Source organism: Stenotrophomonas sp. TWI587, from assembly GCF_039674145.1.
GTDB lineage: Bacteria > Pseudomonadota > Gammaproteobacteria > Xanthomonadales > Xanthomonadaceae > Stenotrophomonas > Stenotrophomonas maltophilia_AY.
Genome location: NZ_JBDJMW010000002.1, coordinates 171,335 through 285,478, shown reverse-complemented (window position 1 = coordinate 285,478; position 114,144 = coordinate 171,335). Strand labels below are relative to the sequence as shown.

Annotated in this window: 96 protein-coding genes, 9 tRNA genes, 1 pseudogene and 1 riboswitch (2 of these 107 only partly in view); of the genes and pseudogenes, 46 read left to right on the top strand and 60 right to left on the bottom strand. The window is 65.0% G+C overall.

The features are described from left to right. Window positions 1-166, top strand: the 3' end of a protein-coding gene (locus ABE464_RS04405; protein WP_346470911.1) for a LysR family transcriptional regulator. Its footprint begins 731 nt before the window's first position; the window shows 166 of its 897 coding nt (coding positions 732-897); its start codon lies beyond the left edge, outside the window; its stop codon occupies window positions 164-166. 39 nt (window positions 167-205) lie between these two features. On the opposite strand, the gene ABE464_RS04400 is transcribed toward ABE464_RS04405, so the two are convergent. Together ABE464_RS04400 and ABE464_RS04395 are read right to left on the bottom strand one after the other, a co-directional pair. Beyond that, window positions 206-3,025 (bottom strand): glycoside hydrolase family 3 C-terminal domain-containing protein, encoded by a 2,820-nt coding sequence (locus ABE464_RS04400; RefSeq protein ID WP_346470910.1) that lies wholly within the window; start codon window positions 3,023-3,025, stop codon window positions 206-208. Window positions 3,026-3,292: 267 nt separating this feature from the next. Then, window positions 3,293-3,736, bottom strand: coding sequence for a helix-turn-helix domain-containing protein (locus ABE464_RS04395; protein WP_346470909.1), 444 nt, complete (start codon window positions 3,734-3,736; stop codon window positions 3,293-3,295). A gap of 75 nt (window positions 3,737-3,811) precedes the next feature. On the opposite strand from ABE464_RS04395, the gene ABE464_RS04390 reads away from it, so the two are divergent. From ABE464_RS04390 to ABE464_RS04360, 7 genes are all read left to right on the top strand, one after another. After that, on the top strand, window positions 3,812-5,149 hold the full coding sequence (locus tag ABE464_RS04390) for an MFS transporter (RefSeq protein ID WP_346470908.1): 1,338 nt from the start codon (window positions 3,812-3,814) through the stop codon (window positions 5,147-5,149). Further along, entirely contained in the window at window positions 5,071-5,505 is a 435-nt protein-coding gene (locus tag ABE464_RS04385) for a glyoxalase (RefSeq protein ID WP_070425312.1), read from the top strand. The genes ABE464_RS04390 and ABE464_RS04385 overlap by 79 nt, the downstream gene beginning before the upstream one ends. Window positions 5,506-5,728: 223 nt before the next feature. Then, window positions 5,729-6,346, top strand: a complete 618-nt coding sequence (gene imuA / locus ABE464_RS04380) for a translesion DNA synthesis-associated protein ImuA (protein WP_088433373.1) — start codon at window positions 5,729-5,731, stop codon at window positions 6,344-6,346. A gap of 9 nt (window positions 6,347-6,355) precedes the next feature. Continuing rightward, window positions 6,356-7,771, top strand: a complete 1,416-nt coding sequence (locus ABE464_RS04375; RefSeq protein ID WP_346470907.1) for a DNA polymerase Y family protein — start codon at window positions 6,356-6,358, stop codon at window positions 7,769-7,771. Continuing rightward, window positions 7,768-10,872, top strand: coding sequence for an error-prone DNA polymerase (locus ABE464_RS04370; protein WP_346470906.1), 3,105 nt, complete (start codon window positions 7,768-7,770; stop codon window positions 10,870-10,872). The genes ABE464_RS04375 and ABE464_RS04370 overlap by 4 nt, the downstream gene beginning before the upstream one ends. Window positions 10,873-10,983: 111 nt before the next feature. Then, the gene (locus ABE464_RS04365) at window positions 10,984-11,490 is read left to right on the top strand and encodes a hypothetical protein (protein ID WP_346471124.1); all 507 of its coding nucleotides are present in this window, start codon (window positions 10,984-10,986) and stop codon (window positions 11,488-11,490) included. A gap of 108 nt (window positions 11,491-11,598) precedes the next feature. After that, on the top strand, window positions 11,599-12,366 hold the full coding sequence (locus ABE464_RS04360) for a YggS family pyridoxal phosphate-dependent enzyme (RefSeq protein ID WP_346470905.1): 768 nt from the start codon (window positions 11,599-11,601) through the stop codon (window positions 12,364-12,366). Window positions 12,367-12,424: 58 nt separating this feature from the next. Here the strand turns inward: ABE464_RS04360 and ABE464_RS04355 are convergent, their stop codons facing one another. After that, the gene (locus ABE464_RS04355) at window positions 12,425-13,327 is read right to left on the bottom strand and encodes an AraC family transcriptional regulator (protein ID WP_346470904.1); all 903 of its coding nucleotides are present in this window, start codon (window positions 13,325-13,327) and stop codon (window positions 12,425-12,427) included. Window positions 13,328-13,485: 158 nt separating this feature from the next. Between ABE464_RS04355 and ABE464_RS04350 the strand changes: the two genes are divergently transcribed. Both ABE464_RS04350 and ABE464_RS04345 read left to right on the top strand, forming a co-directional pair. After that, window positions 13,486-14,556, top strand: coding sequence for an aldo/keto reductase (locus ABE464_RS04350; protein ID WP_346470903.1), 1,071 nt, complete (start codon window positions 13,486-13,488; stop codon window positions 14,554-14,556). Window positions 14,557-14,626: 70 nt separating this feature from the next. Beyond that, window positions 14,627-15,940: a chloride channel protein gene (locus tag ABE464_RS04345; RefSeq protein ID WP_346470902.1), complete on the top strand. Its 1,314-nt coding sequence runs from the start codon at window positions 14,627-14,629 to the stop codon at window positions 15,938-15,940. 54 nt (window positions 15,941-15,994) lie between these two features. Here the strand turns inward: ABE464_RS04345 and ABE464_RS04340 are convergent, their stop codons facing one another. From ABE464_RS04340 to ABE464_RS04330, 3 genes are all read right to left on the bottom strand, one after another. After that, a complete protein-coding gene (locus ABE464_RS04340) occupies window positions 15,995-16,981 on the bottom strand; it encodes an MDR family oxidoreductase (RefSeq protein ID WP_346470901.1) in 987 nt (328 codons plus the stop codon). Window positions 16,982-17,106: 125 nt separating this feature from the next. After that, complete coding sequence (locus ABE464_RS04335; RefSeq protein WP_346470900.1) at window positions 17,107-17,934, bottom strand: trypsin-like serine protease; 828 nt, start codon at window positions 17,932-17,934, stop codon at window positions 17,107-17,109. Window positions 17,935-17,995: 61 nt separating this feature from the next. Next, window positions 17,996-18,505 carry a MarR family winged helix-turn-helix transcriptional regulator gene (locus ABE464_RS04330; protein ID WP_346470899.1) on the bottom strand — a complete coding sequence of 170 codons (510 nt, stop codon included), beginning with the start codon at window positions 18,503-18,505 and terminating at the stop codon, window positions 17,996-17,998. A 24-nt stretch (window positions 18,506-18,529) separates the two neighbouring features. On the opposite strand from ABE464_RS04330, the gene ABE464_RS04325 reads away from it, so the two are divergent. Continuing rightward, window positions 18,530-20,023: an FAD-dependent oxidoreductase gene (locus ABE464_RS04325; RefSeq protein ID WP_346470898.1), complete on the top strand. Its 1,494-nt coding sequence runs from the start codon at window positions 18,530-18,532 to the stop codon at window positions 20,021-20,023. 57 nt (window positions 20,024-20,080) lie between these two features. Here the strand turns inward: ABE464_RS04325 and ABE464_RS04320 are convergent, their stop codons facing one another. Then, window positions 20,081-22,573 (bottom strand): methyl-accepting chemotaxis protein, encoded by a 2,493-nt coding sequence (locus ABE464_RS04320; protein ID WP_346470897.1) that lies wholly within the window; start codon window positions 22,571-22,573, stop codon window positions 20,081-20,083. Between the two features lie 168 nt (window positions 22,574-22,741). Between ABE464_RS04320 and ABE464_RS04315 the strand changes: the two genes are divergently transcribed. Beyond that, window positions 22,742-23,845 (top strand): hypothetical protein, encoded by a 1,104-nt coding sequence (locus tag ABE464_RS04315; RefSeq protein WP_346470896.1) that lies wholly within the window; start codon window positions 22,742-22,744, stop codon window positions 23,843-23,845. 199 nt (window positions 23,846-24,044) lie between these two features. Beyond that, window positions 24,045-24,830, top strand: coding sequence for a hypothetical protein (locus ABE464_RS04310; protein ID WP_346470895.1), 786 nt, complete (start codon window positions 24,045-24,047; stop codon window positions 24,828-24,830). Window positions 24,831-24,889: 59 nt separating this feature from the next. Here ABE464_RS04310 and ABE464_RS04305 read toward each other — a convergent pair whose 3' ends face one another. Further along, window positions 24,890-25,471: a TetR family transcriptional regulator gene (locus ABE464_RS04305; protein WP_346470894.1), complete on the bottom strand. Its 582-nt coding sequence runs from the start codon at window positions 25,469-25,471 to the stop codon at window positions 24,890-24,892. Between the two features lie 178 nt (window positions 25,472-25,649). Between ABE464_RS04305 and ABE464_RS04300 the strand changes: the two genes are divergently transcribed. The 4 genes from ABE464_RS04300 to ABE464_RS04285 are packed head-to-tail and all read left to right on the top strand — an operon-like array spanning window position 25,650 to window position 29,548. Beyond that, on the top strand, window positions 25,650-26,747 hold the full coding sequence (locus tag ABE464_RS04300; protein WP_346470893.1) for an alkene reductase: 1,098 nt from the start codon (window positions 25,650-25,652) through the stop codon (window positions 26,745-26,747). A 59-nt stretch (window positions 26,748-26,806) separates the two neighbouring features. After that, window positions 26,807-27,595, top strand: a complete 789-nt coding sequence (locus tag ABE464_RS04295) for an SDR family oxidoreductase (protein WP_346470892.1) — start codon at window positions 26,807-26,809, stop codon at window positions 27,593-27,595. A 26-nt stretch (window positions 27,596-27,621) separates the two neighbouring features. Continuing rightward, a complete protein-coding gene (locus ABE464_RS04290) occupies window positions 27,622-28,485 on the top strand; it encodes an alpha/beta hydrolase (RefSeq protein ID WP_346470891.1) in 864 nt (287 codons plus the stop codon). After that, window positions 28,388-29,548 (top strand): NADP-dependent oxidoreductase, encoded by a 1,161-nt coding sequence (locus tag ABE464_RS04285; protein ID WP_346470890.1) that lies wholly within the window; start codon window positions 28,388-28,390, stop codon window positions 29,546-29,548. The genes ABE464_RS04290 and ABE464_RS04285 overlap by 98 nt, the downstream gene beginning before the upstream one ends. A gap of 16 nt (window positions 29,549-29,564) precedes the next feature. On the opposite strand, the gene ABE464_RS04280 is transcribed toward ABE464_RS04285, so the two are convergent. Continuing rightward, window positions 29,565-29,984, bottom strand: coding sequence for a helix-turn-helix domain-containing protein (locus tag ABE464_RS04280; RefSeq protein ID WP_346470889.1), 420 nt, complete (start codon window positions 29,982-29,984; stop codon window positions 29,565-29,567). Between the two features lie 55 nt (window positions 29,985-30,039). Here ABE464_RS04280 and ABE464_RS04275 point away from each other — a divergent pair, with 55 nt between their 5' ends. Together ABE464_RS04275 and ABE464_RS04270 are read left to right on the top strand one after the other, a co-directional pair. Beyond that, window positions 30,040-30,438 carry a hypothetical protein gene (locus ABE464_RS04275; RefSeq protein ID WP_346470888.1) on the top strand — a complete coding sequence of 133 codons (399 nt, stop codon included), beginning with the start codon at window positions 30,040-30,042 and terminating at the stop codon, window positions 30,436-30,438. Next, on the top strand, window positions 30,438-30,917 hold the full coding sequence (locus ABE464_RS04270) for a hypothetical protein (protein WP_346470887.1): 480 nt from the start codon (window positions 30,438-30,440) through the stop codon (window positions 30,915-30,917). Before ABE464_RS04275 ends, ABE464_RS04270 begins: the two co-directional genes overlap by 1 nt. Window positions 30,918-30,946: 29 nt before the next feature. Here the strand turns inward: ABE464_RS04270 and ABE464_RS04265 are convergent, their stop codons facing one another. The 9 genes from ABE464_RS04265 to ABE464_RS04225 form a co-directional block, all read right to left on the bottom strand. Beyond that, the gene (locus tag ABE464_RS04265; protein ID WP_346470886.1) at window positions 30,947-32,089 is read right to left on the bottom strand and encodes a hypothetical protein; all 1,143 of its coding nucleotides are present in this window, start codon (window positions 32,087-32,089) and stop codon (window positions 30,947-30,949) included. A gap of 519 nt (window positions 32,090-32,608) precedes the next feature. Then, the gene (locus ABE464_RS04260; RefSeq protein ID WP_346471123.1) at window positions 32,609-33,139 is read right to left on the bottom strand and encodes a DUF6622 family protein; all 531 of its coding nucleotides are present in this window, start codon (window positions 33,137-33,139) and stop codon (window positions 32,609-32,611) included. A 298-nt stretch (window positions 33,140-33,437) separates the two neighbouring features. Further along, a complete protein-coding gene (locus ABE464_RS04255) occupies window positions 33,438-34,070 on the bottom strand; it encodes a TetR/AcrR family transcriptional regulator (protein ID WP_346470885.1) in 633 nt (210 codons plus the stop codon). Window positions 34,071-34,108: 38 nt separating this feature from the next. After that, window positions 34,109-35,386, bottom strand: a complete 1,278-nt coding sequence (fabF, locus tag ABE464_RS04250; RefSeq protein WP_346470884.1) for a beta-ketoacyl-ACP synthase II — start codon at window positions 35,384-35,386, stop codon at window positions 34,109-34,111. 35 nt (window positions 35,387-35,421) lie between these two features. Then, a complete protein-coding gene (locus ABE464_RS04245) occupies window positions 35,422-38,487 on the bottom strand; it encodes an efflux RND transporter permease subunit (protein WP_346470883.1) in 3,066 nt (1,021 codons plus the stop codon). Continuing rightward, on the bottom strand, window positions 38,484-39,596 hold the full coding sequence (locus tag ABE464_RS04240) for an efflux RND transporter periplasmic adaptor subunit (RefSeq protein ID WP_346470882.1): 1,113 nt from the start codon (window positions 39,594-39,596) through the stop codon (window positions 38,484-38,486). The genes ABE464_RS04245 and ABE464_RS04240 overlap by 4 nt, the downstream gene beginning before the upstream one ends. A 65-nt stretch (window positions 39,597-39,661) precedes the next feature. Further along, complete coding sequence (locus ABE464_RS04235) at window positions 39,662-40,288, bottom strand: TetR/AcrR family transcriptional regulator (protein WP_346470881.1); 627 nt, start codon at window positions 40,286-40,288, stop codon at window positions 39,662-39,664. A 494-nt stretch (window positions 40,289-40,782) separates the two neighbouring features. Next, complete coding sequence (locus tag ABE464_RS04230) at window positions 40,783-41,694, bottom strand: type II CAAX endopeptidase family protein (RefSeq protein WP_346470880.1); 912 nt, start codon at window positions 41,692-41,694, stop codon at window positions 40,783-40,785. A 377-nt stretch (window positions 41,695-42,071) separates the two neighbouring features. Beyond that, window positions 42,072-42,263 (bottom strand): hypothetical protein, encoded by a 192-nt coding sequence (locus ABE464_RS04225; RefSeq protein ID WP_346470879.1) that lies wholly within the window; start codon window positions 42,261-42,263, stop codon window positions 42,072-42,074. A 720-nt stretch (window positions 42,264-42,983) separates the two neighbouring features. On the opposite strand from ABE464_RS04225, the gene ABE464_RS04220 reads away from it, so the two are divergent. Beyond that, a complete protein-coding gene (locus ABE464_RS04220; protein ID WP_346470878.1) occupies window positions 42,984-44,675 on the top strand; it encodes a hypothetical protein in 1,692 nt (563 codons plus the stop codon). A 79-nt stretch (window positions 44,676-44,754) separates the two neighbouring features. On the opposite strand, the gene ABE464_RS04215 is transcribed toward ABE464_RS04220, so the two are convergent. Further along, window positions 44,755-45,132 carry a hypothetical protein gene (locus tag ABE464_RS04215; protein WP_152151297.1) on the bottom strand — a complete coding sequence of 126 codons (378 nt, stop codon included), beginning with the start codon at window positions 45,130-45,132 and terminating at the stop codon, window positions 44,755-44,757. A gap of 192 nt (window positions 45,133-45,324) precedes the next feature. On the opposite strand from ABE464_RS04215, the gene ABE464_RS04210 reads away from it, so the two are divergent. The 5 genes from ABE464_RS04210 (at window position 45,325) to ABE464_RS04190 (ending at window position 50,704) form a co-directional block, all read left to right on the top strand. Continuing rightward, a complete protein-coding gene (locus ABE464_RS04210) occupies window positions 45,325-46,719 on the top strand; it encodes an alpha/beta fold hydrolase (RefSeq protein WP_346470877.1) in 1,395 nt (464 codons plus the stop codon). A gap of 122 nt (window positions 46,720-46,841) precedes the next feature. Next, complete coding sequence (locus ABE464_RS04205) at window positions 46,842-47,258, top strand: H-NS family nucleoid-associated regulatory protein (protein ID WP_346470876.1); 417 nt, start codon at window positions 46,842-46,844, stop codon at window positions 47,256-47,258. Between the two features lie 109 nt (window positions 47,259-47,367). Then, window positions 47,368-48,279, top strand: a complete 912-nt coding sequence (locus tag ABE464_RS04200) for a hypothetical protein (protein WP_346470875.1) — start codon at window positions 47,368-47,370, stop codon at window positions 48,277-48,279. Then, window positions 48,276-48,509: a hypothetical protein gene (locus ABE464_RS04195; protein ID WP_346470874.1), complete on the top strand. Its 234-nt coding sequence runs from the start codon at window positions 48,276-48,278 to the stop codon at window positions 48,507-48,509. The genes ABE464_RS04200 and ABE464_RS04195 overlap by 4 nt, the downstream gene beginning before the upstream one ends. A gap of 143 nt (window positions 48,510-48,652) precedes the next feature. Then, window positions 48,653-50,704: a TonB-dependent receptor gene (locus ABE464_RS04190; protein ID WP_346470873.1), complete on the top strand. Its 2,052-nt coding sequence runs from the start codon at window positions 48,653-48,655 to the stop codon at window positions 50,702-50,704. A gap of 93 nt (window positions 50,705-50,797) precedes the next feature. Here ABE464_RS04190 and pnuC read toward each other — a convergent pair. The 5 genes and pseudogenes from pnuC to ABE464_RS04165 all read right to left on the bottom strand — a co-directional run. After that, window positions 50,798-51,349 (bottom strand): annotated as a pseudogene (gene pnuC / locus ABE464_RS04185) (nicotinamide riboside transporter PnuC); the annotation flags it as partial. Beyond that, window positions 51,346-53,511, bottom strand: a complete 2,166-nt coding sequence (locus ABE464_RS04180) for a TonB-dependent siderophore receptor (RefSeq protein ID WP_346470872.1) — start codon at window positions 53,509-53,511, stop codon at window positions 51,346-51,348. The pseudogene pnuC and the gene ABE464_RS04180, both read right to left, overlap by 4 nt. A 67-nt stretch (window positions 53,512-53,578) precedes the next feature. Then, window positions 53,579-53,674: riboswitch (TPP riboswitch) on the bottom strand. A gap of 40 nt (window positions 53,675-53,714) precedes the next feature. Next, on the bottom strand, window positions 53,715-54,851 hold the full coding sequence (locus tag ABE464_RS04175) for a phosphotransferase (protein ID WP_346470871.1): 1,137 nt from the start codon (window positions 54,849-54,851) through the stop codon (window positions 53,715-53,717). A gap of 100 nt (window positions 54,852-54,951) precedes the next feature. Beyond that, window positions 54,952-57,150, bottom strand: a complete 2,199-nt coding sequence (locus ABE464_RS04170; protein ID WP_346470870.1) for a hypothetical protein — start codon at window positions 57,148-57,150, stop codon at window positions 54,952-54,954. Window positions 57,151-57,222: 72 nt separating this feature from the next. Then, window positions 57,223-57,612 carry a RidA family protein gene (locus tag ABE464_RS04165; RefSeq protein ID WP_346470869.1) on the bottom strand — a complete coding sequence of 130 codons (390 nt, stop codon included), beginning with the start codon at window positions 57,610-57,612 and terminating at the stop codon, window positions 57,223-57,225. Window positions 57,613-57,750: 138 nt separating this feature from the next. On the opposite strand from ABE464_RS04165, the gene ABE464_RS04160 reads away from it, so the two are divergent. Beyond that, window positions 57,751-58,668 (top strand): LysR family transcriptional regulator, encoded by a 918-nt coding sequence (locus tag ABE464_RS04160; protein ID WP_346470868.1) that lies wholly within the window; start codon window positions 57,751-57,753, stop codon window positions 58,666-58,668. A 36-nt stretch (window positions 58,669-58,704) separates the two neighbouring features. Here ABE464_RS04160 and ABE464_RS04155 read toward each other — a convergent pair whose 3' ends face one another. Next, window positions 58,705-59,082, bottom strand: coding sequence for a hypothetical protein (locus tag ABE464_RS04155; protein ID WP_346470867.1), 378 nt, complete (start codon window positions 59,080-59,082; stop codon window positions 58,705-58,707). 183 nt (window positions 59,083-59,265) lie between these two features. Between ABE464_RS04155 and ABE464_RS04150 the strand changes: the two genes are divergently transcribed. Both ABE464_RS04150 and ABE464_RS04145 read left to right on the top strand, forming a co-directional pair. After that, window positions 59,266-60,402: a histidine kinase gene (locus tag ABE464_RS04150; RefSeq protein WP_346470866.1), complete on the top strand. Its 1,137-nt coding sequence runs from the start codon at window positions 59,266-59,268 to the stop codon at window positions 60,400-60,402. Next, window positions 60,399-61,175 (top strand): response regulator, encoded by a 777-nt coding sequence (locus ABE464_RS04145; RefSeq protein ID WP_346470865.1) that lies wholly within the window; start codon window positions 60,399-60,401, stop codon window positions 61,173-61,175. The genes ABE464_RS04150 and ABE464_RS04145 overlap by 4 nt, the downstream gene beginning before the upstream one ends. A 28-nt stretch (window positions 61,176-61,203) precedes the next feature. Here the strand turns inward: ABE464_RS04145 and map are convergent, their stop codons facing one another. From map to ABE464_RS04130, 3 genes are all read right to left on the bottom strand, one after another. Then, window positions 61,204-61,971: a type I methionyl aminopeptidase gene (gene map, locus ABE464_RS04140; protein ID WP_346470864.1), complete on the bottom strand. Its 768-nt coding sequence runs from the start codon at window positions 61,969-61,971 to the stop codon at window positions 61,204-61,206. Then, window positions 61,968-62,180 (bottom strand): ParD-like family protein, encoded by a 213-nt coding sequence (locus ABE464_RS04135; protein WP_088433419.1) that lies wholly within the window; start codon window positions 62,178-62,180, stop codon window positions 61,968-61,970. The genes map and ABE464_RS04135 overlap by 4 nt, the downstream gene beginning before the upstream one ends. Window positions 62,181-62,256: 76 nt before the next feature. Further along, on the bottom strand, window positions 62,257-62,688 hold the full coding sequence (locus ABE464_RS04130) for a RidA family protein (protein ID WP_346470863.1): 432 nt from the start codon (window positions 62,686-62,688) through the stop codon (window positions 62,257-62,259). Between the two features lie 177 nt (window positions 62,689-62,865). Here ABE464_RS04130 and ABE464_RS04125 point away from each other — a divergent pair, with 177 nt between their 5' ends. Beyond that, window positions 62,866-63,441: a hypothetical protein gene (locus tag ABE464_RS04125; RefSeq protein WP_346470862.1), complete on the top strand. Its 576-nt coding sequence runs from the start codon at window positions 62,866-62,868 to the stop codon at window positions 63,439-63,441. 16 nt (window positions 63,442-63,457) lie between these two features. Here ABE464_RS04125 and ABE464_RS04120 read toward each other — a convergent pair whose 3' ends face one another. The 7 genes from ABE464_RS04120 to ABE464_RS04090 form a co-directional block, all read right to left on the bottom strand. Next, a complete protein-coding gene (locus ABE464_RS04120; protein ID WP_346470861.1) occupies window positions 63,458-64,360 on the bottom strand; it encodes a cation diffusion facilitator family transporter in 903 nt (300 codons plus the stop codon). A gap of 28 nt (window positions 64,361-64,388) precedes the next feature. Continuing rightward, window positions 64,389-66,677, bottom strand: coding sequence for an Orn/Lys/Arg decarboxylase N-terminal domain-containing protein (locus ABE464_RS04115; protein WP_346470860.1), 2,289 nt, complete (start codon window positions 66,675-66,677; stop codon window positions 64,389-64,391). 21 nt (window positions 66,678-66,698) lie between these two features. Then, on the bottom strand, window positions 66,699-68,048 hold the full coding sequence (gene adiC, locus ABE464_RS04110; protein ID WP_346470859.1) for an arginine/agmatine antiporter: 1,350 nt from the start codon (window positions 68,046-68,048) through the stop codon (window positions 66,699-66,701). 51 nt (window positions 68,049-68,099) lie between these two features. Continuing rightward, window positions 68,100-69,533: a DcaP family trimeric outer membrane transporter gene (locus ABE464_RS04105; RefSeq protein WP_346470858.1), complete on the bottom strand. Its 1,434-nt coding sequence runs from the start codon at window positions 69,531-69,533 to the stop codon at window positions 68,100-68,102. 376 nt (window positions 69,534-69,909) lie between these two features. After that, window positions 69,910-70,719 carry a thiol:disulfide interchange protein DsbG gene (gene dsbG / locus ABE464_RS04100; protein ID WP_346470857.1) on the bottom strand — a complete coding sequence of 270 codons (810 nt, stop codon included), beginning with the start codon at window positions 70,717-70,719 and terminating at the stop codon, window positions 69,910-69,912. 38 nt (window positions 70,720-70,757) lie between these two features. Next, on the bottom strand, window positions 70,758-71,558 hold the full coding sequence (locus tag ABE464_RS04095) for a TlpA disulfide reductase family protein (RefSeq protein WP_346470856.1): 801 nt from the start codon (window positions 71,556-71,558) through the stop codon (window positions 70,758-70,760). A 114-nt stretch (window positions 71,559-71,672) separates the two neighbouring features. Continuing rightward, on the bottom strand, window positions 71,673-72,737 hold the full coding sequence (locus ABE464_RS04090) for a helix-turn-helix domain-containing protein (protein WP_346470855.1): 1,065 nt from the start codon (window positions 72,735-72,737) through the stop codon (window positions 71,673-71,675). A 212-nt stretch (window positions 72,738-72,949) separates the two neighbouring features. Here ABE464_RS04090 and ABE464_RS04085 point away from each other — a divergent pair, with 212 nt between their 5' ends. The 10 genes from ABE464_RS04085 to ABE464_RS04040 all read left to right on the top strand — a co-directional run bounded on the left by ABE464_RS04085 (window position 72,950) and on the right by ABE464_RS04040 (window position 76,970). After that, window positions 72,950-73,348, top strand: coding sequence for a heavy metal-responsive transcriptional regulator (locus ABE464_RS04085; protein ID WP_346470854.1), 399 nt, complete (start codon window positions 72,950-72,952; stop codon window positions 73,346-73,348). Further along, window positions 73,345-75,696: a heavy metal translocating P-type ATPase gene (locus tag ABE464_RS04080; protein ID WP_346470853.1), complete on the top strand. Its 2,352-nt coding sequence runs from the start codon at window positions 73,345-73,347 to the stop codon at window positions 75,694-75,696. Before ABE464_RS04085 ends, ABE464_RS04080 begins: the two co-directional genes overlap by 4 nt. Before the next feature lie 81 nt (window positions 75,697-75,777). After that, a tRNA-Ala gene (locus ABE464_RS04075) sits at window positions 75,778-75,853 on the top strand. 53 nt (window positions 75,854-75,906) lie between these two features. Beyond that, window positions 75,907-75,982, top strand: a tRNA-Glu gene (locus tag ABE464_RS04070). A gap of 144 nt (window positions 75,983-76,126) precedes the next feature. Then, window positions 76,127-76,202, top strand: a tRNA-Ala gene (locus ABE464_RS04065). 51 nt (window positions 76,203-76,253) lie between these two features. Beyond that, a tRNA-Glu gene (locus ABE464_RS04060) sits at window positions 76,254-76,329 on the top strand. A gap of 134 nt (window positions 76,330-76,463) precedes the next feature. Continuing rightward, window positions 76,464-76,539 (top strand) — tRNA-Ala (locus ABE464_RS04055). 49 nt (window positions 76,540-76,588) lie between these two features. Beyond that, window positions 76,589-76,664, top strand: a tRNA-Glu gene (locus tag ABE464_RS04050). Window positions 76,665-76,769: 105 nt separating this feature from the next. Beyond that, a tRNA-Ala gene (locus ABE464_RS04045) sits at window positions 76,770-76,845 on the top strand. A 49-nt stretch (window positions 76,846-76,894) separates the two neighbouring features. Next, a tRNA-Glu gene (locus ABE464_RS04040) sits at window positions 76,895-76,970 on the top strand. Between the two features lie 50 nt (window positions 76,971-77,020). Here the strand turns inward: ABE464_RS04040 and ABE464_RS04035 are convergent. Beyond that, window positions 77,021-77,437 carry a GNAT family N-acetyltransferase gene (locus tag ABE464_RS04035; RefSeq protein ID WP_346470852.1) on the bottom strand — a complete coding sequence of 139 codons (417 nt, stop codon included), beginning with the start codon at window positions 77,435-77,437 and terminating at the stop codon, window positions 77,021-77,023. Window positions 77,438-77,542: 105 nt separating this feature from the next. Here ABE464_RS04035 and ABE464_RS04030 point away from each other — a divergent pair, with 105 nt between their 5' ends. Then, entirely contained in the window at window positions 77,543-78,499 is a 957-nt protein-coding gene (locus tag ABE464_RS04030) for an SOS response-associated peptidase family protein (RefSeq protein ID WP_346470851.1), read from the top strand. A gap of 7 nt (window positions 78,500-78,506) precedes the next feature. Here ABE464_RS04030 and ABE464_RS04025 read toward each other — a convergent pair whose 3' ends face one another. Beyond that, window positions 78,507-78,887 (bottom strand): response regulator, encoded by a 381-nt coding sequence (locus tag ABE464_RS04025; protein ID WP_346470850.1) that lies wholly within the window; start codon window positions 78,885-78,887, stop codon window positions 78,507-78,509. Window positions 78,888-79,011: 124 nt separating this feature from the next. On the opposite strand from ABE464_RS04025, the gene ABE464_RS04020 reads away from it, so the two are divergent. The 4 genes from ABE464_RS04020 to drt2 all read left to right on the top strand — a co-directional run bounded on the left by ABE464_RS04020 (window position 79,012) and on the right by drt2 (window position 82,482). After that, window positions 79,012-79,098: transfer RNA gene (locus tag ABE464_RS04020), tRNA-Leu, on the top strand. Window positions 79,099-79,180: 82 nt separating this feature from the next. After that, window positions 79,181-79,732 (top strand): DUF6538 domain-containing protein, encoded by a 552-nt coding sequence (locus ABE464_RS04015; RefSeq protein ID WP_346470849.1) that lies wholly within the window; start codon window positions 79,181-79,183, stop codon window positions 79,730-79,732. After that, complete coding sequence (locus tag ABE464_RS04010; protein ID WP_346470848.1) at window positions 79,704-80,501, top strand: tyrosine-type recombinase/integrase; 798 nt, start codon at window positions 79,704-79,706, stop codon at window positions 80,499-80,501. The genes ABE464_RS04015 and ABE464_RS04010 overlap by 29 nt, the downstream gene beginning before the upstream one ends. A 718-nt stretch (window positions 80,502-81,219) precedes the next feature. Further along, window positions 81,220-82,482 (top strand): antiviral reverse transcriptase Drt2, encoded by a 1,263-nt coding sequence (drt2, locus tag ABE464_RS04005; RefSeq protein ID WP_346470847.1) that lies wholly within the window; start codon window positions 81,220-81,222, stop codon window positions 82,480-82,482. Between the two features lie 193 nt (window positions 82,483-82,675). Here the strand turns inward: drt2 and ABE464_RS04000 are convergent, their stop codons facing one another. From ABE464_RS04000 to ABE464_RS03945, 12 genes are all read right to left on the bottom strand, one after another. Beyond that, window positions 82,676-83,485, bottom strand: coding sequence for a hypothetical protein (locus tag ABE464_RS04000; RefSeq protein ID WP_346470846.1), 810 nt, complete (start codon window positions 83,483-83,485; stop codon window positions 82,676-82,678). 3,570 nt (window positions 83,486-87,055) lie between these two features. After that, window positions 87,056-88,477, bottom strand: coding sequence for a PIN-like domain-containing protein (locus ABE464_RS03995; RefSeq protein WP_346470845.1), 1,422 nt, complete (start codon window positions 88,475-88,477; stop codon window positions 87,056-87,058). Window positions 88,478-88,832: 355 nt separating this feature from the next. Beyond that, on the bottom strand, window positions 88,833-90,635 hold the full coding sequence (locus ABE464_RS03990; protein ID WP_346470844.1) for a methyl-accepting chemotaxis protein: 1,803 nt from the start codon (window positions 90,633-90,635) through the stop codon (window positions 88,833-88,835). A 289-nt stretch (window positions 90,636-90,924) separates the two neighbouring features. After that, window positions 90,925-93,069: a PAS domain S-box protein gene (locus ABE464_RS03985; RefSeq protein ID WP_346471122.1), complete on the bottom strand. Its 2,145-nt coding sequence runs from the start codon at window positions 93,067-93,069 to the stop codon at window positions 90,925-90,927. A 222-nt stretch (window positions 93,070-93,291) separates the two neighbouring features. Beyond that, complete coding sequence (locus ABE464_RS03980) at window positions 93,292-95,667, bottom strand: Tex family protein (protein WP_346470843.1); 2,376 nt, start codon at window positions 95,665-95,667, stop codon at window positions 93,292-93,294. A gap of 207 nt (window positions 95,668-95,874) precedes the next feature. Continuing rightward, window positions 95,875-96,090, bottom strand: a complete 216-nt coding sequence (locus tag ABE464_RS03975) for a hypothetical protein (RefSeq protein ID WP_259259734.1) — start codon at window positions 96,088-96,090, stop codon at window positions 95,875-95,877. Between the two features lie 160 nt (window positions 96,091-96,250). Then, on the bottom strand, window positions 96,251-96,709 hold the full coding sequence (locus ABE464_RS03970) for a hypothetical protein (protein WP_346470842.1): 459 nt from the start codon (window positions 96,707-96,709) through the stop codon (window positions 96,251-96,253). Then, the gene (locus tag ABE464_RS03965) at window positions 96,706-96,909 is read right to left on the bottom strand and encodes a PspC domain-containing protein (protein ID WP_346470841.1); all 204 of its coding nucleotides are present in this window, start codon (window positions 96,907-96,909) and stop codon (window positions 96,706-96,708) included. The genes ABE464_RS03970 and ABE464_RS03965 overlap by 4 nt, the downstream gene beginning before the upstream one ends. Window positions 96,910-96,956: 47 nt before the next feature. Beyond that, window positions 96,957-97,328, bottom strand: a complete 372-nt coding sequence (locus ABE464_RS03960) for a YfeK family protein (protein ID WP_346470840.1) — start codon at window positions 97,326-97,328, stop codon at window positions 96,957-96,959. Then, complete coding sequence (locus tag ABE464_RS03955; protein ID WP_346470839.1) at window positions 97,325-98,395, bottom strand: class III poly(R)-hydroxyalkanoic acid synthase subunit PhaC; 1,071 nt, start codon at window positions 98,393-98,395, stop codon at window positions 97,325-97,327. Before ABE464_RS03955 ends, ABE464_RS03960 begins: the two co-directional genes overlap by 4 nt. Beyond that, a complete protein-coding gene (gene phaE / locus ABE464_RS03950) occupies window positions 98,392-99,480 on the bottom strand; it encodes a class III poly(R)-hydroxyalkanoic acid synthase subunit PhaE (RefSeq protein WP_346470838.1) in 1,089 nt (362 codons plus the stop codon). Before phaE ends, ABE464_RS03955 begins: the two co-directional genes overlap by 4 nt. 52 nt (window positions 99,481-99,532) lie before the next feature. Then, window positions 99,533-100,147 carry a CDP-alcohol phosphatidyltransferase family protein gene (locus tag ABE464_RS03945; protein WP_070474651.1) on the bottom strand — a complete coding sequence of 205 codons (615 nt, stop codon included), beginning with the start codon at window positions 100,145-100,147 and terminating at the stop codon, window positions 99,533-99,535. 377 nt (window positions 100,148-100,524) lie between these two features. On the opposite strand from ABE464_RS03945, the gene ABE464_RS03940 reads away from it, so the two are divergent. Beyond that, window positions 100,525-101,175 (top strand): class I SAM-dependent methyltransferase, encoded by a 651-nt coding sequence (locus ABE464_RS03940; RefSeq protein WP_346470837.1) that lies wholly within the window; start codon window positions 100,525-100,527, stop codon window positions 101,173-101,175. Window positions 101,176-101,202: 27 nt separating this feature from the next. Here ABE464_RS03940 and ABE464_RS03935 read toward each other — a convergent pair whose 3' ends face one another. The 3 genes from ABE464_RS03935 to ABE464_RS03925 form a co-directional block, all read right to left on the bottom strand. Then, entirely contained in the window at window positions 101,203-101,691 is a 489-nt protein-coding gene (locus tag ABE464_RS03935; RefSeq protein WP_088435401.1) for an 8-oxo-dGTP diphosphatase, read from the bottom strand. 57 nt (window positions 101,692-101,748) lie between these two features. Continuing rightward, the gene (locus ABE464_RS03930) at window positions 101,749-102,258 is read right to left on the bottom strand and encodes a DUF1249 domain-containing protein (RefSeq protein WP_346470836.1); all 510 of its coding nucleotides are present in this window, start codon (window positions 102,256-102,258) and stop codon (window positions 101,749-101,751) included. Between the two features lie 83 nt (window positions 102,259-102,341). Further along, on the bottom strand, window positions 102,342-103,163 hold the full coding sequence (locus tag ABE464_RS03925) for a pyruvate, water dikinase regulatory protein (protein ID WP_019184148.1): 822 nt from the start codon (window positions 103,161-103,163) through the stop codon (window positions 102,342-102,344). A 143-nt stretch (window positions 103,164-103,306) separates the two neighbouring features. On the opposite strand from ABE464_RS03925, the gene ppsA reads away from it, so the two are divergent. Beyond that, window positions 103,307-105,685 carry a phosphoenolpyruvate synthase gene (gene ppsA / locus ABE464_RS03920; protein WP_346470835.1) on the top strand — a complete coding sequence of 793 codons (2,379 nt, stop codon included), beginning with the start codon at window positions 103,307-103,309 and terminating at the stop codon, window positions 105,683-105,685. Window positions 105,686-105,842: 157 nt separating this feature from the next. Here the strand turns inward: ppsA and ABE464_RS03915 are convergent, their stop codons facing one another. The 8 genes from ABE464_RS03915 to ABE464_RS03880 all read right to left on the bottom strand — a co-directional run. After that, complete coding sequence (locus ABE464_RS03915) at window positions 105,843-106,712, bottom strand: EcsC family protein (RefSeq protein WP_123729765.1); 870 nt, start codon at window positions 106,710-106,712, stop codon at window positions 105,843-105,845. A 103-nt stretch (window positions 106,713-106,815) separates the two neighbouring features. After that, entirely contained in the window at window positions 106,816-107,385 is a 570-nt protein-coding gene (orn, locus tag ABE464_RS03910; RefSeq protein ID WP_346470834.1) for an oligoribonuclease, read from the bottom strand. Between the two features lie 100 nt (window positions 107,386-107,485). Continuing rightward, on the bottom strand, window positions 107,486-108,010 hold the full coding sequence (tadA, locus tag ABE464_RS03905) for a tRNA adenosine(34) deaminase TadA (RefSeq protein WP_346470833.1): 525 nt from the start codon (window positions 108,008-108,010) through the stop codon (window positions 107,486-107,488). Further along, window positions 108,003-108,461, bottom strand: a complete 459-nt coding sequence (gene mntR / locus ABE464_RS03900) for a manganese-binding transcriptional regulator MntR (RefSeq protein WP_123729561.1) — start codon at window positions 108,459-108,461, stop codon at window positions 108,003-108,005. The genes tadA and mntR overlap by 8 nt, the downstream gene beginning before the upstream one ends. Before the next feature lie 67 nt (window positions 108,462-108,528). Next, window positions 108,529-109,647 (bottom strand): hybrid sensor histidine kinase/response regulator, encoded by a 1,119-nt coding sequence (locus ABE464_RS03895; protein WP_346470832.1) that lies wholly within the window; start codon window positions 109,645-109,647, stop codon window positions 108,529-108,531. Continuing rightward, the gene (locus ABE464_RS03890; RefSeq protein WP_346470831.1) at window positions 109,644-110,228 is read right to left on the bottom strand and encodes a chemotaxis protein CheB; all 585 of its coding nucleotides are present in this window, start codon (window positions 110,226-110,228) and stop codon (window positions 109,644-109,646) included. Before ABE464_RS03890 ends, ABE464_RS03895 begins: the two co-directional genes overlap by 4 nt. Further along, window positions 110,228-111,052: a CheR family methyltransferase gene (locus tag ABE464_RS03885; protein WP_346470830.1), complete on the bottom strand. Its 825-nt coding sequence runs from the start codon at window positions 111,050-111,052 to the stop codon at window positions 110,228-110,230. The genes ABE464_RS03890 and ABE464_RS03885 overlap by 1 nt, the downstream gene beginning before the upstream one ends. After that, on the bottom strand, window positions 111,049-114,144 hold the 3' portion of the coding sequence (locus ABE464_RS03880) for a response regulator (RefSeq protein WP_346470829.1). Its footprint extends 21 nt past the window's final position; 3,096 of the gene's 3,117 nt are visible here — the last part of the coding sequence; its start codon lies off the right edge, out of view; its stop codon occupies window positions 111,049-111,051. Before ABE464_RS03880 ends, ABE464_RS03885 begins: the two co-directional genes overlap by 4 nt.

Sequence of the window (114,144 nt, the reverse complement as noted above, 5' to 3'; positions counted from 1 at the left end):
GCAGTGGTTGATCGATGACGATCTGGCGCAGGGCCGGCTGCTGCCGATCCTGCGCCGTCATCGTTTCCCGCGCCAGGGCGTCTATGCGGTGTTTCCCAACACCGCCCAGCCCTCGCGCCGGGTCCGGCTGCTGCTGGCGCACCTGCGCGAGCACCTGCCGGGTTAACCGGGGGGCACGACCCAAGGTCGTGCCCCGCCCGTCAGCTCAGCGGACGACCTGCTCGGCCAGCTCCAACAGCACGCGCTGCACCGGTGCATTGGCCGCGCGCGACAGCTGCACTTCGTACTGCCCACCGGCGATCTTCCACTGCTTGTCGGCGGTATCGAAGCTGGCCAGCGTCTTCGGCTCGGCTTCGATGCGGATCCGGCGGCTTTCGCCCGGCTGCAGCGTCACCTTCTGGAAGCCGATCAGGCGGATCGGGGTGGTGCTGCCCTGCGGCAGCTGCAGGTACAGCTGCGGCACGTCCGCACCGGCAACCTTGCCGGTGTTGCGCACGTCCACGCTGGCGACCACACGCTGGCCTTCCACCACCACCTGCAGGTTGTCGTAGCCGAAGCTGGTGTAGGACAGGCCATGGCCGAACGCGTACTGCGGGGTCAGGCCCTTCGCGGCGAACCACTTGTAGCCGACGTTGGCACCTTCGATGTTGTAATCGATGGTGTCATCCGGCTTGTTCTTCGGATTGAAGCCCAGGCCGTTGACGTGCGGGCGCGGCAGCTGGCTGACATCGGTCGGCCAGGTCACCGGCAGGCGACCGGACGGATTGACCTTGCCGGTCAGCAGCGCGGCGATGCCTTCACCACCGCGGATGCCCGGGTACCAGGCCTGCAGGATGGCCGGCACCTGCTGCAGCCACGGCAGCTCGACCGGGCCATTGGTTTCCAGCACCACCACCGTCTTCGGGTTGGCCTTGGCCACACCGGCGATCAGCTTGTCCTGGTTGTCCGGCAGCTGCATGTGCGGCAGATCGACCGATTCGGCCGACCACTGCGTGGCGAACACGATGGCCACATCCGCGGCCGCGGCAGCGCGCGCGGCGGCGGCCACGTCGCGGCCATCCACGTAATCGATCCGGGCATCCGGGCGCTCGGCGCGCAGCGCTTCCAGCGGCGAGGACGGGTGGAAGATCACCGGACCCGGCCAGGTGGTCGGCATCACGCCCGGCACCGCATTGGTGCCCCGCGCGGTCCAGCCCACCATCGAAGAACCGCCGCCACCGATCACGCCCTTGTCGGCATGGCCACCGATGATCACGATGCGCTGCACGTCCTTGCCCAGCGGCAGCAGATCATCGGCGTTGCGCAGCAGCACGCTGCCTTCTTCAACGGTGCGCTGCGCGGCGTGGAAGCCGGCGTCGTCGTCGATCGGCTCATGCACCGGCGGCAGGTCGAAGTTGCCGTGCGCAAACATGGTGCGCAGGATGCGGCCGACCATGTCGTCCAGGCGCGCCTGCGGCACCACGCCACCGGCAACGGCCAGGCGCAGCGGCTCGTCGAAATAGACCGCCTTGTCGAACACTTCACCGGCCGACTGCTGGTCCAGACCGGCCAGCGCCGCCTTGGAACCGCTGTGCACGCCGCCCCAATCGGACATCACGAAGCCTGGGAACTTCCATTCCTGCTTGAGCACCTCGTTCATGAGGTAATCGTGTTCGCAGCCGTAGGTACCGTTGATGCGGTTGTACGAGCACATCGCCGAACCGGGCTTGCCGATGTCCATGGCGATTTCGAAGGCCAGCAGGTCCGATTCGCGCATCGCCTGCTCGCCGATCTCGGCGCTGTGGAAGTTGCGCGAGGTCTCCATGTCATTGAGCGCGAAGTGCTTCATCGTGGAGATGACGTGCTGGCTCTGCACGCCGCGGATCGACTCGCCGACCAGCACACCGGCCAGCAGCGGATCTTCACCGGCGTATTCGAAGTTGCGGCCGTTGCGCGGATCGCGCTGCAGGTTGACGCTGCCGGCCAGCAGGATATTGAAGCGCTGCTGCCAGGCTTCGCGGCCCATGGTGGCACCGCCAGCGAAGGCGATATCCGGGTTCCAGCTGGAGGCCGTGGACGGGCCGGACGGCATCGCGGTGGCATGGTCACCCTTGCGCAGGCCGCCCGGATTGGTCACGCCGACACCGGCATCGGCCGACTGCTGCGCCGGAATGCCCAGGCGCGGCACGCCCGGCACGAAACCGGCCGAACCGACCGCGCCTTCCGGCAGCGGACCGCCGTCTTTGCCCAGCCCGAAGTAGCTGTGCAGCATCTGGAACTTTTCGTCCACGGTCATCTGCGCGACCAGGGCCTTGGCACGGGCATCGGCGTTCAGACCGGTGTCCATCCACGGCGTCTCGCCACCCACCGGCGCGGCATAGCCCAGGGTCAGCAACGTGGCTGCGGTGGTGCCCTTCTTGCCCTCATGGGTGCGCAGCTTGATCGCCGCCGAGGTGGCCGACTGGAAGCCATCGCTGAAGTAGCTCTCGTTGGCTTCCAGCGCGACGCGCGACGGATCGAACCCGGCGGTGGTGGCCGCATCGGCGCTCACCGCGCCCAGCAGCACGGCCGGTGCGCCCAGGCGCGAACCGGTGACCAGCGGCGGCAGCGCAGCGGCATCGGCGGCGCTGGTGTACAGCGCGACCACGTGGCGGCCATCGTTGAGGCGCAGGTAATTCAGTGACGGCTGCTCGGTGCCCGATTCGGCCTCGATCGGCAGGCGGGTCAGCACGACGCTGCCGGTCTGCTGCGCGGCGGCAGGATCGGCGGTCACGAAACGATAGTGGTAGCCCAGCGCATCGGCCAGACCCTGCAGCGGATCCACGCGATCGGCGCGGCGCTCCACGTTGCGCACGGTCAGTGCATCGACCTGCAGTTTCTCCAGCTGGGCGGCGACCACGGCCGCATCCAGGTCGCCCGGAGTCTGCTCCAGGGTGAGCACGGTGAACGCGTCGGTGGTGGCGGCCGGGGCGGCAGCCCAGGCGGAAGCGCTCAGCGAGAGCGCGATGGCGGCCGTCAGGGCCAGGGGCTTTGAAATCGTTTTCATGAGCGGACGAAACACCTTTGCTTGCGCAATAAATCCAGGGAGTCTTGCCGCAGAAGGGTGCAGCGCCATGTCGGCGGGAACCACGCGCGGGCGCGCGGAACCGTTTACAACGCAAGGCGGTGACGGCTACGTCCAGGCCCCTCCGCCCGTCGTGACAGCCGCACCACCCGGGAGGCCCTGACCAGCGCCTCACCCCCGAAGAGTGTCCGAGCCTGTTCATGCCTGTCAACAGGATGCTTACATTTGAGACGCCAGGCGCGTTCCCTTTCACCCCGGAACCGGCTTGATCACCTCAGTAGCGGCGGCCTCCACGACCTGTCCGCGCTGGTCACGCGGCTGCATCGGTGCCAGGGGCAATCCATCACTGACGGCCTGCAGCACCGAGCGTGGCTCGCCCGCCGCGAACAGGAACGCCTCACCCCATTGGCGCAGCGCCACCACCAGCGGGAACAGCGCGCGACCGCGCTCGGTGAGCACGTATTCCTGATAGCTGCGGCCCTCGCCCAGCGGCTGCTGCGCCAACACGTCCGCCTCCAGCAAGGCCTGCAGGCGCTGGCTGAGCATGCTCCGCGACATCCCCAAGCTGCGTTGGAAGTCACTGAAACGGCGCACTCCATCGAAGGCCTCCCGCACGATCAGCAGCGACCAGCGGTCGCCAACCAGATCCAGCGCGCGCCCAACCGGGCAGGTGGTTGTGGCATGGGTTGTCATAAGCGCCCTCCGTCTGAGGTTTTATTTTAGAACCACTTGCCCCAGAATCAACTGGTTCTATTTTGAGACTCTACAGTGACTATCCTCACCCAACCTTCCGCGTCCCGCGTACCGTCCGCCCTGCTATTGTTGTTCGCCTGCGCCGCGGGCCTGAGCGTGGCCAATGTCTATTACGCCCAGCCCTTGCTGGACGCCCTGGCCGCCGATCTGCAGATCAGTACCGCCCGCATCGGCGCGGTCATCGCCGCCACCCAGCTGGGTTCGGTCGCCGCGCTGCTGTGGGTGGTCCCGCTGGGCGACCGCATGGACCGCCGCCGCCTGATGGGGATCCAGACCGGCGGCCTGGTGCTGGCCCTGCTGGCCGTCGCGATGGCGGCGCAGGCCTGGAGTCTGTTGCTGGGCATGCTGGCGGTCGGCCTGCTGGGCACCGCGATGACCCAGGGGTTGATCGCCTATGCCGCCGCCGCTGCAGGCGAGCACGAACGTGGCCGCGTGGTCGGTGCCGCACAGGCAGGCGTGGTGGTCGGGTTGTTGATGGCACGCGTGGTGGCCGGCGCGGTGGCCGATCTGGGTGGCTGGCGCGCGGTATACCTGCTCTCGGCGGCGCTGATGGTGGTGACGGGCACGCTGTTGTGGGCGCGCCTGCCGCGGTTGCCGGTCTCGACGTCCCCCACCGCGCGAACCGGGTTGATCGCCTTGCTGCACCAACAGCCGGTGCTGCGCCAGCGCGGCGTCCTGGGCCTGCTGCTGTTCACCGTATTCGGCCTGTTCTGGAGCAGCATGAGCCTGCCACTGAGCGCACCGCCGTATGCCCTCAGCCACACCGCCATCGGCGCCTTCGCGCTGGTCGGCCTGCTCGGTGCCTTGGCGGCGGCACGCAGTGGGCACTGGAGTGACCGTGGCCATGCCGGGCGGGTCACCACCGGGGGCCTGTGGCTGATGCTGCTGAGCTGGGCGCCGATCGCCGCGATGTCCCACCACCTGGGCTGGCTGGTGCTTGGCGTGCTGCTGCTCGATCTGGCCGTGCAGGCGCTGCACGTCACCAACCAGAGCCGGATTCTGGCTGCAGCCGTGCACGCACAGGCGCAGGTGATCGCCGCCTACATGCTGTTTTACGCCGCCGGCAGTGGGCTGGGTGCGCTGGCCGGCAGTGTGCTGTTTGCCACGTTCGGCTGGACAGGGGTCTGCATGGCCGGCGCGGGCGTATCGCTGCTCGCGCTGGTGGTGTGGTGGGCGATGCCGGGTTATCACGCCATCACCGGTGGTCATGAGCCCTGCCCGATTCCCGGTGGATCGCGGATCGATAATGACCGCTCACGTCCCGGAGTCACCGCATGCCCCCACACCGCCACTTCGATCAACTCTGGCGCGACCGCAACGACACCTCCCGGCAACGCAGCCCCCGGGTGCTGATCCGGGTGTTCGTCGGCCCGGGCGAGCTGGAAGCACGGGTGGCGTTCTACGAGCAGTTGCAGGGCGTGGTGGCCGATGCGGGCTTTCCATTCCCCGAGGCCGGCCTGCGCCTGGCGATGGTCGGGGCGTTCCTGCTGATCGAAGGCGCGCCGGACAAGCTGGCCCCGTTCACTTCGACCACCGGCACGCTGCTGGTGGATGACGTGCAGCCCTATTACGACCGGCTGGTGGCGGCCGGGGCGCAGATCATCTTCCCGCTGCAGGTCGTGCCCACCGGGGCGGCATTCAACGCCGTGCATCCGGACGGCACCGTGGTCGAGTACGTGCACCACCGGCCCGATCCGCAGGGGCGCTGAGTCCCCATTCCCGTCTACATCCACGTCAGGCGTGGATGTACTCCTGAAGCATTCAGCACCCTCAACCGGTTCGGAATCCGGCTGCCAATTTCGTTAGCATTTTTACTAATTGCGGGTAGGATTGTCGGTCTCAGCCTTTGACACGCGTGCTGCCGATACTCGCCGCCATGCCCTTGATTCCTGCCCGTTTCCGCCTGTTCCAGCCCTGCCGGGAGGCCCGCTGATGGGCGCCGTGCTGGCCCTGGACCGGCTGCTGGAAACCCGCCGGGTCTGGCGGGGGCAGCCACGTGCGGCCTTCCCGGAGGTGGCGCCCCACCCGACCGGGCACCCGGCGCTGGATGCCCGCCTGCCCGGTGGTGGCTGGCCGCCCTCGGCGCTGTCGGAGGTGCTGCTGGCCTCGCCCGGGGTCGGTGAGCTGGCCCTGGTCTGGCCGACCTTGGCGAGGCTGAGCCAGCAACAACAGACCGTGGTGCTGATCGCCCCGCCGCACCTGCCGCATGCCCCGGCCTGGGCCCGCGCGGGACTGGCACTGAACCAGGTGCAGGTGGTCCAGGCCAGCCCGCGCGATGCGTTGTGGGCCGCCGAACAATGCCTGCGCTCGGCCGCGTGCGCGGCGGTGCTGTGCTGGCCGCAGCAGGCCGATGACCGGGCGCTCCGCCGGCTGCAGGTGGCGGCCGAAACCGGCCAATGCCTGGGCTTTTCCTTCCGCGATGCCCGGCACGCGCGCAATCCCTCCCCGGCCGCGCTGCGCCTGCAGCTCGACGATGGCCAGGTGCGTGTTCTCAAATGCCGTGGCGGGCTGGCACCGGCCCAGCCGCTGCCGCTGGCCGTGGCCCATTGAGCGGCCGCCATGGACTGGGCCTGCCTGCTGCTGCCGCACCTGGCGCTGGATGCTGCCCTGCGCCAGCAACCGGACCCGGCCGCGCCGCTGGTGCTGGTCACCGGCCCGGCGCAGCGGCGCGTGCTGCATGCGGTCAGTCCCTCGGCGCGGCAGCGGGGGCTGCGCCGCGGCATGCTGCTCTCGGCCGCGCAGGTGCTCACCCGCGACATGCTCACCGTGGAATACGACCCACGCGCCGAGCAGTCCACCCGCCAGTTGCTGGCCAGCTGGCTGTACGGCATCAGCTCGCAGGTCAGCCTGGATTTTCCGCATGCGATGGCGCTGGAGATCCGGGCCAGCCGCGCGCTGTTCGGTGATTGGCCGAAGGTCGAGCAGCGGCTCACCCGTGGCCTGACCGAACTGGGTTTCCGGCATCGGCTGGTGGCCGCACCCAATCCGCATGCCGCCAGCGTGCTGGCCCGCGTGCATGCCCGGCTCGGCGTGGATGCACATCAGTTGGATGCCGCGCTGGCACAGGTCCCGATCGACCGCAGTGGGTTGCCGGTCGAAGCAGTCACCGTGCTGTCGCGCTCGGGCCTGCGTACGCTGGGCGCGGCATTTGGTCTGCCGCGCGAGAGCCTGGCCCGGCGCTTCCCACCGCAGGTACTGGCACATCTGGATGCGCTGCGCGGGATCAGCACGCCGCCGCTGCGCTATTTCCAGCCACCGGACCGCTTCGATGCGCGCATCGAGTTCGAATACGAGGTCGAGTCCACCCAGGCCATGCTGTTTCCGTTGCGGCGTCTGACCGCCGATCTGGCCGCGTTCCTGTGCTCACGCGATGGCGGCGTGCTGCAGTTCGATCTGTGGTTCGAACACGAAAACCATCCCGACACGCGCCTGTCGATCGGCCTGCTCGCGCCCGAGCGCGAACCGGCGATGCTGTTCGAGCTGGCCCGCAACCGGGTGGATCATCTGCAGTTGCCGGCCGGCAGCCGCGGCCTGCGCCTCCAGGCCGAGCAACTGCCACCGTTCGTGCCGGCCGCACGCGATCTGTTCGACCCGCGCCCGCAGCAGGCCATGCCGTGGGAACAGCTGCGTGAGCGCCTGCGCGCCCGGCTCGGCGATGACGCCGTGCAGGGCCTGGGACTGCGCGCCGACCATCGGCCTGAACGCGCGACCGGTGATGCCACAGGCGCGCCCAAGGCCCCGCCCCCGGTGCTGCCGATGCGCCCGGGCTGGCTGCTGGCCCAGCCGCAGGCATTGCAGGACCCGCACCTGCGCATCCTGTCCGGGCCGGAGCGGATCGAATCGGGCTGGTGGGATGCCGACGACATCCGCCGCGACTATTACGTGGTCGAAACCACTCAGGGCCAGCGCGGCTGGGCCTACACCGCCGCCGATGCACGCAGCGGGCCGTTCATGCTGCACGGCTGGTTCGCATGAGTACGCCGCCGCTGCCCGGGTACGCCGAACTGCATTGCCTGTCGGCCTTCAGTTTCCAGCGCGGTGCGTCCATCGCCGAGGAGTTGTTCGCGCGTGCCAAGGGCCAGGGCTACCACGCGCTGGCGATCACCGATGAGTGCTCGCTGGCCGGCATCGTGCGCGCCTGGCAGGCGGCGCAGAAGCACGCACTGCCCCTGATCACCGGTGCCGAATTCCAGCTGGAAGATGGCCCGAAACTGGTGCTGTTGTGCACCGACCAGGGCAGCTACGCCGCGCTGTGCCAGCTGATCACCACCTGCCGCCGGCGCGCGCCCAAGGGCGAGTACCGCTGCCTGCGCAGCGACATGGAACAACTGCACGCCGGCCTGCTGTGCCTGTGGGCAGACCCTGCCCCCGGCATCGAGGATGCGCAGTGGCTGCAGGCCTGTTTCCCGCAGCGCCTGTGGCTGGCGGTTGAACTGCACCGCGAGGCCGACGACTGCGCGCGCCTGCAGCGCCTGCGTCGTTTCGGCCGCGACCTGGGCATTCCACTGGTGGCCAGCGGCGATGTGCACATGCATGTGCGCCGCCGCCGCGCGCTGCAGGACACCCTCACGGCGATCCGCCACCACTGCACGCTCGGCGAGGCTGGCTGGCGCCTGTTCCCCAACGGTGAGCGCCACCTGCGCACCCGCCAGGCCTTGGCCACGCTGTACCCGCCCGAGCTGCTGGCCGAGACGCTGCGCATCGCCGCGCGCTGCCACTTCGATCTCAAGCAACTGCAGTACACCTACCCGCGCGAACTGGTGCCGGCCGGTCACGACCCGGCCAGCTGGCTGCGGGTACTGGTGGAAGAAGGCATGCAATGGCGTTGGCCAGCGGGCGAGACGCCCCAGCAACGCCACCAGATCGAACACGAACTGGCGCTGATCCACACCAAGCAGTACGAGTCCTACTTCCTGACCGTGCACGACATCGTGCGCTTCGCGCGCAGCCAGCAGATCCTGTGTCAGGGCCGCGGCTCGGCCGCCAATTCTTCGGTGTGTTACGTGCTCGGCGTGACCGAGATCGACCCCAGCGAGATGGCGCTGCTGTTCGAGCGCTTCATCTCCGCCGAACGCGATGAGCCGCCGGATATCGACATCGACTTCGAACACGAACGCCGCGAGGAAGTGCTGCAGTACGTATTCAACCGCTACGGCCGCGAGCGTGCGGCATTGACCGCGGTGGCGATCAGCTACCGGGGTCGCAGCGCGGTGCGCGATGTGGCCCGGGTGCTGGGCCTGCCGCCGGACCAGGTCAACGAACTGGCCGCCTGCCTGGACCGCTGGAGCAGCCACGAGCCGCTGCCCGAGGCATTGCGCGAGCGCGGCTTCGATCCGGAGACGCCGTTGATGCGGCGGGTGGTCGCCCTGACCGCCGAACTGGTCGATTTCCCGCGCCACCTGTCCCAGCACCCGGGCGGTTTCGTGATTTCCGAACATCCGCTGTCCACGATGGTGCCGGTGGAGAACGCGGCCATGGCCGACCGCACCGTAATCCAGTGGGACAAGGACGACCTGGATGCCACCGGCCTGATGAAGGTGGACTGCCTGGCGCTGGGCATGCTCACCGCCGTGCGCAAATGCCTGGCGATGCTCGAGGCGCATGGGGAACCGAAGATGGGCATGGCCGATATTCCGCCGCGCGACACCCCTACCTACGACATGATCTGCCGCGCCGACACCCTGGGCGTGTTCCAGATCGAGTCGCGTGCGCAGATGGCGATGCTGCCGCGCATGCAGCCGCGCTGCTTCTACGACCTGGTGATCGAAGTGGCGATCGTGCGCCCCGGCCCGATCCAGGGCGACATGGTCCACCCGTATCTGAACCGACGGAAGAAGCTCAAGGAAGAAGGCATCGAAGAGGTCGACTACCCCCCCGAGCTGGAGAAGGTCTTCAAGCGCACCCTCGGTGTGCCGCTGTTCCAGGAACAGGTGATGCAGCTGGCGGTCGCCGCCGCCGGTTTCAGCCCCGGGCAGGCCGACGCGCTGCGCCGCTCGATGGCCGCCTGGAAGCGCCACGGTGGGCTGGAGCCGCACCGCGACAAGCTGCTCGCCGGTATGGCCGCCAACAACTACAGCCGCGAATACGGCGAGCGCCTGTTCGAGCAGATCAAGGGGTTCGGCAGTTATGGCTTCCCGGAAAGCCATGCGGCCAGCTTCGCGCTGATCACCTATGTCAGCTGCTGGCTCAAGTGCCACCACCCTTCCGCGTTTGCCGCCAGCCTGATCAACAGCCAGCCGCTGGGGTTCTACACGCCGGACCAGATCCTGCAGGATGCGCGTCGCCACGGCGTACCGGTGTTGCCGGTGGACGTACGCTACAGCGAGTGGGACTGCACGCTGGTACCGCCCACCTCGCCGGGCCGGCCGTTCGGCATCCGCCTGGGCCTGCGTCTGGTCGATGGCTTCAGCGAGGCGGTCGCCCTCAGGTTGGTGCAGACGCGCCAGCGCGCGCCCTTCGACAGCGTGGCCGACCTGAGCCAGCGCGCGCAACTGGACCGCCGCCATCAGGGCCTGCTGGCCGATGCCGGCGCCCTCAAGGGCTTGAGCGGCCATCGCCACCGCGCGCGCTGGGAAGTCTCCGGCGTGGAGAAGCCGCTGCCGCTGTTCGAAGCTGCACGCGCCACCGCCGAAGCCGCCGTCCCGTTGCCGCTGCCCAGCGCCTTCGAGGACATGCAGGCCGACTACAACACCACCGGCACCACGCTGGGCCGGCACATGGTCTCCTTCATCCGCAGCCAGCTGCGCCAACGCCGCTGCCACCGCTCCGACGAGCTCGCCGCCCTGCCGCACGGGCGCAGCGTGCGCTTTGCCGGGCTGGTGCGCATGCGCCAGCGCCCGCAGACCGCCAGCGGGGTCACCTTCCTCACCCTGGAAGACGAATGCGGCATGGTCAACGCCGTGGTCTGGCGCAAGATCGCCGACCGCCAGCACCGCGTGCTGGTCGAAGCCCAGCTGATGCAGATCGATGGCCGGCTCGAACGCGTGGACGGTGTGCAGCACCTGATCGTCCGCCAGATGCACAACATCGACTCGCTGATCGACGGCGTGCGCACCCACAGCCGCGATTTCCGCTGAGCCATCCCGTGACGGGCTTCACTCTCTGGAGGTAATTCCAGAGTTTTCCGACTGGTGTCGTGAATGGCCTATCCGGTATGGTCGCATCCTTCCAAGGATCCGGAGAACTGCATGTCGCGCGCGTTGACTGTCACCACGCTGGTCATTTCCAGCCTCGCCCTGGCTGTCTCCGGCTGGACCGCGCTGCAGTTGCATCAGAGCCAGTCCGATGAGCGAGTCATCACCGCACGCGGGCTGGTGATCCGCGATGCGACGGGCCAGGCACGGGTGATCCTCGGCGCGCCGGTCCCCGATCCGCTCACCAAGGGCGTGACCCAGGGGCCACGTGCATCACCGCTGTCGGGCCTGATCCTGCTGGGCGCCGATGGCTCCGAGCGCGGCGGCTACGGCACTGTCGATGTCGGCGATGAGGCCATCCTCACCCTGGACGATGCCACCGGTACCACCGAGGTGTTCAAGGTCACGGCCAACCCGGACCGTGGCGCCACGCTCGTGGTCAAGCATCAGAACAGCACCGGTGCGATGTTGACCTCCTGGCAGGGCAAGCCGGAGCTGATCTTTCTCAACGACGACGAACAGACGCACTACATCAGTCCGCACTCCGCCGCCGCGCCCTGAGCAACTGGCGGTGATTTTCAGATAGCGCTATGACACCCTAGCCGTTGTCATGGGACCGTTCTGCACGCGCGCCACCGCGCAGCAGCCGTCCCCGCTTCTGGAGTGCTCATGCCCATTGCTGCCCCCACCTGGCCCCAGGCCAACACCGTCGATGAGATCCGCCGCAACCTGGCGGCGGTCCGCGAGCGCATCGCACGTGCCTGCGCCCTGGCCGGCCGCGACCCGGCCAGCGTGCGTCTGCTGCCGGTCAGCAAGACGGTCGATGAAGCGCGCCTGCGCCTGGCGTGGGACGCTGGCTGCCACGAGCTGGGCGAGAACAAAGTGCAGGAAGCGCAGCGCAAGGCCGCCGCCATGGCCGACCTGCCCGGCCTGCGCTGGTCGGTGATCGGCCACCTGCAGACCAACAAGGCGCGCGACGTGGCGCGCTTCGCCAGCGAGTTCCAGGCCTTGGACAGCCTGCGCGTGGCGCAGGCACTGGATCAGCGCCTGGAACTGGAGCAGCGCACGCTGGACGTGTTCGTGCAGGTCAACACCTCCGGCGAGGACAGCAAGTACGGTCTTGACCCGATCGCGGTCGCCGATTTCGTGCAGCAGCTCCCCGCGTTTTCGAACCTGCGCGTGCGCGGGCTGATGACCCTGGCAGTGTTCTCGCCCGATCCGGAACAGGTGCGGCCGTGCTTCGCGCGCCTGCGTGAGCTGCGCGAACGGCTGCGCCCCACGCTTCCGGCGGGGATCAGTCTGGAGGAACTCTCGATGGGGATGTCCGGCGACGTCGAGATCGCCATCGAAGAAGGCGCCACCGTCGTGCGTGTGGGCCAGGCCATTTTCGGCGCGCGCTCGACGCCGGACAGTCTCTATTGGCCGACGCCGTCCTGACCACGCATCGCTGATCGTCTCTCACGTGGCAGGAAGGAACCGCCGAAAGGCCGTTCTTTCATGTGCGCACCCGCGCCGTCCTGCTTTCCAGCCGCAGGCGGCTGGCATCCTTTCCCGGCGGCACGCCGAACAGTCGCGAGTAGTCCCGACTGAACTGCGAGGGACTGTCATAGCCCACCGCATACCCGGCAGTGGCCGCCTCCATCCCGTCGCCCACCATCAGGCGCCTGGCTTCCTGCATCCGCAGCTGGGTCCTGAAATCGAGCGGACTCATCGCCGTGACGGCGCGGAAATGCTGGTGAAAGGTGGATCGACTCATGCCTGCTACACGGGCCAGCTCATCTACCCGGCAGGCGCCTGTGAAGTTCGCCCGGATCCACACAATCGCGCGGGCAATCTGCCCCTGCCGGCCGTCGGCCTGTGTCATCGCCCGCAGCACGCCACCATTTGGGCCGGTCAGCAGCCGATACAGGATTTCCCGGACGACCAGGTCGCCCAGCGCCCGTGCGTCGTCCGGTGCATCCAGCAAAGCGACCAACCGGGTACACGCGTCCAGCAGCCCCGGCGTCATTGCGTTGAGGGTCAGACCCGCGGCGACCGCGCGGGCGCCGGCCGGTCGAGGATGTTGCAGCGCGAGCTCACTCAGCAGTGCCGGATCCAGATCGAGTTGAAGGCTCAGATAAGGACGGGCCGGCGTCGCTTCGATCACGGCGCCCATCACCGGCAGACCCACCGAGGCCATCAGGTAACTGGTGGGATCGTAGTGAAGCACGCTGGCGCCCACCGTCGCGCGCTTGCGCCCCTGTGCCACGAAGCAGACGGTCGGCTCGTAGATGACCGGCATCGGCATCGTCGGCGTGGCGCAGCGTATCAACCTCACCCCGGGCAGCACGGAAGCGAAGGTGCCATCCCTCGGCGCGTGCCGGGCGATCGCGTCACGGAACTGCGCCAATGGGGTCATGCAGAGGATCTCCGATCACGCGCTGGGCGACCCCATCATCCGTCGCATCCGGACGATCGTGCAAGCATTTCGGAGGACGTTGCTACCGGCCCTGCGTGGGCTGCCGGAACAATGGGCCCACGCAGGCACTGCCCTGTCCCGCCATGGAGAACGCCCGTATGACCTCACCCACCGCGCTCGATCACTATCGCCTGCTGGGCCGCTCCGGCCTGCGCGTCTCGCCGCTCTCACTGGGTACGATGACCTTCGGCGACGACTGGGGCTGGGGTGCAGACGACGCCGAGGCGCGGCGGATCTTCGATGCCTACCTCGACCGTGGTGGCAACTTCATCGACACCTCGGTCAACTACACCAACGGAGCCGCCGAGCAGATCCTCGGTCGTTTCGCCAAGACCCAACGTGACCGGCTGGTTCTGTCCACCAAATTCACGATGGCCCGCGATCCCACCAACATCAACGCCGGCGGCAACCATCGCTACAACCTGGTGCGCTCGGTTGAGACCAGCCTGCGCCAGTTGGATACCGACCGTATCGACCTGATGTACCTGCATGCGTGGGACTTCACCACCCAGCCGGACGAAGTGATGCGCGCACTCGACGACCTCGTGCGAGGTGGCAAAGTGCTGTACCTGGGTATCTGCAATACCCCCGCCTGGCGCGTGGCCGAACTGCAGACTCTGGCTGACCTGCGTGGCTGGGCCCCGTTGGTGGCGCTCCAGATCGAATACAGTCTGGTGGAACGCACGGTGGAACATGAGCTGCTGCCGATGGCGCAGGCCCTGGGCCTGGGTGTACTTCCCTGGTCGCCACTGGGCGGCGGCATCCTGACCGGCAAATACACGCGCGACGATCTGTCCGACGAAAATGGCGCGGATGTGGCGAGCAGCCGCAAAGGCGTGATTGCATCGATCGGTCATCTCAACGAACGCTCACTGGCCATCGCCGAGGTAGTGGGTGAGGTGGCCGAGGAACTGGGTGTCTCCCGCTCGCAGGTGGCCATCGCTTGGACGCTTGCCAACCCGGCGGTGGTCTCACCGATCATCGGCGCACGCACCGTGGCGCAGGCAGAAGACAACCTCGGCGCGCTCACCGTGGTGCTGAGCGCTGCGCAACTGACACGGCTGAATGAGGCCAGTGCTCCGGCACCGATCTTCCCGGCACGCTTCATCGGCCGGCCAATGGCCCAGCAGTTGATCTTCGGCACCTCCATGCTCACTGGGCGAAGGTAAACCATGGCGATCTCCCAACCGACAGATTGGGTGAAAAAGCCCGCCAGACCCCCGTGAGATAATGTGATTCATGACCTCACCGGACTCTCAACGCCCGCTCCTGTCCAGGGACGCGTGGAAGCGCCGTGCGGCGCTGTGGGGCGGCGCGGTAGCCGTCGCCCTGGTCGCGATCGTGTTCGCCAAGGCCAGCGACGCGGCCTTCCGGGTGTTCCAGTGGATCATCGCCCATTCAATCTGGTGGGCGCTGCTGGTGACGCCGGCAGTGTTCGCCCTGTTGGCCTGGCTGACCAGTGGCGCACTCAAGCCGACGCGTGGCAGCGGGATTCCACAGGTGATCGCCGCACTGGACGTTGCCACGCCCGACTTCCGGCGCGACAACCTCTCGCTGAAGGTATCGGCCGGCAAACTGGCGCTGACCACACTGTCCCTGCTCGGAGGTGCATCGGTGGGCCGTGAAGGCCCCACGGTGCACGTCGGTGCCAGCCTGATGTACATGTTCGGGCGCTGGTTCGGATTCCGTGACCCGAAAGAACTGTCGCATTTCCTGCTGGCCGGTGGCGCAGCCGGCATCGCCGCCGCGTTCAATACACCGCTGGCCGGCATCGTGTTCGCCATTGAAGAGCTCAGTGGCCGCTTCGAGCACCGTTTTTCAGGCACCTTGCTCACTGCGGTCATCGTCGGGGGCGTGGTGTCGCTGGGCCTGCTCGGCAACTACACCTACTTCGGCAAAGTAAGTGCCACGCTCCCGTTGGGCCAGGCATGGCTGGCGATCCTGGTATGCGGCACGGTCGCAGGCCTGCTCGGTGGCGTGTTCGCCAAGGCGGTACTGCTCACCATGGCGGGCCGCCCGCGGTGGCTGGGCAGGCTGCGCCAGCGGCACCCGGTGCTGTTGGCCGCCCTGTGCGGGCTCGCGCTGGTGCTGCTGGGTGCCGCCTTCGGCGCGGGTGCGTTCGGTACCGGCTACGAGCAGGCCAGGGGACTGGTCCAAGGTGGCGCAACCGTCGGACACGAATTCGGCCTGATGAAACTTCTCGCCAATCTGGTGTCGTACGTTGCCGGTATTCCGGGCGGGTTGTTCTCGCCCGCACTGGCCGTCGGTGCCGGGCTGGGACACAATCTCGCCGCCCTCATGCCGTCGGTCGATGAGCGCATCTTCGTGCTGCTGGGAATGTGTGCTTACCTGACGGGCGTGACCCAGGCACCGCTGACCTCCGCCGTCATCTCGCTGGAGCTGACCGACAGCAGCGACATGCTGCTGCCCATTCTGGCGACCGTGCTGATCGCCCGCGGTGTCTCCGGTCTGGTGTGCCGCGTGCCGATCTACAAAGCAATGGCCGAGCAGCTGGTCAGACAGCTTCCGAGTCCGCCCCCAGCTTCGGCGTAGCGTCCTGACGACAGGCCGGAACACCCGGCCCGTCGCCAGCGCACCTGCGCAGGATCACGCGTTGACGTCGACCACGGTGCGCCCCTGCACCTTCCCCTGCAGCACCTGCCCGGCCAGCGCCGGCACCTCGGCCAGACCGATCACTTTCGTGGTGCGTGCCAACTTGCCCAGGTCCAGATCGGTGGCCAGTCGCGTCCAGGCCTGCACACGCGCGGCGTAAGGCGCGTTGACCGAGTCGATGCCGGCCAGGGTCACGTTGCGCAGGATGAAGGGCAGCACGGAGCCCGGCAGATCCGCACCCTGCGCCAAGCCGAAAGCCGCCACCACGCCGCGATAGCGGGTCTGTGCGAGCACATTGGCGAGCGTGTGGCTGCCCACTGCATCGATCGCGCCCGCCCAGCGTTCCTTGGCGATCGGCGCGCCTGGTGCGGACAGGGTCGCGCGGTCGATGACCTCGGCCGCACCCAGCTCCTTGAGATACGCGGACTCCTCCAGCCGGCCCGTCGATGCAACCACCCGGTACCCCAGCCGGGACAGCAGCGCGATCGCGATGGAGCCGGCACCGCCATTGGCCCCGGTGACCAGAATATCGCCCTGATCGGGACTCACCCCGCCATGCTCGAGCGCCAGCACCGACAGCATCGCGGTGTAACCGGCGGTGCCGATGGCCATCGCTTCCTGGCTGGAGAACGCCGCGGGGATCTTCACCAACCACTCGCCCGGCACACGCGCCTTCTGCGCATAGCCGCCGTGGTGGGTCTGGCTCAAGCCCCAGCCGTTGACCAGTACCCGATCGCCCCGCGCGAAACCCGGATGGGTGGACGTTTCAACCACACCGGCCAGATCGATGCCGGGAATCAGCGGGAAGGTACGGATCACCGGGGAACGGCCGCTCAGCGCCAGCGCGTCTTTGTAATTCACCGTGGAATACTCCACAGCAATGGTGACGTCGCCGGGCATCAGATCCTGCTCGGTCAGCTCGACGATGCCGGTCGTGATGGCATCAGTGTTTTTGGTGGCAAGGAGGGCTTTGAAGGTCATGGGGTCTCCGGTTGCTGTGCAGATGTACAGTGACGATACGTCCAGTGTGATTCGTGTGGCGTACCGTCCCGTTAAATGGTGCCACGCTGCAGAATCGGCCGCTGGCACGAGGAAGCAGCTGCCGATCAGCCCGGCGCGCTCGCCTGGTCGGTCATTACACCCTCGATCCAGTCACGATAGTGACTCGCGCGCACATTGCAGGTGACCTGCCCATAGCGCCCGGGACGGGCGGTCAGCACATTGCCCTGCACCACCTTCCACGCGCCCTGCCCGGCCAGCAGCCACTGACCATCGCGTTCGATGAGCACAGGGCCGCCACTATCACCGTTGCCCAGCACCCCCTCGAGTGGCAGCGCTTGCGGCGGTTCGTCGAAGACATAGCAGAGCCAGCGGTCGTAGGCGCTGGTGATCCGATTGAACGCACGACGAAGCTCGGTGCGATTGGGGCCGTTGGGGGAATGCCCGGTGGCGCCCGTTCCCGTGGCCCCCTTTCCCAGAATCTTCGCGATCTGACCGGCCTCGTCGGTGCCACTGTAGATAGCCACCGGCGCAACGTCGGTCACCGGTGCCTTCAGCCTGATCAGCGCAACATCGTCGCCCGATGCGAGAAACACCACGATCAGCATTGCCTCGCCACTGGCCATCGCCTGATCGATCAGTGTCTGCGGCAGCGTCCTGTAGCCGGGGTGGACGACAACGCGCTCGACGTCCCGGGCCGTTCCGTTGATCACCACCTGCTTGAGATCGGCATGCATGGGCAGCGTGTGCGCGGCGGTCAGCACCCACTGCGGCGCGATCAACGCGCCGTGGCCCTCGCCGGGCATGTCCACGAGGGCGGGAAACTCGGTGGCGGGAACGCGGTAATGCGCATCATCCACGTCATGACGGACGACGATGGCATGGGCGGTCGAAGACACTGCGAGCAGCATCCCGATCAGCAGAAATCCCTTCATTGGTGATGCCTTGTGAGGTTCAGACAGCGGGGTCCAGATGCCCTGCGACGCGTGGGTACCGTTACGGCTCGCGCTCACGGGCTTCCAGCGCGCTGGCGAACTTTGCCATCAAACGCACCAGCTCCGATACATCCTGCGCTGGCCAGGAGGCGAAGATCTCCCGGCCGATCCGCTCACGTGCGGCATCCAACCGGTCCGTCATGTCCTTGCCCTTCGGCGTAATGGTCGCCTCACGGATGCGGCGGTCCTGTGGGTTACCGCGACGCGTGACCAGCTCCATCGCAGCCAGCTTGGCCACCTGACGGCTGATGGTCGTGTAATCCCGGCCCAGGCGATCGGCCAGCTCAACCACCCCGATCGGCCCGACGCGTTCGATCACCACCAGCAGCCGGAACAAAGCCTGGTCCAGCGTCACGCCAGCCTCCTGGATCAGCCGTTCATCGTTGCGCGGACGGTTCATCACGCTGGCGAGGCTGACCATCGAGAGGTGAAGCGACCTCAACTCGGCCGAATTATGTGTATCTTGCACCTTCTTTTTCACCGGCATAGCATCCCCTTCAAGTAAGTGCATATTACACATACCTGGAGCGATGCAATGGGCAATACCCCTGACGTAGTGATCTGTGGCGCCGGCGCAGCCGGCCTCACCCTGGCCATCGAATTGGCCCGCCGTGGCGTTGCATTCCGCCTGGTGGAGCAGCGGGAACACCCGTTCCATGGGTCGCGTGGCAAGGGTATCCAGCCGCGTAGCCAGGAAATCTTCGAAGACATGGGCATCGTCAATCAGCTGTTCGCGGCGGGCGGGGCCTACCCTGTCTCCCGGTTACATCACGCCGATGGCACCCGTACGGACACGGTCATGGTGGAGGCGTCGCCAGCCACACCCGCCGAACCCTATCGGCGGCCGCTGATGGTGCCGCAGTTCCTGACCGAGTGCGTTATGCGCGACCACCTCGCGGCGCTGGGGCACCGGGTCGACTTCGGGCATGCACTGATCGGTGTCGAGCAGGACGCCGATGGCGTGACCCTGCGTCTTGCCACCTCTCTGGGCGAGCAGACGCTCCGCACACGCTATCTGATCGGCGCTGACGGCGGCCGCAGCATCGTGCGTCACGCACTCGATATCGGGTTCCCCGGCAAGACCTTGGGCGTGCGTGCAGTGGTGGCTGACATCGTGCTGCAAGGGCTGCCTCGCGATGCTTGGCACACCTTCAACGAAGAGGACATGGGGCAGCGCATCTCGCTGTGTCCACTGATGGGAACCGCGCTGTTCCAGCTACAGGCCCCGGTGCCCTTGGAGGGCGAGGTGGATCTCTCGGCGGCGGGGCTGGCGGCCATGGTACGTGAGCGCACCGGGCGGGATGATATTGCGGTTCTAGAGGTCGAGTGGGCCTCGGCGTACCAGATGAACGCCCGACTCGCCGATCGTTACCGTGTCGGCCGGGCCTTCCTCGTCGGCGACGCCGCCCACACGCATCCCCCCACCGGCGGACAGGGGCTCAACACCAGTGCCCAGGATGCCTACAACTTGGGATGGAAGCTGGCCGCCGTGCTGCAGGGGGCACCGCAGACCCTGCTGGACACCTACGAAGAAGAGCGCCGCCCTGTTGCAGCCGCGATGCTTGGGCTTGCGACGAAACTGCTCGACCACGCCCGCCGCGGCGACAATCGACGCGGTCGGGAGGTCCAGCAGCTCGATTTCGGGTACCCGGATTCACCGCTCTCGCTACCCGTCGAGCCCCGTATCGGACGCATTGCGCCGGGCAGCCGCGCTCCCGACGCCCCATTGCAGGGCGCGGGTGGGCAGCCAACGCGCCTGTTTGAGGTGCTGCGCGGTCCGCATTGGACGCTGCTTGGTTACGAAACCCCCCGTGCCGATTCATTCGCGCGGAAGGAACTGCACGTCCACGTTATCGGCCAGTGCGGCGATCTGTGGGATACGCAGGGACACTTCGCCGGTGCTTATGGCCTGCAGCCGGGCGAGTGGGTACTGGTGCGGCCGGATGGTTACGTCGCGGCAGTGGTCCGCGAGCAGGAGATCGAGACGCTGAGCGCGCATCTCGACGGGGTGATGCCGCCGCGCCGTTGAAACAACCGCACGTGACGAGCCGGATACGCTGAGCATCCGGCCCTTATCCAGCACCGGTCAGCGGCGCGCGTCACCCAGCTTGAAGATCGCCACCGCCGCTTGGAGCGCCTGAGATTGGCTCTCCATCGATCGAGCTGCAGCGTTGGCTTCTTCCACCAGCGCTGCATTCTGCTGGGTGGCCTCGTCCATCTGGATCACGGTCTGGCTGACCTGCTCGATGCCGGCGCTCTGTTCCTGCGACGCTGCGGAGATCTCGGCCATGATCTGGGTGACCTGCTGCACGGAGGCGACGATCTCCTCCATGGTGGTGCCCGCACGGCGCACCATCGCCGCACCGCCCTCCACCTGGCCCACAGAGTCTTCGATCAGGCTCTTGATCTCGCGCGCGGCATCCGCCGACCGCTGTGCCAGAGTACGCACTTCGCTGGCCACCACGGCAAAGCCTCGGCCCTGCTCACCGGCACGGGCCGCTTCCACGGCGGCATTCAGCGCCAGGATGTTGGTCTGGAACGCAATACCGTCGATGACCGAAATGATGTCAGCGATGCGTCGCGACGACGTCTCGATCCCCGCCATCGTGGTGACCACCTCGGCGACTACCTCGCCGCCCTGCCCGGCAACGCGAGCGGTGCTCTGCACCAGCTCGTCTGCCTTGCGCGCATGGTCGGCGTTCTGGCGCACCGTGGAGGTCAGCTCCTCCATCGACGCAGCAGTCTCTTCCAGGCTGGCCGCCTGCTGTTCGGTACGGCGTGACAGATCGTCATTACCGGCCACGATCTCGCTGGCGGCCAGATTGATCGCACCGCTGCTCTGCTGGATGCGGCCGACAATGGCGGTCAGCTGATCCACCGTCGCATCGGCGTCATCCCGCATCTGCGCAAAGACACCCTTGAAGTCGCCGACCATGCGGATGCTGAGGTCGCCGGCGGCAATGGCGCGCAGCACACGCGACAGCTCGGCCAGGTTGGTGTCGGTGGTCTGCATCAGGGCATTCAGGCCGTCCACCATGCCGCGGAAGTCGTGCGAGAACGCCTGTGCGTCGCCGCGCTTGCTGAAATCGCCGGCGGCAGCCGCCTGGGCCAGCGCCAGAATCTGGGTGTTGATGGCCTGCAGATTTCGCTTGGTCACCACCATCGCGTCGCTGATGGCGGCCTTTTCGCCAGGCAGCGTCGGCATGTCCACGGTCATGTCACCCACCGCATAACGCGACATCACCTCCACCAGCTGGCGCTGCACCTGGACATGCGCGGCCACCAGTGCGTTGGTGCCGGCCACCATACGTCCGTAGTCACCCGGGAACGCGGATGCCTCCATCTGGTACCCCATCTCCCCCTGGTCATGGCGCGTGGCCATTTCGCCCTGGGCATCGATCACGCTGCGCAGCTGATTCTGGAGATGCCCCATCGACTGCAGCAGCTGGCCCATCTCGTCCATGCGGCGCGGTTCAATCCGGCTGTCCAGGCGCCCGGAGGCGACCGCACCGGAAACACGCACCGCCTCGGCCAGCGGCGCAAGCACCTGGCGGCGGATCAACAGGAACAGCGCTGCACACAACAACACCGCCGAGAGCAGGCCCACCACGATGATCACCATCAGCAGTGACCTCGCCGGCGCCATCACATGGCTCGTGGGGACCGTGATGCCCAGCGCGAAGACTTCCGGCGCATCGCCCAGACGCAGCGGCACCACCACACGCAGCGAGTCGACACCACGCACACTGACCTGATCGGCGATCACCTCGCCCTTGCGGGTGACGTCCAGAACCCGGCGCGTGTCGGCGTCGTCACGGATCTTGCCGACCTCCGACGCATCGGCGCTGGCCATGACCGCGCCTGCCGGCGACAGCAAGCTGGCCTCGCCCACTCCCAACGGATGCAGCTGGGCGATGCGCTTCTGCAGCGCGTCCAGCGCCAGGGTCACGTTGACCGTGCCCAGGAAGCGCTCGCCGTCCATGATCGGCGTACTCAACGTGGTCATCAGCGTGTCCACGCCGGCAAGCGGGTAGACGTAGGGCTCGATGACATTGGGCCGATGGGTGTTGCGGCTCTTCAGGTACCAGTCGCCGACACCCGGGACGTCGTAGTCACGCAACGTCTCGCGCACGAGCGTTCCGTTCTGCCACGACCAATAGGCCATGAACCGTCCGCTGAAATCATGGCCCTCGGTGTCGGCGAACGCACTATCCTTGCCATCGAAGGCGTCCGGCTCCCAGGTGCTGCTGATGCCGAGCCAGTCCTTGTGCGCACGCAGCTGCTCGCGCAGCACGACCGCTGCGGTCTCGCGGCTGAAGCGCGGATCAGTGTGCTGCGTGCGTAGCGCGTTGGCCAGAGACGCGGCGGTATCGAAGCCCAACTCAAGCTCGCTGGAGATGTTGCGCGCCTCATGCCGCGCCACCTCGCGCAGCATGTCCTGCGCTGACGTCGACAGCGCATCACTGCTCCGCCAGTAGATGACCACCGCGGTAAAGGTGAAACAGGCCAATGCGAGCAGGCCGGTACCGAACATCAGACGTACGGCGACACTGTCACGGCGAATCAACGATAAACCCATGGATGGCACTCGAAAGAAAATGGCCACGGTCCGGAATGGACGCAGTGCACCGTCATGCGATAACGGCGTGAAGGCGACGTTCTTTAAGAACCATTCGAGATGCGCGTGACAAGAGAACGCAGGCTATAGTGCGCGCCGTTGTTTCTGCGATCTACGTGTTCCACTGCCATGAAAAACCGTTCCACGCTGTCGCTGACCTTCGCGTTGATCGCGACCCTTTCCTCTGCGGCGCACGCTGCTGAATCCACCTCGACAACAGAACCGCACGTGGACATCGGCGGCGCGGTGCGCTTCAACTATGGCTGGCTGGACTACGGCCCCACCAGCCGCTTGCAGCTGGAGCTGCTGCGTGCCGATATCGACGCCGGTGCAGGCCCGCTGTTCCTGTCCGCGCAGTACCGCTGGTATGACGGGTTCGATGCCGTGCATCATGCGTATCTCGGCTGGAACGCGAGCGAGGACACCGTCGTGCAGGCCGGGATCCAGCAGGTTCCGTTCGGGCTGTTGCCCTTTGCCGCGCAGAGTTTCTGGTTTGGCTCCGGCTATTACCTGGGCATCGAGGATGACTACGACCCCGGCATTGTGATCCGTCACCGCGATGGCGCAGACCAGTGGCACCTCGGCTGGTTCGCCGGCGACGAATACGGCACCGGCGCGCGCAGTGATCGCTACTCCTTCGACGTGGCCCAGACAGACACACTGCCCTACCGCGAGCGCGAGAGGCTGCACCTGCGTTACGAACACAGCCAGGCCTGGGCCGGCGGCGACCTGCTGCTGGGCGGCTCTGCTTTCAGTGGACGGGTTGAGAACGTGCGGACCGGGCAGCGTTACGGCCATCATGCGGCGGCCGTGCACGCGCAGTGGACGCGCGACAGCTGGACCACACAGCTGCAGTGGGCGCGCTACCGCTACAGCATCCCGAGCGATCGCATCGCCATGTCGGCTTTCCTTGCGCCGTTCGAGATCGTGGCAGAGGCCGACGTCCCCACCGCCAACGTGGCCTATTCCTTCGGCAAGACGCGCTGGCTGGACAACGTCACCTGCTACAACAACCTGAGCATGACCTTGCCCGTGCAGGATGCTCCGCAGCTGCGGAACTCCTGGCAGAACGTCACCGGCTGCAGTGTGCAGAAGGGCGCGATGCTGACATACGCTGACTGGATCGCCGGCAAGAACATGTGGTTTGCCGGCGGCAATGGGGTCGGGATCGATGACGGCGCAGCCACAGGCTGGCACTCCCGGTTCAACCTCAACATCGGGTTTTACTTCTAGGCGAGGCAGGCGGGAACAGGCTCGGCCAGAGGCGGACCCACCTGACGCGGCTGCACTGGCTGCATCGGTGGAAGCAGTTGCTGACATTGTCAGCCACTCCTCCGTGGACCCCCGGCATGACCGTGCCAGAACCCGGTGCAGTGAGGCAGGTTGCAGGGATCGTCGCTGCAAGGTTCCAATCGAGCTGGATGAGACAATGATGTTGGATGCGTTGCCCACTACCCACATGGAAAGCACTCCGTTCCCCTTCCCCCGTGCGTTGGCTGTGCTGCTGAGCGTGTGCCTGCCAGCAGCAGCCCATGCCGCGCCTGTCATGTTTACCGACTATAGCGATTTCTACCGCTCACTCGGCGGCGCCCTGTTTCCGGAATCGGGAACGTCGCTGGCCATGCCCTGCACGGAATCACCCCGTCAATGCCTCTGGGCGACCTCGATGCACCAGGCGCTGCGCCGCTACGACCAACCGTTGTGGACCACGCCCGGCGACCTGCCCATGACGCCCCCCAAGGGCGGCCTTGATGTTGCCTTTGATGGCCAGGCGTTGATGGTGGGCGCGCGGCGTTGGCCAATGAGCCGCGCCGTGAGCCTGGCGTCACCGCAGTGGCCCAGTGCCAGTGAGACGACGATCGACCCGGAGAGCCTGGCGGCCGTAACGGCCTGGCAGCGCGGCACGTCGGTTTGCCTGGATATGCACTACTCCAGCAGTGGCACCGCCGTCCGCTACACAGCGGTGCTGCTGTTGCATGGTGAGCGTCTGTACACCCTGCCGCCGCTGTTTGCCAGCTGTGCAGGCGTACGGGAAGCGCCCCATGGCGGCTTCAGCTATCCGAGCGCCACCTACCTCGGCGCGGAGCAGGAAAACCATCCGACCGGCCTGCAGGTGGACTACGTGCTGTCCGATGGCAAGACGCGCGTTGCGCGCTACTTGCTGCGCTTTGCGGATCAGGGTGATCCCTACCGCTTTGAGGCAACGCGCAGCGACTGAGAGTCATCCCACTCACCGCATCACTGCGCTACCGCTGGGGACGGTGGCCCCAGCACGCGTCAGCGAATGGGCACGCCTGACAGGCGCGCCAGCACGTCCGCCCGGCACACCTCCAGGATTTCATCTGCCAGCGGCGAATCGTCCGGGCAGGACCTGGACAACACCATGGCGCCAACCGCCTGGGCCATCAGGGCGATACGCCGCGCACGCGCCTTTTCGGCCGTGGCGCCGTCGATCTGCCCCTCCGGGAAAGGAGAGACCGCCAGCTGCGCCTCGATACCTGCCGCGAAAGCCGCCTTGACCGGCTCCGGCTGACGCGCCGCGTCGGTGCACAGCGCTGACATGGTGCACCCCTGGCCTGGCGCGTCACGATGCTGCCGGGAGAGGTAGTAGCTCATGAAGCTGGCCAGGTCCATGTCGGCCGCGGCATCGGCCGATTTCGCCAGGCCGCAGCTGGCTGCCTCGGCCATCAGGTCGGCCTTGGAGCCGAAGTGCTTGTAGAAGCCGCCGTGGGTAAAGCCCGCAGCCGCCATCAGGTCTGCCACGCCCACCCCGTCGTAGCCCCGCTCCCGGAACAGCGTGGAGGCGGTCTCAACGATGTGCGCCCGGTTGGCCTGCGCCTGTGCCTTGGTGACCTTCATGACCCGTTGTCTCTTGATGCCCTGAATCGATAGGAGCGCACTTTAGCACGAATAGATGACAACCATCATCAAACCATTGACATCTAAGATTACGGTCATCATCATTGTGGCACTCCAAGGCGGCACGACTCCCTGCCCGCCGGCGCCACCCCTCAACGATCACGACATCGCACCGACCATGACGACCTCGCCCCTTTTCCAGCCCTACCCCCTTGGCCCGATCACGTTGGCCAACCGCATCGTGATGGCACCACTGACGCGCAACCGCGCCGGTGCCGGCCTCGTGCCCAGCCCGCTTGCAGCCACCTACTACGCCCAGCGCGCCTCGGCCGGCCTGATCATCACCGAGGCCACCCAGATCTCGCCGCAGGCCCAGGGCTATCAGGACACCCCGGGGCTGTACACGCAGGATCAGATCGATGGCTGGCGCAAGGTCACCGACGCCGTGCACGCGCGCGGCGGACGCATCTTCGTGCAGCTGTGGCACGTGGGCCGCATCTCGCACGTGGATCTGCAGCCCGGCAACGCCGCGCCGGTGTCCGCCTCGGCCATCCGGGCGCAGACCAAGACCTTCGTCCACAACGGCTTTGTCGATGTGTCCGAGCCGCGCGCTCTGGAGATCGACGAGCTGCCCGCCATCGTCAACGACTTCCGCAAGGCCGCCGCCAATGCGATCGCCGCCGGGTTCGATGGCGTGGAGATCCACGGCGCGAACGGCTACCTGCTCGAACAGTTCCTCAAGGACGGTGCCAACCAGCGCACCGACGCCTACGGCGGCTCGATCGAAAACCGTGCGCGCCTGCTGCTGGAGGTCACGGCCGCCGTGGCAGCCGAGATCGGTGCCGATCGCACAGGCGTGCGTATCTCGCCGGTCTCCCCGGCCAACGCCATTGCCACGGTCAGCGACCCGCAGCCGCAGTACGACTACCTCGTCGATCAGCTCAGCGCGCAGGGCATCGTCTATCTGCATGTGGTCGAAGGCGCGACAGGGGGCCCGCGCGACGTCGCACCCTTCAACTTCGATGGGCTGCGCGGTCGCTTCAAGGGGACCTATCTGGCCAACAACGGATACGACCTGGAACTGGCCGGTACGCAGCTTGCCGAGGGCAAGGCGGACCTGTTCGCCTTTGGGCGCGCCTTCATCAGCAATCCCGATCTGGTCGAGCGCCTGAAGACGGGCGCGCCCCTGAATGCATTGAATCCGGCCACGTTGTACGGCGGCGGCGCCGAAGGCTACACCGACTACCCCGCACTGACCGATATGCCTGCGCAGTAAGCAGGCCGCAAACGCAGCGCTGCACCCACGTTCACCCATTACATCTGAAGAGACATACCATGAGCCTGCTTCCTGCTGTTCTCATCACCGGCGCCTCGAGCGGCATCGGTGCCGTTTACGCCGAACGTTTCGCACGGCGCGGCCACGACCTGGTGCTGGTCGCGCGCGACACGGCGCGGTTGGACGCACTGGCCGAGCGCCTGCGACATGACACGGGTGTTGCCGTCGAGGTACTGCCGGCCGACCTCACCCAGCGCGCCGACCTGGCCACCGTTGAAACCCGCCTGCGCGACGATGCGCGCATCGGCATCCTGATCAACAACGCGGGCATCGCCCAATCCGGTGGCTTCACCGAGCAGTCGGCCGACAGCATTGAACAGCTGATCACGCTGAACACCCTCGCCCTGACCCGCCTTGCCGCGGCCGTTGCACCACGGCTGGCCAGCGCCGGTGAAGGCGCGATCATCAACATCGGCTCGGTGGTCGGGCTGGCGCCGGAGTTCGGCATGTCCGTCTACGGTGCGACCAAAGCCTTCGTGCTGTTCCTGTCGCAGGGGCTTACCCTGGAATTGTCGCCCAAGGGCGTCTATGTGCAGGCCGTGCTGCCCGCGGCGACACGTACCGAGATCTGGGAGCGGGCCGGTATCGACATCAATACGCTGTCGGAGGTAATGGATGTCGGCGAGCTGGTTGATGCGGCGCTGGTCGGCTTTGATCGCCGCGAGACCGTCACCATTCCACCGCTGCATGTGGCCGAACGCTGGGACACGCTGGACGCATCGCGTCAGGGCCTGCTCTCGGACATCCGGCAGGCGCAGGCGGCGGAACGCTATCGCCCCACCGAGTGAAGCCCTGACCCCACAGGTACGCGACCATGACGCTTTCCAGCACGCTCCCCGAATCCAGGCACGGGTTCGAGAATGCACCGACCCGCTCGCTGGAGGTCGATGGCACCCGGTTCGCTTACCGCGGACTGGGGCCACGGCACGGCATCCCGCTGGTCATGCTCAACCACTGGGGCGCGGTGTTGGACAACTTCGACCCGCGCATCGTGGATGGCCTGGCCAGCCGGCATCGGGTCATCGCCATCGACTATCGTGGCATTGGAGGATCAGGTGGCAAAGCACCGGTAAGCGTCGCGGAAATGGCGCAGGACACGATCGCGCTGATTCGCGCGATGGGCTTGGGCCGCATCGATCTGCTCGGCTTCTCGCTCGGCGGCTTCGTTGCGGAGCAGGTGGTGCTGGGCGCACCTGACCTGGTGCGTCGGCTCATCCTCACCGGTACCGGGCCAGCGGGTGGCCGCGGTATCGACCGGGTGGGCCGCGTGTCCTGGCCATTGATCCTCAAGGGTCTGCTGACGCGGCGCGATCCGAAGTACTACCTGTTCTTCACCGCCAGCGCCCGCAGCCGACAGGCGGCGAATGACTTCCTGCAGCGACTGCAGGAGCGCAGAAACGATCGCGACAGGCCTGCCTCACCCACCGCCTTCCTGCGTCAACTGAAGGCCATCACTGCTTGGGGAAGGCAACCGCCCCAGGACCTTGGCCAGATCCAGATCCCGGTACTGGTTGCCAATGGCGACAGCGACATCATGGTCCCGACACCCAACAGTGGCGACCTCGCCCACCGCCTTCCCAATGCGACGCTGGGCATCTACGACGACGCCGGTCACGGTGGGATTTTCCAGTATCACACCGAGTTCGTTCGGGACGCGCTGGCGTTCCTCGATAACTGATGCGCCCACCACGTTCCCTGCCCCGCAGCCCGACGGCATCCCTCAACCAGAGACACCGCCCATGAAAGCCTTCCTCATCGACCGTTATGGCAAAAAGGAGACCGGCCGCATCGGCGACGCCCCGCAGCCGCCGCTGCGCGATGACGATGTTCTCATCCGCGTGCACGCGGCCAGCGTCAATGCGCTGGACACCAAGATCCGCACCGGGGAGTTCAAGCTGATCCTGCCTTATCGCCTGCCGCTGATTCTTGGCAACGATATGGCCGGCACCGTGGTAAGTGTCGGCGCCGGGGTGCACCAGTTCAAAACCGGCGATGAGGTGTATGCCCGTCCCGACGATGATCGCATCGGCACGTTCGCCGAGTTCATTGCGGTCAATGCTGCCTCGGTGGCGCTCAAACCCAGCAACCTCACCATGGTGGAGGCCGCTTCGCTGCCGCTGGTCGCGCTGACCGCGTGGCAAGCGCTGGTCGAAACCGCCCAGCTGAAACCGGGCCAGAAGGTCTTCATCCAGGCGGGTTCCGGCGGCGTCGGGACGGTGGCGATCCAGCTCGCCAAACATCTGGGCGCCTTCGTGGCCACTACCACCAGTACCGCCAACGTCGCGTGGGTGAAGGATCTCGGCGCAGACGTCGTCATCGATTACAAACAACAGGATTTCGCGACGGAACTGCGTGACTACGATGTGGTGCTCAACAGCCTCGGCAAAGACGAACTGACCCGTTCGCTGCAGATTCTCAAGCCAGGCGGACACCTCATCTCCATCTCCGGGCCGCCCACGCCCGCATTTGCCACTGCGCGCGGCCTGGCCTGGCTGCTCAAGCAGGTCATGCGCCTGCTCAGCCATGGCATCCGCAGTAAGGCGAAGCAGAAGGGCGTGACCTACACGTTCGTTTTCATGCGGGCCAGTGGGCAGCAACTTGGCGAGGTCACCTCGCTGGTCGAGTCCGGTGTGATCCGCCCGGTCATCGACAGGGTCTTCCCGCTCCAGGAGACCCAGAGCGCCTTGGCCCATGTCGAGAGTGGCCGGGCCAAGGGCAAGGTGGTGGTGGAGATGCGGTAGGACGCGACCACCTCCTTCACCTCTGCTTTGCGGTACGACCGCGCGTTGTGGGCCGCTTGGGGAGTCCACTTCCGTGCTCCTGCCACCACGCCATGAGTGCCTCCGTGGTCGGCCCGAGTGCCCGCGCCTTGGCCGTCATCTCGTACTCCACGCGAGGCGGCACTTCGGCAAAGACGGTGCGTGAGACCAGTCCATCGTCCTCGAGCTCACGAAGCTGAGCGGTCAACATGTGCTGGGTGATGCCTGGAATCGCCTTGCGCAACTCGCCGAATCGGTAGATGCGCTGGTTCAGCAGCCACATGATTTCCAGCTTCCACTTTCCCGAGAGCAGGGAAAATGCGCGACGCATCTCCTCGTGCATATTCATCCCACCGCTCTCATTGGTATTGTTTTCCATACTAATCCCGAGTATTTCATCCTGCTTGTGGTGTTTCATCGTAGTCGACATTCTCTCCCCGCACTGACATCACCTCAACGCACGGGAGAGTTTCATGATCACAACCTATATCTACTGGATCAGCACAGCACTGCTGTCATTGCTCTACGTTTCTTCGGCATTTCTGTATCTGAGCAAAGCGTCGTTCGTCCGTAACGCGCAGGCAGAGCTCGGCTTCTCCGCCGGTTTTCTGGTGCCGTTCATGGTGCTCATCAAGCTACTGGCACCGGTGGTTATTCTGTCACGCTTCAACGTCGCGCTTAGCGATCTCGCCTACGCCGGAACCTTGTATCACCTGGTCCTGTCCGGCTTGGCACACCTGGGCGTTGGAAAGCCAAAAGGCGCCATCCCGGCCGCTCTGGGTCTGGCGCTGCTGGCGGCTTCTTTCGCAACGCAGAACGTGGCGCGTGAAATGCCCTCGCCCTATGCACCAGCTGCGTACGCGAACAACTGATGCGCACTATCGGTGTTTCCCTTTCCCGCCCCGCTTCAACGCTGGAGGCAGATAAATGTCACGTCGACATCCAGGGCACGCGTGCCAGCGTGCGTACCAGCATCGGCGTATCCGAGGGGGATACGCTGATCCGCCTTGCGAGCGTGCTGGCCGATGACGCGCAGACCGCTACGCTGTTTGCCTTCGTTATGGATCAAGTGAACGGACAACACGTGCGCCGGGTATCGGCAGCAGCCGTCAGGCCATCTGGATATGCGGAGGAAATCTCGCGCAGGATCACCGTGTTCGCACTGGGGCTGGTGTTCATTGATCAGGACATCAAGCGTGCGGTCTCCGACGCGCTCACACACGGCGACTCAAGCGTGTCGCTCCGGCTTGACGCTGGCACCGTCTTCGTTGGCCTGGTGACACGTCGCATGCCGCCGAGGACCTGGCGGGTGCCGGTGCCAGGTGCGGATGGGCACTTGGCACTGCATTGAGCCGTGTTCAAGTGCCGACCCAAACCTCGTTAGCTGTGGTCATCGCCTCCCCGTGCATTCGTCAAACGCCAGCCATCTGAGTCCTTCTCGAGGCGCCAGCCCGCGTTGAGAACGAGTGTCCAGCCCGGCCCTGTCCAGTTGGAGGCACTACCGGTAACTTCACCGCCACTCAGCGTGACAAGTGTCCAGTCTTTTGACATCAGCGCACCCGATTCCGCCGTGAGTTCACCCCACTCGTCACGCACCGTGAGGGGCGTATACACCGTGCCCACCTCGTCCAGCGGAAAGAGCGCGCGCGGATCGAACGACGCGGACGGTCTGCTCAGTGGAAGCCGTACCGCGTCCCCACCGAGGTACCGCCTGCGATACTCGGCACTGCGATGCGCACGGATCCTGGCGCGCTCATGTTCCTGGGCACGCACCTCGTCCATCCCATAACGGCGACCGACACGTTCCGCCCCGGTTGCGCTGAGCGGCATACCTAGCTGTTCGGCCAGCAGTGCAGACAGGTCGGATGTGGGCGACAGCCCGCTGCGCCATTGCGGCGACCACCGATCCAGCAACATCCCGTACGCCGGCCCGGTCACGTACGCCGCCGATCGGACAAAGCTCGGCGAGGCATCTGCTGCAGCCAGAGACTGCACCAACGCCGGCACCATGCCAGCCCTGTTGGCAGCCGCCGCGACCCGGCGGCCCGTGTATTCGGCAAGGCCCTCATTGCGCTCAACCCTCGCCTCCTCGGTCAGCACGCGGGTGCCCGATGTCGAGCCCGCCGAGCGAAGTGCCCGGAATCGCAGCGCTGCGGCGACATGCCGCCGGGCGTCACGATCATCGTGTGCGGACAGCGCCTGCGCCAACGCACGCATCTCCAACCGCAACGCCATGCGGCCAAGCTCACCGTCAAGATGCGCGGTGTCGCCTTCGGAAGCCGAGAGCCCAAGCACGGCCTGCACGCAATGCCATTGTTCATGCCAGAACAGCGTCGCGAGTCCGTCGTTGTCCGTGGGCAGCGGCAGCATCAACAGGACGTTGGGGTCGCCGTCGATATCGATGCATGTATTCGCAGGCGGCTGATCCTTCCGCAGGCCAACGGGTTCCACCGCCTCATCAACGACATTCCAACGCCAACTCGTTCCGGTGGCGGGATCATGCAGCACCACAGGGGCATCCATCGGAACTCCCCAGAGTGCCTCTGCTGCCTCCTTTGACGCTGGCACCTGCGCGACGGTCGCCACGCGATGTAGCGCCTGTTGAACGCCGCTTGGCAGCGCCAACGCCGCAAACGGCACCAACCAACTGATCGCAATCGCAACACCACAGAGGGTGTATCTGGATATCCATATCATCGCAGGCGCGCCTCCATGACGGTGCGGGCGGTACAGGATTTACCAAACAGATTCTAATCTTCGCGTCGATAAAAGGTGTAGCCGGAGGCTTTCTGTCCGAAACTGCCGGAAAAGAACCCTACACGCCGTCAAATGGTAGATCGATTCCCTTGCCAGACAACATGAACTTGAAATACGGCATGGCCTTCCAAGTGTCTCACTCCGTTGATACGGCTGGATCTCATAGCGGGAGGATGGTGCCAACAAGTGAAGTAGAGCATCCTCGGGCGTTCACCTCAGCCTCGCCAAGGCAATTGCGGTCGGGTGACATCAAATGCAAGCGCGACGATCTTGTTGTGAGGAGTATCAGTGCACCCCGCCCAGATCCTCCCTGCGCGCCGATGCAACGCGGGACGCGCGCAGGTACCGCCAGTACTTGCCAATGAAGATGCCGGTGAATCCACCCGACAGCAGCAGGTAGGCAGCGCGGAAACCGCCATCGGCGGCAAGCGACGGAGCCACGGACAGCGCGACCTCAAAGCCGTACTTCACCGCAAACGTAACCAGCAGCAGCGGCAGCAGACTATAGTCAGCACTGCGCCACAGCTTCCCCGTCGCCGCATTGAGGGTGAGCGTTGCACGACGCAGCAGCAACCAGCCTAGCGCCATCCCGACACCGATACCGACCAGCCACTCCCCCCACGCTCCCCAGGTGCTGCCAAAACGGTGACTGATTGACCAGAGTCCCCAAACGGTGAAGAGGGCCGGCACGGTTGCCAGCTTCGTAAGCGACGTTTCTGCCGGTTTCATGGCAGCGATACCGCGCGTGATCAGGAAGACCAGAAGCACCCAGACCCACAGCGGGGTGTTCGAAATGAGTTGCTGCAGCGTGTTCACAGGAAGACCTCGATGTGGGCGGATGCCGGCCGTGTAATGCCGCGCGGGAGTGCACCCATTCTCGCCTTCCGCTGGCTCATGAACAGTGCCACTAGTCAGAAAGTGCGCCTCCAAAAGCTTGATTTCCACCAGAAGCGCTGGAGGCGCGGCGGCGGTCATACGGGCCGATTGTGATTGCGATACGCGACTTCACGAGCTTCCATACCGAGGGGGCGAGCGCGCCCCCGTCAATCCAGGCAAGAAAAGCGAGGAGAGGCTCAGGTGCAAGCCTGCCAAAGCCCTTCGCGCACATGGAGCATCAGGCAGCAGGAGTTTCCGTTGGCTGACGCAGAATTGGAGCTGTGATACTGGCGGTGGATGATCTGGCGAACTCCGAACCATACGAGCGCAAGAAAAGCGCAATCGTTGCATCGCTGCTGGAAACCGGCTCGGTGCCTTGTGGCAGGCCCTCTTCCGCGAGGATAAGTCGCAGGAACTTTTCTCCATCCTCGCTGTTGATCTGACTGCGTGACACGTTTGCGAGCGCACAGACTGCTGCCTGTGCATACGGCTGGAGTATTGCGTTCCAGCGCTCCAGGTAGGTGCCTTTGTCCAGCTCAGAGCGCGTCAACGTGCGGCAAAACGCTTGGCAGGCAGGGTGCGACGCCAATGTCCGGATGCCCTGAGCGATGCAAGTCAATGCACCGGCCAGTTCCACTTCCGCGCCCGGATCGAACGTGGCCTCCGGCATCGATGCCAAGTACCTGTCCATGACCGCGTTGTAGAGGCGTACCTTGTCGCGAAAGTGCGCATACACCGTAGCCTTGGTGACCCCACAAACCTCCGCGATCCGCTTCATCGTCGCCTTCTCAAAACCATCGTCGATGAACACGTGGCCAGCCGCTTCCAGAATCCCCTGCCTGCTCCTCGACCTCGCCTTCTCCCAGCGCATCGCAGTCTTGCTCGCCGAGGGGAGTGAACTGCTCGATCTCATAGGCGTCGGAATACTGCGCTGGCATTCACGCCACCAAAGCCGAAGCCATTGGTCATCGCAAACTCCATGTCGGCCTTGCGAGGTTGTCCGGCGACGATCGAAAGACCTTCGGCGAACGGATCCGGACGAACGAGATTGAGCGTGGCCGGCGCGACCTGATCACGCAGGGCGAGCACGGTGAAGATGGCTTCTATGCCACCAGCCGCCCCAAGCAGATGCCCGGTACTCGACTTGGTGGCAGAGATCAGAAGATCAGGGCGGGATCCGAACAGCGCGCGCATCGCCGCGAGCTCTGCCCGATCACCTACCTGCGTAGAGGTCGCATGCGCATTGATGTGATCCACCTGCGCCGGCGTGATGCCCGCCTGCGCCAGTGCGATCTCCATGGCCCGCCGTGCCCCGCTGCCGTCCTCGGGACCGGCCGTCAGATGGTAGGCATCAGAGGTGGTGCCATAGCCCACCAGCTCGGCGAGCGGCCTGGCGCCACGGGCCAGGGCGTGGTCCAGCCGCTCAATGACCAGCAACCCTGCCCCTTCCGACATGACGAACCCGTCCCGCTGCTCATCGAAGGGGCGAGAGGCGGCTTGGGGGGTGTCGTTGAACGACGTGCTGAGCGCCTTGGCAGCGGCGAAGCCACCCAGGCTGACCTGGTGCATCGCGGCCTCCGCACCGCCGCACAGCGCGATGTCCGCCTCACCGGCCCGAATGAGGCGCGCTGCGTCGCCGATCGCCTGGACGCCCGCTGCGCACGCCGTCACGGGTGCGCCCTGCGGACCTTTGAACCCGTAACGGATCGAGGCCTGCCCCGCCGCCATGTTGGCCAGGAAGGTCGGCGCGGTGAATGGCGACAGCCTGCCAGGCCCACGACTGTCGGTGGTGTGGACCGCATTGACGATGGATCCAAACCCACCGATGCCCGTGGCAATCACGGTCGCCGTTCGCAGTAATCCCTGCTCATCGGCATCACGCCAACCCGCCTGCGCAAGCGCTTCATGAGCGGCGACCAGCGCGAACTCAACAAAGCGATCCATCTTCTTGAGGTCTTTCGGCGCGATGATGCCCGTCGAATCGAAGCCCGCCTCCGGATCGTGAATGCGATCAGGCACGCGCCCGCCGACCTCGCAGCCGGTTCCCGCCGCAATATCAGCACCCAGTGACCCGATGCCGGAGCGCCCGGCCAAGAGGCGCGACCAGACGGTTTCGACCCCGCAGCCGAGTGGGCTGACGACGCCCATTCCGGTCACCACGATGCGGTCTTTGTCAGCAATGCTCATGAATCACTCCCATACAAAAGCGGTCCGGGCCAATGTCAGGCAACGGGGGTCTTTTCCGCTCGGACCTTGAACCAGATGGCATACATCGCCGGCAGGAAGACCAGCGTCATCACGGTGCCGGCGATGGTGCCGCCGATCAACGTGTAGGCAAGCGTTCCCCAGAACACCGAATGGGTCAGCGGAATGAACGCAAGCACCGCTGCCAAGGAGGTCAGGATCACCGGGCGCGCTCGGTGAACCGTCGCCTCGATGATGGCGTGGAAGGTCTCCATCCCGGCTTCTTCGTTCTCGTGGATCTGGCCGATGAGGATGAGCGTGTTGCGCATCAGGATGCCGGACAACGCAATCAACCCCACCAGCGCGTTGATGCCGAACGGTTGCTGGAACAGCAGCAGCGTTGGGACCACGCCGATCAGTCCCAACGGACTGGTCATGAAGACCATGATCATCGCGGAGATGGAGCGCACCTGCAGAATGATGATCAGCAGGGTCACCGCCAGCATGATGGGGAACAGCGGCAGCATGGCGCTCATTGCCTTGCCCGATTCCTCGATGGCCCCGGCCTGGGCGATGGCGTAGCCCTCAGGCAGCGAGGCAATGAGTGGCTCAAGCTGCTTGCTGATCGCTGCCGATACGTCGGGCGGCTGCAACGCATCGTCAATGTCACCGCGCACGGTGATGGTGGGCACCCGATCACGGCGGCGCAGCACCGGCTCTTCCATTCGAACCTCCACCGTGCCGATCTGGGACAGGGGCACGCGCTGGCCAGCAGCACCAACCAACGTAAAGTCCGCAATCCGCGCAGGATCCAGACGCGTGTCCCCGCCTGACCGAGCAACAACCTCGACGGTGCGGATGTCCTCACGCACGGCAGTGACCGGCACTCCGCTCAGGAAGAACTGCAATTGCTGTGAGACGGATGCCGACGTCATCCCCATCGCTTGCAGACGGTCCTGATCCAGCGTGAAGTGCAGGGTCGGCGTGCGTGCGCCCCAATCGGTATTCACAGTGCGCATCATCGGGCTGGCGTGCAGGGTCTGCTCGACCTTGGCCGCAATGCCCCGAATGACGTCCGGATCCGGACCACTGACACGGTAAGCCACCGGATAGGGCGAGTAAGGCCCAAACACCAGCTGGGTCACGCGCACCCGCGCCTCAGGCGCCAAGCCCTCGGCCACGGCCTGACGGAGCTTGGCTTTCAGTGCATCGCGCTGTTCCTGGCTGTCGGTGCGCACCACGATCTTGGCAAACGCCGGGTCCGGCAGTTCCGGCGAGATGGCGAGATAGAACCGGGGCGCGCCCTGACCAATGTAAGCCGTGACGATCTTCGATTCGTCCTGCTTCGACAGCCAGTCCTCGACCTTTTTGGTTGCCAGGCTGGTCTGTTCGATGGCGGTGCCGTAGGGCATCTGCACCTCGACCAATACCTCTGGGCGATCAGAGATGGGGAAGAACTGTTTTTTGACCAGCCCCATACCCACTACCGAGAGCACGAACAGTGCAATCACCGAGCCTGCGGCAAGCCACTTGCGCCCGATCACGCGTGCCAGGATCGACCGGAGACGGTTGTAGCGCGGCGTGTCGTAGAGACTGCTGTGTCCCCCTTCCACGGTCTTGAGTTCAGGCAGAAGCTCTACCCCGAGGTAAGGTGTAAAGAACACCGCGACCACCCACGACACGATCAGCGCAATACCCACGATCCAGAACATGTTGCTGGTGTATTCGCCAGCGGTGGACCGTGCAAAGCCATTGGGCATGAAGCCCACCGCAGTCACCAGGGTGCCGGCAAGCATCGGCGCTGCCGTATGGCTCCACGCGTAGGCCGATGCCTTGACCCGGCTGTAACCCTCTTCCATCTTCACTACCATCATTTCGATGGCGATGATCGCGTCGTCCACCAGCAGGCCCAGCGCCAGGATCAGCGAGCCGAGCGTGATGCGGTCGAAGTTCTTTCCGGTCGCTGCCATGACCATGAACACCGCAGCCAGCGTCAGCGGCACGGCTGCCGCCACCACGATACCCACCCGCCAGCCCATGCTGACAAAGCACACCAGCATCACCACCAGCAGCGCGGCGAAGAACTTCACCATGAACTCGTCAACCGACGCGCTGATGTTCACCGCCTGATCGGTGACCTTATCCAGCGCCATCCCGACAGGAAGACCGTCATTGATCTTCTTCACCTCCGCATCCAGTGAGGCGCCGAGATCCAGGCCGTTCCAGCCGTCACGCATGACGATCCCAAGCAGCATGGCCGGCTCGCCATTGTTGCGGATCATGAAGGTCGACGGATCTTCATACCCCCGCTTGACGGTGGCAATGTCCCGCAGTTTCATCGTCTTGCCCTGCGCAATGACGGGCGTATCGCGGATCTTGTCCAGCTGATCCAGTGCGCCATCGAGGCGAATGAATATCTGCGGGCCCTCGGCCTCTACCGAGCCCGCAGGGGTCAACGCGTTCTGTCCGTTCAGTGCCCCGAACACGTCCTGCGGCGTGATACCGAGGTTCGACAGGCGTTCGTGCGACAGCTCAACATAGATGCGCTCGGACTGCTCACCAATGATGTTGACCTTCTTCACGCCGGGCACGTGCAGCAAACGCTGACGCAGGGTTTCAGCGTCGCGCGCCAACACGCGGAACGGTTCGCCCTTCGCTTTCAGTGCGAATAGAGCGAAGGTGACATCCGCGTATTCGTCGTTGACCATCGGACCGATCACGCCTGCGGGCAGGTTCGCCGCTTCGTCGTCCATCTTCTTGCGCGCCTGGTAGAACTCCTCCTGCACCTCCGAAGGCGGCGTGCCGTCCTGCAATGTCAGCGTGGTGAAGGACAGCCCGGGCCGCGTATAGGTTTCGCTGCGGTCATACCAGCGCAGCTCCTGCAGGCGTTTTTCCAGCTTCTCGGCGACCTGGTCCTGCATTTCCGTGGGCGTGGCACCTGGCCAGGCGGTCACGATGGTCATGACCTTGACGGTAAACGCGGGGTCCTCTGCGCGGCCGAGCTGGAAGAAAGAAACAATGCCGGCAACGGAAATCAGGAAGATCAAAAAGACCGTGATGGCGCGCTCGCGCACCGCAAGCGCCGACAGATTGAACCCACTCACTGACGGGCTCCGTCTGCAGCGGGGCTCGTGGCGCTGTCAGCCAGGCGAACCACCTGCCCTTCGCGGAGCATATGTGCCCCAAGCGCCGCCACGCGATCGGAGGCCTTCAATGCGCCTTCGACCAAGGCGTGGTCATCGCCTAGCTGCTTGACGGCAACAGGCGTCCAATGAGCTTTGAGCGGCTCACCGCTGATCACCCATACGCCGGTTCCGGTGCCGGGATCGAACAGCGCGCCCAGCGGAACCTCAACTCCAGCCAGGATGCCAGCAGGCGCTGCGCCTGCAAGCTCGATCGCCACCGTAGAACCCAGCGGCAATGGGGAGCTGCCCTCTTCGAGCGTGTAACGGGCTTCGAAGGTTCGGGTGGCAGGGTCTGCCGATTCAGAGAGCACGCGCAACCGTGCGTGGATCGTCCCGCTCCCCCCGAACGAGGAGGCTGACGCCGCAGAGCCGATCTGGGGGCGCAGCGTCTCGGGCAATTGGACCACTGCCTCCCTGCTGCCTGCACGGGCAAGCCGGGCCACGATCTGCCCCGCCGCCACTACCTGACCGGGCTCAGCGGAGATGGTCATGACCACGCCATCGGCATCGGCGACGAGCACCGTGTATTGACTGGCGTTACGCGCAACGCGGGCTTGCGCTTCGGCCGCTTTGAGCTGTGCCGTTGCTGCGTCTGCCCCTGCTTTGATCTGATCGTAGGCCGATCGGGACACGACGCCCTTTGCCGCCAGATCGCGATACCGCACTTCGTCGGCAATGGCTTGAACGCTCTGCGCACGGGCCGCAATGACCGCCTGCTGCTGAGAGGCCGCTGCCAAGTTCAAGTCACTTGGATCAATCCGGAAAAGGGCCTCGCCACGCTTGACTGTCTGCCCGGTCTCGACGAAGCGCTCGGTGATCTTGCCTCCCACTCGGAACGCCAGATCGCTCTGCACCCGCGCGGCGATGGTGCCCGTAAACGTGCGTGCGTTTCCCGCAGCTGCCTGGACCTGGGCAACCCGGACGATGGGCGGCGCGGTGCGGGGGTCGATGTTGTCCGACGTTCCGCACGCCACAAGCAACAGCGGAACAACACAGGAGATGGCTTTGACTACAAAACGGCGACGCATGCGCTCTTCCGGAGTGGGGTATCCGGACGCATTCTGTTCCTAGTGACCATTTTCGTCAATAGTTACTATTTTTGGGGTGAAAGGCTCCTGAGAACCAGCTCCTGCAAGGCTTTGGGCGATTCTTCGTGCATAACCGACAGGTGTGGAAGCGTCACCGGATTCAGATACGGGACCAGAACCTGGTACACCGCGCGACTGGTCTGATCGAGCGGTGTCTGGTTCTCAAACGCCCCTGAGGCGCGGCCATCTTTTAAAATGACGTCGACAAGATCCCTGATGCGGCCTTGGTACGCCTGCGTTGACGGCCATTGATCGGTCGCGGCCGCCACAGCGATTTCATAGAGGCGACGATCCTGGAGGAACAAGCGAAGGCTGGCCTCCACGATGGCGGTAAACAGCACCCGCAGCCGATCCGGCGCAGCGTCTACTCCCTGCAAGGCCGTATGCACATCGCTTTCGATCTGGGCGAGGCAATTGGCGCAGATGACCTCCCCGATCGCCTGCTTCGAGGCGAAAAACTTGTAGATATAGGCCTTGGAAAAGCCAATGGCCTTGGCCAGGTCGGACACCGTGGTCTTGTCGTAGCCGTAATGGCTGAAATGCGCGGTGGCAGCCTCGATGATCTGGGTGCGCACGTCATGCTCAGCGGGGCCGCGGCCGGCGTCCAATGCTGCGGAGGGTGAAATAGACATCGGGCAAGGGTAGCGCCGTGCGCCGATGCCGGCAAACAGTGACCATTCGAGTATGGGTTCAGCCTCCCCATTCAATCCCCCCGATCACCATGCCAGGTGTCCGGCGCATTCTTGCAGTCCGCTTCCAGCCAGGAGCAGTCGTCGCGAAACGTAAGCCGAAGGTGGGCCTGGTCGAGCTTTATCGAGGAAGCCAGATCACCCTTTGTTGACACCTCAGCAAAAGCAGTCTCGGTTCCAGCTGATAGTGGCACTCGCATCCCGAACCTAAACTGCCTCTGGTTCGCTGAATATCTGGAGCGGAATCCGCGCCAGTAGCAAATTGCAAAGCGAGCACCCGCTGCTTCCGGATGCGCTTGCACGTACGCCCTGCGCGCCGCCGAAAACTCGGGGCCGGCGCGCGCGATGACTGGAGCGATCTGGCGCGTCCGCCGCAGACGCAGGGCCTTCTCGATCAGCAAGGGCCCGGACGGGGCGATGCCGCCCGGGGAGTGGCGTTACCTGCTGGTCGGCGAGACGTTCTGAGCGCCGCGCGTCTTTCGCCACTGGATCCACGCGATCGCGGCGACGAAGAAGCTGCTGCACACGTAACTGCCTTCCGGCCCCTCCGCGCCACCGGTCAGGGTGTCGAGGCCTTGCGGGCGCAGCGCCACCAGCAGCGCCGGCAAGTGCGTATCGATGCCGGTGACGGGCAGTTCGAACCCGATCGCGAGCAACCAGTTCCACCCCGCGTGCCAGCCCATCACGCCCCAGATAGTGCCGGTCCGCAGCGCCCAGACGCAGGCGAACAGCGAGAACAGGAACGTGCCGAGCATGACCCGGGGCGGCTGGTGCGGACTGAAATGCAGGAAGCAGAAAACGAGCGACACCAGCAGCACTGCCACCGCGACATTGGTCTTGCGCGCCACCACCGACAGCATCCAGCCGCGGAAGATGACTTCCTCCACGCTCGCCTGGAACATGAAACCCAATAGCAGCAGACCGATGTGCAGCAGACTGACGGGCGACCGCCAGGCCTGCCCCACACCTGCCGCCTGCATGCCGCCAGCCATCCAGATCGCGACTACGACCAGCGCGATCGTGCCGAATCCAACGGTCAGTCCGCGCAGGAAGGTTTTCAGCGGCGCCGGACCGGTCAGCCCGATACTCGCCAGCGAGCGCCCTTCGACGAAGTGTACCCAGGCCAGCACAGCCACCAGCGTCGGCGCAAAGCCGATCCACAGCAGCGCATACAAGCCAGCGAGGCCAATCGGATCGCCGCTCGGTGTCGACCAGTGCTGCGACTGCATCCACCCGTCCAGCGCGATCACCGGTACCGCGTTGAACAGGATCATCAGGATCGGCGTCAGCCAAGCCCAGGGCAGCCAGCCGCGGGCCCGATCAGGCGAATACAGGGCAACGGGGGTCATGCGGGGCTCCAGGTCGACGTGATCGCCGCTGCAAGTTGTCATCCGCGCGGGGGAGTGGCAACCCGTTTGCGACCAAGCCACAGAAGCCGCCGATGAATCACCCGGATCGCCGATGAAATGGTGCCGATGCGAGGGGCTCTCGCCGAGACTGGTGGGATCCGCCCGGCGGTCCGTCGACAATCCACGCTGGCGAGACGGGTGGCGGAGCGGACATTACCAGCGGTCGGCGCCTCCTTCCTCCCCCGAACGTCCACTTTCGGCCAACAGCGGACTCTTCATCAAGGCTCGAAGAGCTTGGCGGCTGTCTGAACTCACGAGCTGGGCCGCTTGGGGTCTCGCCAGCTCTTGCATCATCCAGAGTGAAAATCTCTGAGAGTTCAGAAGCGGCGCCGCCGCCTCCGCTTTTCCATGAAGTAGGGAACGAGCAGGAAAGGCTGCGGCACCGCAACGGAACAGATATAGACGATGAAGGCGGTTCCAGCCCCATCCGCGATCAAATACATCACGGCAGGAAACAGAGGCCAGATCATCAATAGCATTTCGATCCTGATGATGTCGCCCTTACTCATCTTTCGTCCTCTCGTTGAGCCAGCGCTCTATCCGCTCGACGACCAAACCAGCGCTGATGTCTACTCCCTGCTGATCGGATGCCTGAGCCCCTCTGGAAGACGACAAGCCACCTACGGCTCCCGATGCAACCATCTTGGTTGCGTCCGTGGAATCCCCGTTCAGCAGCTCCTTTGCACCACTACCTCGCGAAGAGGTTGCAACGCCCACTTTTCCAGCCTTGCTTACAGCACTTGCAGTGCTCATGAGATTTCCCTGCGCGTCGAAGCTGTCGTGCATTGCATGCACAAGAGCTCAGCCAGGCTTTATGCCTCAGGTACGTGTCCGCTGGATGACAGTCCCAACGTCAATCCCGAGTCGCGGCCTCTGCTTCAACTCGCAAAGGTTCCGCACTTCCAAGAGGAATATCTTGATTGAGGTTGCTGCTGACGAGATCGCCTCAGCTCGCACCCCCTGCAAAGTCCCGCTACCCGATGGCGTGACTTGACTGAGCAGCAATTGGCTCCAATGGCTCAGGGCGGTACGCGCTTGATCTGCTCCACCAAGGCGGCAGCGGCGGCACGAAGTGCCACCTCCTGGCCCCTCATCCAAACTCGCGACAAATGCGTATCGAGTCCGCTTCGGGCCAAGAGCGGACCGGCCCACCCACGTCGCACGGTCCGCAGGGGTGGAGCCAATTGCTAACATTGCCAGACACGTCGCCTTGGAAGGTCGCCGCCCGCATGCCTTTGCTCCTGGCGTTTCGCCGAATCGCAGCGCTGACGCTAGTGGCGTTGCCAGTCTGCCCGTTGTCCACCCTATCAGCGGCAGAGCGCGCTTCTGATACCAGCGCCTTCACCCACCCCATCAATACTGCAGAAGGCGGCCCATTGGTGGATCTGGGCAGCAATGGCTTGCTGCGCTATGCCTTGTATTCCGAACGCGGCAGCGATCAGGCGCGCAACATCGTCCCGGACTTCTCCCGCGCCGGCTACCAAGGCGGCGGCGTCCGTCTGCCCACCCGCTCCAGCATCCCTGTCATCGCAATACTCGAGCCAGGCACCGAGGATGACGACTACCCGCGCATCCAGGCAGCCATCGACACGGTCGCCGCCCGTGCACAGGACAGCCGGGGGCTACGCGGCGCAGTCCTGCTGCGGCGCGGCCGCTATACGTTGAGCAGGACGCTCACCATCCAGGCCAGCGGTGTAGTGCTGCGCGGTGAAGGCCGAGGTGCAGACGGCACGGTGATCCGTTCCGAGGTCGGCGATCGGCAGGGCAAAATCCTTGAAGTGGGAAGCAGCGAATCCGCGGCGCCGCGCCCAGCCCGGGACGCGCGCCGGACCGCCATCAACATGGACTACGTCCCGGTGGGGGCGATGCGGATCAAGCTGACGTCCGCGGCTGGCTATCGCGCAGGCGATACCGTGTCCATCGCGAGGGAGCCCAATGCACGCTGGGTCGGCCCCGAGGGCATCGATACCGCGCGATACCGGTGGACGCCCAGCGACTACGCCATGTACAGCGAGCGCCTCGTCACCGCCGTAGATCGTGACACGATCACTCTCGATGCCCCGGTCATGGATGCCATCGAGACCCGCTTCGGTGGCGGCAGCGTCTATCGCACGGATCCCGACCGTATTTCCCAGGTCGGCGTCGAGGACCTCCGCCTCGAGGGTAACCCCGAGACCGGCACGGTCAATGGCACCGCCGATTCCGGCCCCTATACCGCGCTCCGCCTGGGTTCGATCCAGAATTCATGGGTTCGCGATGTCACCGTGCGCTATGTGTCGCATGGATTCGTGACGCGCAACGGCGCGCAGTTCAATACCCTGCAGGATATTGCCTATCTCGACCCGAGGTATGGCCAAACCCAAGGCGCCCGCCGCTATGTGTTCCTGTACGAGGGCAACTCGGCGTTCAATCTGATCCAGCGCTGCTACAACGAGGGCGGCAGGCATACCTTCGTGATCGGCGCGCGGGTCCCCGGCCCCAACGTGTTCCTGGACTGCGTCGCCGTAGGCGACAGCAATGACAGTGGTCCACATCATCGCTGGTCCACGGGCACGCTGTACGACAACACCAAGGGCTACATGCTGCGGGCGCAGAACCGCCGGTACAGCGGCAGTGGGCATGGATGGGCGGGTGCGCAGCAGATGTTCTGGAACACCGAGCACGATATCTACGTCGTCCAGGCACCGCCCTTCGCGATGAACTGGAGTGTGGGACAGGTTGGCACTATTGGTCCGGGAAAATTCCCGCCTGAGGAGCCAGGCGGGATCGTGCAATCGATAGGCCAGATAGTGACGCCTCGTAGCCTGTATCTGCAGCAGTTGCGTGATCGCCTGGGCGAGCAGGCGGTGGTCAACGTCACCACGGAAGCGCAACGTGCAGGACGCATCTGGGCCAGCTTGTCAGCGCGTGCGGGCGAGTAGCACTCATACCGAAGCAACTTGCCTGACGTGAACATCCGCTCCTGACGCGAACAACGAAGCGGGACCCCGCCTACCCCGATCAGCGCCAGCCACGGTTGTGGTTGCGGCGGTCATGGTCCCAGCGTCGCTGGTCATGGCGGCGGTCGTGGCGGCTGGTCCGCTCGTAACGATGGTCACGGTCATAGCGGCGATCACGATCATAGCGATAGTCGCGGTTGTCGCGGCGATCCTTGGTGGTCACATTGCCGATCGCGCCGCCGGCCACTGCACCGCCTGCGGTCATCATCGGGTCGCCATTGGACAGCACGTGCCCCGCCACGCCACCCACCACTGCACCCACCAAGGTGTTCTTGTCCTTGCGCGACAGCGCGGAGGCGTCGCCTGCGGCGATGACGCCAGCGGTCAGAGCCAGTGCCATGGCCAGGCCACGGAAGCTGAAAGCGGTTGAGGTGAGCATCGTTGGATCCTCCAAACGTATCGGTGTGGAATTGAATCTGGTAGCCGAAGGTTGCCGGAACATTGCGTACCCTCCACTGAACCGACGCCTGTTCAGGTTGGAATCTGGCCGGTCTGCGAACGCCATCGGGACGTTACTTCCGGCATTCGCAGGAGGACCCGGTAAAGCCGCATCGTCACGCTCCGTCCACCGATGAGTCAGTTGCCCATGCTTCGCGCCGCGCTATATGTTGTGTTGCTGGTCGCCCTGCCCTCGCTGGTCCACGCAGAAATCCAGGCTTCTCCGGTGTCGTGCGACGATGCGGCGCCGTCGCCGCAACTGCGCGACTCGCGCTGCATGACCGTGCAGGTCCCCCTGCGTCATGCCGAACCGGACGGCGAGACGATCTCGTTGTTCGTTCGTCGCGTACCGGCCGCGACCGGTGTTGCGAGACGAGGAGAGGTCTGGTTGCTGTCCGGCGGTCCCGGCGAAGCAGGCGCCTCGCTGTATCCGATGCTGTCCACCTACCAGCGCGCGTTCCCGGGCTTCGACCTGGTGATTGCCGATCACCGCGGCACTGGACGCTCATCGCGGATCTGCCCGGTTCAAGAGGCAACCGACAGCCCGGACGGTGTCGCGCTTGCCGGGACCGAATGGGGACCGTGCATCGGGGCGATGTACGCCAACCCCACGCGGACCAAGGCGTTTTCCATCACCGAAGCCGCGCAGGACCTTGGTCTTCTGATCACAAGCCAGCGCGGCAGTGGCGAGTTGCTGGTGTACGGCGTTTCCTACGGCACCCAGCTCGCGTTGCGGGCGTTGCAGGTCGCACCCTTCCCACTGGACGGACTCATTCTGGATGGCTTGGTGCCACCCGAGGCAACCCAGCAGTGGGACCTTAGTCGGCGCACGGCACTGGTGGACGAGGTCGGGCGGCAGGTGCTGCGCGGCCCTGATGTTGCGACGCACTCGCAGCTGCTTGCGTCTGCACCGGATGCGTCATGGCGTAAGCAGGTGCCCGGCGGTGACCTGCGTCGGTTCTATGGCGCGCTGCTGAGCTTCCCGGTGCTGCGCGATCGCATTCCGCAGATGACGCGGGACCTCTCCCGCGGCGATGCCCGCTCGCTGGAGCGCACAGTGACCGACTGGAATGCCGCATTGGCACAGCTTGGACAAGGCGGGGACAACCGCCCTGCCCTGCCCCTGGTGATGCTGATTGCCGCGTCGGAAAACAATGCGCGCCCGGATCTGACCAAGGCCATGGTGGAGGCCGAGGAAAAGGGGAAACTGTTCATCAGTCCGATTCCTGGCTTGCTGGTCGACAGCCCTGTGCCGCCCTATCCGCGCGACGCGTGGTTCGGCAAAACGCCAACCGGCCTGCCAAAAACGCTGGTGGTGCACGGCACGCTGGATCCGAACACGGCTTACGCTGGTGCCCGCGAGCATGCCGCCGAGCTCGCCAGGATCACGGCACTGACATTCCACACGGTAGACGGTGGCGCGCACCTGCTGGCATTGGTTGCGCCATCCTGCTTCGCCAACGCGACACGGGCCTTCGTTGAGGGGCGCAAGGTGTCCCAGCGGTGTACAGAACCGAAGGGGCCCTGATCCTGGTCGAAGGGCTGGGCGCCAGCGCACGGCTGTTCCAGGCGGCATCGCACGCGAAAAGATGACTTCACACCGGCATTTGCTATGGTGCCCACCGTCAGTCCCTTCTTCTTTGGAATTCCATGCCCCGCAAGCCCTCCACCACCCCGTCCGCGTCGAAGATGAAGGCCACCTTGGCAGCTGCGGTAGCGCGATCGGGAATGGATGAAAGCGCACTGCTGCGGGCCGCCACCAAGGAGGCGTTCGAGCGCGCACTCGTGCTGCTCACCGCTTCCTACGCCGATTTCAGCCCGGAACAACAGCGCAGGATCCGGGCAGCGGTGGGCAGCGAGGGATCGGCCAGCGCCGTTGCACGCGCCAAGCCGGCGAAAGTCCCCCGCGAAGCGCTGCCGCCGCGCTTCTGGCTCCCGCACAGCGGTGCCACCTGGTCCGGCCGCGGGCGCATCCCCGGTGCCTTCCTTGCCTGGGAGGGCACCGTCGCCCATACCGAATGGAAGAAGACACACCCGGATCAGCGCTTCCCGTCCTACCCGGGCTGAGCGACTGCTGGACACCGGCTGCGGCTCGCGACGCAGGGCGCTGGATCGAAGCGACTATGATGGTCGCCATTGAACGAAGCAGTGGTTGCAGATGAGTCGCGGAATCAAGATGCGCAAGGCCGTGGGAACGCACGGCACCCTGCACCGGGTGGCGGACCTGCAGAAGCGTCATGACACGCAGCAGACCCTGCCGACGTTGCTCTGCGATGGCTGCAACGTGCCGGTGCGGTTCGTCTCCGCGCACGACAGGAGCGGTGCCGACGGTGCCCTTCCCGCCTCGGTTCCTGCGTACATCGCGTTGAACAAGGGGGCTGAGCACCTGCCTGGGTGCCGCTACAACGCCCGCGCACATCTGCAGACCCTGCTCGCCAGTGGAGCCGATCCCGAGTTTCTGCCTGCCCTGGGTGACGGCGCGTATGAGCTGCGTCTGCTTATCCTCCAGCAGGCCCTAAAGCGCGGTAGCGCCGTGCCGACCCTTCCCCCGGCAGACGCGCCGCTCGACGGCCACCTGCGCACCCTCACCAACCTGCTGATCCTGCAGGCGATGTGCGGGGAGGCCACGCTGCTGAGCGCGCAGCTGACGCTGCGCCTGGGCAAGAAGCGAGTCGACTGGGCAAACTTCTTCTACGGGCAGGATCGCTACGACGAGGCATGGGAGCGGCTTGGCACGGCATCCAGCGAGCTGCCGATGGCGCTGCTCGGAACGGTGCGGTCACATCGAATGCTGCAGCCCGGTGACTCCCAGGGCGTGACCTTCCTCAACTGTGAGCCGAAGTATCAACACACCGGCGTGACCGACCGCAGGGATTTCTACGAAGTCAGTATCGGGCACTCCGATGCGGCATGGCTGAAGTCCTTCCCGGTGGGCGCGGAGATCGTCATGTTCGGGCTATGGCGCCAGGGGAGAAGCAGCACCGCCTCGCGGCCGCACCCGACCGATCCGCGCCGGACCATCACCAGCATCACCCACAAGCTGGCACTGCGGCCGGTTGTTGCCGGACAACTGGTCTTGGTGGAATGAAAGAGAAACACTACTGGTTTGTCGCGCGGTTTCATGGCTGGGGATGGGGCCTGCCGTGCGCCTGGCAGGGATGGGTGGTCTACACCATCGCCTTTGCGCTGCTGGTGGCGTGTCCGTTCGTGTTCTCGCCCTTCAAAGAACCCGTGGCGTTCCAGGTGTGCACCTGGACGGTCGTGGCGGCGCTTGTACTGATCTGCTGGAAGAAAGGAGAACCGCCCAGCTGGCGCTGACGCAGGGGACCTGCAGCAAACGTATCCTTACATTTCAAATGCGAATGGTTCGTGATACGATTGTTAAGAGTTGTTGAAATTCCCCACACGGACGTCCCCAAGCCATCGCCAGCGGACCCCTCTTTCCCAGGAGTACTGCGTCGATGTTGCCCCCCTCTCCCCGTTCCCGTCGTTCCGTTGCCACCCTGACTGTCGCCATCGGTCTTGCCCTGGCCAGCCAGGCGCATGCAGATGCCTCCGCAGATGCCGCCTCGACCAGGCAGATGGACACGGTCGTTGTCACCGCCACCGGCGCCCAGCAGTGGATCAAGGACGCTCCAGCCAGCATCAGCGTGATCACCCGCGAGGAGATCGAACGCAAGCCGGTCAGCAGCATCGGCCAATTGCTGAGCACCGTGCCCGGCGTGACCGGCGGTTATGCGCTGTCTGGCGCGCAGTCCAAGATCCGCCTACGCGGCCTGCCCGAGCAGTACACCCTGATCCTCATCGATGGCCGCCGCCAGGGCAATTCCTCGGGCGTGAACTACCGCGATGATCTGGGTCCGCAGGATCTGAACTGGCTCTCGCCGGACATGATCGAGCGCATCGAGGTGGTCCGCGGGCCGATGTCCTCGTTGTACGGCTCGGATGCCATGGGCGGGGTGATCAACATCATCACCCGCAAGATCGCCGACGAATGGGGCGGCTCGGTCACCTTCAACTACAGCAAGCCCGATTCCCCCACCCGGGGTGATACCACCCAGATGGGCGCGTTGTTCAGTGGCCCACTGACCGAGAACCTGGGCCTGCGCGTCGGCGCCAATGTCACCAACCGCGAATCGGATACCGGCCGCCGGCAGACGCCCGGCAACAAGGCCGAGAACGCCAACGCCCTGCTCAACTGGCGCGTCAACGACGACCACACCGTGGGCTTTGAAGCCTCGCGCGGCGAGCAGCGCAACAGCGGTGCCGGTGCGGTGGGTGCGTGGGGGCTGTCCAAGCTGGTGCAGACCGGCTACGTGGTCATGCACGATGGTCGCTACGGCGATGCCGCCACGTCCAAGACGACGTTGGTGCAGAACGATTACGAAGACAAGGGCAGCGCCGTCGGCAACCACTCCAAGGAGACGGTGTTCGATACCGCGTTCACCCGCAGCTTCCACTGGGGCTTCGAGCAGAGCCTGAACGTGGGCGGCCAATGGAAGCGCGAAGAACTGAAGAACAGTGACACCATCGGCACCGTGCCGGTGACCTGGACCGGCACTGGCCGCATCAGCCCGGTCAGCGAAGCCGACTCCTGGGCGCTGTTCGCCGAAGACCACATCACCCTGCACGAGCGTTTCATCCTGACCGTGGGCCTGCGCTGGGACAACACCGACAACTACGACGACAACCTGAGCCCGCGCGTCTACGGCGTGTGGCACCCGTCCGATGACTGGACCGTGCGCGGTGGTGTCTCGCAGGGCTTCCGTGCGCCCACGCTGAAGCAGGGCACGGCCGGCGCGGCGACGCAGTCCGGTGGCAACGGCTGTACTGCCCTGACTGCCGAAGGCTGGACCAACCGCTCGGTCAGCGCCGATGGCACCACCGGCTGCTACATGGCCGGCAATCCGAACCTGGAACCGGAAACCAGCACCAACTACGAGCTGGGCGTCGGCTTCGACAAGAACGGCTGGTCGGCCTCGGCCACCTACTTCCTCACCGATTTCGATGACAAGATCCAGCAGGTTCCGCTGCGCGAGATTCCCGGCCAGACGACCAGCTTCGTCAACGGGTTCTGGTGGACGGTCGCGCAGAACATCCAGAAGGCCCGCACCCGCGGCGTGGAAGCCAGCGTCACCGTGCCCCTGCATGAGCGACTGAACTGGATCACCAACGCCACGCGCATGCTGGAATCGAAGAACCGCACCACCGGTGCGAGTCTGCTGGTGGTGCCCAAGCTGACCGCCAACACCTCGCTGGACTGGCAGGTCACCGATGCCTGGTCGCTCAACCTGAGCGCGCAGCACATCGGCGAACAGCTGGTGTCCTCCACCAGCGCCACGTTTGCCAAGGCGTACACCACCTGGGATCTGGTCACCGGCTACGACGTCAACGAGCACCTGACCGTGCGCGCGGGCGTGCTCAACCTCGGCGATGTCTCCACCATCGAGGAAGGCAACAACTACGACGGCGGTGCACGCACCTTCTTCGTGGGTGCCACGGCGCGGTTCTGACCGCGCCGGGTCCAGTGCAGACCTGAAGCAACGAAGGGCGGCGCGGACATAAACGCGCCGCCCTTCTGCGTTGTGGAGCAGCGCGTCGTTGCGCGCCACCGTCCATGCCCGCAACCCCATCACGGCCAGGCCGACGAACACCAGATACAGCACCGCGGTCACGTGCAGTGACTTGACCATGTACATGCCGACATAGACGACGTCGACCAGGATCCACAGCCACCACGCGGCCGTATGCCGCCGTGCCTGCCACCACTGGGCGACCAGGCTCAGTGCGGCCAGCATCGCATCGAGCCATGGCAACGCCGCATCGGTGTAGAAATGCATCGCCGCACCGAGCGCGATGCCGAAGGCCACGCCGATGCCCAGGTCACGCCACAACGCGATCCGCGCCAGCGGCACGATCGCAACCCGGCCGTCCTCCTGGGCCTGGCCACGCCAGCGCACCCAGCCGTAGACCAGGAAGCCACCGAAGACAACCTGCAGCAGCGTGTCCGAGTACAGCCGTGCCTCGGCGAACACCAGCGCGTACAGCGCGACCGAGATCAGCCCGACCGGCCAGGCAATGGTGACCCGGCGCGTCATCAGCCACACGCCAAGCATGCTGACGATGGCGGCCGACCATTCCAGGATCGCCGGGTTCATAGCGCGAACGTCACCGACAACCGCGCCTGACGCGGTGCACCCGGGAACAGGTAGTAGTCGCCCGAGCTGCTGCCGGTGTCACGCCAGTAGAAGCGGTTGAACAGGTTGTCCACCGAGAGGTTCCAGGTCACCGGATGCTCACCCACATGGTGTTTGAAGCGCAGGCCCGCATCGAACACGCTGTAGGCCGGTGCGCTCACGCGGCCATCGGCGGTGGCCACGTTGGAAGCGGCGTAACGCCAGCCGCCGGTCAGCCCCAGGCCAGTCACGAACGGCAGCTGATATTCCGCGTGCACGGTCGCACGCGTCTTGGGCACGTTGATCAGCTGGTGACCTTCGTAGTCCGGCGTGCCGGCGTCGCGTGCGCGGGCGCGCAGCACACTGGCGCTGGCGGTCAGCGACAGGCGCTCGGTGAGCTGGCCCTGGGCGGTGAGCTCCAGCCCGGTGTGGGTCTGCTGCCCCTCCTGGACGAAGATGTAGCCCGCATCGCTGCCGTCCGGCTTGGCGTACTGGAACGGCTGGGAGGTGCGGAACAGCGCCGCTCCCAACGTCAGGGCATCGCTGGGCACGTACTTGACGCCCACTTCGGTCTGGCGCGACAGCACCGCAGGCAGGAACGTGCCTTCGTTGGAGGTCCAGAACGGCGCTTCCTGGCCGAGCGAGATGCCCCGCACGTAGCTGACATAGGCGTTGACCTCCTCGGTCGCCTTCCAGACCAGCGCGGTCTGCGGCAGGAAGCGCGACAGGCGGCTGTGGCGCTCCGGGTTGCCGCCCTTGTCATAGGCACGCTCGTCCAGACGGACAAAGCGGCCACCGGCCAGCCACTGCCAGTCACCCAGGCTCATCCGGTCCAATGCGAACACCGCAGTCTGCGCACTGTCCAGACGCCGCGCGGAGGGGCCCGGCATCAGCGGTGAAGGTTCGAACTGCGGCACCTGTGCGTCGTGGATGTTGGCGGTGCCCACGTACTCGTTGACGTTGCGGCGCTTGTCCACGGTGCGCTCGAAACGATCCGCGCCCACACTTACTTCATGACGGACATCGCCGGTGGCGAAACTGCCACGCAGCTCGCCACGGAATTCCAGGTTGCGGCGGGTGTCGTCCGGGCTGCGGTAATCGTAGATGTCGTAGTCGCCGTTGGGCGCGAAGTAGTTGCCTGGCACGCTGCCATCGGCGCAGCCGGCGGCGTAGTAGCAGCCGTAGGCGAAGGCGACGTTGTCGTCGATCACCGAGCGGCTGTAGCTGGCCGATACCCGCGATTGCCACGTCGGGCTGAAGTCGTAGGTATGCAATGCAGTGAGGTTGGTGCTGTCGATGCCGACCGGCCGCTGCCACGCCTGGTAGCCCAGCATGTGCTTGCGGTCCACGCCGCGCGGCAGCTCGGTGGCCCCCAGCAACTGATAGCCCGAGGCCGAGCGCTGCGCGCTGGTCTGGTAGTTGGCATCCACCTCCAGCTTGCCACGCTCGCCGATCAGCCAGTCGGTGGCCAGCGAATAGAAGTTGCGACGGCCGTCGGCATGGTCGATGTAGGAATCGCTGTCTTCCCAGGCGGCATTGAAGCGCACGCCAAAACGCGGCGACAGCCAGTGGCCGAGATCCACCGCGGTGTAGCGCGAGCCTTCCGAATCCGTGCCGAGGGTGACATTGCGGACCTCGGCCGGGCGCTTGCCCACGTAGTTGATGATCCCACCCGGTGCCATCACGCCCGCGGCGAGGCCGGCCTCGCCCTTGAGGATCTCCACCGACTGGATGTTCTCCAGCGCCAGGCGCTGCTCGCCGGTGATGGCCAGGCCGTTGAAGCGGTAGCCGGTAGCGGTATCCAGCGGGAAGCCGCGGATCGCGATGTTCTGGTAGTAACCGACCGGCGCGTAGCTGTCGCCCAGCGAGGCATCGTTGCTGGCCAGCTCGGACAGCGTGCGGACCTGGCGGCTGTCCAGCAGGTCGCGACCCAGGACGTTCACCGAGGCCGGCGTGCTCTTCCAGTCACCCGCACCGAAACTGCTGGTCTGCGTGGTGGTGGCCGCCGGCTGATGTGCCTGCACGCGCACGGCGGCGAGCTCGGTCGGCGAGCGCTCGGGCGCGTCCGCGAGATCGTTGGCATGGAGGGGCAGCGCGGCACAGAGGGCGGCGGACAACAGCGTGGGGCGGAAGCAACGGTTCATTCGATTCGTCATCAGCTGGGGGAGACGAAGCGAAGGCGCGCACGCGCACCGACCCATCACGGCGGTATGCCTGCTGCTCAAAGCTCCCTACGCCGGTGCAAACCGGATCAGGTTCCAAGGGACTCTCTCAGCCTGGTTTCGCCAGGCACCCCCGCTTCTGTGACTATTTCACTACAAATGGTACGGATAAGCGAGCCTGTCGCTCAGGCCGCGGCGTGCAGCGCCTTCAGCAGGCCCTGCCCCGGCGGGGTGCTGAACCAGTCAGCATGGCCCAGCAGGAAGGTGTGGTAGGCCACGTCGGCGTTGGCCGGCGAGTGGGTCACGGCTTCGAAGTACTCCACTTCCGACAGGGCGAAGTCGAGTTGGACGACCGGCAGCAGATCGGCCAGCAGGTGCACGCGCTCGGCAGACAGCGGCTCGATGTCGCGGTAACCGGCCAGCAGTGCCAGCGCGATATCCGCACGTACCGCCGCCTCGCCGCGCTCCAGCGCCAGCCAGGCGATGGCGTTGCGTTCGATGGCGGTGGCCAGGTCGAACAAGGCACTGGTCGGTGAGGCCAGGCCAACATCCAGCACGGTATCGACGACGGACGTATCGCCGTGCTGACGCCAGAGCAGGTTGGACACATGCCAGTCGTTGTGCGCCCAGAGGCGGGGCTCGGCCTGCAGGCGCTCGGCCAGCCCGGCGTGCCAGGGCAGCAGCGCCCGCTGCAGATCGGCCTGCCAGTCCTGTCGCGCAAGGTAGGCCGCCAGGCCCGGACGATCACCGAGCCCGGCCTGCAGGGCGGCAATGGGATCGGCGGCGCGGATCAGATCATCGCGCGCGACCAGCAGGTGGGTGCTGCGTTGGGGTGCGTGATAGCTGGCCGACGCGCGGTGCAATCGCGCCAGCATCCGGCCCGCCTCGCGCGCCTGCGCGGAATCGGTCAGCAACGTCCAGGACGGCGCGTCGCGGTAGATGTCCTGGCCGCAGCCCACGGTATGCAGCTCGTAGGTCCAGCAATCGTGTTCGACGGCCGTTGTACCGTCGCGGTCATGCAGCACCTCGACCACCGGCACACCCTGGGCAGCCAGGTGCTGGAGCAGACGATGCTCTTCGGTCAGGCCGGCCGCGCTGCGGACGCTGCCATGATGACGCTTGACGAACACCCTGCCCCCCTCGCTCTCGACAATGGCGGCGGCAGACATCGGCCGGGGGCTGTGCCACAGCACGTGGCACTGGCCATCCAGCTGCGGGAACCGCCCGCGCAGCCAGGTGATCTCGCGGTCGGTGATGGCCGGCCAATCGGCGGCGACCTCATCGTTGTTGAGGCCTTGGACGCGGTGGGGGCTGTTGCTCATGGGATAACGGGTCGATGACGGCGAGAGGCACGCTGTCACCAGACAGTGGGCGCGGCGAGGATACCAAGCCGGGCCCACAGAGGGGGAGCACTCCACTGCCTCAGGGTGTGCCGTCGCCTTGTTTCGCTGCGGCCGGCCTGGCCGGCAGCAGCCGCGGCTGCTTGGCATACCAGTCGCGGGCGCCGGCAAGGTGCCACTTGCGCTGCTCGCCCTGCAGCTCGATCCCGGCCCCGAGCACACCCCAGCGCAGATAGAGATCGCCACGCCGCTTGGCGTGACTCAGATCCAGCCGGGCCTGCAGGGACAGCCGCTCGTTCTCGGCCTGCAGGTCCTCCACGATCAGCTCGCCACTGCGCCAGCGCAGCTGCCCACTGGCCTGCACCTCGCCGGAATCCAGCATCCCCAGCACCCAGCGCGGGTACTCGCTGCGCTGGGCGAATACCCCGAGCAACGGCCCGGCATCGCGCAGGCGCAGGTCCGCCAGCCCGTCCACCTGGAACGGCGCGGCGGCATCAATGTGGCCGCTGCGGATCGCGACCTTGCCCCACCAGCGGCCGTCACTCTTTTCATCGCCTACATGGATGTTGCGCAGGTCCACGGTGGTGCCACCGAGATCGAACTGGCGGCTGTCGAAATCCGCACGCTGCAGTCGCGCCTGCAGTTGCGCATCGCCGCGCATGGCGATGCCGGCGACGCTCAGCCGGGCACCGGTGCCGCGCAGATCGGCACTGCCCTTGCCCACCCGGCCGGACGCATCCAGCGACACATCACCGCTGAGCAGGCCGGTACCGCCGAGCAGGCGCACGTTGTCGTTGCCCAGATACCGGTTGTAGGCGGTGAGGTCCGGCACCCGTGCATCGGTGAAGCGCAGCTGTGCCCGCATCCCGTCACTCAACTGCTTCAAACGCGCATCGCCGCGCAGCGTGAGCGCGAGCTGTCTGCCATCGAACAACAGCGCCTTCGGCGCATTGGTCGGCGCGGCCTGGAATCGGGGGATCTGCACCTTCAGCTCTGCCTGCGGCGGCTCGCCCTCCACGATCCGGCCTTGTGCATGGGCATCGCCCCGCATGCGCACGCCTGCCACCTCGGCCACGGCCGCCACCTGCGGAATATCCACCGTGCTGCCCGGTGCAAGCTCACCGTCTGCAATGATGACGTCCGCCTTGAGCAGGCCACCCCCATCAAGATGGAACCAAGGCTTTTTCACGAACAGATCGCTGATCCAGTTCAGCGACTGGAACTGCCATGCACCCTGCACCGTGCCGGACAGACGCGGCAGCAGCTCGGCAGGCGCCTGGAACGGAATCCTGCGGCCGGTCACCCGGACATCGGCGTTGAGCTCACTGCCCGTCTCCGCGTCGCGCGGCAACCGCGCCTGGACCCGCATGTCCTGCGCCACATCCAATTGCAGCGACAGCAGGCCGCGGTCATCGGCGTTGACGCCCGCGTGCAGGGGAAGCCGCCAGACCAACCGGCTGCCCGGTCGCAGCGCGCCCTCTTCCAGGGTTACATCCGCCGTCAGGCGTGCATTGGAGACCGCGCTACCCACCTTGACGTGTGGGCCGCCGGTATCGATGCGCAGGCCCTGGCTGCGGGCATCGATCTGCAGCTGTGCCCAGGTGATGCCGAGTTTCTGCAGCCCCGGTGCGTCGTCACGATAGTGCCGCGGGAAATGGAAACGCGCGGCGATATGGGCATCGTCCAACACGTTGACCCCGTCGACACTGACCTGGGCGTCATCAAACCCCGCCGTGGAATCGAACAGCTCCGACGGGCCGCCCTTGAGCTGCTTAAGGAAACCGACGTTGCCGTGCCCCTGGCCCACGATCAGCAGCTTGCCAAAGCGCCCGCTGCGGATGGTGTCGCTGTGGATCGCATCGAAGCGCAGCGTCCAGCCGCGGTCGCCACGCGGTGGTGGCGGGATGGCCTTCTCCACACGCTCGACCTCGGCCTCCACCCCCGTGGCATCGATGCGCGGAATGCGCACCTCCTTGCGCAGCAGCGCCGGCAGATCGATCCAGGCGCTCGCCCGGTCAGCGCGGAACACATACTGCGTTCGATTGGCCTGCCCGCGCATGCGGATGTTCCAGACCACCGCCTGCCCGGGCATCAGGGTCAGTGCCGGCCCGGTCTGCATCGTGAATTTTTCAGGCTTGCGGTTGGTGACCGCATCGAACAGCGGCGTATTGAGGAATACGTTGCCCGCCAGCAGGTACAGCGCGTACAGCACCAGCAACGACAGCAACGCGACGCGCCACGGTCGGGGCCAGCGCTGCACGCGCTCGGGAATCAGGGGCATGTGGATCCGCGACAGGAAGCAGGATGACGGCCCACTATCGGCAACGCCCGGCCGTCACCGCGTGAAGGCCTGCTACGGCAGCTTCGCGATCACCTTGATCTCCACGTCGAAACCATACAGCCAGGTCACGCCGATACCGGTGAGCGTGGGATACGGCGCCTCACCCCAGTACTCCGGCACGATGGCCCAGACGCGTTCGAAGATCTGCTCGGGATTGACCAGGAATACGGTCACGTCGACGACATCATTGAACGTGCAGCCCGCCGCGGTGAGCACCGCGTTGAGATTGTCGAAGGCGCGGCGGACCTGCGCCTCCAGGTCGGGCTCGGGCGAACCATCCTCGCGGCTGCCCACTTGGCCGGACACGAACAGGAACCCATTGGACCGCACCGCCGGCGAATAGCGATTGCGCTCGTACAGGGCCTGGCGGCCCGGCGGAAAAACGACGTCACGTGCAGCCATGACCCAGCTCTGCCTTGGGCCGACACCGGCCCATCAAGAATGAAAGGCCACAGTAGATCGGTTTGCGCGCCCGATAAACGCAGCCGTCTGCCCAACATTGTTTGTAGAATCCAAACAATCAGCCTCCGTGGAATGCAGATGGACCGGTTAGACGCAATGCAGGCCTTCGCCCGGGTGGTGGAAACCGGCAGCTTCACCAAGGCCGCCGAAACACTGCACATCAGCCGCACCACGGTCACGCAGCTGGTACAGCACCTGGAGGCCCGGCTGCGGGTGCGCCTGTTGAACCGCACCACCCGGCAGGTGAATGTCACCGCCGATGGCGCGGCCTACTATGCGCGGGTGATCCGGCTGCTGGCCGACATCGACGACGCTGAAACCAGCCTGTCCACTGCGGCTGCTGCGCCTCGCGGGCGCCTGCGGGTGGACGTGCCCGCCCCATTCGCACGGCTGGTGCTGGTGCCGGCCCTGCCCGACTTCCTTGCCCGCTATCCGGAGATCCAGCTCGATTTGGGCGTCAGCGATCGCCCCGTGGACCTGATCGACGAGAACGTGGACTGCGTGATCCGGGGTGGACAAATCACCGATCAATCGCTGGTCGCCCGCCATATCGGCGATCTGCCGGCCGGCATCTACGCTTCGCCCGCCTACCTGCAGCAGGCGGGTATCCCTGCGCATCCGCAGGACCTGGAGCAGGCCCAGCACCGCGTGGTCGGCTACCTGCGCTCGCGCAGTGGCACGGTTCTGCCCTACACCCTCCAGCGCGGCGACGAACCGGTGACCGTGGAGGGGCACCACCTGCTCGCGGTCGATGATGGCAATGCGTATCTCGCCGCGGGCGTGGCGGGCCTAGGTGCGCTGTGGCTCCCCGACTACATGGCCGCCCCGCACGTGGCCGCCGGCGAGCTGGTCCGGCTGTTCCCGGGGTGGCGCATCGGTGCAATGCCGCTGCACCTTGCGTTCCCCCCGAACCGGCATGTCAGCGTCAAGCTGTGGGTCTTCATCGACTGGGTCGCGGCGCTGGTGGAGCAGCGCATGCCGCGTATGCCTCCGTAAGCGCGGACGGCGGACGGCACTCGCCGCGCCCCCCTGCTATCGGCCATGCGTTGGCGTCTGTGGCTCCAGCGCAACCGCACGATCATCGGGTGTTTTCTTCAGCGGCGCGATGACCAGTGTGTCGCCCCTGCACACATCCACATCGCGGTAGACCACCCGTCGCCCGTTGCGGAACGCGACACGAAGATCGAACCGGCAGCCCTCGTCGGCCAGGCGGATCATGGTGCTGCCGCCGCCACCCGCAAGAATATCGATCGACCGCGGCGCAAACGCTTCCGTGCCGGCTGGCGCGACATCGACGGTCACCACGCTGTCGTACGCCCGGTTGAGCAGACCCAAGTAACGCGCCTGTCCGCCTTGGGCGCTAGCGGCGAGCAGCAACGAAACGAGCAGAAGGGGGCGGATCAGGATCATGGCGGTGCTCCAGTCAGGTGATGGACACCCGCATCACGCGCCCGCCGGCCGGATCGGCCAACCGATCCGGGACGAATCGTCGCCACGACCAGGCCAATCGTAATGGGCCGTCATGGCGCTTCCCGCCCTCCCGCCGCCTGCCTAAGATGAGCGTCGCCAGAGATGCCTGGCCCGGAATCGACCATGTACATTCGCCTCGGCAGCACCCGGATCCGCCTGTCCCGCTACCTCGCCCTGTGGACGGCAGTGGCCGTGGTGTTCGCCCTGCAGACCTCGATCAACGCCGGTCTACCGAACAGCCAACAACCCCTCTGGGATCTGCTTCGGTGGTCGCTGATCCAGTGGTACACCTGGGCTGCGCTGGCACCCACGGTCTTCCGCCTCGCCGAGCGCTTTCCGGTACGCGGCAGCGGGCGCCTGCACGGGCTCGGCGCACAGGCGGTGGCCAGCGTCGGCATGACGTTCATCGCCATGGTCGTGGGCGCGATGGTCTCCACCCTGTTCGAGCCGAGCGGTTTCTTCGAGCAGCTGGGCTACTTCCTTGAGCAGCACTTCGCCATCGGGCTGCTGACCTACTGGACTCTGTTCGCGATCCAGCAGGCCATCCATTTCCACGCCGAGAAGGCGCGCCGTGAACTGGAGGCGAGCCAGCTGGCCACCGAGCTGGCGCAGTCGCGTCTGCTCTCGCTGAAATCCCAGCTGCAGCCGCACTTTCTGTTCAACACCCTGCACGCGATCATTACCCTGCTCGACGAGGACAAGGTCTCGGCCGAAGACATGCTGCTGCGCCTGAGCGAACTGCTGCGCGCGTTCCTGGAAGACTACGACGGCCAGGAAATCAGCCTGCGCCAGGAACTGGACCTGATCGAGCTGTACTTGGGCATCCAGCGCACCCGCTTCAAGGATCGGCTCACCACCCGCACGTACATCGCTCCGGACACGCTGAACTGCGCGGTGCCCAGCCTGATCCTGCAGCCGCTGGTGGAGAACGCGCTACGCCATGGCATCGGCCAGCGCGTAGGCAGCGACACGATCGAGATCGAGGCCCGCCGCGATGGCGACACGCTGTGCATCGAAGTGCGCAACCGCAACAGCACCCTTTCGGCCGAACCGACCGCATCGGCCGGGCACGGCATCGGCATGTCCAATACACGCCTGCGCCTGAAGGAACTGTACGGCGATGCCGCCGATGTCCGGCTGGACATGCTCTGGCCAGAGGGCGTGGCCTGCCGCGTCCGCGTGCCGTTCCGTGAATTGGACAGTGCCGACGAGGCACCCGAGTTCGCCCCGGGTACAACGCCGGGGATCGCGCCGGCATGAGCCTGACCGTGCTGGTGGTCGATGATGAGCCGATCGCCCGCCATGCGATCGTGCGTTTGCTGCGCGATGATCCCGAGATCGATATCGTCGGCGAATGCGGCGATGGCATCTCGGCGGTCGGCGCGATCCGCAGCCACTCACCGGACCTGGTGTTCCTGGACATCCAGATGCCGGCGATCAATGGCATGGACGTGGTGGCCACCGTCGGCGCGGCGCGAATGCCGGCCACCGTGTTTGTCACCGCGTACGAGCAGTATGCAGTGAAGGCCTTCGAGGCCAATGCTGTGGATTATCTGGTCAAGCCTTTCAGCCGGGAACGCTTTGCCGCCACGCTGCAACGGGCGAAGGCGCGGCTGTCGGCGGCGAGCGGCGTGGGCGCACAGGCCTCGGCGCAGATCCTGCAGGCGCTGGATGCACTGCGCCAGCGGGACGACTACCTGCAGCGTATCCCGGTACGGGTCGATGAGCATGTGGTGCTGGTGGCGGTGGAGGACATCATCTGGATCAAGGCGGCACGCAACACGGTCGAGATCCACCTGGTCGACCGCATGCATGAGCTGCGCGAGACCATGACCACCCTCGCCGCGCGGCTGGATCCGCGGTACTTCGCGCGCGTGCATCGTTCGGCGATCGTCAACGTGCGCCGGGTCAAGGCGATCCATCCGTGGTTCAACGGCCACCACGTGGTGACCATGGACACCGGCCAGCAGCTGCGCATGAGCCGGTATCAGAACGAGGCGTTTCTCAAGCTGGTCTCCACGCGCAACGAATGAGGCAGCCGAGTCTAGTCCGGCGGCCGCTTCAGCGCACCACGCGCTCGTCTGCCCGCAACGTCAGTACTTCGACTCCATCGGCAGTCACCAGCACCGTGTGCTCGGCCTGTGCCGAGAGCTTCCCATCACGGGTGGTCACCGTCCAGCCGTCGTCGCTCATGTCGATGGCCGCGCGTGCCTGGTTGATCATCGGCTCGATGGTGAAGGTCATGCCTTCTTCGAGTTCCAGGCCATCGCCACGCCGACCGTAGTGCAGCACCTGGGGGTCTTCGTGCATCTCCTGGCCGATGCCGTGGCCGCAGAATTCGCGGACGACGCTGTAGCCGTGCGCCTTGGCGTGCTGCTGGATCGCAAAACCGATGTCACCCAGGGTTGCACCCGGGCGCACCACCGCGATGCCCTTCCACATCGCTTCGCGCGTGACCCGTACCAGCCGCTTGGCCGCGTAGTCCACCTCGCCGATCAGATAGGTCTTGCTGGAATCGGCGATGTAACCGTCCTTCTCCAGGGTGATGTCCAGATTGACGATGCTGCCGCTGCGCAGGATGACATCCGGTGAGGGCACGCCATGGCAGACCACGTTGTCGATGGAGGAATTGAGGGCGTACGCAAAGCCGTACTGGCCCTTGCTCGCCGGGCGCGCATGCAGATGATCGACGATGAAACGCTCGACCCAGTCGTTCACCTGCAGCGTACTCATGCCCTCCAGCGAAAGCTCGTCCAGCGCTTCGAAAACCTGTGCCAGCAGGCGTCCCGATGCGCGCATCAGCGCCTGTTCTTCAGCGGTCTTGATCATGCCTCGGCCACCCGCAACGCGCCCGGTTCGACCCCGGCGGCACGCAGTTCACGGCTGACGATCTCCTGGTAGCTCATGCCCGGATTCATTTCGCAGAGCATGCCGATCTTGATCCAGAACCCCGCCTGGGCATTGATCGAGCGGCCCGAGACGCCGCTGGCGCGCCGCAGGTTGTCGTGCAGTTCGTCGTCGATGTTGACGATGCCCATGGGCGAGCCTCAAAAGGTGGATATACACATCATATATGTTTCGTATATCACAGTAAAAGGCTCGCCCCGGAGTCGCTCAACGGGTGTAGGCCGTCGCCTCGATCTCAAACAGCATGCCGTCCAACGCCAGCCGCGGCACCGGGATCAGCGTGCAGGTCGGCGCACGGCCCAAGGGCCAGCGTCGGCCGATCTGTTCGGACAAGATGCCGAGCCGGTCCTGATCGTGATCCACCACCAGCACGGTGAGCTTGGCCACGTCGGCCAGGGTGGCACCGGCCGACGCCAGTGCGAGGCTGAGGTTGTCCAGCGCCTGGGCGACCTGCGCCTCGAAGCGCGGCGACAGCGCGCCATCGGCGGTCTCCCCGCCCTGCCCGGCGATGTGGATCACGCGGGCCGGCAGCCGCACCACGGCAACGTGGGAATAGCCGTTCGCGGTCGGGTCGTACAGCCCGGACGGATTGATGAAACCAAACAGGCCGGCAGGCGCAACAGGGACATCGGTCAACATGGGGGGAGGCTTGGTCAAGGAATGAGTACGCAGTCTCTTGCCTCAACCTCGGTTGAGGTCAACGCAGGGCATTGCAACGCTGCGGTGCAGTCATGGATGATTCGTGCACTCCCGGCCATCCGGGCGGGTCGTACGTTCCTTCAAGCACGTTCACGAAGAACACCACCGGAGCTCAGGATGAGAATGGTCTGGACTGCACTGCTGTTGCTGGTCGCCCTGCCCTGCCTGGCCGGGCCGCAGAACCTCAAGGAAAGCGCCGCACTCAAGCCCGACGAAGGCCTGCTGATCACCACCAGCCACTGCCCGGAGAACACCTTCGGCATGCAGTTGTACGCGCCGGGCACTTCAGCCAAGGGGCTGATCGGCCCGTACCGTTTCAAGGGAGTGATCGTCTGCAACGAGCCCACCACCTCGTTGCGTATCAAGGCCGGGCGCTATTACATCGGACTGCTGTTCTACCGGCAAGGGCAGACTTTCGCCCTCGACGAGGCCGATGCCCCACGCATCATGATCGAAGCCGGCAAGGCCACCTACATAGGCGATGTGTACGTCGTGACGGGCGAGCCGAGCCAGCAGGACGCCCGCCGGGTGATGGTGCACAGCCTGGCATTCACCGACCGGCGCGATGACGCCCAAGCCGTGCTGGAGCGTGACTACCCCTGGCTGCTGCCGCGCTACCCGTTCGTGGTGTCTCTGCCGCAGAACGCAACCATCATCTCGACGTCCAGTGAGAGCCAGACGGCCCCACCTTGAGCGCTTGCGCGCGGCCTCAGGTCCAGGCCGGATCGGCAGTGAAATCGATGGTCAGCCAGAACTCGCTGCCGCGCGCATCCAATCGCTCGGCGATCTCGTCGCGCATCGCGTCCACGTTGCCGATGGTGCCGATCACCGTTTCCGGACGGGTCAGGATGTGGATCTCCACGAAGCGCATGCGCCCCATCTTGGCCACGTGGCTGGTGAAATCCAGATAGCCGTGCTCGGCGATGAAATCCTTCATAACGGTCTGCACGCGCGCATCCAACGTATCCGGCGCCACCTGCAGGACCTCGCGCATCGCCTTCCACGCGCTGCGCAGCGGTACGGGAAGCACCGCGACGCTGATCGCGGCCAGCACCAGTGGGTCCAGATAGGGAATCCAGTGGGCGTGCTCGCCATCGCGCAGCAGCAGCGCGATGGCGAACGCCAACACCACGGCCAGGCTCATCAGCCCGCTGAGCAGCCAGGCGCGCACGTCCAGCCACAGCAGGGCCGAGTGCAGCTGCATCGCGCGGGTACGCACGAACGCCGCCATGGCCAGGTTGCTCACGCACAGTACGGCCGCCCACAGCAGCGCAGGCCCAGCCTTGACCTCATGCCCCCCGGTGGTCAGCCCGATCACCGCGTTGGCCAACGCATAGATGCAGGCCAGCGACAGGATCGCCCCACCGAGCGCCTCCACCATCGGCTCCAGGTGCCAATAGCCATACTGGAAGCGCGGGCTTTCTTCCCGCGCCACCAGCCGCAGCACCGACAGCGCCACCAGGGTCAGCGCCACATCTACCAGGCTGTAGACACCGTCGAACAGGATCGCCTGCGATCCCACCAACAGGCCGCCGATGAAGCCGATGGCGCTGACCGCCATCGTCACCCCGATGGAAAACGTGAGGACCCGCTGCTCGCGTGCTGTATCCATCGCTGGCCGAAGGTCCTCCGCGCGGGCGTCAGATCTTCAGCACCTCCACCTTGTAGCTCGGCGCATCGCCGTCGGTATCGATGATAAGCCCGTGCACATCCGACTCGAAGCCCGGGAAGCGCGCGTTCTGTTCACGGGCGATCCGCAGCGACTGGATGATCGGCTCATCGCTGGCACCGAAGCGCTCGCCTGGCATGATGGTCGGAATGCCAGGCGGATACGGCACCAGCATGGTGCCGGCGATACGACCGCTGATCTGCTCGATATCGACCCGCTCGATCTGGCCGCGCACCAGGTGGTCGTACGCCTCGGCCGGGGTCATCACCGGCTCGGGCAGGTCCACGTACATCGCACGCATCACCTGGGCCACGCCGAACTCATCGTTGAAGGCATGCAGCGCATCGCACAGATCGCGCAGACCCCAGCCCGCGTAGGCGATCGGGAACTCGGCGGCGAGCTGCGGCAATGCACGGGTCAACGGTGCGTTGCAATCGTAAAGCTCCTTGAAGGCCATCAGCTCGGTGACCAGGGTGCTCCACTTGCCCTTGGTGATGCCCATAGAGAACAGGAACAGCACCGAGTAAAGGTTGGTCTTCTCCACCGTGATGCCGCGGGTCCACAGGAACTTGCTCAGCACCGCGGCCGGGATGCCACGCTGGCCCATCCCGCCGTCCATCGACAGCCCGGGCGTGAGCAGGGTCACTTTGATCGGGTCGATCAGTACATAGTCGTCGACCAGCCCATCGAAGCCGTGCCAGTGTGCGTCCGGCTGCAGGTACCACTCGCTGCGTTTGGCCACCATCGGGGCCGGCGCATCGCCCTTGGCCAGCGAGCGCTCCAGCTTGTCCGGCTGCCACACGCTGAACCACCAGTCGTCGCGGCCCAGATCCTCGCGTACATGCAGCATGGCACGGCGGAATGCGATCGCTTCGTCGTGCATCTCCTGCACCAGCGATTCACCCGCCGCGCCCTCCATCATCTTGGACGCCACGTCGCAGGCCGCGATCACCCCGTAATGCGGGCTGGTGGTGGTGTGCATCATGAACGCTTCGTTGAAGCGCTCGGCATCCAGCTCACGGGAGGCCGCATTGCGCACGTGGATCATCGAGGCCTGGGAGAACGCCGCCAGCAGCTTGTGCGTGGAGTGCGTGGTGAAGATGATCGCATCCTGCTCGCGCGGCTTGCCCTTGGCCATGCCGTAATGGTTCTCGTAGAACGGATGGAACGCGGCGTACGCGTACCAGGCTTCGTCGAAATGCAGGAAATCGACCGCGCTGCCGATCTCCTCGGCGATCTTCTCGGCGTTGTAGCAGAGCCCATCGTAGGTCGAGTTGGTCACCACCGCCATGCGCGGCTTGGAGCCGGCCTTGTAGGCCTTGCTGGCCAGCGGGTTGGCCGCAATGGCCTGCTGCAGGGATTCGGGGGTGAACTGATCCAGGCTGATCGGGCCGATGATGCCGTGCGCGTTGCGGCTCGGGGTGAAGTAAACCGGGATGCCGCCGGTCATGATCAGCGAGTGCAACAGCGACTTGTGGCAGTTGCGGTCGACGAACACCACATCGCCGCGACCGACGGTGCCGTGCCAGACGATCTTGTTGGCCGTGGAGGTACCGTTGGTGACGAAGAAAGTATGGTCGGCACCGAAGTTGCGCGCCGCCTCGTTCTCGGCCTCCTTGATCGGGCCGGTGTGGTCCAGCAGCGAGCCAAGTTCCGGCACCGAGATCGACAGATCGCTGCGCAGGGTGTTCTCGCCGTAGAACTGGTGGAACGCACGCCCGACCGGCGACTTGGTGAACGCCACGCCGCCGGCATGTCCCGGCGTGTGCCAGGAATAGTTGGACTCGGCAGTATGGTGGATCAGGGCCTTGAAGAACGGTGGCAGCAGGTTCGCCATGTAGTCTTCGGCCGCCCGCATCACCTGGCGCGAGATGAAGCTCTTGGTGTCTTCAAACAGGAAGATGTAGCCGTGCACGAACTTGAGCAGCTTGCTCGGCACCTTCTCGATGGTGCGCCGTTCGCCATACAGGAAGACCGGCAGGTTGGCGCGGCGGGCTGTCTGCTCACGCAGGAAGCCCAGCAGCCGCTGGAACTGCTCGGGATTTTCCTCGGTGCCATCGATGGAAATCAGCACGGCCGACGCCGCCACATAGGTGCGCGCACCGGCCTGGGCATCGGCCAGGGTCAGGCCGCATAGGACGCGCTGGTCATTCTTGCGCAACTCGTCCACCAAGGCACGGATCAGGATGCCGCCGATGCGCGGGGATTCGTAGTCGTCATCGATGACGATGACCGGGTAATCAAGGGACTTGAAGTACACAGGGATTCTCCTGGGGCAGTATCACGAAAGCGTCGTGCGGACGGCGGCGTCGAGCGCAGGCAGCTGGCCGCGCTGGCGGCGACGCTCCTCGCTGAAGAACGGATAGAACACCGTGATGAACAACACGAAGAGGAAGGCGTACTGCACGATGTTGCCGGCCGAACCGAAGATCGCCCAGAGGCAGTACACGACGGTGACACTGGTCAACAGCCAGAACGCACCGGTATGTACCAGCGTGTGCGAGCGCTCGACCACGAAGTAGCAGGCAACGCAGGAGTAGATGTACGGCAGCAGGGTCAGCACGACGGCCGCCGAGGTGATCACATCGAACTGGGCCGAAGCGGTCTTGGAGGTGGAGGTGACCAGCACCGCCAGGGTCATCAGCACCGCCACGATCAGCACGCCCTTGACCGGCACATCGTCCTTGTTGGTCTTGCTGAAGATGCTTGGGAACAGGCCGTCATCGGAGGCGGCCTTGGCGCTCTGCGCCGTCAGCAGGATCCAGCCGCCGAGCGAGCCGGCCGCACCGACGAACGCGCACAGACTCACCAGTGCTCCGCCCCAGCCACCCACTGCATTGGCGGCGGCCAGCGCGAACGGCGCATCGGAGACCTGCAGCTCGCCGTTGGGCACCATGCCCATGATCACCGAAGAGCTGGCGATGTAGGCAATCGCCGCCAGGAACACGCCGGCCAGCGTCGCCCGGGCCACGTTCTTCTCCGGGTTCTCCACCACGCCGGCGGTGACCGATGCCGACTCCACCCCGATGAACGCCCACAAGGTGAGCGCGGCGGCACTGGAGATCGCGCCGAAGTTGGATTCCCCGGAGACGTTGTAGGCGCCCTTGAAGATCGTCGGGTCGAAGAAGAACCAGCCAAAGATGGCGATGCCCAAGATCGGCACCAGCGCAAAGCTGGTGGTCACCGTCTGCAGCTTGCTGACGAAGGACGGGCCGATCACGTTGGCGAAACTCAGTGCCCACACCAGCGCCAGCACCGCCAGGCAACGCGGCAGGGGTTCGGACAGGATCGGGAAGAAGTAGCTGAAGTAGCCCACCGCCGCGATCGGGATGGCGACATTGCCGATCCAGTTGGCAAACCAGTAGACGGCATTGGTCTGGAAGCCCATGTAGGGTCCGAACCAGTCACGCGCATGGGCATACGGCCCGCCTGCCTTGGGCGCCAGCTTGCCGAGCTTGGCGAAGACGAAGGCGAGCAGCAGCGCACCGGCGGTGGTGATCAGCCAGCCCCAGATCGAGGCGGTGCCGATCTTGGCCAGGCTGGAGGGCAGCAGAAACACCCCCGACCCCATCATGTTGCCGGCCACCAGGAAGGTGGCGCCGACGACCCCGATTTTCTTTGCTTGTGCCATGACGCTTGCTCCTTTGCCAGGCAGGGACCCGGTCATGCCGGGTGGAGGGAGTTACTTGATGAAGTTGTATTGCAGGCTGCCCTGCAGCCGCACCGTGTCGCCGCGCTGTCCGCCTTGCTGTTCCAACTGCCCGTAGAGCAGTTCCATGCCCATCGTCCAGGACGGCGCCGGGCTCCAGAGCAGGTTGAAGACGCCGTAGCGGCTCTGCCGGAAGGCATCGGCGGCCAACGCCTCGTTGCGCCCGCTGGTGAGCTGGCCGTAGATCAGGTTGGATCGCCACAGCGGCGACCAATAGTGCGTATACCCGACGAAGCCCCCGTACAGCGACAAGGCCTGCAGGCGCCCATCTGCGGTCACCACCGCATCCATGCCCGAGCCGGTGAGATCGGCCGTGTAGCGCGCCAGCCCCTTGCCACCGAGCATGCCGAACAACAGCAGGTCCTGTTCGCCCAGCGCAGCCGAACCGCTGAGCTGCAGGCCACCGGCAACACGACGCCCATCACCGGCATCACCGTCGTAGCCCAGGCTGCGTGCGACCGCACCCAACTGCAGATGGCCCCAGTCGCGCTCCATGCGGGCGGTAACGGTGACATCCGGCAGTTGATCGACCGGCATGACCCCCTCGGCAGGGTTGCTCAACTGGGTGTCCGGATCTTCGGCAGCCACGGTCAGCGTGTTGCCCTTCCCCATCGCGAAGCTGTGGTGTATGCCGGCCACCAGCAGGTATCCCGCCCCGCCCGGCCCGGCGAAATCCAGGGTGTCGGGCAGGCTGTCGGCATCCATGAAGGTCGAATAGCCATAGCCGGCGTAGGTATTGCCGAGCTGCCCGTATGCATGGCGCAGGCGGAACTGATAGCTGTCACTGCTGCCGAAGAAGTCGTTCTCCAGATAGAAGCGCAGGTTGCCGTGCGTGGTCGGGCGCCGCGCTTCGAAGCTGAAGCGGGTCTGCTTGGCATGCAGGGTGAAATTGGCGACATCGCGGTGCGTGCTGCCGACCGGAATGGATGAGGTGATGAACTGTTCCTGGTCGCCGGCCGCACGCGTATCGGCGATCGCATCAAGCTTGGCATAGCCGCCGATGCGGATCAGGGTGTCGGTGCTGGGGATCGCGAAGAAGCCTTTCAGCTCGGGATCGGTCGGGCCGGCGGCGCTGTCCGGGCGGGATGCGGCGGTGGACGGATCCGCAACGGAGTCGCGTTGCGGAAGGATCGCCTGGCCCATGCCCGGTACCTGCGCCTGGGCCGTCAATGGGGCCGGGGGTGCAGCGGGAACATTGTTCATGCCGGGTGCAACAGGGGCGCTGATCACCCCCTCGGTTGGCGGAGGCCTCCCGGATTCGATCGCCTGCAGGCGTTTTTCCATCTGGTCCAGCGTGTGCCGCAGCGTCTGGATATCCTGCCGCAACGATGCGGCCGAATCCTGCGCATGCACCGGTGCGGCAGCCAACGCTGCCGCGCACGCGATCATCACTACAGGCAGGCGCATCACCCCATCCTCCATGACCCGTACACAGCCGGATGCACCCTCGCCAGCCGGCGTCGGTGACGTCGCGGGCCATGGGCACGCTCGCACGGGATCCCCTCATCCCTGAGGGCAACACTGCCAGCGCAGCACTGCCAGCGGCTTGAGTAACAAGCGGAGAGTGAGAACGTCGTGAACGTTTGCAGGCAGTTTCCTGACTGAGCGCTCGCGCTTCCGGGACGGACCGGGCATTTCAGGAGAGTGCGCATGGCGGCCAGCGTAGCCAGCCACGCGAAACCGGCCTTGATTCAGATCAAAGTGAACGCGCCCAGGCGCAGCCAGGGCGCAACGCCGCGCGCCGGACAGAACCCGGCGCGAGAGGCAACGTTCGGGGTTTGGCTCAGCGTGGGCCGAGCACCACCGTCATGTCATCGCCCTGCGGCATGCCGGAACGGCGCTGCACCATTCCCTGGGCGTCCTTGAACAGGATGCCCGGAGTGCCCTGGAAGCCCAGTTCGATCATCAACACCTGATTGGCATCGAGCTTGTTGGCCACCTCGGCGGTCAACGATGCCGCCGGCTTGATGCCCCCACGATCAAACAGCCGCTCATTCTCCAGCAGCGCAGCGCTGGGGTTGGGCGCGGTGAGAATGGCCGCCGCCTTGGCCGGGCTGTCTTCACGGATGACCCCGACCATGACGTGGCGGAGCTGCACCTTGCCGCCATCCACCCACGGGCGCGCCGCTTCCCAGAAGCGATGACAGTAGGGGCAGTTGGCATCGCTGAAGGTGTAGACCACGCGCGGGGCATCGGCGCGGCCATCGCGCACCCAGGCGCTCTCGTCGAGTTTCTTCCAGGTGCGCTCGGACATCGGCTTGGCCACCAGTTTTTCCAGCGGCGCCTCACCCACGTCCTCGCCGTTGGCATCGAACAGACTGCCGACCACGACGTGCTTGCCATCAGCGGTCACATACGCCGCCGCCGGCTGCTGCCCGCCGACCACGCCGGCGAATCCACGCAGGCCACCGGGCGCATCGAACTCACCGATGACCTCGAACCCGTGTTTTTCGATGCCCTTCAGGACGGCCGGGCGCTCAGCGGCGGCGGGCGCCTTTGCCGCATCACCAGCCTTGGGCGTCTGCGCCTGGCTGCAGCCGGCCAGTGCGATCAGCAGCGCGGTGACCAGCGTGCGCGGGGAATTCAACGTCATGACAACTCCAGATTCAAAAGACAGACGACCCGCGACCCTTAAAGATCGTCGAGCTTGGATTGCAGGCCCGCGGCGGTCAGCTCGCCCAGGTGTAGGTGCTGCAGGCGACCCTGCCCATCGAAGAACAGGGTAGTGGGATAGGCGTGCACCTGCAGGTGCTCGGCAGTGATCGCGTCCTTATCGAGCAGCACATTGCGCAACGACAGCCGCTCGGCCGCCATGAAGGCGTCAACCTCGTCGCGTGTTTCCCCTTGGTTGACGAACAGGAAGCGGATATCCGGATGGCCCTGCTGCGCCCGTGCAAGCACCGGCATTTCGCGGCGGCACGGGCCGCACCAGCTGGCCCACAGATTGACCACCACCGGTCTGCCGCCGGTCTCGTTCAATGCGGTCGGCGTGCCCTGCAGCGATGCGAGCGTGATGGCCGGCAACGTCACCCGCGATTGCTGCAACCAGCTCGCGCCGGTGGTCAACACTCCCCAGCTCACCAGCCCGGCCAACGTTGCTGCCACCACGGGGCGGCGCACCGCAGGCCAGCGACGCAGGCGCCAGGTGCCCCACCCCAGCCCGACCAGCAGTGCCGGCCAGACCAGGAAGCCGCCATCGCCAATCCGCAGCACCGCCCAAGGGTCGGCGGCGTAGTCGCGCGCATGCCAGATCACGAATCCCGCCCGCCCGGCCAACAGGCCAAGCAGCAGCATGTCCACCACGAGCGATCGTGGGCGCGGCGCATCCTCGCTGGTCGTCCCGCGCACCAGGCTGGCCACCAGCATGGCCACCGCGGTTGCGACCAACACCCACACAACCGCAAGCGGTACCGGGCCTACACTGCTGATCATTCATTCTCTCCGCCGTCGCCCGGGACCTGTCACGGTGTGGCGGCTGTTGCATCGGGCCCGCCGGCATGGTCCCAGCAAGGCGTCGATGGATCAAGCGCGCCGGGGTCGCACGATTCAGGCGGCCGAGCGGATCGATTCCATGACACGCACGGGCGGACGGCTCGCGGCACGTTCGCGTTGCTGCGCGACCACCTGCCGGCGATAGCGTGCCGGCGTCAACCCGACGATGCGCAGGAACAGCCGGCGGAACGCGCTCTGATCGGAGTAACCCACGGCCCAAGCCACCTGATCGACCACGCCGCCGCTCTGCAGCAGCAGCTGCGCTTTGGCGATGCGCAACCGCTGGCAGTACTCGATCGGGCGCATGCCGGTGGCTTTCAGGAAGCGCCGCTGCAGCGTGCGCGGTTCAAGCCCGGCCTGCGCGCAGATATCGTCCAGGCCCACGCCACGGGCGGCGATGCCGTGCAGCCAGCGCTGCGCTTTGAGAATGCACCGATCACCATGCGCGAAGTTGGGACTGAAGCGCTCCAGATCGTCCAGCTCCGTCCGTGGAATCACCAGCTGCAACTGCTGGATCACCGTGTTCATCACGCTTTGGCCGTACACGCGGGCCAGAAGACGCAGGCTCAGGTACTTCCACGCGTCCTGTCCGGCGGCGGTGAGCAGATCGCCATCGTCGACCAGGGTGCGTTCGCTGGGCAGCCAGCTGGGCACCATCGTGCGCAGTGCCGGGCAGCGTGCGGGATCGGGCACGCTCACCGAACGGCCGGCCAGCACACCGGCGGCGGCCAGCAACAGACCCCCTTCATCGCAGCCGGCAAGCAGACTGCAACCCTCATGGCATTCGCGCAGCCACGCCAGCAGGCGCTCGTCCGGCGGCGCCATGGCCCAGCTGGACTCACTGCCGGGAATCACGATGATCGTCGGCAGCGCATCGCCGAACAGCTCTGCACCAGCCACGCGCTGCATGCCGCGCGAGGACATCGTCCAGCGGGTCACCAACATCCGGGCGCCGCTGCGCCGTCCTGCCGCGACGGTGCGATTGCAGCGCTGGGCCAGCTCTGACAACACCGGCGCAGCAGCACGCAGGCTGCCGGGAAACTCCACCACAGCCACTTCCATCAGGGTCGGGGTGTCCAGCCGGCGATCGGGCTGGAGCGTAATACGGGGTGCATCCATGGCCAAACTCCTGAAACGTTGCGGCCGGGCGTGGGGCCCGGCACACCTGGGCGGTACGTGAGATGGCCTGAGGCTACGACCGTCCCGGAAGGACAGCCATGCAACTAGTTGCAAATTTCACGCGGAGTTGATTCCCAGTGGGGTTTCAGCAAGGCTTGACTCTGGACCAGACTCCAGGGTTCACAATCACCTCCATCATCCAGGAGGTGGTCATGAACATTGGACAGCTCGCACGCCAGGCCGGCGTGCCTATCGATACCGTCCGCTATTACGAGCGGCAGCACCTGCTTCCCACGGCGCAACGCAGCGCGGGCGGCTACCGCGTCTTCAGCGCCAACGACCTCACCCGCCTGCAGTTCATCCGGCGGGCCAAGGCACTGGGCTTCACCCTGGAGGAGATCGGCGAACTGCTCAGCCTCAGCGATCAACGCGGCCAGGACATGGCCCAGGTCCGCGACAGTGCGGTGGACAAACTCGCCGACATCGAAACACGCATCCGCGAACTCCAGCGGATGCACGCCGCGCTCAAGCAGTTGGTGGATGCGTGCCCGGGCCATGGCGATCTGCAGCAGTGCCCGATCCTCTCCGCACTGACGGAGACTCACGCATGAGCACGCCCCACGCGCAGGGTGGCGGCAGTTGCTGCAGCGCCAAGGCAGTGAGCGGCACCGCTACCGTGAAGGATCCGGTCTGCGGCATGGAGGTGGATCCGGCCACCACCGCCCATCACGCCCGGCACGACGGCAGCGACTACCACTTCTGCAGCGACGGGTGCCGGCGCAGGTTCAGTGCCGATCCCCAGCGCTACCTGGATCCGTCCTCGCATGTGGCCGAGCCGGTGCCGGCGGGCACGCTGTATACCTGCCCGATGGACCCGCAGATCGTGCAGGAAGGCCCGGGTACCTGCCCCATCTGCGGCATGGCGCTGGAGCCGATGATGCCCAGCCTCGACGAGGGCGAAAATCCGGAGCTCACCGATTTCCGCCGACGGTTCTGGTGGAGCCTGCCGCTCAGCGTGGCCACGATGACGCTGGCCATGCTGGCGATGACGCCACTGCTGCACGGCCTGTCGCCGGACCTGCGGGTGTGGATCGAGTTGGCACTGGCCACTCCGGTGGTGCTGTGGGCCGGCTGGCCGTTCCTGCAGCGTTGGGCGCAGTCGATCCGCAACCGGAGTCCGAACATGTGGACGCTGATCGGGACCGGTGTACTGGCCGCCTATGGCTACAGCGTGGTCGCCACGATCGCACCGGGCCTGTTCCCACCCTCATTCCAGCAGCATGGGCATGTAGGGGTGTATTTCGAGGCGGCCGCCGTGATCATTTCGCTGACCCTGCTGGGCCAGCTGATGGAGCTGCGGGCCCGAGCCAAGACCTCTGCCGCGATCAAGGCACTGCTCGGCCTGGCGCCGAAAACCGCCCGCGTCCTGCGCGAGGATGGCCACGAAGAGGACGTGGACATCACCGCCCTGCAACCCGGCGATCGCCTGCGCGTACGGCCCGGTGAGAAAGTGCCGGTGGATGGCACGGTACTGGAAGGCCGTTCGTCCATCGACGAATCGATGCTCACCGGCGAGCCCGTGCCGGTCGGCAAGGCAGTCGGTGACACGGTGATCGGCGCCACCCTCAACGGCACCGGCAGTCTGGTGATCCGCGCCGACCGGCTCGGCGATGACAGCATGCTGGCGCAGATCGTGCAGCTGGTCGGGCAGGCACAGCGCTCGCGCGCACCGATGCAGCGCATGGCCGACACCGTCGCGTACTGGTTCGTGCTCGCCGTGCTCTCTGTTGCGGTGCTCACCTTCTTCGGATGGGGTCTGTTCGGACCCGAACCGTCCTGGACGCACGCCGTACTGAGCGCCGTGGCGGTGTTGATCATTGCCTGCCCCTGCGCACTGGGGTTGGCGACGCCGATGACGATCATGGTCGCCACCGGTCGCGCCGCGCAGCACGGCGTGCTGTTCCGCGACGCTGAGGCCATCGAAGCGCTGCGCCAGATCGATACGCTGGTGGTCGACAAGACCGGCACGTTGACCGAAGGTCGGCCGGCATTCCGCGCGGTTCAGCCGGTTGCACCCTTCAGCGCCGATGAGGTGCTGCGCTGGGCGGCCAGCCTGGATCAAGGCAGCGAACACCCGCTGGCCGCGGCGATCGTTGGCGAAGCGCGTGCACGCGGTGTCACGCTGGCCAGCGTCGACGGGTTCGATTCCCTCACCGGCATGGGCGTACAGGGTGTGGTCGAGGGCAAGGCATTGGTGTTGGGCAACACGGCACTGATGGATGAGCACGGCATTGCACTGGATGCGCTGCGAGACGCTGCACAGCAGCTGCGGACAGCCGCCGCCAGTGTGATGTACCTCGCCGTGGACGGTCGGCTCGGTGGTCTGCTCGCCGTCGCCGATCCAATCAAGGCGTCAACCGCTGAAGCGATCGCGCAATTGCATCGTGATGGCCTGCGCATCGTGATGGCGACCGGCGATGGAATCGCCACGGCAAAGGCCGTCGCAGCGGAACTTGGCGTGGATGAAGTGCACGGCGAAATGCGCCCTGCCGACAAGGCCGAGCTGATCCGTTCGCTGCAGGCGCAGGGGCGCAAGGTGGCCATGGCCGGCGACGGCATCAACGATGCGCCGGCACTGGCGAGTGCGGATGTTGGTATCGCGATGGGCAACGGCACCGACGTGGCGATGTCCAGTGCGCAGGTGACCTTGGTCAAGGGCGATCTGCGCGGCATCCTGCGTGCACGCCAGCTATCGACGGCGAGCGTTCGCAACATGCGTCAAAACCTGGGTTTTGCGTTCCTCTACAACGGACTGGGCATTCCGGTTGCAGCCGGCGTGCTGTATCCGCTCGGCATCGCGTTGTCGCCGATGTTGGCCGCGGTTGCGATGAGCTTGAGTTCGGTATCGGTGATCAGCAACGCATTGCGTCTACGCCATCAACGACTGCCCAGCCGATGAGCGCGCATGCATGATGAACTTTCTTCACTTTTTCCTTGCCAATCCAAAACGTCGTCGCTATGATTTCGCTCCTCACGACGTGGGGCCATAGCTCAGCTGGGAGAGCGCCTGCATGGCATGCAGGAGGTCGGCGGTTCGATCCCGCCTGGCTCCACCAATCCGATCATTAGGCCGATCAGATTGCAGTGACAAAATTTAAAGTTTTCGTGCGTCCCCATCGTCTAGAGGCCTAGGACATCACCCTTTCACGGTGGCGACCGGGGTTCGAATCCCCGTGGGGACGCCAATTGCAACGCACTAAGCCCTGACTTCGGTCGGGGCTTTTTGTTTGTGGCGCGTCGATCAACGTCCCGCATTCTTTGTTCGGTATTTCAGAAAAAAGACTTGGCGAATGCTTCACGGCCGCGTAGAATTCCGCCTCCAGCATCGTGGGGCCATAGCTCAGCTGGGAGAGCGCCTGCATGGCATGCAGGAGGTCGGCGGTTCGATCCCGCCTGGCTCCACCACTCCGGACCTTAGGCCGTTCGGGTGTGCTGAACAATTTGATGAGTTTATGCGTCCCCATCGTCTAGAGGCCTAGGACATCACCCTTTCACGGTGGCGACCGGGGTTCGAATCCCCGTGGGGACGCCACTCATCAGAAGAACACCAAGGCCCGGCATGCCGGGTCTTTTTGTTCACCGCCTACTGCGGTTGCGATGCGGATGTCCGAAAGGCTTCCACAAACGTGAACACGCAGATATACTAGGCGGCTCGCGGTACAACGTGGGGCCATAGCTCAGCTGGGAGAGCGCCTGCATGGCATGCAGGAGGTCGGCGGTTCGATCCCGCCTGGCTCCACCACTTCTCCGGACACAGGCCGTCCGATAGAAGCCAAAATTCGGTTTAACGCGTCCCCATCGTCTAGAGGCCTAGGACATCACCCTTTCACGGTGGCGACCGGGGTTCGAATCCCCGTGGGGACGCCAGCTTCAAACAAACAGCCCTGACTTCGGTCGGGGCTGTTTGTTTTTACGAACCCCTTCCCATTTGGCGAAACCACCGCTATGATAGGCGGCTCGCAGCACAACTGTGGGGCCATAGCTCAGCTGGGAGAGCGCCTGCATGGCATGCAGGAGGTCGGCGGTTCGATCCCGCCTGGCTCCACCACTTCTCCGGACACAGGCCGTCCGATAGAAGCCAAAATTCGGTTTAACGCGTCCCCATCGTCTAGAGGCCTAGGACATCACCCTTTCACGGTGGCGACCGGGGTTCGAATCCCCGTGGGGACGCCAGCTTCAAACAAACAGCCCTGACTTCGGTCGGGGCTGTTTGTTTATGCGCGCTATGCCACGACCTTGGCCATTCCCACCGAACGCGGCGCGGTCAAGGCAAAGCCGAACTGCGCATACAGCCGGTGCGCCTGGCCGTCGGCGATCAGGCTCACATACGCACCCACGGCATGGACCCGCAGCCAGTCATCCAACTGCTGCATCACAGCCTTGCCCAGGCCCTGCCCTTGGCGGTCCGGCACGACCGCGATATCCACCACCTGCAGGAAACAGCCGCCGTCGCCGATGATCCGGCCCATGGCCAGCAGCCGGTCACCCTCGCGCAGGCTCACGCCAAAGATCGTGTTGGGCAGGCCCCGCGCCGCCGCCTCGGCGGTCTTGGGGCTCAACCCGGCGAGCACGCGCAGCGCGCGATACTCCTCCACGCTGGGCGGCAACGGAATGCAGTGAACACCAGCGGGCAGCGACATGACGCGGCTCCAGTAATGAATGGCCGCTCAGCTTGCCCGAACGGATTCGCAGGATGTGCGACCCATCGGCCTATCCTGTCCCCCTGCCTGCCCTGTTGCCCTGCCATGTGCTATTCCGCCCAGATCCGTGCCGACTACACCAAGCTGGTTCGAGAGTACGGCGCCGTGCTGTCGCTGGACGAGTTTGCCCAGTTGTATGCGCACGACGCCGGCAAACAGCGCCCCAAAACTCCAAAGGCGATGGACGATGGCTTCGCTGGCGCGCGCACGCCCCAGGGCCAGGAGATCGTGGCGCGTATCCAGCAATGGCATGCCGAGGAGATGCAGGCGCTCGACGAAGAGGTGCGGCTGCAGGGCGCGCGATTGAAGGCGGCCGAGGCGCAACTGGCCGCGCGCCCTACACAGAAGGCACGCAATGAGGTACGCGTGGCCGGCAACCGCATCGAACGCGCGCAGACACGCCTGTCCGACCTGCAGCGTGCCGGCGTGGTGCCACGTGACAGCCGCATCTTCCCAGGCGTATACGCGCCGGTGATCGTGTCCGAGCAGGGCCAGCGCGTGATCAAACCGATGCGCTACCAATGCCGGCTGCCGGACAAGCCCGCGCGCAACGACGTGCTGTATCCCGGCACGTACAACGCGCGCCGCGACAGCCTCGAGGCCTACTGGAAATCCGCCTTCGGCCATCAGCATGGCGTGGTGGTGGTGCAGTCGTTCTACGAGCACGTGCCGCGGCACGCGCTGGAGCAGCGGATGCGGTCGCCGGGCGAGAAAGCCGAGAACGTCGTGCTGGAGTTCAGCCCGCAGCCACCACGCGATCTGCTCATCGCCTGCCTGTGGTCGGAATGGGAAGGCCCGGAAGGCAGGCTGCTGTCGTTTGCCGCGATTACCGATGCGCCGCCGATGGATGTGGCGCGCACCGGTAATGACCGCTGCATCGTACCGATCCGGCCGGAGCATCTGGATGCCTGGTTGAATCCGGATCCGCAGGACCTTGCGGCGCTGTATCGGATTCTCGACGACCGCGAACCGGTGACACTCGCCCACGCCGAAGCCGCGTGAGTGCGGCTCAGCCGGCGACGGAATCACCGACCTGCGCGCGCGCCAGGGCAGCGTTCAATTCAACCGTCAGGTACGGCTTGCTCAGGATCACGCCCGAGCGGAAGGCATCGGGCAGATGCGCGGTGGCCATGCCGGTCGCCAGCACGAAGGGGATCTGGCGCGCCGCCAATGCCTGGGCGACGGGCTCGCTGGTTTCGTTGTTGGCCAGCCGATAGTCCAGCAGGGCAACCTGCGGCTGCGTCTCGCCCAGCAGGCGCAACGCCTCGCTCACCGAGGCTGCCAGCCCGACCACGATGGCGCCGGACTGCACCAGCTGCATCTGCAGCAGGGCCGCGCTCATTTCGTCGTTCTCGACCACCAGTACCCGAAGATCCTGCAGCGCGCTCATGACGACTCCCTGTATGGTTCAGCGCGATGAGTATATCGTCCTGTGTAGGTGAAACCCTGACAGGAGCTTAAGCATTCAGGTCTCCACAGATGTGTGAATTTTGTATACACTACGCGGCCAGCCAGCCGAAGTGGCGGAATCGGTAGACGCAGCGGACTCAAAATCCGCCGCCCTTAAAAGCGTGTGGGTTCGAGTCCCACCTTCGGCACCAGCTGGTCAAAACCCCTTGAAACCCATAGAGGACAAGGGTTGTAGGCGGAAAGTGAACTACAAACTGAACTACAATGTAGTTCATGAGTCCCCAACCGACCTATCTAAAGCAGCGTGGCAAGGGCGACCGCAAGGTCTTCTACGTCACGATGCGAGTCCCGACATCCGCACAGCATGTCTGGGGCCTGATCCGAAACGAATCCCTTCGCACCTCCGATTTGAGCCAAGCCCTTCGGGACAGGCACAAAGTCATTGCGCGGTTCCAAGCTGATTTCGAGCAAGCTGCGCGCGCGCCGCTGCCTGCGGATGCCGCCTCTCTTATGCCGTTGGCCGAGCAGGTTCGAGCTGGAGACATGTCGGAGAACGACTTCGATGGACAGCTGTCTTCATACCTAGATGCCCTGCCCCGCGACGAGTACGGGCAGCCGGTGATCGGCAGCAAAGACCTAATGTTTGTTCGCAAGGCGAGCTCAGTGGCGAGCGGCGTCCAGTTGCTCGAGTCGCTCAGTGAACAGTGGCTGGCCCTTGAGGCGACTAAGGGCATCAAGCAGGCAACCGTTGCAGAGCGCCGTGGGCACTTGAACAAGTTGCTCACGTACCTGGGAGATGACGCCCGCCCCCACCGATCTGACTAAGGCGCGAGCGGTGGGCTTTGTGGAAGAGGCCCTGAACCCGTTGCAGGTGGGTAAGTCGCGCAAGCAGTTCATGCTCGCCACTTGCCGGGGCTTTGCCGATTGGCTCGAAGTTCGAGGGATGGTCCCCACGGCCGATCCCTTTGGAAAGGTCGGTATGCTGCTGCGCGCTGCTGACACGTCACGCGATGAACGATCTACGTGGTCCCCTGATGACCTGCTGAGAATGCTCCAGGCCATCCCTCAAGGCGACCCGATGTGGCCCTTGGTGGCCCTCTGCGCATACACGGCTGCGCGTCCCCAAGAGATGTGCAATGTGCGCTGCGAGGATGTGACCGAAACCACCCTGACTATCAACAGGAGCAAGACACAGGCGGGAGAGCGCACGATTCCCATCCCGCCTCAGCTTCGAGGCCTTGTCTCACGCCTCGCAGGACAAAGCTCCGATGGCTGGCTCTTGTCGGGCCTGACTACATCAACGCCGGACGACAACCGGTTCAAGCTTATTGGCAAGCGACTACAGACGGTTCGGAAGAGGGTCGGCCTGGATAAGACGCTGCAGGTCTACAGCTTGCGACATACGGGGATCACCCTGATGACAGAGGCCGGGCACCCCGAATGGCTCCGGCAGCTTATTGTAGGTCACGAAGGTGGCTCGACAATCATGGCCAAGCACTACGTGAAATCAAAGAACCTTGAACTCATGGCCGAGGCGATGTCCGCGATCACCTACGGTAAGTTCGTCGACGGTTACATAATGGCTCGGCAGTGACTTTGAGTTCACGTGAGTGAAAGCCGACGCCCCGCCCCACCCCGCTTTCCTGCCACAACCCACCGGGCGCGGTCCACTGGCGGGCTGTACGGCCTTGCCCGAGCTGAGCGAGGGTCTATCGGAACGCACCTGCCCTGCGCTAGGTACCCAGGAGGGCCGATTACGCCCTCGCTGGGATAGCAGATTTGCTGGATGCAACCGCGCCGACTTTTCCTGACTCGAAGCTTTCTGGGCCGTAGGATTGCCCCAGAAGGGTTCCAGAGGCTCATTACTGCCCTGCTACCCCCGCTCTTTACCGCTAGCGGGTTGAAGTAGAGCGGGCCGCAGCACATGAAGGATTGAAGAATCCAATCCGCGCGCGTTACTCCCGCAGCATTCCCTTCATGGACACTTGCGGGCGATTCAGAGAAGTGATAAAAATGTGACGCCCGTCCGATTTGGTGGACGGGGCTTCGTTTACCACGTCCGGCCAGCGTCCGCATGCGGTCGCTGCCCACGGGAGCCCGAAGACAATCAGACTCGATACAACTTCGACAATGAGCGTCACCAGGAGTTCCTCCGCGACTTGGCTACACAACAATCTTGTACTTTTTGCGGCTACGCTCCGGCAACCGGCCGGGCAGGTAGGGTCTTTTAGATAGGACCTGAGTTTTAACAGGGTGGAGGATAAGGTCGCCGCAGCCTCCTTTACCCTGTAGGAAGGTAAGGGATACCTCTAGTGGACAAAAGGAAACCGACGTCCGCCCTCGACGCTGCCCAACGCAGGCGCGGCTACGTACATTTCGACCTCCCGTTGTCAAAGAGGGCCTGCAAAAGGCTGGTCGAAGATCCCAACTCTGTGGCGAGCCACTCTTTCTTCCCCTTCCTGCGCCAGGACATTGTTCGCAATCGCATTAGGCGCGTTGGCCCCGGGCAGCTCGAGAAGACAAAGAAGGTCCGGGATATTCGCTATGCTGCTCACGCGGACGCGGCGATCTACACCTACTACAACTACTTGCTGTCCGAAAAGTATGAGGGCGAAGTCAGCGCCGCCGGATTATCGGATGCAGTCATCGCATTCAGATCATTGGCAAAGTCAAACGTTGATCTTGCGAATGACGCTTTTCAATGGATCGCCGCGCACACACCTTGCACCGCCCTGGGCTTCGACGTTCAGGACTTCTTCGGCTCCCTCGATCACCGTCTGCTGAAGAAGCAGTGGACAGAGCTCCTCTCGACGCCGAACCTGCCTCCAGACCACTTCTCAATCTATCGCTCGTTGACGCGGCATGCATCAGTCGAGCTTATCGCCGCACGCCGCGCACTGAAGCTCAGCAGAGAGGCCCTAAGGCGCGCAGACCGACTGTGTTCACCCTTGGCATTCCGGCAAGTGATTAGGGGCCAAGGTCTCGTCGCCGTAAATCATGAGAAGAAAGGCATTCCTCAAGGGTCACCCATGAGTGCATTGCTCTCAAACATGTACATGCTTCCTTTCGACCAATGTCTTCTCAGAGAGACGGCTTCGCGGAAAGGACTGTATCGGCGCTATTGCGACGACATACTTGTCGTAGTAGCTCCTGAGCATGCGACCGAAATGCAGGCCGTGGTTTCGGCTGAGCTCCTGAAGCTGAAGCTCACAATGCAGACAAAGAAGACTCTTGTATGCAACTTTGCTCCAAAGGCCGACAAGGCCCTTCAGTATCTTGGCCTGGTTTACGATGGTGCGAACATCTTCCTACGTTCATCAGGCATCGCACGCTATTACGCGAGGATGCGCAATGGGATAGGTCAACATAAAGCCTCACATCGGCGTGATGGAGCGACGCCTATTCTCGAACAGCGGCGCAAACACCTGATCCGTCAGTACACAGAACATGCACCAAAGGATCATCGAAACTACTTTAGCTACGTTAAGAGCGCAGCAACGAAAACTGGTTCTAAGACCATAAGACGTCAGCTTCGGCACCATAAGAGGAGGTTCAAGGATCTGATGCAGGAATGACGAAAAGCCCACTTCGCGCCCTCCGCTGCTCTCACGTATTGACAGTGACCCTTACAGCCGGAACCCATCTCAACCTCATAGGATCACGAGCGCAGCAGCGGTTTTAGCAAAAAAATGTGAGGGGGGCTCGATCCGCCGATCTGGCTCAATGCCCCCATAGGGGGGGGTAAAGACAAGCATAGAGGGTACGCAACTAGAGACTGCGAGGTACTAGGCATGTAGCTCGGCCGTTGGCTGAGCCTTCGAACTGGGCGCTCTCAGGGTTAAACTCAAATGTTGCAATAACCTCACCGCGACTTGAGTACAGATCAAGCGCCTTTCCACTAATGGACCAACGTTCCGCCATCACCGAGCGATCTCTGCTGACCTTCCACGAGAGAACCTGCCCTCGCTCATCAAAGCTATGCACAGATAGTTCCGCACCGAGATCTGAGGCAGCCTTTGCGGCAAAGCTGTCACTCAGCAAGTATTCCACTACTTCTACCGGCGGGACTTCATAGTCTTTACGTGACAACTCCGCATGCATCGCCGCGTACCTTTTTGTAGCTCTCTCCTGCTTAGCCAGCTTTCCCTGCAGATCCAAGTGGCTTTCGTGCAAACGAGCCATGCGCTCACGAAGTTGGACGGACTGCTGCTCTGTCAATAGCTCCAGCCCCTCGGAGCGCATCTCAGCCTGCCGCAGGCGCCTTTGCATCCATAGATTCCAACGATGAACTGCCTCAGTCACCCACGGAACAACTCCGATGTAAAGAACAGACGACAGCAGAGGCAACAAGAGGTTGCTCGTGATGAACTGCCCGGTCGATGGATAGAGCTCCTCGTCGATGAATCCGAACCGTTTACCCACCTTCATGTCCGCGAACAACACGAACAATGTACGGTGGTTCCACGCGATCCAGCTAAAGACAAAGACTCCAACAAAAGGGCTTCGCATGCGCGTTGAGAAAGCCGCTTTGACCTCATCCTTTAGTTCGGTGAGCGCGCTGGTTTGTTCCCCCGACATAGACCCTCCTTCTGTTGACAGATTGTAGTGGACAACTCACTGCGCCCACACCAGTCGGTATGACTTTGCCCTAATCCGGTCCAGGCAGTGCCACCGGCAGGGGGCTGTCTTCGAAGCTCCATGCCTGCGCACAGCCGACCACCTTACCTGCAACGCAAAGAGACGCTGGTGTCGCTATATGGCGCATTTCCTGATCTCGAATCCCCGCAAGGGAAGCATTCTGAAGAGCTCACGGACTTCTTAAGCTTCAGCGCATGGCGTATCATTCAGCCTAACGTTCGCTACGCAGATTGATACGCGGTGACTACTGCTTCTAGATTCATTGCCTACTATCGCGTGTCCACCCGTGGGCAGGCAGCATCCGGTCTCGGTCTCGACGCCCAGCGGACGTCGTGTGAAGCGCTGGTCGCTCAGCGAGGGGGCGTGATAGCGGAGACGTTCACGGAGACGGAGAGCGGCAAGAGAGACGACCGCCCCAAGTTGAGGAAGGCTCTCCAGCTATGTCGACTTACCGGGTCGACTCTCATCATTGCAAAGCTGGACCGATTGAGCCGTAACGCGGCCTTCCTCCTGACGCTGCGCGACTCAGGTGCGCGCTTTATTGCTGCAGATATGCCGGATGCCTGCGAGTTGACCGTGGGCATTCTGGCCTTGGTGGCCCAGCAGGAACGTCAAGCCATCTCAAGTCGCACCAAAGCCGCCCTACAGGCCGCTAAGGCCCGGGGACAGGTGCTCGGAAATCCTAACGGCGCAGCATCGCTAAGGCGCGCTAAGAAGGGTAATGAAGCCGCTCTGAGGGCTGTTCGCTGTGAGGCGGACAGGTTTGCCGAGCGCCTTAGGGAGACTGTAGCCGAACTTCGGCAGGCTGGAGTGACCACCCTAGGGGGGATCGTGTCGTCTCTAAACGCTGGCGGGATCTTGACTCCTCGTGGGTCTAGATGGACTCGTGCCGGCGTCTCCAGGCTGTTGGACAGGCTTGGGCGGTAGCTTAGGAAGCTCGGTCCGCCCCTCCGGGCGTAGCCCGAGCCTTGCTCACTGATTTGGTTGCACCCAAGGGAACAGACCCGAGATCCTTCCAGCCCTTGGGTAACGGCGACCCCTCCATTGGCGATTGGGTTCCACCCAAGGCGTTAGACCTCCGTCACGGGCCAACCCGCTGCGCAGACACTCGCTGTGGGCCAGTGCTCTGGGTTTCCGATCCAGCCGAGCTGGTCAGCTCGACGCCGCATAGCAAACTGCCCATGCCTCGGACTGGGCTTAGATCAGGTACGCCTGGGCGCTACGGATCGTAGAACTACCTTAGGTGTATACGCATAAGCGAAAAGCACGGAGGGACGCCTTCGGGTAGACGCATAGAGGCATTCGTTCAGCGACTTCGTCTGCGGTCTGCAGATCATCCCCCAACCTATCCGCACTTTTAAGGCAGCCCCCATGTCCACACTAACGACGCCGTCAGAGCGCCGCGCTTTTGCGTGCCTAATGTTCAAGGACGAAACACCCTGTGGGCCATTGATGAAGGATGGTTCCTTCAGCCTCCCGTCTGCTGCCGCTATTTCTGAGATGGAGAGAGCGCACACTGCGGAAGCGCTTCGCCAGCTTCACTTAGTCCGAAACCGTGTGTTTGAGCAACGCCGGGCCAGGCAGCAGAAGGGTCGGAGACTTCCACCCGATGCCGTACGGATGCGCGCTCCTAAGAGACCTCGGCTACCCGCCGACCTGAACTCTATTGATCCAAAGGACTACCGCACGCGGCTTAAGGCCGAGGGATTTACCACTGCCTCTGGGGTCCGATACTTCATGGCTCTTCTAAAGATGCAAGGTGAAGGAACCTCCGTAATCATTCCAGCGTCTACCAACCTCCCAGCTCACACTATGCTTGAGAAGGTACGCAAGTTTGCCGGTGCATGCGGATGGAACCCGAGACTTTACTTGTCCTGCTGCCCAAAGACGTGCGGCCTTATGGTCCGATGGCTAGCCACCGAAGAGGTGATGCCCGAACCGTACCGATCAAGGTATGGCCTCGACATGCTTGTTGGCTCTGGCGAGTTTGCCGATATTGGGGTCGACGTCTTTCCGTCAGGTATGAGGCGCACGGTGCAGGTGCGCGCAATCTACCTTGACCACGCTGTGGCTCGCCGTAACGTCAAGCGCGCGATGCCTCCGCAGATTGACGTTCTGCCCGAGGACCAGAATCATCCGGAGACACTCACCGCTGTTCTCAAGTCTCCCGATCACGACCTCAGGTTCGCTGCAACTCTCTTACGCTGACGTATCTCTTCAGCTAGTCACTGGACGAAGGCCGGTATGGAACGAACTGCGGATACTTATCCTCTTACGGGGTGAGTATCCAAGTACCGATCCTTTGCCTGCTGTGTTTCATTAAGGGCACCTTACACAGGAACCCGAAATGATCAAGCATGCCTTCGAAAGACTACTCCCAGGTGAGGTCGCATCCGTGCTGAGCAGCAGAAGCACGACCGTGGGGGTGGCAATCTCGGTCCGGCTCCCCGCACGCTGGAGGCTGATCGTCGATGTCATCTTCCCCCGCCATCCGAGGGGTCGATGAAGGAACATCACCCGTCGCCTAAGGGCAAAGCAATCAGGGCTTCATCGTCACCTGATTCGATGCATCCTCAGCAGCCTTTCCTGCTTGGCATCTGTGAGGCGCTTGGGCCGGACGCTCCGCTTCGCCGAGTAGTGTTTTTGATGGTGCTATGGCAGGTCGAAGAGCATGGCATTAGCGCTGGGGAGCTTGAACGGAGAGTTGACGCGGCGATTGGAACAGCGCAAAGCACCACGAGCCGAACCATTAGAGTACTGGTCCGCGCTGGTCTAGTTGAATGCTACCTTTGTTCCCGGGACCGCCGAATCCGTTTGATTCGCCTTACAGGTGTTGCCCGCGTGCTACTTCGGAGCCTCGCAGAACGCCGTCCAGTCTAAAAGGCTCCCCTGCAGGAAATATCCCGTGCGCCCCTTAAACGCTCCATGGCTACGGGGCGTATTCCCAAGTCAATCCAGAGGCCGCAGGGACACAGTTGATCCGCTCTTTTTGTGGCATCGGCAGAACAGGTCTTAAGGTCCCCGTCTTCCGGCAAAGTGCTGGCAAGTCGCGTGCGACGCTGTGTAGCAGATGTTACGACCGTGCTGAGACTTTCGTACAGGAGAGCTCGGCTGACTCTTGGGCAGTAAGAGCTTGGTCCTGATTTCCGAGACCATGCGTCAGCCTTCATAGTTTCGGCGCATTAGTGCCTGGCACGTACGGTTACAAGTCCCTTAGTCTCAACTGTCAACCGCACAGGCCAGCTAAAAAGTGCCAGCATCGGGTCAGAAAGCGAACGCAAGGTCATTGTTGGTCCTACGAGATTAGTCTCAGATGGGCGCGCCTTTGCCAGCGACGTACAGCCTCAACACTTAGGATCCGGGCGAGACTAATGGAGGGACATGTTGTATGTGCCGCCATCGCCCTTGGGTTCCGCGCTCCCCTTGCGCCTATCTGTCTTTTATGAGGAGCGGCGGCCGCTCCGTTGGAAGACGGGGCCCTCTTAGATGCGGCAGCGGGGCCTCACCTTCTTAGGAGTCACCTGAAGTGCGTCGAGTGGTGCTATCGCGCCGGGTCCGCACACCGCGCAAGGTAATCTCCCGGACGGCGACTGTCCCGGAAACGCGCGCCGCAACGTAGAGGGGGAAGCCGTAATCGAAGCTAAGGTTAGCGCAGCTGGCCATCTCCAAGGCGAAGTCGGAGAACTCGTCCTCGCCTTCGAAGCTCCTCTTGCCACCGTACACGACGAGCCCCACCTCGAACTGCCCGTCAAACACCTCTTGGGTCCCTTCAAAAAACGTTCGCAGCCCACTCTTGTGCGGGGTAAGGATAGCTTTGGAGGGCATAACGAGCAGGCGGCGGCGGAGACCTGACACAGCGCTTAAATCAATAAAAGAGGCTTCGCCGAACGTTGTCTTGGCGTGGCCTAGTCCCCCTCCTAGAGCACTCTCGATGGATTGAAGCGCGCTATAAGGGACATTGAAAACCGGAGCCGCAGTCCTAGAGAGCTCATGCTCCTCGAGAAGATCGCGCTGTGGATCGCGTTCAATCTCTTCAACGTCACGCTTGGCGTTATCTGTAACGGCGACACCCAGATGCACTCCTGCACCTGCCATAAAATCAGCCAACGTGTACATGCCGAAATCCGCCACGCCAGCGTCTGCAATCTCTGACCGAAGCTCCGGGAGCGGCCCCACTCGTTCCCTTCCCAAGAACTCCCACCAATCAGGTTTGACGTCAGAAGTAACGAAAATGACCCGGGTGACGCCTGTAGTCTTCACATACTCAAGCAGCTGCGTCCAAACCACATAATCACCAAACTTGCGGTCGTAGATCAATCCGCCGCTCATGTAGGTCGGCTGCTCCTTCCCCTTCTCTTCATCTTTGTAGCCGGGACCCATCTGAGCAGCGAACCGCTTCGCCCCATCCTTAAAAGTCTCATTCAATGCCGTCTGTGAGGGAGGCGGAGGGCCGATCCGCCCAGCGAATAGTTCATCTAAGTGTGCTCGGACCGGGTCCGCAGCGGCAGGGTCCAACTGCTCGGCGGGCACGACGCTGGCCGACTCCAGAAGACTACTAAAGGTCTCCTTGAGCGTCGAAAGAAGCTGGTCGACGTGTTCGCCCACGCCGCGCTTCTCAAGTTGGAGCTCTGATACTTGCTTCAAAAGTGCATTGAAGCTGCTATCGATCTTCTCCAATGCGACTTGAGATTTCTTATGAGCGACGTGCATGACCTGGAGCCTGTTGCGCTGGTACTCCAATGCCACGTGGTGGGGCAACCACAGCCGTTGCGCAAGGGAATCGAGCAATAGCAACACTTGGTCTCTTGTTGAGGACGGGACCCGGTACAGGTCCAGTAGCACGTTCGTGTCTAGGACAACCAAGCCTTCACGCCAAAGCGTGGAGACCTCAGCTGGATTGGCCGAGTAGTACCCGCGAAAACTCGTCTTCAACTCTATTCCTCCTCTATCCACCTAGATCATGTCCTGTCGACCCACTACCCGTCGACCCTCTACAGGTAACCTGAGCAATACCTTGGCATCATCTCCTGTGGTGGTCGGAGTCGTTCTAGACCGCTGCCCAATCGAACAGAACGTTGGGAGCCTAGGGAGCGGAGGACAAAGTGAACTACATTTGGTAGTAGCTTGAACTACACGCGGAAGCGAACCCCGGACCGCCGCCCTTTTAAATCATACAGTTACGCCGCTCCCGATGCGCTTTAGTCCCGAAGCTCCGCATCCCACCTTCGGCACCATGGAAAACCAGAACGCCCCGGATCGACGGATCCGGGGCGTTTTTCGTTACCGCTCAGACCAGCCGAAGCGCCGGATGTGCGGCATTGGCCGCCGCCGGTCGGGGCCCCTTGCCGGCCGTCCCCACCCGGAATGCCGCCACCGTCTGCAGCAGCTGGGTGGACTGCTCTTCCATGCTGCGCGCGGCGGCCGAGGCTTCCTCCACCAGGGCGGCATTCTGCTGGGTGCTCTCGTCGATATGCTCGACCACCTGGTTGATCTGTTCGATGCTGTCGCTCTGCTCACGCGCGGCCGTACTGATGTCGGCCATCAGATCACTCACCCGTTTCACGCTGACCACGATCTCGTCCATCGTGCGCCCGGCGCTTTCGACCTGGCGCGTGCCCGCCCCGACCTTCTCGACCGAATCCCCGATCAGCTGCTTGATTTCCTTGGCCGCCTCGGCTGAGCGCTGCGACAGCGAGCGGATTTCCGACGCCACCACGGCAAACCCGCGCCCGTGCTCGCCGGCACGTGCTGCTTCCACGGCCGCGTTGAGCGCCAGGATGTTGGTCTGGAAGGCGATGCCGTCGATCACGCCGATGATGTCGACGATGCGGCGCGAGGAGTCATTGATCAGCGACATCGTCGATACCACCTCGTTGACCACCTGACCGCCCTGCGCGGCCACCTCCACCGCCCCACCCACCAGTTGATTTGCCTGCACGGCGTTGTCGGCGGTACGCCGCACGGTGGCCGTCAGGCCCCTCATGGAAACGGCGGTTTCTTCCAGTGCGGCTGCCTGCTGCTCGGTGCGCACGGAGAGGTCGCTGTTGCCTTCGGCAATTTCGCTGGCACCCACTGCGATGGTGTCTGCCGCCAGTTTGATCTGGGCGATGATCCCGGCCATCGCCTCGACCAGCGCATTGATGCCTGCACACAGCTCGCCGATAGGGCCGCTCTTGTCCTGCGTGTCGATATGCCCGGTCAGATCCCCGCTCTGGGCGGCCGCGACCACTTCGCGCGTCTGGGACACCGCCGCCTGCAGCGCCTGCGTATCGCGTACCTGCGCGGTGATGTCGGTGGCGTATTTGACGACCTTGAACGGCCGGCCGTTCATATCGTAGATCGGGTTGTACGAGGCCTGGATCCAGACCTCGCGTCCGCCCTTGCCCAGTCGCTTGTACTGGCCGGCATCGTACTCGCCACGGCCGAGTTTCAGCCAGAACGCGCGGTACTCGGCGCTTTCTCGATATCCGGCCTCGGCGAACATCGAATGGTGCTGCCCGCGCACCTCGTCCAGCGTGTAGCCCATGGCCGCGAGGAAATTCTCGTTGGCGGCCAGGATGCGGCCCTCCAGGTCGAACTCGATCACCGCCTGGGATTTGTTGATCGCCGCCAACTGCCCGGCAAAATCGGCGGTCTGGAACTTCTGCGCAGTGATGTCGGTGGCGAACTTGACTACCTTGTAAGGCCGCCCGTTGCTGTCGAAGACCGGGTTGTAGGAGGCCTGGATCCAGATATCGCGGCCACCCTTGCCGATGCGGCGGTACTGCCCCGCATCGAACTCACCGCGACCCAGATTGGCCCAGAAGTCCCGGTACTCGCTGCTCTGTGCGTACTGGGGATCGACGAACATGGCGTGATGCTTGCCCTGGATTTCCTCCAGGGTGTAGCCCAGCGTCTGCAGGAAATTGTCATTGGCGTGCACGATGGTGCCATCGAGCTGGAACTCGATGACCGCCTGGACCCGGTGCAGGGCCTTGACCTGGTCTTCCAGCTCGCGCTGCCGCAACCGAGCGGCATTGGCAGCATCGTTGACGCTGCGGCGGGAAGCGAACAATGCGGTGAGCGCGCGTCGCGGGAATGTCGTGCCCATATCGGAGGCACGGTCGGGCACATGCGTGTGCAAGCCTGAAGTAAGCATCGTTGGACCTCGGTGTCCGTTTAGCGAATAGGTCAACCCCGGGCGAAGGCCCGGTCGCGGTATTCCGTTGGCTGGACTCACGAAGATCGTCAGTGGGGATGACGTTGCTTCAGTGGGCTTCAAGCGCCCCGACAGGCGGCGAGAATGAACCGTTCAAACAGGTGTAAAGCCAGATATCCACGTGAGTGTGCAGGCAATGACTGCGAGTCATATAACGGCCGGATCTACCGGGGCTTTAGGGTCATTCCCCGCCCTCGGCACCGTCCTGGCTCTCGAGCACCTCCACGTCCCCCGCCACCAGGGTCTCCACCTGCACGTTGTCACGGCCCATGGCCTTGGCGCGGTAGCACTGCGCATCGGCGGCAGCCACCGCATCGTCCACGCTCATGCTGCCGCCGATCCGGGCGATGCCGATGCTGGCGCCTACCTTCAATCGCTGCAGGTCCCAGGGAATGGACAGCCCGCGCAGGGACTCCAGCAGGTCACTGGCGATCCGGCGCGCGCGCTTGAGCGAGCAGCCGGCCAGAATCACCGCAAATTCGTCGCCCCCCAACCGGGCGACGATGTCCGAATCACGCACGCCATGGCGCAGCAGACTTGCCACCGCCCACAGCACGGCATCGCCGGCGAGGTGGCCATGGGTGTCGTTGACCGGCTTGAAGCGGTCCAGATCGATGTACATCAGCGATGCCGACTGCCCGGTCCGGGCGACCCGAGTGATCGCCTGCTGCAGGTGTGCTTCGAACCCACGACGGTTACTCAGCTCGGTGAGCGGGTCGACCTCGGCCAGGTGCCGCGCCTCGCGTTGACGGGCCCGCTGCTGGGTGACATCACGGATGACCCAGACCGCGCCGGTGGTCTGCCCGTCCTCGCCGCGCAGCCAGGCCCGGGTGACGTCCACCGGCAGCAGATGGGCACCCACCGACAACAGCAGATCCGAATGCAGATCCACGGCATTGCTCTCCGGGTCCAGCAGCACCGCCAGGTCCAGCGGCGAGCGCGGCGCGTACTCGGTGGTCAGCTCCATGACGTCCTGCAGCTGACTGCCCGCCAGCGACTCGGCGCCCTCGCCGGCTAGCGCGCGCGTGGCTGCGGCGTTCGCATACTGGATCCCCCCGTGCAGATCCAGGGTCAGCACCATGTCGGCGACCGCATCCAGGGTGACCCGGGTGCGCTGTTCGGATTCGCGCAGCTGCTGGCTACTCTGGTGCTGCACCGTCACGTCCTGGATCTGGGACACAAAATGCAGCGGCTCGCCGCTCTCCGAGCGCACCAGCGAAACCGACAGGCGCCCCCAGACCAGGTTGCCGGCCTTGCCCAGGTAGCGTTTCTCCATGTGGTAATGGTCGCGGCGCCCGGCCAGCAGGTCGCCAAGCAATGCCAGATCGGTGTTCAGGTCATCGGCGTGGGTCAGGGTCTGGAAATCGATCTGCAGCAGTTCGGCGCGGGTGTAGCCGAGAATCCCGCACAGCGCATCGTTGACGTCCAGCCAGCGCCCTTCCAGCGAGACCAGGGCCATGCCCAGCGCTGCGGAGGAAAACGCACCGGCAAACTTCTTGGCCGCCACGTGGGCCTGCTCACGCACTTCCAGCAGCGGGGTCAGATCCACCGCCATGCCGACATAGCCGATCAGTCCGCCCGCACCGTCAAGCGGACTGATCGACAAGCGGACCTGGCGGCGCTCACCGTCCTTGCGCACGAACGTCCACTGGCGTGACCAGGTCCCCTGCGCCGCGCGTGCGGTGAGCGCCTGGAAGGTGGTCGGCAGGTGGCCGTCCGCCCGCGCGTCATCCTGCAGATAGGCCCGCATTTCATCCGGATCGTGGAACCGGCCCAGGTCGAGCCGGCCGATCACCTCCTCGGCGGCGTAGCCCAGCAGCTTCTGTGCGCCGGTGTTGAACAGATTGATCACGCCGTTGATGTCGGTGGCGATCACCGCCACTTCGTCGGACGCATCGACCACGGCCTGCAGCCGTTGGCGCATCTCTGCCGCGTCCTGGCGGGCCTGCTGCAGATCAGTGACATCGGCATGCGCGCCGGCCATCCAGAGCGGCCGACCCTGCGCGTCGCGCTCGTAGACACGTCCGCGATCCTGCACCCAGATCCAGTGGCCGCGCTTGTGGCGCATCCGGCACAGGCTCTCGTAATGCGCCGAGCGCCCTTCCAGGTGCTCGTCCAACAGCGTGTTGGACTGCGCCAGATCCTCGGGATGGACCAACCGGAAAAAGGTCTCCGGCGTGATCGGCGCCAACTCCTCACGCGTATACCCGACGATCTGCGCCCAACGCTCGTTGACCCGCATCAGGCCGTCGGGAATGTTCCAGTCCCAGGTGCCAGCGGCAGTGCCCTCGATGATCATCTCCAGGCGCCGGGCGTGTTCGGCCATGGCCGGCAGGGCAGCCTCGGCTTGAACACTGTGGCCCGGCCGGTCGCCCGGTTCTGCCTGTTTGTCGGTCATCTGGCCTCCCCGCCGCCCGTCCACCATACGGGTATTCAACAGGAAGTTTGCGTAAACGCACGTCAAACCAGAAGTGCCTTCGGCACGAACGGGTGGCCTGAAACGCCAAAGGCCGCCGAAAGGCGGCCCCTGGGAGGACCCGCGCCGGACTCAACCGCCGCGCTTGGCCCGCGCGAAGGCATCGGCCAGCGCGTTGTTGGCCGGCGGCGCCGCACTCCCCGGCCGTGGGCCGGACGGCGTGCCACGACCACCACCGCGGGGCCCATTGCCGGCCCCGCCCTCGCGTCGACCGCCACCGGCCGGGCGCGCATCGCGCTCGCCGGGGGCCTTGGGCGGGGCCGGGGTGTCGTCCAGGCGGCGGGTCAGCGCGATGCGCTTGCGCGCCACGTCCACCTCCAGCACCTTCACCTTGACGATGTCACCGGCCTTGACCACGTCACGCGGGTCCTTGACGTAGGTGTCCGACAGCGCGGAGATGTGGATCAGGCCATCCTGGTGCACGCCGATATCCACGAAGGCACCGAACGCGGCCACGTTGCTGACCACGCCTTCCAGAATCATCCCGACCTTGAGGTCCTTCAGTTCCTCGACACCGTCAGCGAAGCGCGCGGCCTTGAACTCCGGACGTGGATCACGGCCCGGCTTTTCCAGTTCCTTGAGGATGTCGCGCACGGTCGGCACACCGAACGTCTCGTCGGTGAACTGCTCGGCCTTCAGGCCACGCAGGAAGCTGCCGTCCCCGATCAGCGCCTTGATCGGGCGCGCGGTGGCGGCCACGATGCGCTCGACCACCGGGTAGGCTTCCGGGTGCACCGAGGAGGCATCCAGTGGCTGATCGCCATCGGCGATGCGCAGGAAGCCGGCGCACTGCTCGAAGGTCTTCTCGCCCAGGCGCGGCACCTTGAGCAGGTCCTTGCGGCGCTTGAACGGGCCGTTGTCATCGCGGTGCCGCACGATGTTCTCGGCCACGGTGGACGACAGCCCGGACACGCGCGAGAGCAGCGCGGCAGAAGCGGTGTTGACGTGCACGCCGACCGCGTTGACGCAGTCTTCCACGCGCGCATCCAGCGCGCGCGCCAGGCGGTATTGATCCACATCGTGCTGGTACTGGCCCACGCCGATCGCCTTGGGCTCGATCTTGACCAGTTCGGCCAGCGGATCCTGCAGGCGGCGGGCGATCGAGACCGCACCGCGGATGGACACGTCCAGGTTCGGGAATTCCTTGGCCGCAAACTCCGACGCCGAGTACACCGACGCACCGGCTTCGCTCACGACGATCTTCTGCAGCTTGGTGTCACCCAGCGCCTTGATCACCTCACCGGCCAGCTTGTCGGTTTCGCGGCTGGCGGTGCCGTTGCCGATCGCGATCAGCTCCACGTTGTGCTGCACGCACAGCTGCTTGATGGTGTGCAGCGACTGGTCCCACTGGCGGCGCGGTTCGTGCGGGTAGATGGTGTCGGTCGCGACCAGCTTGCCGGTGGCATCCACCACGGCGATCTTGCAGCCGGTGCGGATGCCCGGATCCAGGCCGAGCACGGCCTTCGGGCCGGCCGGGGCGGACAGCAGCAGGTCCTTGAGGTTGTCCCCGAACACCGAGATCGCCTCGGCCTCGGCTTTCTCACGCGCTTGGTTGAACAGGTCCAGCAGCAGGTGCATGTGCAGCTTGGCGCGCCAGGTCAGGCGGCAGGCGTCGAGCAGCCACCGATCGCCGGGGCGGCCGGCATCGCGGATGCCCGCGTTGTGCGCCACGCGCCCTTCGGCGTACAGATTGCCGGCCTCCGCATCACTGCCCGGGTCCAACTCCAGGAACAGGATCTCCTCGCGGCGCGCGCGGAACAGGGCCAGCAACCGGTGTGAGGGAATCTTCGCCAGCGACTCTGAATGCTCGAAGTAATCGCGGTATTTGGCGCCCTGCTCTTCCTTGCCCTCGGCAACGCGCGCGCGGATCACACCGTTCTCGCCCAGCCAGGTGCGCAGCTCGCCGACCAGCGCGGCATCTTCGCCCCACCGCTCCATCAGGATCGCGCGGGCACCTTCCAGGGCTGCCTTGACGTCGGCCACGCCCTTGTCGCTATCGACAAAGGTCGCGCCGAACACCTGCGGGTCCAGGCCCGGATCGGCCAGCAGGCCATCGGCCAACGGCTCCAGGCCGGCTTCGCGCGCGATCTGTGCGCGGGTGCGGCGCTTGGGCTTGTAGGGCAGGTACAGATCTTCCAGGCGCGACTTGGTGTCCGCGCCGAGGATCTCGTTGCGCAGTTCGTCGCTGAGCTTGCCCTGTTCGTCGATGCTGGACAGCACCGCGGCGCGGCGGTCTTCCAGCTCGCGCAGGTAGGTCAGGCGCGTTTCGAGATTGCGCAGCTGGGTATCGTCCAGACCGCCGGTGACTTCCTTGCGGTAGCGGGCGATGAACGGGACGCTCGCACCTTCGTCCAACAGGGCGATGGCGGCGAGGGCCTGGGCGGTCTGGGCACCGATCTCATCGGCGATGGTCTGGGCGATCTGCTGGGCGAGCTTGATGTCAGGCATTGCTTCCGGCCGGAGCCGCTTTGCGGAAAGAACCCATTCTGGCGATGCGCGGCGGCGGGGGAAAGCCGTTGACAGGCCGGGCCGAACCTGTCGCCTCGTGGTGATGACCACACGAGGGGTCCTGCATTCACGCCGGCATCCTTGCGTGGGGCTGGGATGCCGGCGCGGGCGCCTGCGACAACCGGGCGCCTCAGCGGTGTGGCTGGCTTACCGGTAATGCACGGCCGCGCGCTGGTGGACGATCTCGTCGTGCATCGACTCCAACGCCATCACCCGCACCTTGCCCACACCCTGCAGTTCCATGAACCGCTCGGTGTAGATCTCCGGGCCCAGCTCGGTATCGGCCTGGGACTTGCTGAAGCCATGGGGCACCAGGCCCTTGTCGCCATCCTTGCTACCACCGACATAAAGAACGATTGCCATGTGATGTGTTCCTCCAGGTAACGTTACTGCTCATACAGCGATGCAAGCTTACCCCGGCAAACCTGACTGATTCGTCATGCAGGCTAATAACGTTTTTTTGCATGCAGATGACGTCGCGTTGTCGACGTTTTTCTTACATGAATTTAACGAGGAGATAACGTCATTGCGCACCTCGCCTCGATGGCCACCAACCCCGCCCCTGCAGCGCATACACATCGGCCGCACGCTCGAAGGGGTTGCGCGCACTCACGCCACCGCACAGCAGGTACACCGGCAGATACAACGGCCCCAGCACCAGATACTGGTAGACGTGCGCGCGTTCGTGGTCGTGCAGACCGATCACCGGCTCGGTGGCGTGACCGGCCTGGTGCGCATAGGTGCGACAGGGCACGTCCAGGACCGGCCCGGTGTGCAGGATCACGTTGCCCAGCGTGATCGCCCCGCCCGGCCCCCACGGAAACTCGCGGAACACGATCGCGCAGTCGCGCGCGTTCCACGACGGACGGGCACCGGCCAGCATCCCGGCAGCGCCGGCGGCCAGGCCGATCAGGGTATTGGGTGACGTCCACAGTGCGCCCAGCCCCTGCAAGGCGCGCAGCAGCACCGGCGACAAGGTCAATCGGCCTCGTTGGGGATCAACAGCCACAGAATCAGGTAGACCAGAATGCCTGGGAAGGCGGCCGAGCCAATCGAGACCAGCACGAACAGCACCCGTACCAGGGTGACGTTCCAGCCGTAGCGATGTGCGATACCGCCCATCACCCCGGCGATCATGCGGTCGTTGAGCGAACGGGACAGCGGGCGCGGCGGTGTGTTCATGCACGGGGTCTCGGTCCGGAATGGGCCGACTCTAGCGCGAACCGTGTCTACGGGGTGCGTTGGCGCAGTGCCTTGAGCCGGGCGGCGAACCAGACGCCGGCGGTCTGCTCCGGCTGGCCCGGGCAGGCGATCCGGTACGGCTTGCCGCTCATGCTGCTCTGGCTGGCGGCACGCTCGATGAACTGCTCGGCGGTGTCCACCTTGTCCTTCTTGAGCAGGTAGTCGTACTTGCGCTGCAGATGCGCGCGCGCCTCGGGCGCATCGTGCCAACTGCCGTTGCGCTGGAACCGGCAACGCGAGCCATCCAGCGCACCGATCAGGCCAGCAATCTCACGGCGGGCGGTCTCGCTGGGGGCCGCGTGCGCGGTACCGATGCTCAACAGACCCACGGCCAGCCAGATGAGGTGACGCATCTTCATCGCGTGCGCTCGTTCAACCAACCGGTGATGGTCGCGGGCACTTCGCGCTGGGCGCGCCCGGACACGTAAATGCCGATATGACCGCCGCGGAAACTGCTCTCCGTATAGTCCGCGCTGCCGATGCGACCGCGCAGCGCGCGTGACGCATCCGGCGGGACCAGGTGGTCCTGCTCGGCATAGATGTTCAGCACCGGCAACGTGACCTGCTTGAGGTCGACGGTGTCCTCGCCGATGCGCACGCCGTCGTGCATCAGGCCATTGCCCTGGTAGAACTGCTTGATGAAGTCACGGAAGGCTTCGCCGGCGAGATCGGGCGAGTCGAAGATCCACTTCTCCATGCGCAGGAAATCCTCCAGCGCGTCCTTGTCGTCGAGGATGTCGAGCAGGCCAACGTACTTCTGCACGTTGAGGCGGAACGGCTTGAGCATCAGGTAGCTGGCATTCATCAGATCGGCCGGGATGTTGCCCAACGTGTCCACCAGCAGGTCCACGTCCACCTGGCGCGCCCAGTGCGAGAGCATGTTGTCCGGCGTGTGGAAATCGACCGGGGTGACCATCGTGATCAGGTTGGCCAGCTTGGCCTGACGCAGCGCGGCGTAGCACAGCGCGAACACGCCGCCCTGGCAGATGCCGAGCATGTTGATCGGCTCGCCACCGTTGTGCGCCTGCAGGTGATTTACCGCACCATCGACGAAGCGCAGCAGGTAATCCTCCAGCGTCTGATAGCGCTCGGAGCGGTCCGGGTAGCCCCAGTCCAGTACATAGACATCGTGGCCGAGCGCCAGCAGTTTCTGCACCAGCGAGCGGTCGGTCTGCAGATCGACCATGTACGGCCGGTTCACCAAGGCATAGACGATCAGCAGCGGCGTGCGATGGACCGGCGCCTCGGTGCCGACGAAACGGTACAGCGCGACCTTGCCGTCTCGCCAGACCTCCTCGCGGGTGGTCGCGCCGTAATCGACATCGTCCACCGAGGGCAGCAGCTTCAGCCCGTCCATCAGCTTGCGCTGCATGGCCAGGGTTTCCTGCAGAAGGTCTTCGGCGTTGAAGCCCAAGGGGCCTTTCATGCGCTGCGCTTCCTGGGTTTGTTCGTGGGCTTGGTGGCCTTGGCCGGACGCGCTGCCGCACGCGCCTTGCCCTGCGTCGGTGCCGCCTTGCCGGATCCTGCCTTCTTCGCGTCGGCCTTCTTCGCACCTGCCTTCTTCGCGTCTGCCGGCCTGGTGGCAGACCCTGCATCAGTGCCCGCCACACCTGCACGCGTGCCTGCACCGCTGGCCATGCGCCGCACCAGCCGCTCCAGCTCGGCAATCCGGCGATGGGCGGCGTCCATTTCGGTGCGCGTGGGCAGGCCGAAACTCTCGGTCAGCCGTTCGATTTCCTGCTGGGTGGCTGCGCGCAGCCGCATCTGGGCGTTGCCCAGCGAGGCATACACCGCCTGGAACGGCTCGGACAGCGCGACCTTCGCATAGGCTTCCTCGGCCGCGTCGATCCACAGATCGAACATCGCCCGAGCGCTGGTCAGCTGGTTGCCCGGCTGTTCGTGCTCGGCCAGGCGCTGCTCGAACAGGGTGAACGCATCGTCCAGCGCCTGCTTGATCTGCTCCACGTAATCGCGCGAGTGCGCCTGGTAGTCCTGCTGGGCGCGCAACAGTGCCTGCCAGCGGGCCTGGTGCTCGCGCCCGGGACCGAATGCCGGGCTCTGCAGCCACGGCCCGAGCTGGCGCTGCAATGTTTCCAGCAACTGCAGCAGATCCGGCCCCTCGGCGTGGGTATGTCCGCGTGCGCCCTGCAGCATCCACTGCAGCAACCCGTCGCCCTGCCCCAGCACGGCCGTGCGCCAAGCCTGTGCGACGTCGGCGCTGGTGGTGTCGCGGCCGGCAAACTGCGCGGCCACCTGTTGCATGGTGCCGTACCAGCCACCGGCCTGCTCGCGAAAGCGGTGCACGGCCTCGTCGGCCGGGCCGCTGGCGGCATTGGGCATCATCTGCGCCCAGCCGTCGATCGCCTGCTGCCAGCTGCCGTGGCCTTCAGGGCCGGGGGGGGAGCCAGGCGGTGCCGCAGCGTGCCGCAGGGCATCGCCCCAGGCACTGAAATACTGCCGCGCCAAGGCTTCCACATCGCCTGCGCCGCTGCCGCTGCCCGCCGTGTTCATGACCGTCCTCCCGTCTCGGGAAACGATGATAGCAATGCCGCGCTGCCCTGCCTCACGGCTTGGGGATGCGCAGGGTCTTGCTGATCATCAGCGAGCCGGACAGCGCGAACAGCAGCACCAGCGGGTGCAGCTGCCACGGGCCCAACTGCCACTGGCCCAGCCACAGGTCCGCGCCGGTCGCGCCGACGCTCGCCGCCACGGCCAGCACCACCACCAGCGCCAGGCTGGTCGGAATCGGGGTGCCCTCGAAGTACGGCACCTTGTCGCCTTCGCCCGCCAGTGCCTCGGCGGTCACGTTGTAACGCGCCAGGCGGCTGACGCCGCAGCAGACGAAATAGCTCAGCACCAGCCAGTCCCAGCCGCCCTGCATGCCGCAGGCGTAGGCCAGCGCGGCCGGGGCGACGCCGAAGGAGATGATGTCCGACAGCGAATCCAGCTCACGGCCCAGCGTGGAGCTGGATTTGCGCCAGCGGGCGATGCGCCCGTCCAGCGCGTCGAAAATGAAGGCCAGGGGGATCAAAGCCATGCCGAACAGCAGATAGCTTCGCTCGCCATCCTGCAGGTAGCGCATGGCGGCAAACACCGCCCCGGTGCCGCAGAACGCGTTGGCCAGGGTGAACCAGTCGGCCAGGTGGAACTCGCGCAACATCGAGAAGTGACGTTTCATGGAAGATCGGGTGGCGGCAATCGCTAGAGAGTACCGCGAGCGGCCTGCACGCGGACACCCCACCCTACGCCACCGTACCTCCGCCTTGCCGCGCCGTTCACGCCGGGGCCACCTGCGGTGAATTTTTGGCCACCCATCTTGACAGCGAGTGTCGGCGGGGGCCGACGGGGCTTATCCACAAACTTGCCCACGAGTCATCCACACCCCCTGTGGACAACTCAGTCTCAATAGACGCGACGATGGTGATTTGTTGATCACCGATGCTCATCGGGCGGGGGCGATCCCCCGTCACATGGCCCCCCATCACTGCCACCAGTGGGCTAAGCTGGTGGATGGACTCCGCCGCCGCCAGGTCCTGCCGCCCACCGACAGGAGTCTTGCGCGTGCTTTCCCCCGATGATCTGGCTGCCCAGTTGCGCCACCCCCACGGCGAGCATGCGCTTGCCGTGGCCGAATCGATGAACCACAGCAATGGCGAGCTCAACCGTGCCGCCATCGCCCTGCTCTCGGTCACCCCGGGCGAGCAGGTGCTGGAGATCGGCCCAGGCAATGCGGCCTTCGCGCAGGACCTGCTGCGCACACCGCGCAGTCGCTACGTGGGTGTCGATGTCTCTGCGGCGATGGTCGATGCGGGTAACGCGCTGCTGGCCGCGCACGGGCTGCAGGATCGCGCCGACGTCCGCCACGGTGATGCCCATGCCCTGCCCTTGGACTCGGCCTGCATCGATGCGGCGCTGGCGGTGAACACCCTGTATTTCTGGGACGAACTGAAATTCCCGTTCGCCGAACTCACCCGCGTGCTGCGCCCCGGGGGCCGGCTCTGCCTGGCCTTCGGCGATGCCGCCTTCATGCGCACCCTGCCGTTCACCGGGTACGGATTCCATCTGCATGAGCTGGCCGAGGTCGAGCAGGCGCTGCGCAGCGCCGGATTGACCGTGCAGGCCTGGCGCACGCATCGCGAAACCGGGTGCAGCAACGACGGCCGCGAAGTGACCAAGCACTTCCACCTGCTGCTCGCCCGCCGGTAGCGCCGGCCACTGGCCGGCAACCACGCACTACAGCCGGGTGTAACTCCACGACTGCATGGCACCGTCGCGGTACGGCATCACCCCATGGAAGGCGCGCGGTTCGTCGTCAAAGACCAGCGGCAGGAAGCTGCGATCGCCTTCCCACAGCGGCAGGCTGTCGATCTTGTCCACATCCACCCACTCCAGCGTGCCTTCCGGGTTGGAGGTCAGCGGCGTGCCGGTGAAGTCGTCGATGACGAACACGAAGCCGAACCAGTCCTCGCCGTTCTTGCCGAAGCCCGGCCAGCTGATCGTGCCGCGCAGGCGCATGGTGCCGCACTCGATCCCGGCCTCTTCGCGGATCTCGCGGCGCATGCAGGCGGCGGCATCTTCATCGCGCTCCATCTTGCCGCCCAGCCCGTTGTACTTGCCCAGGTGCAGGTCACCGGGGCGGGCGTTGCGGTGGATCATCAGCACTTGCTTGCCGTCGGCGGACAGCACGTAGCCCAGGGTGGCCACGATGGGGGTATAGGGCATATCGCACAGGCTCGGGTACACAGACCCCCGATTATGCGTGATCCGCCCGGGGACGGCTCAGGGCACCAGGCTGGCGCGGCGTGCGTCGGCCGGTGCGGTGACCGCGCCATCGCGGCGCAGGGTAGCCACGCCGTGGCCGCGTTCGGCCAGGTATTCCAGCCATTTGCCGAGGAAGGTGTTCATGCGCATCCGGTGGCTGATCAGCTCGGCCGGCGGCGGGTACATGCCCACCACGTCCTGCCAGCGGCGGCCCACGTAGCAATGGGTGGTCTCGGCCTGGCGGGCGTCGCGGTACAGGCGCACATAGGCCGATGGATCCGGCTGCCCGGTGACCGGGTCGGCGAAGTCATAGGTCAGCCGCAGTTCGACCGTGTAGCGGTGGCACTCGATCACGTCCAGGCGCACATCCAGCCCATCGCCGATCGAAGAAACGTAGCTGCCGGGGACGAGCTCGGAGGGTGCGAACAGGCGCACGAGGTGCTGGTAGTTCTCGGCGTACAGACCCATCAGCCAGCTCAAGCGGCTGAGCCGGGGGATGCGTTCGATACGGGGCGATGCCTGGGCCATGGGTCGATCCTACACGTTGATCTCCCAACGTGGGGGCGGCGCCGCCCCGGCCAAAGGGGCGGCCCGCCACCGGTTCACACCGGTCAATACATCTCGCGCTGCAGCCCCAGCGTGCCCAGCACCTTGCTCGAGATCTCCTCGATCGAGGTATGGGTGGTGCTCAGGGTCGGAATGCGCTCCATCCGGAACATGGTCTCGGCGGCGGCGACCTCGCGGCGGCAGGTCTCCAGATTCGCGTAACGCGAGTTCGGGCGGCGCTCCTGGCGGATCTGCTGCAGGCGGTCCGGGTCGATGGTCAGGCCAAACAGCTTTTTGCGGTACGGGCGCAGCCGCGGCGGCAGGCGATCCTGCTCCAGGTCCTCATCCGTCAGCGGGTAATTGGCCGCGCGGACCCCGTAATGCAGGGCCAGATAGATGCAGGTCGGGGTCTTGCCGGCGCGGGACACGGCCACCAGGATCACGTCGGCATCGTCGTAGTTGATGGCGATGCCGTCGTCGTGGGTCAGCGCGAAGTTCATCGCGTTGATGCGGCGGTGGTAGGTCTCGAAGTCGACCATGCCGTGGGCCTGGCCGACCCGGGAATGCCGGTTGACCGCCAGTTCGCGCTCCAGCGGCTCGATGAAGGGGGCGAACACATCCAGCATCAATCCGCCGCTTTCGGCCAGGATGATGCTCAGCCCGCTGTCCACGCAGGAACTGACCACAATGGGCCGAACCTGGTACCGCTCCCCCGCTGCGCGGATCCTTTCACAGGCTTCGCGCGCTTTTTCCGGATCATCGATGAACGACATCCGGTCGGTGATGAAGCTGAACCCGGAGAACTGGGTCAGGAGGCTATGCCCAATGGTTTCAGCGGTGATACCGGTTCCATCGGACACGTAGAACACCGGACGGATCGTCGACATACGGCTTTTACCCCCTCCGAAGCTTAAAAAGGCTGTCGATACAAGCTTGTGCCGACAGCGGTCTGCCCGGCATCATATCGGCTTCTTCCTACGGACGTGGCCATCCAGCCCGCCTCGGGCGATGGCCAAACGGAGCATCGCGCTTGAACGAGAACATCCTGTGGTTGCACGAACTGCGCCTGGCCGATCTGGCCCGCGTAGGCGGCAAGAATTCGTCGCTTGGCGAAATGATCGGCAATCTTGCCGGTCTGGGGGTGTCTGTCCCCGGCGGTTACGCAACCACCTCTGAAGCCTTCAAGGACTTCATCGCCCACAACGATCTGTCCAAGCGCATCTTCGACAAGCTGGCCACGCTGGACGTGGAAGATGTCGGTGCCCTGACGGTGGCCGGCAAGGAAATCCGCGGCTGGGTGATCGATGCCCCGCTGCATCCGGCGCTGGACCAGGACATCCGCACCGCCTACGCCAAGCTGTGCAGCGAAAACGGCGGCGGCGATGTCGCGGTCGCGGTGCGCTCCTCGGCCACCGCCGAAGATCTGCCCGATGCGTCCTTCGCCGGCCAGCAGGAGACCTTCCTCAACGTGACCGGCGCCGACGATGTCGTGCACAAGGTCAAGGAAGTGTTCGCCTCGCTGTACAACGACCGTGCGATCGCTTACCGCGTCCACCACGGCTTCAAGCACGAAGATGTGTTCCTGTCCGCCGGCGTGCAGCTGATGGTGCGCTCGGGCGTGGGTTCCTCCGGCGTGCTGTTCACCCTGGACACCGAATCCGGCTTCCGCGACGTGGTGTTCGTCACCTCCTCGTTCGGCCTGGGCGAAATGGTCGTGCAGGGTGCGGTCAACCCCGACGAGTTCTACGTCTACAAGCCCACCTTGAGCGCGGGCAAGCCGGCGATCCTGCGCCGCTCGCTGGGCAGCAAGGCGATCCGCATGGTGTATTCGGATGTCCCCGGTGAGCGCGTGCGCATCGAAGACACCCCGGCCGAACTGCGCAACACCTTCTCGATCAGCGATGAAGACGTGCAGGAACTGTCCAAGCAGGCGCTGGTGATCGAAAAGCATTACGGCCGCCCGATGGATATCGAGTGGGCCAAGGACGGCGTCAGCGGCAAGCTGTTCATCGTGCAGGCGCGCCCGGAGACCGTGAAGTCGCGTGGCCATGCCACCCAGATCGAACGCTTCGCACTCAACCAGAAGGACGGCAAGGTGCTGGCCGAAGGCCGCGCCGTGGGTGCCAAGATCGGTGCCGGTACCGCCCGCGTGGTGCGTACCCTGGACGACATGGCCCGCGTGCAGCCCGGCGACGTGCTGATCGCCGACATGACCGATCCCGATTGGGAGCCGGTGATGAAGCGCGCCTCGGCCATCGTGACCAACCGCGGCGGCCGTACCTGCCACGCGGCGATCATCGCGCGTGAGCTGGGCGTGCCGGCCGTGGTCGGCTCGGGCAACGCGACCCAGCTGATCCAGGATGGCCAGCAAGTGACCGTCAGCTGCGCCGAGGGTGACACCGGCTTCATCTACGACGGCATCCTCGAGTTCGAGCGCACCACCACGGACCTGGGCAACATGCCGCCGGCGCCGCTGAAGATCATGATGAACGTGGCCAACCCGGAACGCGCCTTCGATTTCGGCCAGCTGCCGAACGCCGGCATCGGCCTGGCCCGTCTGGAAATGATCATCGCCAGCCACATCGGCATCCACCCGAACGCGCTGCTGGAGTACGACCGCCAGGACGCGGCGACCAAGAAGAAGATCGACGAGAAGATCGCCGGTTACGCCGATCCGGTCAGCTTCTACGTCGGTCGTCTGGCCGAAGGCATTGCCACCCTGACCGCGTCGGTCGCCCCGAACCCGGTGATCGTGCGCCTGTCGGACTTCAAGTCCAACGAGTACGCCAACCTGATCGGCGGTACCAACTACGAGCCGCACGAAGAGAACCCGATGATCGGCTTCCGCGGCGCCAGCCGTTACGTCGATCCGAGCTTCTCGGCCGCCTTCGCCCTGGAATGCCAGGCGGTGCTGCGCGTGCGCAACGAGATGGGCCTGGACAACCTGTGGGTCATGATCCCGTTCGTGCGCACCCTGGAAGAAGGCCGCAAGGTCGTCGAGGTGCTGGAACAGAACGGCCTCAAGCAGGGCGAGAACGGCCTGAAGATCATCATGATGTGCGAAGTGCCGTCCAATGCACTGCTCGCCGATGAGTTCCTGGAGATCTTCGACGGCTTCTCGATCGGCTCCAACGACCTGACCCAGCTGACCCTGGGCCTGGACCGCGATTCCTCGATCGTCGCGCACCTGTTCGACGAGCGGAACCCGGCAGTGAAGAAGCTGCTGTCGATGGCGATCAAGTCCGCGCGCGCAAAGGGCAAGTACGTCGGCATCTGCGGCCAGGGCCCGTCCGATCACCCGGATTTGGCCGAATGGCTGATGCAGGAAGGGATCGAGTCGGTGTCGCTGAACCCGGACACCGTGGTGGATACCTGGCTGCGCCTGGCCAAGCTCAAAGCCAAGGGTTGATCCTTCCGGCAATGAGATGAAGAACAACACCCCGCGCAAGCGGGGTGTTGTTTTATGCGTCGCTGGTAGATCCGACCGCTGGTCGGCTGCAGCGCATCGCGCGACGTATTCCTTCCCGCATGACGCGAGCGCCTTCAGGCCTCGGCGGTCGAGGCGATCAAGTCCGCTCGGCCGCCAGCATCGAGTAGGCCGCCCGCACGGTCTCGTAACCGTAGGTGCGTTCCAGCCGGCGCACAATGAAATGTCCGCGCGCCACATCCTGGTAGTAGTCGGTGAACATGGTATTGAGCGTCGCGCCCGCCACTGCCCCCACGATCGGCACCGCCTGCGCGGCGAACTTCTCGGTGACCACCACGCCGAAACGCGCGGCGACCTTCTCCACGAGCTTGGCCAGCCACTTCCCGGCTTCCTTCGGGGTCAGCCCGATCATCACCGGGCTGCCGCCAACGGCGCGGCCGGCCAGTTCAGCCGACAGGTGACGCATCACCTCGGCAGTGAAGCCACGGGTGATGTAGTAGCCGGTCTCACTGGCGTCATCCTTGCCGGAGTTGCCGCCCAGCGCGAACACCTCCAGGCAGGCATGCCGGGTGCTCATCTCACGCAGGTCAAAGCCCTCGCTGCGGGCCACGTCGGCCACCGAGCGCATCATGATCGTGGTGGACACCGGCAGCTCGATGAACAGCGTGGTGAAGCCGAACGCACCGCCCACCGCACCGGAGGTGGCCGCGGCCAGCTTGTGCCAGCGCGTGGACGCCGCTTTGCCCGGTGTGTTGTCCATCGTCCACAACGCGGCCTGGGCGGATTTGAACAGCGCTGCTTCGACCGCGCCGTGGATGCGGCGTGACACCGAATCCGGCAGGCGTTTGACCGCGAATTCCAGCGGCGAACCGATCAGGTTGGCCATCTTGGCAGTCAGCGTGGGCGATTCCAACAGGTCCACCGCACGCTGCAGGTCCCGCCAATCCTGCGATGTCGGCAGGATGGAGGACGACAGCGGTGGCGGTTGCGGCGAGGTGATGGCGTTCATGGCCGCGATCATAGCGCTGCCGATGTATACCGCTCGTTGCCACGCCTGACGCTGGCTGAACGCCTGTGCACAGGCCGCTTCCGTGTGTACCGGGCGGCCTGGATCAGGCCGGCAGGCCGGACAACGCGCCCATGAACTGGCGGTAATGGCGCAGTTCTTCGATGGAATCGTGCACGTCGCTCAGCGCGGTATGGCTGGCAGTCTTGCCGACGCCGGCAGCGACGCCGGGGGCCCAGCGCTTGGCCAGTTCCTTGATCGTGGAAACGTCCAGATTGCGGTAGTGAAAGTACTTCTCCAGGCGCGGCATTTCACGGTGCAGGAAGCGACGGTCCTGGCAGATCGAGTTGCCGCACATCGGCGACGCGCCGGCCTTGATCCACTGCTGCAGGAAGGCGATGGTCTGTGCTTCGGCCTGGCCCAGGGTGACGGTGCTGTCGACAACGCGCTGCCACAACCCCGAGCGACGATGCTGGTTGCGGTTCCACTCGTCCATGGCCTCAAGCCGCTCGACCGGATGATGGATCGCGAACTCCGGACCTTCGGCCAGCACGTTCAACTGCGCATCCGTAACCACGGTGGCGATTTCGATGATTGCATCGTTGTCCGTGTCCAGACCGGTCATTTCCAGATCGATCCAGATCAGTCGCTCGCCTTCTGCGCCGTTGTCCGCCATGTGTTCGCCTTGTGCTGGGCCGCCGCTTGCGCCGCGACCGGGAATGGATGAGGCGCACATGATACCGCCAACCCGTCACGACCCTGTCGCCGTGGCGCCCTTACTCCAGCAGTAGCGGCGGTTTGCCGCGCTTGGCGCGGAAATAGTTGGTCAGCCGGGTGCTGGCCTCCTTGGCCAGCACGCCACCGTGGATCTCCACACGGTGGTTGTGCCGCGGGTCGTCGATCAGGTTGAACACGCTGCCGCAGGCACCGGTCTTGGGGTCCGTGGCGGCATACACCAGCCGCGCCACACGTGCATGCACGATCGCCATGGCACACATCGCACAGGGCTCCAGAGTGACGTACAGCGTGCTGCCGATCAGCCGATGGTTGGTGATCGCCCTGCCCGCCTGCCGCATCGCCACGATCTCGGCATGCGCGCTAGGGTCGTGATCGGCGATGTTGAGGTTCCAGCCTTCGCCAAGCACCGTGCCATCAGCACCGACCAGCACCGCGCCGACGGGGATCTCGTTGAACTCACGCTCGGCACGCTCGGCAAGGCCCAGCGCGTGTCGCATCCAGTGCTCGTCCTGATCGTGGACCGGTACGCCCAGCGGCGGCGGCGGCGCGAGGCGCTCAACCATGGCCGTTGGCCTTGCGCACGAATGCCTCGAACGCGGCCAGGGTGGCCTCGCTGACGTGATGCTCAATCCCTTCCGCGTCGCGTCGCGCCGAATCGGCGTCCACGCCCAGCGCCAGCAGGAACTGTTCCACGGTCTGATGGCGGGCGCGCATCTCCACCGCCAGTTGCTCACCGGCCGGGGTCAGGAACACGCCGCGATACGGCCGTTGGATCGCCCAGCCTTCCTTGACCAGCCGCTTGAGCGCCTTGGCCACGGTAGGCTGTGCTACGCCGAGCCGGGTGGCGATATCCACCTGGCGGGCCTCGCGGCCATCGGCAATCAGGTCCGCGATCAGCTCCACGTAATCCTCGACCAGCTCGGACCGGCGCGCTTCTCGCACCTGTACGAAGCCCTCGACATGCACCTGGGCATCGATCAGGGGCGAGGCGGCTTTACGGGTCGACGACGGCATGGTGGCTCCAGCAATGGGCCGGTGGCGAAGGGCTGCGGCGCCGGAACAGTTTACCTAACGCCGCACCTCAGCGAGGCCGCCGCTGCAGAACCGTCTCGAACAACACGGTCCCGTCTTCGTTGACGGCCACCAGTGTGCCCCCATGCGCACGAGCGAACTCGCTGGCGATGAACAGCCCCAGCCCCAAGCCGCGGCTGTCGTGGAAACTGGCCTTGAACGGCTCAAACAACCGCGGCAGCAATGCCTCGGGGATCTGCCCCGCATTGCGCACCTGCAGCCGCAGCGGCCCATTGCGCTCCCCCTCCAGGCGGACAAGCACCGGCGCATCGCCGCCGTGCAGCACCGCATTGCTCACCAGGTTGGACAGCAGCTGCGCCAACCGATCCGGGTCGCCCTGAAGCTGCGCATCGCCATGCACCTTCAGCTCGATCGTTGCCTGCGGGTGGGCGCGGCCGATCTCGGCCACCACCAGCGAGGCAAGCTCGGCGAGGTCGCACTCGGTGCTGTGCAGTCGCAGGCCGCCGGTCCGGATCCTGGAGAAATCCAGCAGCTGCTCGACCATCCGCACCATGCGCTGGGCACTGTTCTCCAGATGGACCAGCGTGCGTTGGACCTGGCTGTCGTCGGGCAGGTCCAGTGACAGCTTGTCGGCACACAGCAGGATCGCGGCCAGTGGCGTACGCAGGTCGTGGGTCAGCACCGCCATCATCGTTTCATTGAGCTTGAGCGCATGCTCCAGCGCCTCGTTGCGCGCCTTGAGCAGCTGCTTCTGCTGATAAAGCTCGATGAACACATTGACCTTGCTCATGATCACCTGCGGCTCGATCGGCTTGTGCAGGAAATCGACCGCGCCGGTCTCGTAGCCCTTGAAGGCGCGCACGGGATCGTTGGGGGACGCGGTGAGGAAGATGATCGGCACGTCGCGGCTGCGCTGGGAGCCGCGCATCAGTTCGGCGAGGGAGAAGCCGTCGATCTCCGGCATGTGCACATCCAGCAGCGCCAGCGCCACCTCATGCTCGAGCAGCAGTTCAAGCGCTTCAGCGCCGGAGGCGGCACACAGAATCTCCAGGCCCGGGCGGCGCAGCAGCGCTTCCATCGCGACCAGGTTCTGCGGAATGTCATCGACAATCAGCAGCTTCACGCAATCGGTGGTGGCAGTCGACCCGGCGGGCTCGATCAGGTTCATCGGGTAAGACCTTTCATACGCGTGCAAATGGAGGTGAGCGGGAGCACCGCGTCGGCGCCGGCGTGTGCCAGGGCCGAGGCGGGCATCATCGAGGAATACGCCTCCTCAGGGCATTGGATCCAGGCTTCGCCACCGGCCTGGCGGACCGCGGCGACCCCGTCACTGCCGTCGCTGCTGGCACCGGTGAGCAGGATGGCCAGCACGCCGTCGCCAAACACGTCGGCAGCGCTCTCGAACAGGGGGTCGATCGCCGGGCGCGAGAACAGCACAGGCGGATCGATGGACAGCGCCAGCGTGGCGCGGTCCTCCACCAGCAGGTGGTAGTCCGGTGGCGCGAACGTCACCGTACCGGGGTGCAGCGGCTGCTTGTCCTCGGCCTCGCGCACCGGCAGCGGGCAGCCGGCGTCGAGCAGGTCGGCGATGCGGCTGGGCCGGTCGCGCGGCAAATGCAGCACCACCAGCACGGGCAGATCCAGCGTCGCCGGGAAAGCGGACAACAGCGACTGCAGCGCACTGACGCCGCCAGCGGACGCACCGATGACCACCAGATCGAAGCGGCTGCGCTGCGACGTACCGGTCATCAGGCCAGCTTCCGGTACAGGCGCTGGTCGCGCGCGCAGGCTTCAAACAACCCCGCGTGCGCGCCGAACTGCAGCGATTCCTTGCTGCCCAACCCCAGGAAGCCCCGGTGTACCAGGGCCTCATGGAACAGGCCGATGGCACGGTCCTGCAGCGGGCGCTGGAAATAGATCAGCACGTTGCGGCAGGACACCAGGTGCACTTCGGAGAACACGGTGTCGGTGGCCAGGCTGTGGTCGGCGAAGACGATGTTGCGCTTCAGCCGGCGGTCGAACACCACGCTGCCATAGCCGCTGCTGTAGTAGTCCGACAGCGAGCCGGTGCCGCCGGCGGCCAGGTAGTTGCGGCTGAACTGCGCCAGCCGGTCCAGCGCGAACGCACCGGACTCGGCGGCCTGCAGCGCCTCGGGATTGATGTCGGTGGCGTAGATGATCGCCCGATCCAGCAGGCCTTCTTCCTGCAGCAGGATCGCCAGCGACCACACTTCTTCACCCGTGCTGCAGCCGGCCACCCACAACTTGATCGAGGGATAGGTCCGCAGCACCGGTACTGCGTGCTCGCGCAGCACCTTGAAGTACGGCGGGTCACGGAACATCTCCGAGACCTGCACGGTGAAGTACTGCATGGCCTGGGCGAACGTGTCCGGCTCATGCAGCAGCCGGTGCTGCAGTGCGCCCATGGTCGGGCACTCGAAGCGCGACATGGCATGCCGCATACGCCGCCGCAACGACGCCAATGCGTAGTCACGGAAGTCGTAGTGGTAGCGCTGGTAAACCGCCTCCAGCAATACCTTCAGCTCCAGATCGAACAGCTCCGTTTCGTTCATCGGCGCGAGCACCACACGCGGCACAGCGAGACCAGCTTGTCCACGTCGATCGGCTTGGCGATGTAATCGTTGGCACCGGCCTGCAGGCAATGCTCGCGGTCATCGGGCATGGCCTTGGCAGTCAGCGCGATGATCGGCAGGTCGCGCCAGCGGTTGTCCGCGCGGATTTCGCGCATGGCGGTCAGCCCGTCCATCTCCGGCATCATGATGTCCATCAGCACCAGGTCGATCTCGGGGCGCAGCTTGTCCAGCGCCTCGCGACCATTGCGCGCGATTTCCAGGGTGACACCCAACGGCTCGAGCACGCTGGACAGCGCGAAGATGTTGCGCACGTCATCCTCGGCCAGCAGCACGATGCGGCCATCAAGCACCGCATCACGGCGGCGTGCTTCACGCAGCAGGCGCTGCTGGTCGGTCGGCAACGACGCCTCGACACTGTGCAGGAACAGCGTCACCTCATCGAGCAGGCGCTCGGGCGAGCGCGCGCCCTTGATGATGATGCTCTTGGAATAGCGGCGCAGGCGCTGTTCTTCATCGCGGGTCAGCGCGCGCCCGGTGTAGACGATCACCGGCGGGAAGGCGACGGCATCGTTGCCCGCCATGCGCTCGAGCAGGTCGTAGCCGGTGCCATCGGGCAACGCCAGGTCGGTCACCATGCAATCGAAGGTGGAGCCGGCCAGCTCGGCCATTGCTTCGGTGATGGTGCCTACCGCGGTGATTTCGAGCTGGTCGCGGCCGAGCAGCAGCTGCAGGTTGGAGCGAAGTTCGCTGTCGTCCTCGACGATCAGCAGGCGGCGCACATCGCGCTTGCTGGTGGCTTCCAGCTGCTGGATCGCACCGACCAGGCGCTCGCGCGTGGCCGGCTTGATCACGTAGCCGATCGCGCCCAGCTCCATCGCCACTTGGGACCGCTCCAGGCCGGAGACCACATGCACCGGGATATGGCGCGTCGCCGGGTCGCGCTTGAGGCGCTCGAGCACGCTCAACCCGGACACATCGGGCAGGCCGATATCGAGCAGGATTCCGTTCGGGCGCAGCTCGGTGGCCAGGCCCAAGGCTTCCTCGGCAGTGCCCGCGACCACGCAGTCGAAATCCAGCTCGTGCGCCATCGAGACCAGCGCGCCGGCGAAGGTCGCATCGTCCTCCACCACCAGAATCATGCGGCCGGCACGGCTGCGACGGCCACGGTCATCGATGACCTTCGCCGCAGGTGCAGGCGCCTGCGCAGGGGCGGATTCAGCGTGGGCGCGGCCCAGCGGAGCAGCGGCAGGCACGGCCGGTGCCGCCACGGCGGCGGGACGGACGTCGTGCACGACGTTGTGCGCGCTGCCGGTGCCACCACCGGCCAGCAGCGGCAGTTCGAGGGTGAAGCAGCTGCCCCGGCCCGGCTCGCTGGAGACGGTGATGCTGCCCCCCATGCGTGCTGCCAGATCGCGCGAGATCGACAGCCCCAGCCCGGTGCCACCGTAACGGCGGCGGGTGCTGCCATCCGCCTGGCGGAAGGCCTCGAAGATGACCGCGGTCTGTTCTTCCGGAATGCCGATGCCGGTATCGGACACCGCAAACTGGATCCGCCCTGCCCCGGCGCTGCGCACCGTCAACGACACGCTGCCGTGTTCGGTGAACTTGACCGCGTTGGCCAGCAGGTTTTTCAGGATCTGCTGCAGGCGCTGGCTGTCGGCGAGCAGCTGGGCCGGCGCGTCGGTCGCAGCGCTGATCTCCAGGCTCAGCCCCTTCTGCACAGCCATCGGCTCGAAGGTTTCCTTCAACCGCTGCAGCACGCTGGACACGGCCAGATTCTCCTCCACCAGCTCCACATGCCCAGCTTCGATCCGCGACAGGTCCAGAATGTCGTTGATCAGCGCCAGCAGATCGTTGTTGGAGGAATGGATCGCCTGGGCGTACTTCACCTGCTCGGCGGTCAGCGTGCTTTCCTTGTTGTCGGCCAGCAGCTTGGCCAGGATCAGCGAGCTGTTGAGCGGCGTGCGCAGCTCGTGGGACATGTTGGCCAGGAACTCGGACTTGTAGCGCGAGCTGGCTTCCAGCTCCGCGCTGTTCTGGACCAGCTGCGCCTGGGCCAGCAGCAGCGCCTGCTGGCGCGACTCCAGCTCGTGGGTGCGCTCTTCAAGCTGCACATTGGTCTGTTCCAGTTCGGCCTGCTGCTGCTCCAGATTGGCCTGGGAATGCAGCAGGCTGCGGCTCTGCTCTTCAAGTTCCTCGTTGGCCACGCGCAGCTCTTCCTGCTGGGTCTGCAGTTCTTCGCTCTGGCGCTGGGTCTCTTCCAGCAGTTCCACCAGCTGCGCGTTGAGCAGCGCCGCGCGCAGCGCAATGCCGATCGGCTCGGCGCACTGCAGCAGCAGTGCCATCTCCAGGCCCCGCGCAGGCGACACACCGGCACGGCCCAGCTCAATCACGCCGATGACCACGCCGTCGGCCGTGATCGGGCCCAGCAGGCGCTGGTGCACGGTGGTGCGGCCCAGCGGCGTATCGATATCCAGCGGACTCTCGCTGTCTTCCAGCCGGCGCGCGCGGCCTTCGCGGATGATCTCGCCCCATTGCCCGGCATGCGCTGGCAACGTTTCCGGCAGCTGCGAGGGCAGCGCGGCGCCACCGACCAGCACCAGCCGCTCGCCCTGCAGGCGGTACATCGCCCCGACATCGGCGTTGAGCTGCGCGCACAGCGCGCGCATGGCCTGGTCAGCCAGCTCGCGCGGCGTGGGGTCGCCCTGCAGGCTGGTGCCCACCACGTTCTCGCCGGCCTGCAACCACAGTGCATCGGCCGCTTCGCGGCGGGCACCGATGGCCTTCATCACGGTCAGCGCCATCATCAGGAAGGCAACGCCGCCAATACTGCGGTTGACGAAGGAGAACGCCGAGTTGCTGCTGGACGGCGCTACGTTGTAGCCCACGGCCAGCAGGATGCAGGAACCGATCGCCACCAGCAGCGGCACTTCCATGCGGCGCTGGAACAGCGTGATGCCCACCGCCAGGAAGTAGGTCAGCCAGACCGCATAGCCCAGCGGCACCACCATCTCCGTGCCCAGCGTGCCCGCCATCAAGGCGGCCGACGCAAGCCAGATCCAACGGTCACG

What these genes read in the sequence shown, in the direction of transcription:
- ABE464_RS04255 (WP_346470885.1), bottom strand. Translation starts at nt 34,070, where the DNA reads ATGCGCTGGGAGAAGGCGAGGTCGAGGAGCAGGCAGGGGATTCTGGAA.
- ABE464_RS04350 (WP_346470903.1), top strand. Translation starts at nt 13,486, where the DNA reads ATGACCTCACCCACCGCGCTCGATCACTATCGCCTGCTGGGCCGCTCC.
- ABE464_RS04150 (WP_346470866.1), top strand. Translation starts at nt 59,266, where the DNA reads ATGTACATTCGCCTCGGCAGCACCCGGATCCGCCTGTCCCGCTACCTC.
- ABE464_RS04325 (WP_346470898.1), top strand. Translation starts at nt 18,530, where the DNA reads ATGGGCAATACCCCTGACGTAGTGATCTGTGGCGCCGGCGCAGCCGGC.
- ABE464_RS03975 (WP_259259734.1), bottom strand. Translation starts at nt 96,090, where the DNA reads ATGGCAATCGTTCTTTATGTCGGTGGTAGCAAGGATGGCGACAAGGGC.
- tadA (WP_346470833.1), bottom strand. Translation starts at nt 108,010, where the DNA reads ATGGTTGAGCGCCTCGCGCCGCCGCCGCCGCTGGGCGTACCGGTCCAC.
- ABE464_RS04130 (WP_346470863.1), bottom strand. Translation starts at nt 62,688, where the DNA reads ATGTTGACCGATGTCCCTGTTGCGCCTGCCGGCCTGTTTGGTTTCATC.
- ABE464_RS03955 (WP_346470839.1), bottom strand. Translation starts at nt 98,395, where the DNA reads ATGAAAGGCCCCTTGGGCTTCAACGCCGAAGACCTTCTGCAGGAAACC.
- ABE464_RS04195 (WP_346470874.1), top strand. Translation starts at nt 48,276, where the DNA reads ATGAAAGAGAAACACTACTGGTTTGTCGCGCGGTTTCATGGCTGGGGA.
- ABE464_RS04025 (WP_346470850.1), bottom strand. Translation starts at nt 78,887, where the DNA reads ATGAGCGCGCTGCAGGATCTTCGGGTACTGGTGGTCGAGAACGACGAA.
- ABE464_RS04215 (WP_152151297.1), bottom strand. Translation starts at nt 45,132, where the DNA reads ATGCTCACCTCAACCGCTTTCAGCTTCCGTGGCCTGGCCATGGCACTG.
- ABE464_RS04240 (WP_346470882.1), bottom strand. Translation starts at nt 39,596, where the DNA reads ATGCGTCGCCGTTTTGTAGTCAAAGCCATCTCCTGTGTTGTTCCGCTG.
- ABE464_RS04170 (WP_346470870.1), bottom strand. Translation starts at nt 57,150, where the DNA reads ATGCCCCTGATTCCCGAGCGCGTGCAGCGCTGGCCCCGACCGTGGCGC.
- ABE464_RS03930 (WP_346470836.1), bottom strand. Translation starts at nt 102,258, where the DNA reads ATGGCCCAGGCATCGCCCCGTATCGAACGCATCCCCCGGCTCAGCCGC.
- ABE464_RS03985 (WP_346471122.1), bottom strand. Translation starts at nt 93,069, where the DNA reads ATGGCCGAACACGCCCGGCGCCTGGAGATGATCATCGAGGGCACTGCC.
- ABE464_RS04300 (WP_346470893.1), top strand. Translation starts at nt 25,650, where the DNA reads ATGACGACCTCGCCCCTTTTCCAGCCCTACCCCCTTGGCCCGATCACG.
- ABE464_RS03935 (WP_088435401.1), bottom strand. Translation starts at nt 101,691, where the DNA reads ATGCCCTATACCCCCATCGTGGCCACCCTGGGCTACGTGCTGTCCGCC.
- ABE464_RS03990 (WP_346470844.1), bottom strand. Translation starts at nt 90,635, where the DNA reads ATGGGCACGACATTCCCGCGACGCGCGCTCACCGCATTGTTCGCTTCC.
- ABE464_RS04360 (WP_346470905.1), top strand. Translation starts at nt 11,599, where the DNA reads ATGCCCATTGCTGCCCCCACCTGGCCCCAGGCCAACACCGTCGATGAG.
- ABE464_RS04285 (WP_346470890.1), top strand. Translation starts at nt 28,388, where the DNA reads ATGCGACGCTGGGCATCTACGACGACGCCGGTCACGGTGGGATTTTCC.
- ABE464_RS04010 (WP_346470848.1), top strand. Translation starts at nt 79,704, where the DNA reads ATGACGCCCGCCCCCACCGATCTGACTAAGGCGCGAGCGGTGGGCTTT.
- ABE464_RS04280 (WP_346470889.1), bottom strand. Translation starts at nt 29,984, where the DNA reads ATGAAACACCACAAGCAGGATGAAATACTCGGGATTAGTATGGAAAAC.
- orn (WP_346470834.1), bottom strand. Translation starts at nt 107,385, where the DNA reads ATGGCGGACAACGGCGCAGAAGGCGAGCGACTGATCTGGATCGATCTG.
- ABE464_RS04225 (WP_346470879.1), bottom strand. Translation starts at nt 42,263, where the DNA reads ATGAGTAAGGGCGACATCATCAGGATCGAAATGCTATTGATGATCTGG.
- ABE464_RS04330 (WP_346470899.1), bottom strand. Translation starts at nt 18,505, where the DNA reads ATGCACTTACTTGAAGGGGATGCTATGCCGGTGAAAAAGAAGGTGCAA.
- ABE464_RS04375 (WP_346470907.1), top strand. Translation starts at nt 6,356, where the DNA reads ATGGACTGGGCCTGCCTGCTGCTGCCGCACCTGGCGCTGGATGCTGCC.
- ABE464_RS03895 (WP_346470832.1), bottom strand. Translation starts at nt 109,647, where the DNA reads ATGAACCTGATCGAGCCCGCCGGGTCGACTGCCACCACCGATTGCGTG.
- ABE464_RS04395 (WP_346470909.1), bottom strand. Translation starts at nt 3,736, where the DNA reads ATGACAACCCATGCCACAACCACCTGCCCGGTTGGGCGCGCGCTGGAT.
- ABE464_RS04335 (WP_346470900.1), bottom strand. Translation starts at nt 17,934, where the DNA reads ATGAAGGGATTTCTGCTGATCGGGATGCTGCTCGCAGTGTCTTCGACC.
- ABE464_RS04105 (WP_346470858.1), bottom strand. Translation starts at nt 69,533, where the DNA reads ATGCGCCTGCCTGTAGTGATGATCGCGTGCGCGGCAGCGTTGGCTGCC.
- ABE464_RS04355 (WP_346470904.1), bottom strand. Translation starts at nt 13,327, where the DNA reads ATGACCCCATTGGCGCAGTTCCGTGACGCGATCGCCCGGCACGCGCCG.
- adiC (WP_346470859.1), bottom strand. Translation starts at nt 68,048, where the DNA reads ATGGCACAAGCAAAGAAAATCGGGGTCGTCGGCGCCACCTTCCTGGTG.
- ABE464_RS03945 (WP_070474651.1), bottom strand. Translation starts at nt 100,147, where the DNA reads ATGAAACGTCACTTCTCGATGTTGCGCGAGTTCCACCTGGCCGACTGG.
- ABE464_RS03890 (WP_346470831.1), bottom strand. Translation starts at nt 110,228, where the DNA reads ATGACCGGTACGTCGCAGCGCAGCCGCTTCGATCTGGTGGTCATCGGT.
- ABE464_RS04370 (WP_346470906.1), top strand. Translation starts at nt 7,768, where the DNA reads ATGAGTACGCCGCCGCTGCCCGGGTACGCCGAACTGCATTGCCTGTCG.
- ABE464_RS04220 (WP_346470878.1), top strand. Translation starts at nt 42,984, where the DNA reads ATGCCTTTGCTCCTGGCGTTTCGCCGAATCGCAGCGCTGACGCTAGTG.
- ABE464_RS04340 (WP_346470901.1), bottom strand. Translation starts at nt 16,981, where the DNA reads ATGACCTTCAAAGCCCTCCTTGCCACCAAAAACACTGATGCCATCACG.
- ABE464_RS04015 (WP_346470849.1), top strand. Translation starts at nt 79,181, where the DNA reads ATGAGTCCCCAACCGACCTATCTAAAGCAGCGTGGCAAGGGCGACCGC.
- ABE464_RS04120 (WP_346470861.1), bottom strand. Translation starts at nt 64,360, where the DNA reads ATGGATACAGCACGCGAGCAGCGGGTCCTCACGTTTTCCATCGGGGTG.
- ABE464_RS04080 (WP_346470853.1), top strand. Translation starts at nt 73,345, where the DNA reads ATGAGCACGCCCCACGCGCAGGGTGGCGGCAGTTGCTGCAGCGCCAAG.
- ABE464_RS04365 (WP_346471124.1), top strand. Translation starts at nt 10,984, where the DNA reads ATGTCGCGCGCGTTGACTGTCACCACGCTGGTCATTTCCAGCCTCGCC.
- ABE464_RS04290 (WP_346470891.1), top strand. Translation starts at nt 27,622, where the DNA reads ATGACGCTTTCCAGCACGCTCCCCGAATCCAGGCACGGGTTCGAGAAT.
- phaE (WP_346470838.1), bottom strand. Translation starts at nt 99,480, where the DNA reads ATGAACACGGCGGGCAGCGGCAGCGGCGCAGGCGATGTGGAAGCCTTG.
- ABE464_RS04385 (WP_070425312.1), top strand. Translation starts at nt 5,071, where the DNA reads ATGCCCCCACACCGCCACTTCGATCAACTCTGGCGCGACCGCAACGAC.
- ABE464_RS04155 (WP_346470867.1), bottom strand. Translation starts at nt 59,082, where the DNA reads ATGATCCTGATCCGCCCCCTTCTGCTCGTTTCGTTGCTGCTCGCCGCT.
- ABE464_RS04400 (WP_346470910.1), bottom strand. Translation starts at nt 3,025, where the DNA reads ATGAAAACGATTTCAAAGCCCCTGGCCCTGACGGCCGCCATCGCGCTC.
- ABE464_RS04175 (WP_346470871.1), bottom strand. Translation starts at nt 54,851, where the DNA reads ATGAGCAACAGCCCCCACCGCGTCCAAGGCCTCAACAACGATGAGGTC.
- ABE464_RS04000 (WP_346470846.1), bottom strand. Translation starts at nt 83,485, where the DNA reads ATGTCGGGGGAACAAACCAGCGCGCTCACCGAACTAAAGGATGAGGTC.
- ABE464_RS04160 (WP_346470868.1), top strand. Translation starts at nt 57,751, where the DNA reads ATGGACCGGTTAGACGCAATGCAGGCCTTCGCCCGGGTGGTGGAAACC.
- ABE464_RS03980 (WP_346470843.1), bottom strand. Translation starts at nt 95,667, where the DNA reads ATGCCTGACATCAAGCTCGCCCAGCAGATCGCCCAGACCATCGCCGAT.
- ABE464_RS04320 (WP_346470897.1), bottom strand. Translation starts at nt 22,573, where the DNA reads ATGGGTTTATCGTTGATTCGCCGTGACAGTGTCGCCGTACGTCTGATG.
- dsbG (WP_346470857.1), bottom strand. Translation starts at nt 70,719, where the DNA reads ATGACGTTGAATTCCCCGCGCACGCTGGTCACCGCGCTGCTGATCGCA.
- ABE464_RS04205 (WP_346470876.1), top strand. Translation starts at nt 46,842, where the DNA reads ATGCCCCGCAAGCCCTCCACCACCCCGTCCGCGTCGAAGATGAAGGCC.
- fabF (WP_346470884.1), bottom strand. Translation starts at nt 35,386, where the DNA reads ATGAGCATTGCTGACAAAGACCGCATCGTGGTGACCGGAATGGGCGTC.
- ABE464_RS04165 (WP_346470869.1), bottom strand. Translation starts at nt 57,612, where the DNA reads ATGGCTGCACGTGACGTCGTTTTTCCGCCGGGCCGCCAGGCCCTGTAC.
- ABE464_RS04235 (WP_346470881.1), bottom strand. Translation starts at nt 40,288, where the DNA reads ATGTCTATTTCACCCTCCGCAGCATTGGACGCCGGCCGCGGCCCCGCT.
- ABE464_RS04315 (WP_346470896.1), top strand. Translation starts at nt 22,742, where the DNA reads ATGAAAAACCGTTCCACGCTGTCGCTGACCTTCGCGTTGATCGCGACC.
- ABE464_RS04210 (WP_346470877.1), top strand. Translation starts at nt 45,325, where the DNA reads ATGAGTCAGTTGCCCATGCTTCGCGCCGCGCTATATGTTGTGTTGCTG.
- ABE464_RS04230 (WP_346470880.1), bottom strand. Translation starts at nt 41,694, where the DNA reads ATGACCCCCGTTGCCCTGTATTCGCCTGATCGGGCCCGCGGCTGGCTG.
- ABE464_RS03885 (WP_346470830.1), bottom strand. Translation starts at nt 111,052, where the DNA reads ATGAACGAAACGGAGCTGTTCGATCTGGAGCTGAAGGTATTGCTGGAG.
- ABE464_RS03965 (WP_346470841.1), bottom strand. Translation starts at nt 96,909, where the DNA reads ATGAACACACCGCCGCGCCCGCTGTCCCGTTCGCTCAACGACCGCATG.
- ABE464_RS04200 (WP_346470875.1), top strand. Translation starts at nt 47,368, where the DNA reads ATGCGCAAGGCCGTGGGAACGCACGGCACCCTGCACCGGGTGGCGGAC.
- ABE464_RS04085 (WP_346470854.1), top strand. Translation starts at nt 72,950, where the DNA reads ATGAACATTGGACAGCTCGCACGCCAGGCCGGCGTGCCTATCGATACC.
- ABE464_RS04030 (WP_346470851.1), top strand. Translation starts at nt 77,543, where the DNA reads ATGTGCTATTCCGCCCAGATCCGTGCCGACTACACCAAGCTGGTTCGA.
- mntR (WP_123729561.1), bottom strand. Translation starts at nt 108,461, where the DNA reads ATGCCGTCGTCGACCCGTAAAGCCGCCTCGCCCCTGATCGATGCCCAG.
- ABE464_RS04190 (WP_346470873.1), top strand. Translation starts at nt 48,653, where the DNA reads ATGTTGCCCCCCTCTCCCCGTTCCCGTCGTTCCGTTGCCACCCTGACT.
- ABE464_RS04090 (WP_346470855.1), bottom strand. Translation starts at nt 72,737, where the DNA reads ATGGATGCACCCCGTATTACGCTCCAGCCCGATCGCCGGCTGGACACC.
- ABE464_RS04265 (WP_346470886.1), bottom strand. Translation starts at nt 32,089, where the DNA reads ATGGATGCCCCTGTGGTGCTGCATGATCCCGCCACCGGAACGAGTTGG.
- ABE464_RS04145 (WP_346470865.1), top strand. Translation starts at nt 60,399, where the DNA reads ATGAGCCTGACCGTGCTGGTGGTCGATGATGAGCCGATCGCCCGCCAT.
- ABE464_RS04035 (WP_346470852.1), bottom strand. Translation starts at nt 77,437, where the DNA reads ATGTCGCTGCCCGCTGGTGTTCACTGCATTCCGTTGCCGCCCAGCGTG.
- ABE464_RS03925 (WP_019184148.1), bottom strand. Translation starts at nt 103,163, where the DNA reads ATGTCGACGATCCGTCCGGTGTTCTACGTGTCCGATGGAACCGGTATC.
- ABE464_RS04135 (WP_088433419.1), bottom strand. Translation starts at nt 62,180, where the DNA reads ATGGGCATCGTCAACATCGACGACGAACTGCACGACAACCTGCGGCGC.
- ABE464_RS04345 (WP_346470902.1), top strand. Translation starts at nt 14,627, where the DNA reads ATGACCTCACCGGACTCTCAACGCCCGCTCCTGTCCAGGGACGCGTGG.
- ABE464_RS04310 (WP_346470895.1), top strand. Translation starts at nt 24,045, where the DNA reads ATGTTGGATGCGTTGCCCACTACCCACATGGAAAGCACTCCGTTCCCC.
- ABE464_RS03960 (WP_346470840.1), bottom strand. Translation starts at nt 97,328, where the DNA reads ATGAAGATGCGTCACCTCATCTGGCTGGCCGTGGGTCTGTTGAGCATC.
- ABE464_RS04125 (WP_346470862.1), top strand. Translation starts at nt 62,866, where the DNA reads ATGAGAATGGTCTGGACTGCACTGCTGTTGCTGGTCGCCCTGCCCTGC.
- ABE464_RS04295 (WP_346470892.1), top strand. Translation starts at nt 26,807, where the DNA reads ATGAGCCTGCTTCCTGCTGTTCTCATCACCGGCGCCTCGAGCGGCATC.
- ABE464_RS04180 (WP_346470872.1), bottom strand. Translation starts at nt 53,511, where the DNA reads ATGAACCGTTGCTTCCGCCCCACGCTGTTGTCCGCCGCCCTCTGTGCC.
- ABE464_RS04270 (WP_346470887.1), top strand. Translation starts at nt 30,438, where the DNA reads ATGCGCACTATCGGTGTTTCCCTTTCCCGCCCCGCTTCAACGCTGGAG.
- ABE464_RS03915 (WP_123729765.1), bottom strand. Translation starts at nt 106,712, where the DNA reads ATGAACGCCATCACCTCGCCGCAACCGCCACCGCTGTCGTCCTCCATC.
- ABE464_RS04275 (WP_346470888.1), top strand. Translation starts at nt 30,040, where the DNA reads ATGATCACAACCTATATCTACTGGATCAGCACAGCACTGCTGTCATTG.
- ABE464_RS04305 (WP_346470894.1), bottom strand. Translation starts at nt 25,471, where the DNA reads ATGAAGGTCACCAAGGCACAGGCGCAGGCCAACCGGGCGCACATCGTT.
- ABE464_RS04095 (WP_346470856.1), bottom strand. Translation starts at nt 71,558, where the DNA reads ATGATCAGCAGTGTAGGCCCGGTACCGCTTGCGGTTGTGTGGGTGTTG.
- imuA (WP_088433373.1), top strand. Translation starts at nt 5,729, where the DNA reads ATGGGCGCCGTGCTGGCCCTGGACCGGCTGCTGGAAACCCGCCGGGTC.
- map (WP_346470864.1), bottom strand. Translation starts at nt 61,971, where the DNA reads ATGATCAAGACCGCTGAAGAACAGGCGCTGATGCGCGCATCGGGACGC.